General features: G+C 46.0%; 120 protein-coding genes, 1 tRNA gene and 3 pseudogenes (2 of these 124 cut by a window edge). 48 read left to right on the top strand and 76 right to left on the bottom strand.

The window, feature by feature from the left end; translation table 11 throughout:
• The 14 genes from NKE59_RS01555 to rfbB form a co-directional block, all read right to left on the bottom strand.
• Positions 1–641, bottom strand: the 5' portion of a protein-coding gene (locus NKE59_RS01555; protein WP_353439146.1) for an NAD-dependent epimerase/dehydratase family protein. The gene continues 427 nt to the left of window position 1, outside the view; the window shows 641 of its 1,068 coding nt (coding positions 1–641); the start codon lies at positions 639–641; its stop codon lies beyond the left edge, outside the window.
• Positions 642–657: 16 nt separating this feature from the next.
• Complete coding sequence (locus NKE59_RS01550) at positions 658–1,680, bottom strand: hypothetical protein (RefSeq protein ID WP_353439145.1); 1,023 nt, start codon at positions 1,678–1,680, stop codon at positions 658–660.
• Positions 1,681–1,760: 80 nt separating this feature from the next.
• The gene (locus NKE59_RS01545; protein ID WP_353439144.1) at positions 1,761–2,696 is read right to left on the bottom strand and encodes an NAD-dependent epimerase/dehydratase family protein; all 936 of its coding nucleotides are present in this window, start codon (positions 2,694–2,696) and stop codon (positions 1,761–1,763) included.
• Positions 2,693–3,640, bottom strand: a complete 948-nt coding sequence (locus NKE59_RS01540) for an NAD-dependent epimerase/dehydratase family protein (protein WP_353439142.1) — start codon at positions 3,638–3,640, stop codon at positions 2,693–2,695. Before NKE59_RS01540 ends, NKE59_RS01545 begins: the two co-directional genes overlap by 4 nt.
• A gap of 25 nt (positions 3,641–3,665) precedes the next feature.
• The gene (gene wecB / locus NKE59_RS01535; RefSeq protein WP_353439141.1) at positions 3,666–4,757 is read right to left on the bottom strand and encodes a UDP-N-acetylglucosamine 2-epimerase (non-hydrolyzing); all 1,092 of its coding nucleotides are present in this window, start codon (positions 4,755–4,757) and stop codon (positions 3,666–3,668) included.
• Positions 4,754–5,842, bottom strand: coding sequence for a DegT/DnrJ/EryC1/StrS aminotransferase family protein (locus NKE59_RS01530; protein ID WP_353439139.1), 1,089 nt, complete (start codon positions 5,840–5,842; stop codon positions 4,754–4,756). Before NKE59_RS01530 ends, wecB begins: the two co-directional genes overlap by 4 nt.
• Entirely contained in the window at positions 5,842–6,444 is a 603-nt protein-coding gene (locus tag NKE59_RS01525) for an acyltransferase (protein WP_353439137.1), read from the bottom strand. Before NKE59_RS01525 ends, NKE59_RS01530 begins: the two co-directional genes overlap by 1 nt.
• Before the next feature lie 22 nt (positions 6,445–6,466).
• Positions 6,467–7,414 (bottom strand): Gfo/Idh/MocA family oxidoreductase, encoded by a 948-nt coding sequence (locus NKE59_RS01520; protein WP_353439136.1) that lies wholly within the window; start codon positions 7,412–7,414, stop codon positions 6,467–6,469.
• 1 nt (position 7,415) lies between these two features.
• On the bottom strand, positions 7,416–8,714 hold the full coding sequence (locus tag NKE59_RS01515; protein WP_353439135.1) for a nucleotide sugar dehydrogenase: 1,299 nt from the start codon (positions 8,712–8,714) through the stop codon (positions 7,416–7,418).
• A gap of 374 nt (positions 8,715–9,088) precedes the next feature.
• On the bottom strand, positions 9,089–10,183 hold the full coding sequence (gene waaC, locus NKE59_RS01510) for a lipopolysaccharide heptosyltransferase I (RefSeq protein WP_353439134.1): 1,095 nt from the start codon (positions 10,181–10,183) through the stop codon (positions 9,089–9,091).
• 62 nt (positions 10,184–10,245) lie between these two features.
• Positions 10,246–10,809, bottom strand: a complete 564-nt coding sequence (gene rfbC / locus NKE59_RS01505) for a dTDP-4-dehydrorhamnose 3,5-epimerase (protein ID WP_353439133.1) — start codon at positions 10,807–10,809, stop codon at positions 10,246–10,248.
• Positions 10,810–10,812: 3 nt separating this feature from the next.
• The gene (gene rfbA / locus NKE59_RS01500; RefSeq protein WP_353439878.1) at positions 10,813–11,727 is read right to left on the bottom strand and encodes a glucose-1-phosphate thymidylyltransferase RfbA; all 915 of its coding nucleotides are present in this window, start codon (positions 11,725–11,727) and stop codon (positions 10,813–10,815) included.
• A 65-nt stretch (positions 11,728–11,792) separates the two neighbouring features.
• Positions 11,793–12,791, bottom strand: coding sequence for a dTDP-4-dehydrorhamnose reductase (gene rfbD / locus NKE59_RS01495; RefSeq protein ID WP_353439132.1), 999 nt, complete (start codon positions 12,789–12,791; stop codon positions 11,793–11,795).
• Positions 12,792–12,820: 29 nt separating this feature from the next.
• On the bottom strand, positions 12,821–13,879 hold the full coding sequence (rfbB, locus tag NKE59_RS01490; RefSeq protein ID WP_353439131.1) for a dTDP-glucose 4,6-dehydratase: 1,059 nt from the start codon (positions 13,877–13,879) through the stop codon (positions 12,821–12,823).
• A 94-nt stretch (positions 13,880–13,973) separates the two neighbouring features.
• Between rfbB and NKE59_RS01485 the strand changes: the two genes are divergently transcribed.
• Positions 13,974–14,798 carry a glycosyltransferase gene (locus NKE59_RS01485; RefSeq protein WP_353439130.1) on the top strand — a complete coding sequence of 275 codons (825 nt, stop codon included), beginning with the start codon at positions 13,974–13,976 and terminating at the stop codon, positions 14,796–14,798.
• Positions 14,799–14,858: 60 nt separating this feature from the next.
• On the opposite strand, the gene NKE59_RS01480 is transcribed toward NKE59_RS01485, so the two are convergent.
• Both NKE59_RS01480 and NKE59_RS01475 read right to left on the bottom strand, forming a co-directional pair.
• Positions 14,859–15,959 (bottom strand): glycosyltransferase family 4 protein, encoded by a 1,101-nt coding sequence (locus NKE59_RS01480; RefSeq protein WP_353439129.1) that lies wholly within the window; start codon positions 15,957–15,959, stop codon positions 14,859–14,861.
• A complete protein-coding gene (locus NKE59_RS01475) occupies positions 15,952–17,304 on the bottom strand; it encodes an O-antigen ligase family protein (RefSeq protein ID WP_353439127.1) in 1,353 nt (450 codons plus the stop codon). The genes NKE59_RS01480 and NKE59_RS01475 overlap by 8 nt, the downstream gene beginning before the upstream one ends.
• Positions 17,305–17,441: 137 nt before the next feature.
• On the opposite strand from NKE59_RS01475, the gene galE reads away from it, so the two are divergent.
• The 3 genes from galE to NKE59_RS01460 are packed head-to-tail and all read left to right on the top strand — an operon-like array spanning position 17,442 to position 20,312.
• Positions 17,442–18,455: a UDP-glucose 4-epimerase GalE gene (gene galE, locus NKE59_RS01470; protein WP_353439125.1), complete on the top strand. Its 1,014-nt coding sequence runs from the start codon at positions 17,442–17,444 to the stop codon at positions 18,453–18,455.
• 33 nt (positions 18,456–18,488) lie between these two features.
• A complete protein-coding gene (locus NKE59_RS01465) occupies positions 18,489–19,478 on the top strand; it encodes a hypothetical protein (RefSeq protein WP_353439124.1) in 990 nt (329 codons plus the stop codon).
• A gap of 54 nt (positions 19,479–19,532) precedes the next feature.
• On the top strand, positions 19,533–20,312 hold the full coding sequence (locus tag NKE59_RS01460; RefSeq protein WP_353439123.1) for a hypothetical protein: 780 nt from the start codon (positions 19,533–19,535) through the stop codon (positions 20,310–20,312).
• 103 nt (positions 20,313–20,415) lie between these two features.
• Here NKE59_RS01460 and NKE59_RS01455 read toward each other — a convergent pair whose 3' ends face one another.
• The 3 genes from NKE59_RS01455 to pyrR all read right to left on the bottom strand — a co-directional run bounded on the left by NKE59_RS01455 (position 20,416) and on the right by pyrR (position 22,860).
• Positions 20,416–21,297 (bottom strand): hypothetical protein, encoded by an 882-nt coding sequence (locus tag NKE59_RS01455; RefSeq protein WP_353439122.1) that lies wholly within the window; start codon positions 21,295–21,297, stop codon positions 20,416–20,418.
• A 76-nt stretch (positions 21,298–21,373) separates the two neighbouring features.
• Complete coding sequence (locus NKE59_RS01450; protein ID WP_353439121.1) at positions 21,374–22,351, bottom strand: aspartate carbamoyltransferase catalytic subunit; 978 nt, start codon at positions 22,349–22,351, stop codon at positions 21,374–21,376.
• Positions 22,348–22,860 (bottom strand): bifunctional pyr operon transcriptional regulator/uracil phosphoribosyltransferase PyrR, encoded by a 513-nt coding sequence (gene pyrR, locus NKE59_RS01445; protein ID WP_353439119.1) that lies wholly within the window; start codon positions 22,858–22,860, stop codon positions 22,348–22,350. The genes NKE59_RS01450 and pyrR overlap by 4 nt, the downstream gene beginning before the upstream one ends.
• Before the next feature lie 371 nt (positions 22,861–23,231).
• Between pyrR and NKE59_RS01440 the strand changes: the two genes are divergently transcribed.
• Positions 23,232–23,669, top strand: a complete 438-nt coding sequence (locus tag NKE59_RS01440; RefSeq protein WP_353439118.1) for a rubrerythrin family protein — start codon at positions 23,232–23,234, stop codon at positions 23,667–23,669.
• A gap of 85 nt (positions 23,670–23,754) precedes the next feature.
• On the opposite strand, the gene NKE59_RS01435 is transcribed toward NKE59_RS01440, so the two are convergent.
• The 6 genes from NKE59_RS01435 to NKE59_RS01410 all read right to left on the bottom strand — a co-directional run bounded on the left by NKE59_RS01435 (position 23,755) and on the right by NKE59_RS01410 (position 27,513).
• Complete coding sequence (locus NKE59_RS01435) at positions 23,755–24,066, bottom strand: high-potential iron-sulfur protein (protein WP_353439117.1); 312 nt, start codon at positions 24,064–24,066, stop codon at positions 23,755–23,757.
• A gap of 176 nt (positions 24,067–24,242) precedes the next feature.
• Entirely contained in the window at positions 24,243–25,034 is a 792-nt protein-coding gene (locus NKE59_RS01430) for a GTP cyclohydrolase I (protein ID WP_353439115.1), read from the bottom strand.
• 39 nt (positions 25,035–25,073) lie between these two features.
• Positions 25,074–25,463, bottom strand: coding sequence for an MAPEG family protein (locus tag NKE59_RS01425; protein WP_353439114.1), 390 nt, complete (start codon positions 25,461–25,463; stop codon positions 25,074–25,076).
• Positions 25,460–26,089: a glycerol-3-phosphate 1-O-acyltransferase PlsY gene (gene plsY, locus NKE59_RS01420; RefSeq protein WP_353439113.1), complete on the bottom strand. Its 630-nt coding sequence runs from the start codon at positions 26,087–26,089 to the stop codon at positions 25,460–25,462. Before plsY ends, NKE59_RS01425 begins: the two co-directional genes overlap by 4 nt.
• 22 nt (positions 26,090–26,111) lie before the next feature.
• Complete coding sequence (xerD, locus tag NKE59_RS01415; protein ID WP_353439111.1) at positions 26,112–27,026, bottom strand: site-specific tyrosine recombinase XerD; 915 nt, start codon at positions 27,024–27,026, stop codon at positions 26,112–26,114.
• A gap of 1 nt (position 27,027) precedes the next feature.
• On the bottom strand, positions 27,028–27,513 hold the full coding sequence (locus NKE59_RS01410) for a YajQ family cyclic di-GMP-binding protein (RefSeq protein ID WP_353439109.1): 486 nt from the start codon (positions 27,511–27,513) through the stop codon (positions 27,028–27,030).
• Between the two features lie 98 nt (positions 27,514–27,611).
• Between NKE59_RS01410 and murB the strand changes: the two genes are divergently transcribed.
• Positions 27,612–28,643, top strand: a complete 1,032-nt coding sequence (gene murB / locus NKE59_RS01405) for a UDP-N-acetylmuramate dehydrogenase (protein WP_353439107.1) — start codon at positions 27,612–27,614, stop codon at positions 28,641–28,643.
• Here the strand turns inward: murB and xseA are convergent.
• Positions 28,633–29,829, bottom strand: a complete 1,197-nt coding sequence (gene xseA, locus NKE59_RS01400; RefSeq protein WP_353439106.1) for an exodeoxyribonuclease VII large subunit — start codon at positions 29,827–29,829, stop codon at positions 28,633–28,635. The genes murB and xseA overlap by 11 nt on opposite strands.
• Before the next feature lie 376 nt (positions 29,830–30,205).
• On the opposite strand from xseA, the gene NKE59_RS01395 reads away from it, so the two are divergent.
• From NKE59_RS01395 to adk, 6 genes are all read left to right on the top strand, one after another.
• On the top strand, positions 30,206–30,850 hold the full coding sequence (locus NKE59_RS01395) for a MotA/TolQ/ExbB proton channel family protein (protein ID WP_353439105.1): 645 nt from the start codon (positions 30,206–30,208) through the stop codon (positions 30,848–30,850).
• 4 nt (positions 30,851–30,854) lie between these two features.
• The gene (locus tag NKE59_RS01390; RefSeq protein WP_353439104.1) at positions 30,855–31,325 is read left to right on the top strand and encodes a biopolymer transporter ExbD; all 471 of its coding nucleotides are present in this window, start codon (positions 30,855–30,857) and stop codon (positions 31,323–31,325) included.
• A gap of 74 nt (positions 31,326–31,399) precedes the next feature.
• A complete protein-coding gene (gene lpxK / locus NKE59_RS01385; RefSeq protein ID WP_353439103.1) occupies positions 31,400–32,440 on the top strand; it encodes a tetraacyldisaccharide 4'-kinase in 1,041 nt (346 codons plus the stop codon).
• A 62-nt stretch (positions 32,441–32,502) separates the two neighbouring features.
• The gene (locus tag NKE59_RS01380) at positions 32,503–32,694 is read left to right on the top strand and encodes a Trm112 family protein (RefSeq protein ID WP_353439102.1); all 192 of its coding nucleotides are present in this window, start codon (positions 32,503–32,505) and stop codon (positions 32,692–32,694) included.
• 15 nt (positions 32,695–32,709) lie between these two features.
• Entirely contained in the window at positions 32,710–33,438 is a 729-nt protein-coding gene (kdsB, locus tag NKE59_RS01375; protein ID WP_353439101.1) for a 3-deoxy-manno-octulosonate cytidylyltransferase, read from the top strand.
• A gap of 94 nt (positions 33,439–33,532) precedes the next feature.
• The gene (adk, locus tag NKE59_RS01370) at positions 33,533–34,195 is read left to right on the top strand and encodes an adenylate kinase (RefSeq protein ID WP_353439099.1); all 663 of its coding nucleotides are present in this window, start codon (positions 33,533–33,535) and stop codon (positions 34,193–34,195) included.
• Here adk and NKE59_RS01365 read toward each other — a convergent pair whose 3' ends face one another.
• The 4 genes from NKE59_RS01365 to glyA all read right to left on the bottom strand — a co-directional run bounded on the left by NKE59_RS01365 (position 34,196) and on the right by glyA (position 36,627).
• Complete coding sequence (locus NKE59_RS01365) at positions 34,196–34,555, bottom strand: transcriptional regulator (RefSeq protein WP_353439098.1); 360 nt, start codon at positions 34,553–34,555, stop codon at positions 34,196–34,198.
• Positions 34,552–34,860, bottom strand: coding sequence for a type II toxin-antitoxin system HigB family toxin (locus tag NKE59_RS01360; RefSeq protein ID WP_353439097.1), 309 nt, complete (start codon positions 34,858–34,860; stop codon positions 34,552–34,554). Before NKE59_RS01360 ends, NKE59_RS01365 begins: the two co-directional genes overlap by 4 nt.
• A gap of 67 nt (positions 34,861–34,927) precedes the next feature.
• Positions 34,928–35,374: a transcriptional regulator NrdR gene (nrdR, locus tag NKE59_RS01355; RefSeq protein WP_353439096.1), complete on the bottom strand. Its 447-nt coding sequence runs from the start codon at positions 35,372–35,374 to the stop codon at positions 34,928–34,930.
• Between the two features lie 5 nt (positions 35,375–35,379).
• Entirely contained in the window at positions 35,380–36,627 is a 1,248-nt protein-coding gene (gene glyA, locus NKE59_RS01350; RefSeq protein WP_353439095.1) for a serine hydroxymethyltransferase, read from the bottom strand.
• A gap of 93 nt (positions 36,628–36,720) precedes the next feature.
• Here glyA and tolQ point away from each other — a divergent pair, with 93 nt between their 5' ends.
• The 7 genes from tolQ (at position 36,721) to queC (ending at position 42,078) form a co-directional block, all read left to right on the top strand.
• Positions 36,721–37,395 carry a protein TolQ gene (tolQ, locus tag NKE59_RS01345; protein WP_353439094.1) on the top strand — a complete coding sequence of 225 codons (675 nt, stop codon included), beginning with the start codon at positions 36,721–36,723 and terminating at the stop codon, positions 37,393–37,395.
• A 5-nt stretch (positions 37,396–37,400) separates the two neighbouring features.
• Entirely contained in the window at positions 37,401–37,823 is a 423-nt protein-coding gene (locus tag NKE59_RS01340) for an ExbD/TolR family protein (protein ID WP_353439093.1), read from the top strand.
• Positions 37,824–37,829: 6 nt separating this feature from the next.
• Positions 37,830–38,603 (top strand): energy transducer TonB, encoded by a 774-nt coding sequence (locus tag NKE59_RS01335; RefSeq protein WP_353439092.1) that lies wholly within the window; start codon positions 37,830–37,832, stop codon positions 38,601–38,603.
• A 35-nt stretch (positions 38,604–38,638) separates the two neighbouring features.
• Complete coding sequence (tolB, locus tag NKE59_RS01330; protein ID WP_353439091.1) at positions 38,639–39,931, top strand: Tol-Pal system beta propeller repeat protein TolB; 1,293 nt, start codon at positions 38,639–38,641, stop codon at positions 39,929–39,931.
• A gap of 109 nt (positions 39,932–40,040) precedes the next feature.
• Positions 40,041–40,550: a peptidoglycan-associated lipoprotein Pal gene (pal, locus tag NKE59_RS01325; protein ID WP_353439090.1), complete on the top strand. Its 510-nt coding sequence runs from the start codon at positions 40,041–40,043 to the stop codon at positions 40,548–40,550.
• An 18-nt stretch (positions 40,551–40,568) separates the two neighbouring features.
• Positions 40,569–41,282, top strand: a complete 714-nt coding sequence (gene ybgF / locus NKE59_RS01320) for a tol-pal system protein YbgF (protein ID WP_353439089.1) — start codon at positions 40,569–40,571, stop codon at positions 41,280–41,282.
• Positions 41,283–41,313: 31 nt separating this feature from the next.
• Positions 41,314–42,078 carry a 7-cyano-7-deazaguanine synthase QueC gene (queC, locus tag NKE59_RS01315; protein ID WP_353439087.1) on the top strand — a complete coding sequence of 255 codons (765 nt, stop codon included), beginning with the start codon at positions 41,314–41,316 and terminating at the stop codon, positions 42,076–42,078.
• A 7-nt stretch (positions 42,079–42,085) separates the two neighbouring features.
• On the opposite strand, the gene NKE59_RS01310 is transcribed toward queC, so the two are convergent.
• Genes NKE59_RS01310 through NKE59_RS01285 form a run of 6 tightly spaced genes read right to left on the bottom strand, consistent with a single transcriptional unit; the run spans position 42,086 to position 45,813 of the window.
• Positions 42,086–42,700: a riboflavin synthase gene (locus tag NKE59_RS01310; RefSeq protein WP_353439086.1), complete on the bottom strand. Its 615-nt coding sequence runs from the start codon at positions 42,698–42,700 to the stop codon at positions 42,086–42,088.
• 19 nt (positions 42,701–42,719) lie between these two features.
• Entirely contained in the window at positions 42,720–43,853 is a 1,134-nt protein-coding gene (gene ribD, locus NKE59_RS01305) for a bifunctional diaminohydroxyphosphoribosylaminopyrimidine deaminase/5-amino-6-(5-phosphoribosylamino)uracil reductase RibD (RefSeq protein ID WP_353439085.1), read from the bottom strand.
• A gap of 39 nt (positions 43,854–43,892) precedes the next feature.
• On the bottom strand, positions 43,893–44,480 hold the full coding sequence (locus tag NKE59_RS01300; RefSeq protein WP_353439084.1) for a GspH/FimT family pseudopilin: 588 nt from the start codon (positions 44,478–44,480) through the stop codon (positions 43,893–43,895).
• Positions 44,473–44,898, bottom strand: a complete 426-nt coding sequence (locus NKE59_RS01295; RefSeq protein WP_353439083.1) for a hypothetical protein — start codon at positions 44,896–44,898, stop codon at positions 44,473–44,475. The genes NKE59_RS01300 and NKE59_RS01295 overlap by 8 nt, the downstream gene beginning before the upstream one ends.
• A gap of 10 nt (positions 44,899–44,908) precedes the next feature.
• Positions 44,909–45,541, bottom strand: coding sequence for a hypothetical protein (locus tag NKE59_RS01290; RefSeq protein ID WP_353439082.1), 633 nt, complete (start codon positions 45,539–45,541; stop codon positions 44,909–44,911).
• A complete protein-coding gene (locus NKE59_RS01285; RefSeq protein ID WP_353439081.1) occupies positions 45,538–45,813 on the bottom strand; it encodes a hypothetical protein in 276 nt (91 codons plus the stop codon). Before NKE59_RS01285 ends, NKE59_RS01290 begins: the two co-directional genes overlap by 4 nt.
• A gap of 113 nt (positions 45,814–45,926) precedes the next feature.
• Here NKE59_RS01285 and ribBA point away from each other — a divergent pair, with 113 nt between their 5' ends.
• Genes ribBA through nusB form a run of 3 tightly spaced genes read left to right on the top strand, consistent with a single transcriptional unit; the run spans position 45,927 to position 48,095 of the window.
• Entirely contained in the window at positions 45,927–47,120 is a 1,194-nt protein-coding gene (gene ribBA, locus NKE59_RS01280; RefSeq protein WP_353439079.1) for a bifunctional 3,4-dihydroxy-2-butanone-4-phosphate synthase/GTP cyclohydrolase II, read from the top strand.
• Positions 47,117–47,602 carry a 6,7-dimethyl-8-ribityllumazine synthase gene (ribH, locus tag NKE59_RS01275; RefSeq protein WP_353439078.1) on the top strand — a complete coding sequence of 162 codons (486 nt, stop codon included), beginning with the start codon at positions 47,117–47,119 and terminating at the stop codon, positions 47,600–47,602. Before ribBA ends, ribH begins: the two co-directional genes overlap by 4 nt.
• A gap of 4 nt (positions 47,603–47,606) precedes the next feature.
• Entirely contained in the window at positions 47,607–48,095 is a 489-nt protein-coding gene (gene nusB, locus NKE59_RS01270) for a transcription antitermination factor NusB (RefSeq protein WP_353439076.1), read from the top strand.
• Between the two features lie 32 nt (positions 48,096–48,127).
• On the opposite strand, the gene NKE59_RS01265 is transcribed toward nusB, so the two are convergent.
• Complete coding sequence (locus tag NKE59_RS01265; RefSeq protein ID WP_353439075.1) at positions 48,128–48,958, bottom strand: lytic transglycosylase domain-containing protein; 831 nt, start codon at positions 48,956–48,958, stop codon at positions 48,128–48,130.
• Between the two features lie 513 nt (positions 48,959–49,471).
• Here NKE59_RS01265 and NKE59_RS01260 point away from each other — a divergent pair.
• Positions 49,472–50,962, top strand: a complete 1,491-nt coding sequence (locus NKE59_RS01260; RefSeq protein ID WP_353439074.1) for an NAD-dependent succinate-semialdehyde dehydrogenase — start codon at positions 49,472–49,474, stop codon at positions 50,960–50,962.
• Between the two features lie 4 nt (positions 50,963–50,966).
• Here NKE59_RS01260 and trmB read toward each other — a convergent pair whose 3' ends face one another.
• From trmB to NKE59_RS01240, 4 genes are read right to left on the bottom strand one after another with little or no spacing between them, the layout of a single operon-like run.
• Complete coding sequence (trmB, locus tag NKE59_RS01255; protein WP_353439073.1) at positions 50,967–51,776, bottom strand: tRNA (guanosine(46)-N7)-methyltransferase TrmB; 810 nt, start codon at positions 51,774–51,776, stop codon at positions 50,967–50,969.
• A 9-nt stretch (positions 51,777–51,785) separates the two neighbouring features.
• On the bottom strand, positions 51,786–52,730 hold the full coding sequence (locus NKE59_RS01250; RefSeq protein ID WP_353439071.1) for a UDP-glucuronic acid decarboxylase family protein: 945 nt from the start codon (positions 52,728–52,730) through the stop codon (positions 51,786–51,788).
• Positions 52,731–52,789: 59 nt separating this feature from the next.
• On the bottom strand, positions 52,790–53,272 hold the full coding sequence (locus NKE59_RS01245; RefSeq protein ID WP_353439070.1) for a DUF2721 domain-containing protein: 483 nt from the start codon (positions 53,270–53,272) through the stop codon (positions 52,790–52,792).
• Between the two features lie 23 nt (positions 53,273–53,295).
• Positions 53,296–54,141 carry an undecaprenyl-diphosphate phosphatase gene (locus NKE59_RS01240; protein ID WP_353439069.1) on the bottom strand — a complete coding sequence of 282 codons (846 nt, stop codon included), beginning with the start codon at positions 54,139–54,141 and terminating at the stop codon, positions 53,296–53,298.
• 75 nt (positions 54,142–54,216) lie between these two features.
• Here NKE59_RS01240 and NKE59_RS01235 point away from each other — a divergent pair, with 75 nt between their 5' ends.
• Positions 54,217–55,818 (top strand): TolC family protein, encoded by a 1,602-nt coding sequence (locus tag NKE59_RS01235; protein WP_353439068.1) that lies wholly within the window; start codon positions 54,217–54,219, stop codon positions 55,816–55,818.
• A 3-nt stretch (positions 55,819–55,821) separates the two neighbouring features.
• Here the strand turns inward: NKE59_RS01235 and ruvX are convergent, their stop codons facing one another.
• Genes ruvX through NKE59_RS01220 form a run of 3 tightly spaced genes read right to left on the bottom strand, consistent with a single transcriptional unit; the run spans position 55,822 to position 57,699 of the window.
• Positions 55,822–56,241 (bottom strand): Holliday junction resolvase RuvX, encoded by a 420-nt coding sequence (gene ruvX / locus NKE59_RS01230; RefSeq protein ID WP_353439067.1) that lies wholly within the window; start codon positions 56,239–56,241, stop codon positions 55,822–55,824.
• Positions 56,234–56,845: a YqgE/AlgH family protein gene (locus tag NKE59_RS01225; RefSeq protein ID WP_353439066.1), complete on the bottom strand. Its 612-nt coding sequence runs from the start codon at positions 56,843–56,845 to the stop codon at positions 56,234–56,236. Before NKE59_RS01225 ends, ruvX begins: the two co-directional genes overlap by 8 nt.
• Before the next feature lie 35 nt (positions 56,846–56,880).
• A complete protein-coding gene (locus tag NKE59_RS01220) occupies positions 56,881–57,699 on the bottom strand; it encodes a YdcF family protein (protein ID WP_353439065.1) in 819 nt (272 codons plus the stop codon).
• A 47-nt stretch (positions 57,700–57,746) separates the two neighbouring features.
• On the opposite strand from NKE59_RS01220, the gene NKE59_RS01215 reads away from it, so the two are divergent.
• Together NKE59_RS01215 and NKE59_RS01210 are read left to right on the top strand one after the other, a co-directional pair.
• Positions 57,747–59,216, top strand: coding sequence for a deoxyribodipyrimidine photo-lyase (locus tag NKE59_RS01215; protein ID WP_353439064.1), 1,470 nt, complete (start codon positions 57,747–57,749; stop codon positions 59,214–59,216).
• A 2-nt stretch (positions 59,217–59,218) separates the two neighbouring features.
• Entirely contained in the window at positions 59,219–60,091 is an 873-nt protein-coding gene (locus NKE59_RS01210; RefSeq protein ID WP_353439063.1) for a symmetrical bis(5'-nucleosyl)-tetraphosphatase, read from the top strand.
• A gap of 14 nt (positions 60,092–60,105) precedes the next feature.
• Here the strand turns inward: NKE59_RS01210 and hemL are convergent, their stop codons facing one another.
• From hemL to NKE59_RS01160, 10 genes are read right to left on the bottom strand one after another with little or no spacing between them, the layout of a single operon-like run.
• Positions 60,106–61,401, bottom strand: coding sequence for a glutamate-1-semialdehyde 2,1-aminomutase (hemL, locus tag NKE59_RS01205; protein ID WP_353439062.1), 1,296 nt, complete (start codon positions 61,399–61,401; stop codon positions 60,106–60,108).
• A gap of 35 nt (positions 61,402–61,436) precedes the next feature.
• On the bottom strand, positions 61,437–61,607 hold the full coding sequence (locus NKE59_RS01200) for a rubredoxin (protein ID WP_353439061.1): 171 nt from the start codon (positions 61,605–61,607) through the stop codon (positions 61,437–61,439).
• 49 nt (positions 61,608–61,656) lie between these two features.
• Complete coding sequence (locus NKE59_RS01195; RefSeq protein ID WP_353439060.1) at positions 61,657–63,021, bottom strand: class I SAM-dependent RNA methyltransferase; 1,365 nt, start codon at positions 63,019–63,021, stop codon at positions 61,657–61,659.
• A gap of 28 nt (positions 63,022–63,049) precedes the next feature.
• Positions 63,050–63,478 (bottom strand): CopD family protein, encoded by a 429-nt coding sequence (locus tag NKE59_RS01190; protein ID WP_353439059.1) that lies wholly within the window; start codon positions 63,476–63,478, stop codon positions 63,050–63,052.
• A gap of 22 nt (positions 63,479–63,500) precedes the next feature.
• Positions 63,501–64,790 carry a glutamate-5-semialdehyde dehydrogenase gene (locus NKE59_RS01185; RefSeq protein ID WP_353439057.1) on the bottom strand — a complete coding sequence of 430 codons (1,290 nt, stop codon included), beginning with the start codon at positions 64,788–64,790 and terminating at the stop codon, positions 63,501–63,503.
• 10 nt (positions 64,791–64,800) lie between these two features.
• A complete protein-coding gene (gene holA, locus NKE59_RS01180) occupies positions 64,801–65,856 on the bottom strand; it encodes a DNA polymerase III subunit delta (protein WP_353439056.1) in 1,056 nt (351 codons plus the stop codon).
• 26 nt (positions 65,857–65,882) lie between these two features.
• Positions 65,883–66,413, bottom strand: a complete 531-nt coding sequence (gene lptE, locus NKE59_RS01175) for an LPS assembly lipoprotein LptE (protein ID WP_353439054.1) — start codon at positions 66,411–66,413, stop codon at positions 65,883–65,885.
• A 4-nt stretch (positions 66,414–66,417) separates the two neighbouring features.
• Positions 66,418–69,069 carry a leucine--tRNA ligase gene (gene leuS / locus NKE59_RS01170; RefSeq protein WP_353439053.1) on the bottom strand — a complete coding sequence of 884 codons (2,652 nt, stop codon included), beginning with the start codon at positions 69,067–69,069 and terminating at the stop codon, positions 66,418–66,420.
• 43 nt (positions 69,070–69,112) lie between these two features.
• Complete coding sequence (dapB, locus tag NKE59_RS01165) at positions 69,113–69,913, bottom strand: 4-hydroxy-tetrahydrodipicolinate reductase (protein WP_353439876.1); 801 nt, start codon at positions 69,911–69,913, stop codon at positions 69,113–69,115.
• A gap of 23 nt (positions 69,914–69,936) precedes the next feature.
• Positions 69,937–70,404: an outer membrane protein assembly factor BamE gene (locus NKE59_RS01160; RefSeq protein WP_353439052.1), complete on the bottom strand. Its 468-nt coding sequence runs from the start codon at positions 70,402–70,404 to the stop codon at positions 69,937–69,939.
• 203 nt (positions 70,405–70,607) lie between these two features.
• Between NKE59_RS01160 and fur the strand changes: the two genes are divergently transcribed.
• Both fur and NKE59_RS01150 read left to right on the top strand, forming a co-directional pair.
• Positions 70,608–71,057, top strand: coding sequence for a ferric iron uptake transcriptional regulator (gene fur / locus NKE59_RS01155; RefSeq protein ID WP_353439051.1), 450 nt, complete (start codon positions 70,608–70,610; stop codon positions 71,055–71,057).
• Between the two features lie 27 nt (positions 71,058–71,084).
• A complete protein-coding gene (locus tag NKE59_RS01150; protein ID WP_353439050.1) occupies positions 71,085–71,837 on the top strand; it encodes a 16S rRNA (uracil(1498)-N(3))-methyltransferase in 753 nt (250 codons plus the stop codon).
• Positions 71,838–71,843: 6 nt separating this feature from the next.
• On the opposite strand, the gene NKE59_RS01145 is transcribed toward NKE59_RS01150, so the two are convergent.
• On the bottom strand, positions 71,844–72,464 hold the full coding sequence (locus NKE59_RS01145; protein WP_353439049.1) for a barstar family protein: 621 nt from the start codon (positions 72,462–72,464) through the stop codon (positions 71,844–71,846).
• 115 nt (positions 72,465–72,579) lie between these two features.
• Positions 72,580–74,916, bottom strand: a complete 2,337-nt coding sequence (locus NKE59_RS01140; protein WP_353439047.1) for an NADP-dependent malic enzyme — start codon at positions 74,914–74,916, stop codon at positions 72,580–72,582.
• Positions 74,917–75,145: 229 nt separating this feature from the next.
• Here NKE59_RS01140 and thiL point away from each other — a divergent pair, with 229 nt between their 5' ends.
• From thiL to NKE59_RS01125, 3 genes are read left to right on the top strand one after another with little or no spacing between them, the layout of a single operon-like run.
• Positions 75,146–76,201, top strand: a complete 1,056-nt coding sequence (thiL, locus tag NKE59_RS01135) for a thiamine-phosphate kinase (protein WP_353439046.1) — start codon at positions 75,146–75,148, stop codon at positions 76,199–76,201.
• A gap of 16 nt (positions 76,202–76,217) precedes the next feature.
• Entirely contained in the window at positions 76,218–76,748 is a 531-nt protein-coding gene (locus NKE59_RS01130) for a phosphatidylglycerophosphatase A (protein WP_353439045.1), read from the top strand.
• Positions 76,748–77,254, top strand: coding sequence for a CinA family protein (locus NKE59_RS01125; protein ID WP_353439043.1), 507 nt, complete (start codon positions 76,748–76,750; stop codon positions 77,252–77,254). The genes NKE59_RS01130 and NKE59_RS01125 overlap by 1 nt, the downstream gene beginning before the upstream one ends.
• An 11-nt stretch (positions 77,255–77,265) precedes the next feature.
• Here the strand turns inward: NKE59_RS01125 and corA are convergent, their stop codons facing one another.
• Positions 77,266–78,237 (bottom strand): magnesium/cobalt transporter CorA, encoded by a 972-nt coding sequence (gene corA / locus NKE59_RS01120; RefSeq protein ID WP_353439041.1) that lies wholly within the window; start codon positions 78,235–78,237, stop codon positions 77,266–77,268.
• Positions 78,238–78,277: 40 nt separating this feature from the next.
• On the opposite strand from corA, the gene pyrF reads away from it, so the two are divergent.
• Entirely contained in the window at positions 78,278–79,141 is an 864-nt protein-coding gene (gene pyrF / locus NKE59_RS01115; RefSeq protein ID WP_353439040.1) for an orotidine-5'-phosphate decarboxylase, read from the top strand.
• A gap of 34 nt (positions 79,142–79,175) precedes the next feature.
• On the opposite strand, the gene mtgA is transcribed toward pyrF, so the two are convergent.
• From mtgA to mpl, 6 genes are read right to left on the bottom strand one after another with little or no spacing between them, the layout of a single operon-like run.
• Complete coding sequence (gene mtgA, locus NKE59_RS01110) at positions 79,176–79,883, bottom strand: monofunctional biosynthetic peptidoglycan transglycosylase (RefSeq protein WP_353439038.1); 708 nt, start codon at positions 79,881–79,883, stop codon at positions 79,176–79,178.
• 5 nt (positions 79,884–79,888) lie between these two features.
• Positions 79,889–80,785, bottom strand: coding sequence for a shikimate dehydrogenase (gene aroE / locus NKE59_RS01105; RefSeq protein WP_353439036.1), 897 nt, complete (start codon positions 80,783–80,785; stop codon positions 79,889–79,891).
• On the bottom strand, positions 80,782–81,636 hold the full coding sequence (locus tag NKE59_RS01100; protein ID WP_353439035.1) for a TonB family protein: 855 nt from the start codon (positions 81,634–81,636) through the stop codon (positions 80,782–80,784). The genes aroE and NKE59_RS01100 overlap by 4 nt, the downstream gene beginning before the upstream one ends.
• Positions 81,637–81,644: 8 nt before the next feature.
• On the bottom strand, positions 81,645–83,651 hold the full coding sequence (locus NKE59_RS01095) for an RNB domain-containing ribonuclease (RefSeq protein ID WP_353439033.1): 2,007 nt from the start codon (positions 83,649–83,651) through the stop codon (positions 81,645–81,647).
• Positions 83,651–84,379 (bottom strand): beta-ketoacyl-ACP reductase, encoded by a 729-nt coding sequence (locus NKE59_RS01090; RefSeq protein WP_353439032.1) that lies wholly within the window; start codon positions 84,377–84,379, stop codon positions 83,651–83,653. Before NKE59_RS01090 ends, NKE59_RS01095 begins: the two co-directional genes overlap by 1 nt.
• Positions 84,380–84,381: 2 nt before the next feature.
• Complete coding sequence (mpl, locus tag NKE59_RS01085) at positions 84,382–85,809, bottom strand: UDP-N-acetylmuramate:L-alanyl-gamma-D-glutamyl-meso-diaminopimelate ligase (protein ID WP_353439031.1); 1,428 nt, start codon at positions 85,807–85,809, stop codon at positions 84,382–84,384.
• A gap of 25 nt (positions 85,810–85,834) precedes the next feature.
• On the opposite strand from mpl, the gene NKE59_RS01080 reads away from it, so the two are divergent.
• The 7 genes and pseudogenes from NKE59_RS01080 (at position 85,835) to NKE59_RS01050 (ending at position 91,494) form a co-directional block, all read left to right on the top strand.
• The gene (locus tag NKE59_RS01080; protein WP_353439028.1) at positions 85,835–86,362 is read left to right on the top strand and encodes a TlpA disulfide reductase family protein; all 528 of its coding nucleotides are present in this window, start codon (positions 85,835–85,837) and stop codon (positions 86,360–86,362) included.
• Positions 86,363–86,543: 181 nt separating this feature from the next.
• Positions 86,544–87,005 (top strand): type II 3-dehydroquinate dehydratase, encoded by a 462-nt coding sequence (gene aroQ, locus NKE59_RS01075; RefSeq protein ID WP_353439027.1) that lies wholly within the window; start codon positions 86,544–86,546, stop codon positions 87,003–87,005.
• Between the two features lie 24 nt (positions 87,006–87,029).
• Positions 87,030–87,500, top strand: coding sequence for an acetyl-CoA carboxylase biotin carboxyl carrier protein (accB, locus tag NKE59_RS01070; protein WP_353439025.1), 471 nt, complete (start codon positions 87,030–87,032; stop codon positions 87,498–87,500).
• 20 nt (positions 87,501–87,520) lie between these two features.
• Positions 87,521–88,888 (top strand): acetyl-CoA carboxylase biotin carboxylase subunit, encoded by a 1,368-nt coding sequence (gene accC / locus NKE59_RS01065; RefSeq protein WP_353439024.1) that lies wholly within the window; start codon positions 87,521–87,523, stop codon positions 88,886–88,888.
• Between the two features lie 26 nt (positions 88,889–88,914).
• Positions 88,915–89,823 (top strand): annotated as a pseudogene (gene prmA / locus NKE59_RS01060) (50S ribosomal protein L11 methyltransferase); the annotation flags it as partial.
• A gap of 24 nt (positions 89,824–89,847) precedes the next feature.
• Positions 89,848–90,531: a DUF3426 domain-containing protein gene (locus tag NKE59_RS01055; protein WP_353439875.1), complete on the top strand. Its 684-nt coding sequence runs from the start codon at positions 89,848–89,850 to the stop codon at positions 90,529–90,531.
• Positions 90,532–90,543: 12 nt separating this feature from the next.
• Positions 90,544–91,494 (top strand): carbohydrate kinase family protein, encoded by a 951-nt coding sequence (locus NKE59_RS01050; RefSeq protein WP_353439023.1) that lies wholly within the window; start codon positions 90,544–90,546, stop codon positions 91,492–91,494.
• Between the two features lie 64 nt (positions 91,495–91,558).
• On the opposite strand, the gene NKE59_RS01045 is transcribed toward NKE59_RS01050, so the two are convergent.
• The 5 genes from NKE59_RS01045 to ccsA form a co-directional block, all read right to left on the bottom strand.
• Entirely contained in the window at positions 91,559–91,945 is a 387-nt protein-coding gene (locus tag NKE59_RS01045; protein WP_353439961.1) for a histone, read from the bottom strand.
• 336 nt (positions 91,946–92,281) lie between these two features.
• Positions 92,282–93,469, bottom strand: coding sequence for a ribonucleotide-diphosphate reductase subunit beta (locus NKE59_RS01040; RefSeq protein ID WP_353439022.1), 1,188 nt, complete (start codon positions 93,467–93,469; stop codon positions 92,282–92,284).
• Between the two features lie 43 nt (positions 93,470–93,512).
• A complete protein-coding gene (locus NKE59_RS01035) occupies positions 93,513–96,458 on the bottom strand; it encodes a ribonucleoside-diphosphate reductase subunit alpha (protein WP_353439021.1) in 2,946 nt (981 codons plus the stop codon).
• A gap of 222 nt (positions 96,459–96,680) precedes the next feature.
• Positions 96,681–97,481 carry a 1,6-anhydro-N-acetylmuramyl-L-alanine amidase AmpD gene (ampD, locus tag NKE59_RS01030; protein ID WP_353439020.1) on the bottom strand — a complete coding sequence of 267 codons (801 nt, stop codon included), beginning with the start codon at positions 97,479–97,481 and terminating at the stop codon, positions 96,681–96,683.
• Between the two features lie 2 nt (positions 97,482–97,483).
• Positions 97,484–98,329, bottom strand: coding sequence for a cytochrome c biogenesis protein CcsA (gene ccsA / locus NKE59_RS01025; RefSeq protein WP_353439019.1), 846 nt, complete (start codon positions 98,327–98,329; stop codon positions 97,484–97,486).
• A 20-nt stretch (positions 98,330–98,349) separates the two neighbouring features.
• On the opposite strand from ccsA, the gene ffh reads away from it, so the two are divergent.
• Positions 98,350–99,732, top strand: a complete 1,383-nt coding sequence (gene ffh / locus NKE59_RS01020) for a signal recognition particle protein (protein WP_353439018.1) — start codon at positions 98,350–98,352, stop codon at positions 99,730–99,732.
• Positions 99,733–99,734: 2 nt separating this feature from the next.
• Here the strand turns inward: ffh and NKE59_RS01015 are convergent, their stop codons facing one another.
• On the bottom strand, positions 99,735–101,477 hold the full coding sequence (locus NKE59_RS01015) for a proline--tRNA ligase (protein WP_353439017.1): 1,743 nt from the start codon (positions 101,475–101,477) through the stop codon (positions 99,735–99,737).
• Positions 101,478–101,539: 62 nt separating this feature from the next.
• Here NKE59_RS01015 and NKE59_RS01010 point away from each other — a divergent pair.
• A pseudogene (locus tag NKE59_RS01010) lies at positions 101,540–102,061 on the top strand (RNA pyrophosphohydrolase); the annotation flags it as partial.
• 20 nt (positions 102,062–102,081) lie between these two features.
• Entirely contained in the window at positions 102,082–102,612 is a 531-nt protein-coding gene (locus NKE59_RS01005; protein ID WP_353439016.1) for a CNP1-like family protein, read from the top strand.
• Positions 102,613–102,621: 9 nt separating this feature from the next.
• Here NKE59_RS01005 and proB read toward each other — a convergent pair.
• The 4 genes and pseudogenes from proB to rplU all read right to left on the bottom strand — a co-directional run.
• Positions 102,622–103,398 (bottom strand): annotated as a pseudogene (gene proB / locus NKE59_RS01000) (glutamate 5-kinase); the annotation flags it as partial.
• Between the two features lie 26 nt (positions 103,399–103,424).
• Positions 103,425–104,492: an Obg family GTPase CgtA gene (gene cgtA, locus NKE59_RS00995; RefSeq protein ID WP_353439015.1), complete on the bottom strand. Its 1,068-nt coding sequence runs from the start codon at positions 104,490–104,492 to the stop codon at positions 103,425–103,427.
• Positions 104,493–104,569: 77 nt separating this feature from the next.
• On the bottom strand, positions 104,570–104,830 hold the full coding sequence (rpmA, locus tag NKE59_RS00990) for a 50S ribosomal protein L27 (RefSeq protein WP_353439014.1): 261 nt from the start codon (positions 104,828–104,830) through the stop codon (positions 104,570–104,572).
• 15 nt (positions 104,831–104,845) lie between these two features.
• Positions 104,846–105,157, bottom strand: a complete 312-nt coding sequence (gene rplU, locus NKE59_RS00985) for a 50S ribosomal protein L21 (protein ID WP_353439013.1) — start codon at positions 105,155–105,157, stop codon at positions 104,846–104,848.
• Positions 105,158–105,284: 127 nt separating this feature from the next.
• On the opposite strand from rplU, the gene NKE59_RS00980 reads away from it, so the two are divergent.
• Positions 105,285–106,289 carry a polyprenyl synthetase family protein gene (locus tag NKE59_RS00980; RefSeq protein ID WP_353439012.1) on the top strand — a complete coding sequence of 335 codons (1,005 nt, stop codon included), beginning with the start codon at positions 105,285–105,287 and terminating at the stop codon, positions 106,287–106,289.
• A gap of 12 nt (positions 106,290–106,301) precedes the next feature.
• A tRNA-Pro gene (locus NKE59_RS00975) sits at positions 106,302–106,378 on the top strand.
• Here NKE59_RS00975 and NKE59_RS00970 read toward each other — a convergent pair.
• Positions 106,379–107,305 (bottom strand): reductase, encoded by a 927-nt coding sequence (locus tag NKE59_RS00970; RefSeq protein WP_353439011.1) that lies wholly within the window; start codon positions 107,303–107,305, stop codon positions 106,379–106,381. It abuts the tRNA gene before it with no gap.
• 67 nt (positions 107,306–107,372) lie between these two features.
• Between NKE59_RS00970 and NKE59_RS00965 the strand changes: the two genes are divergently transcribed.
• Positions 107,373–108,140, top strand: coding sequence for a fumarylacetoacetate hydrolase family protein (locus NKE59_RS00965; protein WP_353439010.1), 768 nt, complete (start codon positions 107,373–107,375; stop codon positions 108,138–108,140).
• A gap of 8 nt (positions 108,141–108,148) precedes the next feature.
• On the opposite strand, the gene NKE59_RS00960 is transcribed toward NKE59_RS00965, so the two are convergent.
• Positions 108,149–109,168 (bottom strand): 2-dehydropantoate 2-reductase, encoded by a 1,020-nt coding sequence (locus NKE59_RS00960; protein ID WP_353439008.1) that lies wholly within the window; start codon positions 109,166–109,168, stop codon positions 108,149–108,151.
• A 274-nt stretch (positions 109,169–109,442) separates the two neighbouring features.
• Between NKE59_RS00960 and NKE59_RS00955 the strand changes: the two genes are divergently transcribed.
• Both NKE59_RS00955 and NKE59_RS00950 read left to right on the top strand, forming a co-directional pair.
• Entirely contained in the window at positions 109,443–110,858 is a 1,416-nt protein-coding gene (locus tag NKE59_RS00955) for a sodium:solute symporter family protein (protein WP_353439006.1), read from the top strand.
• 76 nt (positions 110,859–110,934) lie between these two features.
• Positions 110,935–111,918, top strand: coding sequence for a squalene/phytoene synthase family protein (locus NKE59_RS00950; protein ID WP_353439005.1), 984 nt, complete (start codon positions 110,935–110,937; stop codon positions 111,916–111,918).
• Here the strand turns inward: NKE59_RS00950 and NKE59_RS00945 are convergent.
• The gene (locus NKE59_RS00945; RefSeq protein WP_353439874.1) at positions 111,908–112,399 is read right to left on the bottom strand and encodes a methylated-DNA--[protein]-cysteine S-methyltransferase; all 492 of its coding nucleotides are present in this window, start codon (positions 112,397–112,399) and stop codon (positions 111,908–111,910) included. The two genes, NKE59_RS00950 and NKE59_RS00945, sit on opposite strands and share 11 nt — an antisense overlap.
• Before the next feature lie 132 nt (positions 112,400–112,531).
• Between NKE59_RS00945 and NKE59_RS00940 the strand changes: the two genes are divergently transcribed.
• A protein-coding gene (locus NKE59_RS00940) for an HlyC/CorC family transporter (protein WP_353439004.1) crosses the window boundary here: on the top strand, positions 112,532–112,969 show its beginning. It continues 852 nt past the right edge of the window; only the first 438 of its 1,290 coding nucleotides appear in the window; its start codon is at positions 112,532–112,534; its stop codon lies beyond the right edge, outside the window.

The raw sequence follows: 112,969 nt of genomic DNA, 5'->3' as shown, positions 1-112,969 counted from the left end.
CAAATGAAGGTGGGGGTAACATTGCGCCAAACAGTATGAACAGTTCCGCGCCATTGCCCAGCACCCAAGATCTCACGAGGGCCATAAACGTTTGAAAAGCGCGCTTTCACAAAAGGCAGTTGGTGACGTTCAAAATAATAATTCCCATACAGTTCGCCAATAATCTTAGAGATCGAATATGGGCTATCGTGATAAAGCGTAACCGCCTGATCTTCAGTAGTTGCTGTCGGCGTATCGTAGGTTTTCTCAGCGACTGCACAGGCTGCTGCTGCATAAACCACCTTCTTAAGGGATTTAACATCCTTGAGTCGCTCAAAAAGCTTTAGGGTAGTTAATGTATTGTTATCGTGGTCGGCTAGGGGATTGGCAATTGAAGACTGGTTTCCGTGATAGCAAGCAAGATGAAAAGCGTAATCAAGATCATCGGGTAAATTTCTCAGAATTTGATCGTCGGTAATGCTGCCAAATACAAAGTGAACTCGACTATCTATTGGTATGTTACTAACATCCGATGAAAGCAAATTATCAACCACAATAATTTCACGTGGATTCTGCTCCAGAATTTGATGTACTAAATTGCTTCCAACAAAGCCAGCCCCGCCAACTACAAGAACTCGTGAGCCTAAAAAATTATTATCCATTAATAAAAACCTTTTTTTAAAGATATTGCCTAGAAAGACGTTTTCCATAATTCAGAATAGGCAATTCAAATAAAAAGTGACATAATAAACTTAATATTAAAACAATACAGATACCAAAATATAGCGGGATATTAAACATTAAAAGTGCAATCAGGACTAGTGCGTGTAGTGCGTAGATGCTATAGCCAGCCTGGCCCCCTATGGCCATGTATTTGCTTTCCCTCCAATAATAATCCGCCCACTTAATTAAGTGGGCAAAAATAATGCAAAACCCTAATTTTTTTAACTCTATTAGAATTAAGTTGGAATGAGTAAAAATTGGTATCAAGACCAAAATACTGACGATAATCAGGCGGGGATTTGGCATAAAGTCTTTTTCAGAAAATTTTGCGCCAATCCACCAATAAACTCCAAATGCAAAGAAACTGCTGTTATGCCACCATCCGACATAAGCTTGATTAAATAAAACAAGAACGAAGGAGCATGCCCAACCTATTCCAAAGATCCAATAAATTGCTTTAAGGCCCTCATTCCTCATTAGCCTCCAGACCACTATTCCATAAAACACATATAACCAAGACTCAACAATTGCCGTCGCTAACGGCGCATTACCCTGAAAAGAGCACGTAAACAATGTAGGAATAAAGCTTGCTACTCCAGATATCTTTACAAGAAAACACCCCAAGCTAATTGAGCTTGTCCCCGTCAGAGCCTCTACCAACTTTCCATCATTTTGCATCCCCAAAAACCAAAGGGCTACTCCGATAATTGATGCTAGCCAATAAACCGGTAAGATTCGAAATGAACGTCTAATAGCGTATGACTTAAGGCTAAATGAATTCCCAAGACGAAAACCATTTCTGTGAATGCAGTAACCACTTAGAACAATAAATCCAAGTACAGCTGGGTGAGTCTCACCGCTAGCCTGAAAAATTTTAAGCAAGGCAACATTGACATACCAAAGGATTGAGTCTGAATTTAAGCGGCCCAGATAAGTCGTCCACCCAAGACCATTTGCTACCAAAACCCAGATTGCCAATAAAAAACGAATGGCATCTAACCCTTCAGACCTTGTGCGATTTACCGATCCGATAAAAATTTTTTTCTCGACCGTATTGGCTATTTAGTTAATTCGGAGGATTTTAGATGTGAAAATACATCGCTTATACCAAATTGGTCATACCAAGCAAGCTGTTTATTGATAGTGTCTGCAAAAGATATTTTTGATTTCCATCCAAAAGACTTGAAGGTCTCAGATGGATCCAAGACTACCACCGGCACATCATCTGCCTCTACCGCCACAATTGGTACGTCCTGCTTTGGGAGCCCTAAATAGTCAGCAACCAAATCAAATATTTCTTTAATTGAATGAGCCTCACCGCTTGAAACGTTATATACGCCCGTAGGAGCGCCAGACTGTATTGCGATATCCATAAAGCTCAAAAAATCAGACATGTCTAAAAAATCACGAGAAGTGTCTGAACAAAAGCAATTTTGTTCTGCCTTAAGGCGCTTATAGAAAGTTGGGATGGGGCCAATTGCCAAACGAGGGCCGGTCACGTTTGCTATTCTTAAAGAAAGCGTAGGCACTCCTGACAAAAGCATAAATTGCTCACCAGCAGTCTTAGTTATGCCATAGCTAGTAAAAGGCGCTGTAGGATGCGTTACAGGGATAGGCAGGATTTGCGGCCTTCCATAGCAAAGAGCAGTCTGAAAATTAATTAATCTTGCTACGTCGTTTGCTTTGGCGGCTCGGGCAACTATAGCACTGCCAATCACATTCGTTGTTGCATCTTCAACCCAGTTTTCTGGGTCTTTATAGGCTGCAGCCGAATGAATAACAACCTCGGGCTTAAACTTCTCAAAACATTGATTAACAAACTTAGCATCGGCAACCGAGCCTTCTACTACAGTTAAGCCTTTGACGTTAGGGACCACTTCACGCTTGCCTGTGGCGAAGTTATCAATAACAAATATCTCATGACCCTTTGGAAGCCAATGCTCAATTAGATTTGACCCTAAGCAGCCAGCGCCCCCAGTGATTAAAATCTTCATTGCTGGGGTCTCGCAACATCAAGCTGAAGATGGGTATATTCCCCGAGAGTTCCATATTTTTTATAGTACTCAATTCCAGCAGAAACCGTATCCTGGATCGATGTAAATTCGATTTTTCCAAAGTCCTGGAAAGTACGTGATGGATCCAAAAGAATCGATTTAACATCATCTGGCCCCAACTCTTTTACCTCAGCTTTTGGTTTGCCTGGTACGTCCATTGCTTTGACTACCGCATCGTAAAGTTCTTGAATGGCAACATCTGTACCAGAAGAAAAATGATAAGTGCCACTACCAATTCCATCGCAAGCCTTGATTGCAACTTTAGCCAAATCCTTAACAAACACAAAATCGCGACGGGATTGTGTTACAAAACATTGCTTTCCATCCTTTAGACGCTGGTAAAAAATGGGTAGCGGACCAGCCACATTGCGGGGGCCGATGACATTGGCTAGCCTAAATGTAACAAAGTCGACTCCAGAGAGCTCAAGATAAAGTTCATTCGTTGTTTTTGTGATTGCATAGCTACTTCCGCCCGGCAGTCTTGGATGATCCAAGCGGATGGGTTGATGCAAAGGTTTTAGCCCATAGCAAAGCGATGTTTGAAAGTACACCAAACGCTTCACATTAAATTTCTTGGCTGCATCAACAACATTTGATCCCCCAACACAGTTCGTCAAAGTATCGTTGTACCAATCATCAGGATCCTTATAAGAGGCTGCTGTATGCACAATCGCATCTGGCTTAAAGTCGCCGACCAATTTATCCACTAAAGCTTTATCTGCAATGGTGTCAATAACCACCTTAAGATTTGGATGCTCCGTTAAATGCTCGCGTCTTCCAGTGGCTAAATTATCAATCGCGACAACCTGGTCGCCTCGCTCCAGCAGCATCTCAATAATATGTGAGCCGATTTGGCCAAGACCGCCGGTGACGAATACTTTCATTTTTTTCCTTCGAAATGTAATTAGGTTATTTAAGATATTTTAGTAAATGCTTGCAAATCGCCTGCGATGCATCTCCATTACCATAAGGATGGTGCTGGACTACCTGATTTGGATCCATTTTAACCTTTTCTACTGCCTGAATGATGGCTTTTGTATTGGCCCCAACAAGCTGATTCCACCCCAACGACACTGTTTCTACCCACTCCGTTTCATCGCGAAGGGTGATGCATGGGGTGTTATAAAAAAACGCCTCTTTTTGCACGCCACCCGAATCCGTCAAAATGATTTTTGCACCCTGCTCGAGTGCAGTCATATCCAAAAATGACAAGGGATCAGTGATGATGATTGAATCTAATAGTGAGCTCAGATTATTTTCGGTAATCAACTTTTTAGTTCTTGGGTGTAAGGGCAATACCAGGGGCAGATCTTTTGCAATTTCTGAAAAAGCCTCCAGTATGCTTGCAAGCCTTTGAGGATCATCCGTGTTCTCCGCTCTATGGCATGTTGCTAGCGCAAAGTTTTTACTAGTCAGTCCAAGCGAGCTAAGAATAAGACTATTTTTTTGCGCCCTCTCTCGATAGAAAAGCGCAACGTCATACATCACATCGCCAACTTGGTAAACACCATTTTTAAGGCCTTCAGCACTTAAGTTCTCTACAGCTGTTTTGGTGGGGCAAAAAAGAAGGGAAGAAATGCGATCTGAAAGAATACGATTGATTTCTTCTGGCATGCGCATATTGAACGACCGCAATCCAGCCTCAACGTGCGCTACTGGAATGTGCAGCTTAGTCGCGGCAAGTGCACCAGCAAGAGTGGAATTAGTATCGCCATAGATCAATAGACAATCTGGGCGCTCTTGTAGCAAAACACGTTCAATGCCTTCCAGCATTTTTCCTGTCATAGCGCCATGGCCACCGCCAGATATTTCGAGATTAAATTTAGGCTTTGGGATATCCAATTCATCAAAGAAAATTTGCGACATATTTTCGTCATGATGTTGTCCGGTATGAACAATAATTTCTTCGATTGAATTCGTATATTGATCTCGAATAACCCGAGATATAGCTGCCGCTTTAATGAACTGGGGCCTTGCACCCACCACAGTTAGTATTTTCATTGTGATAGAGCTTTAATAACTGCATCTACTATCGTGACTTGATCATCCTCAGTCAAGTAAGGATTCATTGGTAAGCTCATCACGAACTGAGCTGCCTTATCACCCTCTGGGAGCAGTGTTGCATCAGCAACAGCAGGCTGTTTATTCAGTGGCATGGGGTAATAAACTGCTGTTGGTATTCCTGCTCGCTTCAGATACTCTTGAACATGATCTCGCCTGGGAACACAAATTGTGTACTGGGCCCAAGCGCTTTGATTGAAGGGCTCAATAAAAGGAGTTTCTTGAAAGCCCTGAGCTAAGAAAAGTTTGTCATAACGTTTAGCCACTGCACTTCTTTTCTCAAGCTCTTCATTAAAAACTTTTAACTTTGGTAGCAGAATTGCAGCCTGCAAGGTATCTAGTCGGCTATTTACTCCAACTCGGATATGGTGATATCTTCGATCTTGCCCGTGACGGGCAATCTGTCTGAGCACTATTGCTATGGCATCATCATTTGTAAAGATGGCGCCTCCATCTCCATAGCAACCCAAAGGTTTGCTGGGGAAAAAACTAGTACAAGCTATTTGCGATAAGTTACAACTACTTCTCCCCTTGTATGTAGCGCCAAAACTTTGTGCGGCATCCTCTATAACTGGTAACTTATGGCTGGCTGCAATCGCATTAATAGCGTCAAAATCTGCGCATTGACCATACAGACTTACTGGAATAATGGCCTTAGTTTTAGGGCTGATTGCTCTTTCAAGTAGGTGGGGGTCTAAATTGTAAGTACGAGGATCGATATCGACATAAACTGGTTTAGCGCCAAGGACAGCAACTGTTTCTGCTGTAGCAATATAGGTAAACCCGGGGGTGATCACTTCGTCACCCGGCCCAATGTTCAGTGCCATCAGGGCGATTTGGAGTGCATCAGTACCATTTGCAACACTAATACAGTGTTTGGCACCAGTAAATTGACTTAATTGTATCTCTAGCTCAGCAACTTCCGGGCCTAGGATGTATTGGCCATGATCAAGGACGCGTTGAATACCGGCGTCAATTTCCTCTTTGAGAAATGAGTACTGGCTTTTGAGATCAATGAATTCCATTACCTTGAGGCCGCCGAGGATTCTGACGGTTGCTTTGTTAGTTGAGAGTCTTTTAAGACATAAAGATCGTGCGTATGGCTGCAGCGAACTTCACCATCTCCAGTAAGCTCCAATCGCAGTTGCTCGCCAAACTCACTCATCCAACCAATTTGTTTGGCTGGGACGCCAACCATCAAGGCATAGGGTTTAACGTCTCTATTGACCACTGCACCAGCTCCAATAAAAGCGAATTCACCAATCGTGACTCCACAAACAATTGTGCTGTTCGCACCTAAACTCACACCTTTTTTTACCAAGGTATTAAGGTATTCACTTTTGCGCTCAATGAGTGATCGTGGGTTATAGACATTTGTAAAGACCATGCTTGGTCCACAAAAAACACCCTCCTCCAAAGTAACGTTATCGTACACAGAAACATTATTTTGAATTTTGCAACTATCGCCAATGAATACTTTATTACCAACAAAAACATTTTGACCTAGCGACACGTTTCGACCAATTTTTGCTCCAGCACATACATGCGCAAAATGCCACACTCTAGATCCATCCCCAATCTGTGCACCCTCATCGACAATGGCGGATGGATGAACAGTATAGGTCATAAAGAGTACTTACCCTGATTGATTATCTTAAGTTAGCAACGAATGGGTGGACTTCGCTACCCTGACCTTGAGCAATAGATGCCGTTCTGATCACGTCAACGGTTTCGATGCAGTGTCTGGCATCTTCTAATCCATAACCACGGCCTGCCAATATCTCTTGATAGCTAGTGGTATGTAAATCGGTAAATCCTTCACTAAACTCTAATTGCTGACCGCTGATATCAATATTGCGATATGTTGATTTTTTACCTTTTACCTCAACAGGCAAATCATTGGCATCAATTGACAGAAACCAACGTACGCGCGCACGCTCATACTCTAGGTAGCCAGCAGCTTTAGCTTCCCCCCTATAGTGCACCACATTACGTTGCAATTTGCCAAATATGAAATGAAGCATGTCGTAAAAATGAACGCCGATATTGGTTGCAACACCAAATGATTTACGTGCATCGCCTTTCCAGCTCTCCATATACCATTTGCCACGACTGGTGATGTAGGTCAACTCCACATCAAATTTTTTATCCTTAGGCGCAGCTAAAACTTGATCGCGTAATTTTAAAATTGCATCATGGTGGCGCAATTGCAAAATATTAAAAACACGTTGGCCAGTTTCTTGCTCGAGTAACGCCAGCTCATCCATCAGCGCAGGCGTTGGCACAAGGGGTTTCTCGCAAATAACGTCACAACCCAATCGCAAGCCAGTAGCAATATGGGCATGATGCAAATAATTGGGACTGCAGATAGCGACGTAATCGAGTTTTTTATCAGATACACGCTTAAGACTTTGCGCATACTCATAAAAACGCTCAAACTCAGTAAAGAATTCACTCTCAGGTGAGATACTATCAATAATACCCACTGAGTCATTGATATCATAGGCAACAGATAAATGATGGCCCAAATCCTTAATGGCACGCATATGGCGGGGAGCAATATAACCCGCTGCGCCAATTAGAGCAAAATTCTTCATATTAAAATCGAAACACAGTAAATCCTGCTTTGATGAGTGAATGCCTATCGTAGAGGCATTTTAGATCGCCAATTACAGGTTGCTTGTTTGTATTGCAATAAGACATTAAAGTTTCAGGGCTAAGCTCTCGGTATTGACTGTGACCAACAGCCACAATAAGACTGTCAACTTTATTTTGGCTGTCAATGTTTCTTAACTCAATTCCATACTCCTGATTCACCTCAAGTGCATCGGCCCAGGCATCCATTACGCGTACTTTTGCACCCCAAGCCTCAATTTCTTTAATTAAATCTGCGACTTTACTATTGCGAATATCAGGGCAATTCTCCTTAAAGGTGACACCCATCACCCCAATCGTACTTCGCGAAACATCAATTCCATTTTGCAACATTCGCTTGATCATATTTCGAGCGGCATAACGTGCCATATTGTCATTAATTCTGCGGCCCGCCAATATAACTTGAGGATGGTAGCCGACTTCTTCGGCTTTATGGGTCAAGTAGTAAGGGTCTACGCCAATACAATGACCGCCAACCATACCCGGACGAAAGGGCATAAAATTCCATTTACTTCCAGCCGCCTCTAGCACTTCTAAGGTATCAATTTCGAGTCTATCAAAAATTACCGATAACTCATTTACAAAGGCAATGTTTAAATCACGCTGGCTATTTTCAATCACCTTGGCGGCCTCAGCGACTTTGATGCTACTAGCCTTCCATGTTCCTGCTTTGATAATTTTGGCATAGAGTGCATCAACAACATCGGCCGTTTCTGGATTGCTTCCGCTTGTAATCTTTTTTATTGTCGTTAAGGTATTAACTTTGTCACCGGGATTAATGCGCTCAGGGCTGTAGCCACAAAAAAAATCTATATTAAATTTTAAACCGGAGGTTGATTCCAATATTGGTACACATACCTCTTCTGTACAACCTGGATATACAGTTGATTCGTAAATTACAATTGATCCTTTTTTAAGAGCCCCGCCGACTGTTTTGCTGGCTTTTATGAGTGGAGATAAGTCAGGGCGATTGGCAGAATCAATGGGGGTTGGTACAGTCACAATAAAAATCGTACAGTCATTAAGCAAATTTGTGTCATTACTAAATGAAAGATGGTTTGCAGATTTTAAGTTAGCTGCGGAGACCTCTAGGGTGCTATCCCTGCCATCAGTTAATTCGTTTATACGCGCCACATTTACATCGAAACCCAATACTGGCTGTTTTTTTCCAAATTCAACTGCAAGTGGTAAGCCCACATAACCCAGTCCAATTATGGCAATTTTTTCTTTGCAGGGATCCACTCTTCTAAAGCCTTTTGATTAATTTGCTACAACTGTTTCAATTATTTGTAGTAATGATATATAAAAATACTTACCAAAAAACATTTACTGCTTTGCATGCGAAAAGATTTAGCTCTTATGCATACAGATTGGGCATTCCAGCTTGAATAATAATTTTATTGACGACCTTAATTGATGAATGGGAGATGCTGCTATTTTTTACTGACTGCTCGACCATTAAATACTTATGTTTTTATGCTTTTTAAATATGTTGACTGTCTTTACATTTTTTACTTATAAGAATTAATGATTTTATATGGGTCACCCGTAAGCTCTGGTATTGGACATGTCCGAAATGATATATTGTTAATGAATACTAACTTTATTTATATTAACTAGGCCGTTTTAGCAACTCTCACCGCTTGCACAACCTCCTCGGCGAAAGGACTCTTTTTATAGTCGCCCACATTTGCAATCGCTTTACTCCAATAGCCCTCAGTCTTCCATCTTGGCGAATCGCAATAGATTTCTACGGTGGGCTTACCCAATACTGCTGATAGATGGGTTAATCCCGTATCTACCCCAATCGTGAGGGCTGCATGGGCTACTAGGGAATATGCCTCCTCTATCGAAAATGCCCTGGGCACGATCGCTCCCGGAATTTGACTGGCGATGAGCGCACTGACTTTCATCTCCTCGGGGCTGCCCCATGGAAAAACCAATTGATAGCCCTGACTGAATAGTGCCTTGCCCAGCTCTACCCAGTTTTCATTGGGCCAACGTTTTGCCGCTCTGGCCGTTGCATGAAAACAAAGCACATAGGGTGCCGGGGCTCCCTGCGCTGTTTTCTTAAGCCCCTCCAATAGCAGGGGTGGTAGCTGCGCAACAAAATCGTTCGGGTAAAACAGTGGCGACTCCTCATTGCGATTAAGGAGTGGCCAATCAAAAGCAGAGCACATCACCCAACGCGAGCGATCAATTGCATGGCACTTTAGGGGCACATGAACCGATTGGGTATAAAACATTCTGGCTAGTGGCTCATATCCCGAATGCTCGGTTGCATTGCCTAGGCCAGCAACCACAGCATTATTTGATTTTTTCGCCAGTGCGCACACTAAACCAGATTTCAATAAACCCTGGGTCTCGAGTACGACATCGTAAGTCGTGGCTTGCAATTGTTTGCGCATGGCAAAAAATTCACGCCACGTTCGAATAGAGAATAAGCTCTTGCGCCAGCGCCGAAAGGCGACCGGAATAATATGATCAATTCCTTTGAATGCATCGGTTGTTTTAAGGGGCTCTAGCAAATGCACATAAGCCTCTTCCACAATCCAATCGATTTGGGCATTAGGCAAACGCTTACGCAAATCCCACACAATCGGCAAGTTATGAAGCACATCCCCGAGGGAAGAAAGTTTGACGAGCAGAATCTTCGGCGCTTGATCTGCTGGACTTACTGTGGGTAATGGATTTAGCTGCTGAATCGACATGGGAACATTATCGTATTGTTTGCGCTCACCTTGCTCTGGTTTTATTGCTTAGGTTTGCTTCTTTAGAACTTCGGGGCAGCGTCCCACGCTAGGCCGGCAGCATCTTTGGCATTTAGCAGCGCCTGCTTACCCAGCGGAATCGGCCAATCAATCTTGATGCTTGGGTCACACCACGATAAACAGACTTCGCTCTGGGGATCATAGTAATCGGTGGTTTTATATAAAAACTCCGCGGTCTCCGAGAGGACTAAGAAGCCGTGTGCAAAGCCAGGCGGAATCCATAATTGCTTGTGGTTTTCAGCGCTGATTTCAAGGCCTACCCATTTGCCAAAAGTTGCGTAGTCTTTTCTTAAATCGACTGCCACATCAAATACGGAGCCTACTGTGACTCGAACCAATTTGCCTTGGGCATGCTTGAGCTGATAATGCAAGCCGCGCAAAGTCCACTGCCGCGAGAGCGAGTGGTTATCTTGCACAAACTCCACATTAAGGGCTGTTGCCTTGGCAAAATCATGGGCATTAAACGATTCAGTAAACCAACCCCGGTTATCACCAAACACCTTAGGCTCCAAAACAAGCACATCGGGGATGGCTGTTGGTGTCGCCTGTAATTTAGTGTCAGCCATTACTTACCTCTTGGCCGATAAAGAAATGGGTTGAGGGCTGCTACCTAACTCAAGCAGGATTTTGTTGAGGTATTGGCCGTAACTATTTTTCTTGAGCTGATCGGCCACTTTTTGCACTGCCTCTGCACTAATCCAGCTTTGGCGGTAGGCGATCTCTTCAGGGCAAGCTACCATCAGGCCTTGGCGTTTTTGCAGTGTGGCAATAAAGCCTGCCGCATCGAGTAAAGAATCATGAGTGCCAGTATCTAGCCAAGCAAAACCACGGCCCATAATTTCAACACTCAGTTCATTCTTTTCGAGATAGGCGCGATTAACATCAGTTATCTCAAGCTCTCCGCGGGCGCTCGGCTTAATCGATGCCGCAATATCGCAGACCTCATTGTCATAAAAATAGAGACCCGTTACTGCGTAGTTGCTGCGAGGCTTGAGGGGCTTTTCTTCTATGGAGAGTGCCTTGTAATCTTTGTCGAATTCTACGACACCATAGCGTTCTGGATCGTTCACATGATAGGCAAATACAGTAGCCCCACTGCTCCGATCATTTGCGCTGTGCAGCTGCTCTACTAGCTCATGGCCATAAAAAATATTATCCCCCAGCACTAAAGCACTTGGGCTACTGCCAACAAACGATTTACCCAGGGTAAACGCTTGCGCTAAGCCATCGGGTGAAGGCTGCACGCAGTACTCGATGCTCAGACCCCACTGCGAACCATCGCCTAATAAATCCGTAAAGCGTGGTGTGTCATGCGGGGTGGAGATCAGCAAAATATCCCGAATGCCGGCTAACATTAGCGTGCTTAATGGGTAGTACACCATGGGCTTGTCGTACACCGGCATGAGCTGTTTAGAAACAGCCTGCGTCACTGGATAGAGTCGCGTTCCAGACCCCCCCGCCAGGATGATGCCTTTGCGTTTCATCGGGTTACTTTGATTTGTTGCCATGTATGAATGCCCTTAAATACCTTTGGGTAACTTTAAATGCGTTAAATGAGCTTTCGGTGTACCAAGTCCTGGACATACGCTGCGACCTGCGGCTCCCACGACTGCTGCAATAACTGTAATTTTGGCACATTGGCCGAGGGGGCTAGCGTATCAGCAAGGGCAGCCTCTAAAGAACCTCGGGCCATACGGGAGTTCATCGGCCGAGGTGCTGGCAGGGGGTATTCCGTGGCAGGGATGGCTTCAATCGCATTGGGGTGCAGTTGGAGCGCTGCACCCGCATCCAGCGCCGCCTGCACCGCATGGCATGCCAAGGCATGCCAGGTCGTTTCTCCAGAAGGTACTGCGTGATAAATCCCAGAGGGGAATTGCCTTAATTGATTATTTTCGTCGAGGGTTAAAGCGAGACTGACTTCGGCCAACCACCTTGCGCTGCTTGGCACGCCATACTGATCGGCAATTACCTTAAGCGTTTGGCGCTCTTTAGCTAAACGCAGAATCGTACGAATGAAGTTACCTCCTTCACCATATACCCAGCTGGTTCGGAGAATCGCGTATTGCGCCTTCAACTCTGTACCACTCACCTGCGAAGCATGCTTTTGCTTATCTTGAAAGGCACGCTCAATTGCTTCCTCCCCGGCTGCTTTACTTTTGCCATATACACCTAATGGGTTGCGCACATCTGTTGATTCATATGGACTTACTTTAGATCCATCAAACACATAGTCGGTCGAGTAGTGCAAAAAAGTAGCGCCATGGTTTTTTGCATACTGCGCCATGATTTCTGGGGCTTTGGTATTGATGGCATAGGCCGAGTCGACTTCTGTTTCGGCTCGATCGACTGCTGTATGGGCTGCTGCATTAATAATCAAGTCAGGCTTGATTTGATTGAGAGGCACTGTAATGGCATCGGGATTAGCTAGATCACATTCAGTACGACCTATGTAGCTGATGCGATGCAGTTTTTCTGGCTTACGTTCACCAAAGATGGCTTTGAACGCTTTGCCCAGTTGGCCATCTTTCCCAAAAACAAGTATGTTCATCTGGGCTATTGTTGCGCAAAAAGCATTGCTTAGTTGTATTGCTTTTGTAACCAGTCACGGTAGGAGCCGCTGACCACGCCCTCCACCCACACTGGGTTATCGAGATACCACTGCACCGTTTTTTGAATGCCGCTATCAAACGTTTCCTTTGGTTTCCAGTCAAGCTCGCGTGCAATCTTGCTGGCGTCAATCGCATAGCGACGATCATGCCCTAGGCGATCTTTTACAAACGTAATCTGCTCTGCGTAGGATTTGCCGTCTGCTCGAGGCCGTAGCCCATCCAAAATCTGGCAAATGGTTTTGACAACATCAATATTGGCTTTTTCATTCCAGCCGCCAATGTTGTAGGTCTCGCCCAACTTACCTTTAGCCAGAACTTCACGAATCGCCGAACAGTGATCGCTCACAAAGAGCCAATCCCGAACTTGCTGGCCATCGCCATAAATGGGCAAGGGCTTACCATTTAAGGCATTCAGTATTACCAGAGGTATGAGTTTTTCTGGGAAGTGGTACGGGCCGTAATTGTTAGAACAATTACTGGTTAGTACTGGAAAGCCATAGGTATGAAACCAGGCCCGGACCAAATGGTCTGATGCTGCTTTAGAAGCCGAATAGGGACTATTGGGCTCATAGGGATTAGTCTCCGTAAAAGCAGGATCGCTTGCTGACAAAGAACCGTACACCTCATCGGTAGACACATGATGAAAGCGAAAGGCGGCTTTTTTTACTTCATCTAAATCATTCCAATAGGCTCTTCCGCACTCCAGGAGATTAAATGTGCCGTCGATATTGGTTTGCACAAACTCGGCTGGGCCGTGGATAGAGCGATCAACATGACTTTCAGCGGCGAAATTGATAATCGCTCGGGGTTGATGCTCTTTTAATAAGCGCGAGACGAGTGCGTGGTCGCCAATATCGCCCTGAACAAATACATGGCGCGGATCATTCCGAACGGAGTCGAGCGTAGCCAAATTGCCTGCATAAGTTAATTTATCGAGATTGACAATTCCCTCGGCTTTTGGCTCTTTTAGCCAATCCAGCACAAAGTTGCCGCCAATAAAGCCGGCGCCGCCAGTCACTAAAATCATAGAAATAAGGTATTTGTTTTAATGCTCACATTATCACCCGATCAGAAGGGTTGATTCAGGCTTTAGGTAGCAAGCCCTGACTTATACTTAGTCCATGAATCCGTCCAAATACAGCCTGACGTTTGCTTGCTATAACTCGGTTGAGTACACCAAAAAGTGCATTGACAGCATGGTGGCACACGGCACCCCCTTAGATCGCCTGGTTGTCGTGGATAACCAGTCAACCGACTCCACCCGAGATTACCTGATGACCCTTCCCCTGGGCGGCCGAATCTTTAATCAACACAATTTAGGATGTGGCGCAGCCTGGAACCAAGGCGCCCTCGCTCTGCAGTCGGAGTGGAGCATCATCATGAACAACGATGTGCTGGTCTCGCCCCATTGGATCGAAAATCTGATTCGAACTGCCGAGAGATTAAATCTCAGAGTAATTAGTACGGCGCTAATTGAAGGGCCTCTGGATTATGACTTTGACTCCTTTAGTGCCAAAGCCAGCCAAACCATGAAGAATGTCAACCGCTTAGGTAGCAAGCATGCTGTTTGCCTTGCCGTACATGAGTCGGTTTGGATGGATGTGGGCTACTTTCAGCCGGTACCCAAGCTCTTAGGTTACGAAGATACGCTGTTCTTTCATGAGCTAAAGAAGGCAGGCATACAGACCGCCATCACAGGCTCATCCTGGCTACACCACTTTGGCTCGATTACCCAGACTGCCATGAAGCTAGAACGCGGTCTAAGTCAGAAAGACGGCCTTGCTAATCGCTATAACTACAAGCTACTAAATCAAAGCTGGATTGCCCGCAAGCTCAATAAACGCAAAACAAAACAACATCAAATTGCCTGCAATCAGACCGAGCTGCGCGAGTACGGCATGACCGTACACGGTCTTCGAGAAAATTACGAATTTGTATGGATTTAGTGCGGCACACTTTTTGAGTCAGCACTACCTTGTAGTCGCACTAAGCAGTGCTAAATCGTACTAAGCTTCGATCAACCTGATCAACTCAGCAGTATTGCGCTCCATCGAAAATTTGTTTGTTACAAATGCCCTGCCTCGGTCAGCCAGCTGCTTAGCCTCGATTGGGTTTTCAAGTACCCAGCAAATAGCGTCAGCCCATGCGGGCACATTGCCGGGTTCCACCATCAGCCCCGTCTCTTCATGAAGGATGGTTTCAGGAATCCCACCCACACGGCTGACAATCGTAGGTACACCCAAATATTGCGCCTCAATCTGAAACATACCCAAGGGCTCAATCAAAGACGGCAGCACCGCTAGCGTACTGGCATTTAAGAGCGGTGCAATCGGATGCAAAATTCCGGCTAGATAAACGTGGCCTTCAAGACCAAGGGCCTTGATCTCGGCTTCGAGTAATGGCCGATCTTGACCCTCGCCGGCAATTAAGTAACGCACAGTTGGAAACGATTTTTTTACTTCCACTAGGGCATTCAAAATAATGCGATGGCCTTTTTCACCCCGTAGAATCGCTCCGTGCGAAATAACCGGCCCTGGGTGAGCATCAAGCCACTGCCGGACATGCTCTGGCAATACGCCATCTGCCTGACGTAAACCAGAAAAATCAATGCCTGGGTACAGTACTTCAATTTTGTTTGGCTTGATCGACCGATTGACCAAAAACAGCTCGCGCAAATGGTGGCTGGGTGTCAGCGTTTTACTAAAGAGGTGGTTATACGCAAATGACAGTGGATAGCCGTGCTGAAAGGTTTTGACTCTCAAAACCGCTACACTCTTTCCACCCAAAAGAGTGGCCCACCAACTCACCATCACAGAAAGTAACGCATCATGGCTACCATGGGAAACAATCGCTACCGGGTCTTTGCTGCGCACGAGGTGCAGTAGCTGCCGAAAGCTAGGGATATGAAAGGCATTGCGAAAGCATATTGGGATCGCCGCCAATCCCAATACGCTTGCCCGCTGCAGTATTGAGCTATTTGGCTTACACAATAGCAAGGTTTTAAATCCAGCCGCTTGCAAGGCGCGCATTTGCTGTAAAGCCTGCAACTCTTGACCACCGATGTTCATCGATGAGTCAGTAAAAAAAATTGTCTTAGGGCTAGCCATGCCTAGGCGCTTCATTTACTTTAGCACTGGGGTGGGTGAAGGACTGGCTGGATCCCATTGATGAAGCTTGCAGCACTTGTGCCAGCAAAGTCGCCGTCATTAAGCCGTAAAAAGTACAGAGGTACTTTAACGAGAGCTGCTCGTTGGAAAGACCTGCAATAAAAACGCCCGTAATGTAATACATGCCCATACGCGCTGCGCGCCTCTTGTTTGCGATCAATGAATTTTGATGGGTATAGAAAAAATAGAAAGGGGAAAAAAGTAAGCAGAGGTAGGCCAAAAGACCAAACAATCCCGAAGAAAGTAATTTACTCAAAATATCGCTATGTGGACCAGTCGCAGCCATAGTACTAATTGCAATTTCATTAGCGGGTATGTTGAGCGGGCTATTACTCAAGAGCTGCATCATGTTTTTTTCTTCTCCATAGCCAAAGAGAAGGCTTTCACTCGCGAACTGAAATGAAAACTTCCAAATACTTAAGCGAATACCAGCGGAAGTATCCAGCTTAGTATTCATAAGCCAATTGCGAATCTCATGATAGCCGCCGATCACTCGGCTCGATACTGCATCGGAGAAATAAAAGGCGAGGAAAAACAAAAAAATCGCAGCAATCACAATTAGACTAGTTTGCAAGGCAATGCGAAATCGCTCTGCTCCCTGAGCTCGGTAAAAGTCACCGAAGCGAATCAACAAGAATAGTAAAAAAATAAACGGGCCGGCCAGCCAAGCGCCACGTGATCCAGAATATATTGACACATAAATACCTGCCGCGCCGCCCACCAACTTGAGTAATAGAAGCCAGCGAGATTCGCCTGGACTAGGAGCAATCGATAAAAATACAATCAAAGCCAAGATAAAGGTTTGGCTCCCTAAGGTATTGGGATCAACAAAATAGGTGGCTAAGCGACCATCCCAATAGGCCCCAGGATTAAGTGACACCGCTGTCAGCACACAGAGTAGGCCAACCGGGATCGCTGCATCCAAAGTCTTGATATAGGCTATTTGGCGGTTTTTAAGTAATAAATAAATAAGGCCCGCAAACGCAATTCGGGAAGGGCCATCGAATGCCGCCATGTGCATTTTTGAGCGAAGCAGCTGACCCAATAAGACGGCAATGATTAGTCCGCAAAAGGACAGAACAATAATGAGATCCGTTTTATTTTTAAAATGAAAATGCGCCTGCTTATTTTGAAAAAATACAATAAGCACAATCAGTAATAATGCGAATAGAGACACATGCACACCATGCCGCACCGTCATAAATGTGATGGGGAACATAAAAACCGCAAGCAGAATGCAATTCGATATCGAAAAAATACTGCTAGTGCGTTTGAATTGCGTCATAGGCGGTTTATTGCAGATTGAAATGGCTTAATTGAGCTTACTTTTGTAGAATGACATATTTATATGCAATTTATATAATGAGTGATAACAGAATACCATCCACCATCTGCCCAGCTTTGAACTTCCGAGATTAATCGATGAAGACTATTTTAGTCACTGGCGGGGCTGGTTACATCGGCTCCCATACAGTCGTAAAGCTTCTAGAACAGGGATATGGCGCGGTTATTGTTGATAATTTATGCAATAGCAAAGTCAATGCCATTCACCAAATCGAATCCATTACAGGCCGAAAACCATTTTTTTATGAAGGTGATATGCGAGATCGCGCCCTCTTGGCAGGTGTTTTTAAATCCCATTCAATTGATGGCGTGATTCATTTTGCCGGCCTCAAGGCCGTTGCAGAATCACAAGCCAAGCCCTTGCTGTATTACGACAACAACGTGGCTGGAAGTATTGCCCTACTAGAAGAAGCACTTAAGGCAAATGTGCATACCGTTGTTTTCTCCTCATCGGCAACGGTTTACGGCGAACCAGGCATAACCCAATACGACGAGACGCTGCCAACCAAACCAATTAATGTGTACGGCAGAAGTAAGTTAATGGTAGAAAACTTACTAACTGATCTGGTGAACGCAAATCCAGCATTAAGAGTCGCTTGCCTGCGCTACTTCAATCCTGTTGGGGCCCATAGTTCAGGGCTGATTGGCGAGGACCCTTTGGGCATTCCAAACAACTTAATGCCCTACCTCGGGCAAGTGGCCTTAGGCAAATTACCCAACCTGAAGGTCTACGGCAATGATTACCCCACCCCCGACGGCACCGGTTTGCGAGACTACATCCATGTTGAGGATTTGGCTGAGGGGCATTGCTTAGCACTACGCTACCTTGATACACGCCCAGGCATCCTCACAGTGAACCTAGGTACTGAACGGCCGCACAGCGTACTTGAGGTCATTGCTGCGTTTGAGCGTGCCAGCGGCATTACCGTACCCTATGAGTTTGTAGGTCGCCGCTCCGGGGATCTGGCGGAGTACTTTGCCAATGCCCAATTGGCAAAACGCACATTAGGATGGGTCGCTCAATACAATCTAGACCGCATGTGTACGGATACTTGGCGTTTTTACCAGCGCTCGCGTGACAGCACCTTGTAATTAATCGATGCACTAATTTTTTGGAATAAACCAATGCAACACTACAAAAAAATCCTGGTGGTATGCCCTGCTGGAGCCGTGACTGGTGGACCTGAGGCACTGCATCAGCTCACCGCGCACATGAATGCGCTGGGCCTACCTGCTTACATGTGCTACCTCCCCTTTTCAGAGTCCGCGATTGCGCCAGCCGCCTATGCACGCTACAAGACCCAATCGGCACCCTACGAAGATGCCCCAGGCAATCTGATTATTTTCCCTGAGGTGTATCCCATGCTAGCACTTAAGGTTAAAAAGGCGCAGGCGGGATTATGGTGGTTATCGCTCGAGAATTTTTTAGAGCGCCGTCATATTTGGGGCTTGCACGACAAGGTACGCTACCTTAAGCGGGTAATACAAGGGCGCAGGCCATGGGGCGGCGCCAAGAGTCTCAAGCAAATTCTGCACTTTTCTCAAACGGAACATTCCTCTAGCTATTTGCGATCCTGCGGTATTGAGCCCATTCCACTGATTGACTCCATCAATGAAGATTTTCTAACCGATCGCTTTCTTGATCGGATCGACCATAAACAAAACACCATTCTGTACAACCCCACCAAAGGCTGGAAGGTGACGGAGAGCTTGATCAAAGCGTATCCAGACTGGCGCTTTGAGCCTGTAAAGGGGTTAAACCGCGAGCAACTTTCTGAAAAGCTCTATCAAGCCAAGCTATACATTGATTTTGGTCATCACCCCGGCAGAGATCGGATGCCGCGTGAAGCTGCCATGCATGGCTGCTGTCTGATTACCGGAAAATTAGGTTCCGCTGGAAACACGGTGGACTTGCCAATGCCGCCCCAATACAAATTGGATAGCAACGCAAATGGCTTTGTTGAACAATTTGGACTCTTGGCAGCCGACATCATGGGCGATTTTCCCAAGCACTTTACTGCCTTTGGGCCCTATCGAAAGTGGCTACAAGATGAATCAAGGATCTTTAAAGAGCAAATTCAAAAAATTTTCCATCAAAGTATTAATAGTGCTTAACATAAGTTGGTAAGTACAGCATTGAAATAAACCCTACTATTAATTGGATCTAATATGTTTAAACGTTTTTTTCGCAAGCTAGATGATTTTGTGTTTAGTGGTTTTTTTGAGCGCCATTCAAATCAAAAGAACAATACCAATTTACTCAAGTTAGCCTCAATCGGCCTTGACTACAACTACACTACTATTTATCAAAAGAATACGACCAATCCCATATCATTACTCTGCGACAAATATGGATCCGATAAGGGATCTATTTTGGAAAAAGGCCATCCATATGGCTGGCCGCCACATACATATTCTGACTACTATCATCTGTTATTTTCTTCTCGACGCCAGCATATCAAAAAAGTTTTTGAATGTGGCCTTGGAACAAACAATCCAAATCTTTTATCCTCAATGGGCTCGATGGGAAAGCCAGGCGCATCATTACGAGTTTGGCGTGACTACTTTCCTAATGCAGTTATTTATGGGGCAGACATTGATAGGGACATTCTTTTCACTGAAGATAGAATTAAAACGTTTTACATTGATCAATTAGATCCTATAGCAATCAAAGAATGCTGGTCTAGTATTAATGAAAAAAATTTTGATTTTATCGTGGATGACGGACTACACACGTTTGATGCTGGCCTTACCCTATTTATACAATCAATTGATAGGCTATCAATTGATGGCGTATACATCATTGAAGATGTGGCCATAAATGATTTAATTGAATATAAGAAATTCTTTAGGAATTCAGAGTACGAAGTGGATTATGTATTAATGAATCGTCCAGACCTCCCTTTAAGTGACAATAGTCTGGTAGTAATTCGAAAAAGATCTATATAAATATTAGGAACTATAAGGGTCCGTTAAGTGCGTCAAACCTTTTACTATTTTTATTTTTCAGCCAGAAGCATCAAAAAAATTATGGCTAGCTGTAGTTAGCTGATTATTTTTCAGAAAAATGATGTAATAATAATTCATAAGGCGACCCAGTCTCTGGAATCGTTCTCCAATTATTGTGCCAATGATTCACGATGTATTTTTTCTCAAATAACTCCTCGACCATTGCAACTGATTGATCTGTTTTTTTGAAAAACTTGAGGGCATCTCCAGCAAGCAAAGACTTTGGATTCCACATTGCGTCGAATAGATTTGTAGGATAAATCTTTAGATTTAATTGATTACAAATTACGTCCGTGAATAAATACCAAGGACGAAAACATTCCACCTGATTGCCTACATCCAGGACCTGTTCCGCCACTTTCTTACTTGGTAAATACAGTATTGCTGAATTAGCAAAATCATAATCTTCCCAGCGATAGACAAAACCCTGATCCATGCAAATGCTATTCAGGTCACTTAAAAAACACACATCCAAGTCAGCATACAAAGAAGGTCCATCATAATGGGCCACTGGGATAATGCACCGCGCAAGATCGCCACGATATACTAAATCACGCTGGTAGGTGAACAAGGGTGAGGAATGCTTGTAGTTCAGCTTAAATAAAGGGCTGTAATAATTTTTTAAATTAATATGCCGCAGGATTTTTTTTCGATGAATGAATCTTAGGGCATCAAATAGACCGCCTTCGGCCGTTTGAGTCAGCGGAGTTACATAACGACTAACGAGCTGCTTTAAAGAAAAAACGCGAATATTGATCTGTGGATGAGTCTTGAGCCAGTTTAAGTCTGACGGTATGGATTGCCCCACATCAGCATCAAGCCATAAATCGTATTTTGAATTCGGATGAAAATGGATAAAACTTCTGAAGTGTAGATTTGTAACGGGGGGAAGTGACCCACCCCAGTATCCAAAAAATTGAGTCATCTTTGCCTGTCTGATCTTTTTTGCTTTGCTTTTTTAATAAATGTAGAGCGAAGATAAATTTTCTAAAGTGGGGAACCTAATTCCCCGCCACAATTGACATCACCGCCATGCGCACCGCAATCCCAAAGGTCACTTGTTTCAGAATGACTGACTGCGTACCATCCGCGACTTTCGAATCAATTTCCACACCACGGTTCATGGGGCCTGGGTGCATCACAATGGCATCGGGTTTGGCAAGGGCTAAACGCTCGGGGGTTAGACCAAACTGGGTAAAAAAAGCTGCGCCTTCAGGAACTTTCCCGGCCTCCATGCGCTCCTTCTGAATGCGCAGAGTCATCACCACATCTACGCCGCGCAAGCCCTCTTCCATGCTATGAAAGACCTTGACGCCCAGCATATCTAAATCGGTTGGTAACAAACTCTCTGGGCCGATCGCCCGAATATCCTGACACCCCAAAGCTGTGAGCGCATGGATGTTCGACTTCGCTACCCGGCTATGGACGATATCGCCTACGATCGCTACTTTGAGCTTGCTAAAGTCTTGCTTAAAGTGGCGCATGGTGAACATATCCAGCAAACCTTGCGTAGGATGCTGGTGACTACCGTCGCCGGCATTAATCACATGCACATATGGCGGCACATGGTTTGCAATCTCAATGGGTGCGCGCGACACACTGTGGCGCACCACAAAAATATCAGCCTGCATCGCGATCAAGTTATCAATCGTATCAATCAGACTCTCTCCCTTGGTGGTTGAGGAAGTCGAGATATCTAAATTAATCACATCGGCCGATAAACGCTTGGCCGCAATCTCAAAAGTGGTGCGAGTACGCGTGGAGTTCTCAAAGAAGAGATTAAACACACTCTTGCCCCTGAGTAGCGGCACTTTTTTTACCTCCCTTGCAGGGTCCGTGATGCTCACAAACTGCTGCGCCGTGTCCAGAATATGCAGGATTTGCTCTTTAGGCATGCCCTCTAGTGTCAGTAGATGAGTCAGTTCGCCCGCACTATTGGTCTGACAGATCTGATTGGTTTCTTTGGGCTGAATGCTCATACTCGCTCCTCACGAACAAAGCGAAATTTTTCAGTACCGCCTCGAGAAACCTTTTCCAAGGCAAGTATTTGCGAATCAGGCAGACTGACATGCTCACCTACAAAGTCAGCAGCGATCGGTAACTCACGCTTGCCCCGATCAGCCAAGACCATCAGCTCGACACTAGCAGGCCTACCAAAATCAAATAATTCATTTAGGGCGGCGCGCACGGTTCTGCCAGTAAAGAGCACATCATCAATTAAGACAATGTGAGCGCCTGTGACTTCAAATGGCAGGTGGGTTGCCTTGCCTTCAGCCGAGCGCATTGCGGCTAGACCCTTCTCAGCATAGTCATCCCGATGAAAAGCCACATTAATTACCCCGTACTGTGGCAAACCTAAATCGCTCGCCAAGCGCTCTGCAATCCATGCGCCACCAATTGCAAGTCCGGCAATACGGATGGTTGGTTTTGTCGAGAGCTTACTCTGAAGATTTAATTGCAGCTTGTTATACAGTTGCTCGGCATCCATCCTTTTTCCTGACTGGTTTATCCACTCAAAGTGTTTCTTATCAACCGCATCGCTATTTTATTGCCTTCGAGGTCTAAAGCCTCTATCCGTGTTCAAAACACACTGGGATTATCTGAATTTCTAGTTTTATTGCTTATTCTTTAAGCAATTGCGCGCCCCCTCTAGATGCTATGTTGAGGGTGTTATTGTATAAATTGATTAACTTTAACTATCTATTAATAAAATCGCTAGTTTTTGCCTATTAGATCTATACAAAAATACGATTAAACCGTCATCAAAATTTCTGATAATAGTGTGGTGGATTGGTGAGCAAATGTATTGATTGTTTACCGCCTCTTGATTTATAACATTTTATTTTTAAAGGAGTTTTTATGGCTAAGTCTGTAAAAGGTACGAAGACTGAACAGTCTTTAAAAGAAGCATTTGCGGGTGAGTCCCAAGCAAATCGCCGTTATTTGTATTTCGCAAACCAGGCTGATATTGCTGGTGCGAACGATGTAGCTGCTGTATTTCGTTCCACCGCCGAAGGTGAAACCGGTCACGCGCATGGTCATATGGAGTATTTGATCACTGGTGGTGCTGGCGAGCCAGGAACTGGTATGCCTGCCAAGACCGTTGCAGAAGCTCTGCAAGCGGCGATCGCTGGTGAGACCCATGAGTACACGGATATGTACCCTGGTATGGCAAAAACAGCTCGTGAAGAAGGTTTTGACGAGATCGCCGATTGGTTTGAGACCTTGGCAAAGGCAGAACGCAGCCACGCTAACAAGTTCACCAAGACTTTAGAAGCTCACTTGGCAAATTCCTAATCGTTTAATTGTTTAGGTAAAAGAAAAGCGCTCCTCGGAGCGCTTTTTTGTTTCTACAGAGCCAGTCTCCGTATACCTTAAGAGCTTAACCAGCCTTCTTCGCCCAAGCAGAGCACCATCCAGCAGCGGCGACTTGCTTACCAGCAAATAAGCTGCAACCACCGGCAGCAGCTGCGCCTTTGGCTTGCCAGAGTGCACAGTTGTCGCAACGCTGAGCAGCAGCGTGCTTAGGGTATTTCTTGGTATCCACCTTAGTGGTGTCGGCTTTGTAACCCAAGGCTTGTGCTTGAGGATCCGTCTCGGCAACCATGGCTTGTGCTTGTGCCAAGTTATTGAGTGAGAGGGTTGCTGCACCAGCAGCAGACATAATTAAAAACTGACGACGTGTGTTTTTCATGGATTCTCCGTTATGTACAAAACAGCAGTCCGAATCTTAAAACATAAATCAATTTTCCTAGAGTGGTCTTATAAGTAATTGATTCAATTACTCTTTTAAATGAGAATGATTCTCAAATCCGGTTTGACATACACCCAACCAAGGCGCTAAGTCAGGTCATCGCTTAACTACTCACCTTAGTTCTTATCCATCAAAGCTAAAAACTCTCGTCTGAGATTGGCGTCCTTCAGAAATGATCCGCGCATGACGCTATTGACCATCTTAGAGTTGAGATCTTTCACGCCACGCCATTGCATGCAAAAGTGATCTGCTTCCATCACGAGAGCCAAGCCTGTTGGCTTCATCTTCTGTTCCAAGATATTGGCTAACTCCACCACTGCTTCTTCTTGGATCTGTGGACGACACATTACCCACTCGGTAATGCGGGCATATTTGGATAAACCAATGAGTGCAGTTTGCTTATCGGGCAAGACCCCAATCCATACCCTTCCCATGATGGGGCAGAGGTGATGAGAACAAGCGCTCTTAACCGCAATCGGGCCAATGATCATCAGCTCATTTAGATGGCTAATGTTTGGAAACTTAGTGAGGCTAGGTTGCGGGGTGTAGCGGCCATGAAAGACCTCGTTGATATACATCTTGGCTACCCGAAGGGCGGTGCCGCGGGTATTATGATCACTCTTGGTATCTATCACTAGGCTCTCTAGTACGCCTTGTAACTTTTGCGCAACCTCTTGAACTAGGCCATCGACCTCTCCGGGCTCAATGAACTCTGCAATATTATCGTTTGCATGAAAGCGTACCTTGCTCGCAGTAATGCGTTGGCGGATCACTTGCGATAGGGGTACTCCGTCGTCACTTTTTTTACTTGCCAGGGCACCTGATTTGCTGGGTGCTTTTCTGGGGGAGGCGATCTTGGGTCTAGGCTTCTTAGGAGCGGACTGTTTGGCAGCTTTGATCTTTGGCATAGTTGATTAAATTGGCAATAAGGTATGTTAAGTATGCTCTTAGATCTGAAAGAAGATCGCCATGATCGCAAGGAGGCCAATCAACCAAACAAAAGTGCGGGTATTGGGCCAATCGAAGATGTAGCAAATAATGTAAGCAATGCGGGCCAAAAGATAGACGATTGCGAATAGATCAAGGTTTGCCTTTGGAGCATCCAAGGAGATAGCAAGCGCAACGGCTACATAGAAAAACGGTAAGGACTCAAAGGTATTAGCTTGGGCAGCGTTTGCTCGGGCACGCAGGCCAGTTTGTCTTGCAAGCCACTGACGAGGGTTATTGTTGTCAAACGCATCGGGTGCGTTTTGCTCCAGCGGCCCAAACTTGGCAATCCCTGCTGCCACAATCGGTAAGAACCCAGCCAGAATCACACAGACGATCGCAATGGTCATGAGGTCTTACCTTTTTTAGCTAAACGTGTTTCAGTTCCGTTCATGAGATTACGAATATTACTGCGATGCCGATAAATTAATAATAGGCTCATCACCAAAATCGCTAAACCCATCGGCTGTAGTCCAAAGAGAAATGTGAAGTACAGCGGAGCAAATGCAGCAGCGCTTAGAGCCGCTAAGGAAGAGTAGCGCATGAAAAACGCCACAATCAGCCACGTTCCTAAGGTTGCTAAGCCCAACACCCAACTAATCGCAAACAAGATGCCAGCGGCTGTGGCAACCCCCTTGCCACCTTTAAAGCGATAGAAGATTGGGTATAGATGCCCCAAAAAGACCGCGATCGCTACCAGTCCCAGTATGAGATTGTTATCAGAACTTATGGGATCGCCCAGCACCGCGCGCGCAATGGTTACGGCTACCCAGCCTTTGGCAGCATCACCAAAAAGCGTAAGAGCGGCGGCCACTTTATTACCCGTTCGCAAAACATTAGTGGCCCCCGGATTCTTAGAACCGTGGGTATAGGGGTCGGGCAAGCCCATCGCCTTACTTACTACTACCGCAAAGGAGACTGAGCCTAGTAAATAAGCCAAAGGTATTAACCAAAAATACTGCAATGCGTTATTCATACAGAAATACTAGCCGATTTAATTAAGCACCGCGAGGATGGTGTTGCGCATGAATCGATTTGAGACGCTCGCGAGCTACATGGGTATAGATCTGGGTGGTTGAGATGTCGGCATGTCCAAGAAGGAGCTGTACGACCCTTAGATCTGCGCCATGGTTTAGTAAATGAGTAGCAAAGGCATGACGCAAGGTATGTGGCGATAGAGCAACTTTGATACCAGCTAATTGGGCATAGCGTTTAATAATCGCCCAAAAGGCTTGGCGCGTAAGGCCAGATCCCGTATGTCGCCCTACAAATACCTCTTGACAGGTTTTGCCCTCTAAGAGAACGGGTCTTGCCTCTTGTAAATAGCGGCGCAACCACTCACCTGCCTCTGCCCCAAACGGCACTAAGCGCTCCTTACCCCCCTTACCGTTAACCACACGAACCACCCCTTCGTTCAAACCTAGTGCTACGGTTTTTAAAGAAACGATTTCAGAAACACGCAGACCGCTGGCATACATCAACTCGAGCATGGTGCGATCGCGTAAACCCAGAGCCTCACCGGTATCGGGTGTATTTAAGAGTGTTGTGATTTGCTCCTCACTCAAAACCTTGGGGAAGCGTTGGGCCTGCTTCGCTGCTCGCAACTTCAAGCAAGGATCTTGCTCTACCAAGTGTTGGCGCAATGCGTACCGATAAAAACGCTTAAATACCGTTAAACGCCGATTAGCCGTACTTGCCTTGTCATCACGCTTGCTGGCCATATAGGCTGTTAAGTCAGCCTCAACAACCTGATAAATACTTTTAGTGCACTCACTATCCAACTCTAACCACTTTGCAAACAGAGTGAGATCTCTTCGATAAGCGCTCAGAGAGTTCTTGGATAAACCATCCTCTAGCCAGCAGGCATCACAAAATTGATCAATTGCTTCTAGATTAACAGTATGAGTGGGCAATTTAGTCGCGGAAATTATTGAACGCTAGCGGCGCTTCACTCACTTCTTTTTTGAGAAGTGCCATGGTAGTTTGCAGATCATCGCGCTTGCCGCCAGTAATGCGTACGGCATCACCTTGGATGCTAGCTTGCACTTTAATCTTGCTGTCTTTGACCACCCGTACAATTTTTTTGGCTAGCTCTTGCTCGATACCTTTTTGTAATTTCATGGTCTGCTTGCGCTTGTCACCCGACATGGTCTCTTTTTTTTCATCCTTGAGATAACGCACATCCACATTGCGCTTAGCCATCTTGCCGTAAAGCACATCACGTACTTGTCCCAACTTGAAGTCATCATCGGCAAACAAGATGAGCTCGGTCTCTTTTTGCTCTACGCGCGCATCTGAACCTTTAAAGTCAAAGCGATTACTGATTTCTTTATTGGCTTGCTCAATCGCGTTTTTTAACTCGACGACATTGGGTTCACAAACAGCATCAAATGAGGGCATTTCGTTCTCCTGCTTTCCAAGGTTTTGGTAATAATTGAATTTTAGGTAATTTGGCTTTGTTTTATCCACTGTTTGCAAAACCCGAATAAGATTGTGGCATGAACTTGCCCAGCAATCTACTCCCTGCGTATTCCTTAAGCCAGCGCAATACCTTGGGTTTTGAGGTTGAGGCCGAGTTTGCTATCCACATTACCGAAGCTAAGCAAATCGCCGAGACGCTTGTGTATGCCAAAGATCACAATATGCCCTATCAAGTCTTGGGTGGTGGAAGTAATGTGGTGCTTCCTAGCGCCCTACCTGGTCTCACCCTTCTCATGGATATCGCTGGAATCGAAATAGTCTCTGAGGATGCTAATGGGGTGAGCCTAAAGGTGGGCGCAGGTGTCTCGTGGCATTCGCTGGTGATTTGGACACTTGAGCACTCCTACCCCGGTCTTGAGAACTTAGCCCTCATTCCTGGCACAGTGGGCGCTGCCCCCATTCAAAATATTGGGGCATATGGAGTTGAGATTAACGACTACATCAACTCGGTAGAAGCCTTCGATAGTCAGGCAATGCAGTGGATCACACTAGATCGCGCTCACTGTCAGTTCTCCTATCGTCATAGCCTCTTTAAAGCGAATCCGCTGCGTTATATCATTTCAGCGGTAAACTTGTATTTACCCAAACAATGGCAACCCAGAATTAGCTATGTAGACTTACAGCATTTTTTTGCTGGGAAGGAGAATGACTCCATTACTCCGCTGGCAATATTTGAGGCTGTTTGCGAGATCCGCACTCAAAAGCTACCAGACCCCAAACAGATTGGTAATGTGGGCAGCTTCTTTCAAAATCCAATTGTGGAAAACTCCATGCTTGCCAAACTCAAGCAAAGGCACCCTGCAATCGTCGCCTATCCCGAAGATACAAATCACAGCAAATTAGCAGCAGGGTGGCTGATTGATCATTGTGGCTTTAAGGGGCTGCGCACTGGCAATGTAGGTGTACATGACAAACAAGCCCTAGTCTTAATTCATCACGGCGGTGGTAACGCAAATGAGTTACTGCAATTGGCTGAGCGTATTCAAAAAACGATCAGCGAACAATTTGAGATTGATCTTCAGGTTGAGCCAATCATTTTTAATGCTTGATGACCGAAAATTGAATACTTACTTCCCCGTCGGCTAAGCGCACAAGATAATCCTCGTTAGCCTTGATGTCATTTGGTTTTCTGGCAGCCCTCTTCTCCTTATCCAAAATAACTGCATAGCCTCTCTCGAGCGTTCGCTGTGGATTGAGAGTTTCGAGCTGTCTCAGCCAGTGCGCTTGATTGTGTTTGAGATTATTGAAATAAACATGGGCACTTTGCACGAGGCGCTGTTGCCACTGACCGATTTGCTCACGCATACGCTCAGGGTTAGGCAGTGCATGCCCTAAGCGCAGACTGATTTGATCTAGGGTTTGTGCCTCCCGCTCAATACGTTGCTCCAGCTTTTGTCTTAACTGCTCCTGATATGTACGTAACTCTTGCAATAGTTGCTCACGCTTAGGAGTTGCAAGCTCTGCTGCACCAGTCGGTGTTGGTGCTCTTAGATCAGAAACAAAATCAGCGATGGTGAAATCGGTTTCGTGGCCAACCCCACTAATCACTGGTATAGAAGAGTTTGCGATGGCATGGGCTAGCGCTTCATCATTAAAGGCCCAGAGATCCTCAATCGATCCGCCACCACGAACGAGTAATATGACCTCGCCCAATCGATCCTGGTTGGCTTGCTTGAGTGCATGAATGATTCCGGCGGGGGCGTCAGGTCCTTGCACTAGGGTTGGATAAATGAAGATGGGGATATGGGGCGCTCTCCTAGCGAGTGTTGTCAACACATCTTTTAATGCTGCTGCTTGCGCTGAAGTAATGATCGCCAACGATTTAGGATGACTCGGTATGGGTCGCTTTCGATTCTCATCAAAGAGCCCTGCTTTCGCTAATTTCTCTTTAAGCTTTAAGAAGGCTTCGTAGAGCCCTCCTAAGCCCGCCTTTCGTAAAGAATGGATGGTAAGCTGTACGTCCCCCCTTGGGACATACATGCTGACTGATGCAGCGACCTCCACCTGATCACCAGATTGGGGCATAAATCCAAGCTGGGCGTTCCTACCCCGAAACATCACACAGCGAATCTGCCCTTCTTCGTCCTTGAGTGAGAAATACCAATGCCCACTGTCATAAGCCTTGAAGTTAGAAATCTCCCCGCTAACCAAGACAGCATCAAAACGCTCGGTTAAAGACTCTGCAATGGCGCGGTTTAAATCGCCAACACTCAGCAGGGGGCTTGATGTATCCATGGTTGACCTTGTTTATTTCTTTATCTATATGGGCTTGCGGTTCATTACATATCCACAATCCCTATATAAATAAGGAGCCCTATATGTTAGTAAATACTCGCTTTGGTTTAGTGTCTGATTAGCTCTTGATTTAAATTATAAGTAATTGATTTAAATAGATATTTTTAAATTGTTTAAGTATCGTAATTCAAGACAAAATCAGGGACTTACACCATCCATCAAGGACTTAGCACTCCCGATCTAAAAAGTTTTGCACAGACTTATCCACAGGTTTTGCGTATTGCTGATAGCTTTATAGAGAGTCATTTTGAGCCTCAAAACCAATCTTAATCATTATTTTGAACGCAGAAATCGTTTTCATTGAAAATAGCCACCTATGTACTCCATCTTACTTGCTGCCGGCTGGCCGATTTGGCCTCTTCTTGCGATCTCGATACTTGGCTTAGCCATCCTTATTGAACGTGCTTGGTATTTACGTAAGAAACACATCATCCGTAAAGAAACGATTGAGCTGGCATTTAATGCAAATGCTAGGGATGCCACCAATAGCGAGTTCTTGAGCGATCTCAGTGCCTCCTCGCCCATTGGCGTCCTGCTTGCAGGTGTATTGCGCGAGCAAGCCTTGGGGCACTCAGCCGAAGCAGCTATTGAAGAACTCCAAATCCTGGCGCAAAATCTGTGGGCTAAGTTGGATCGCTATCTAGGGGGGTTAGCAACGATTGCGACCGTAGCACCCCTTCTCGGCCTCTTTGGGACGGTAATTGGCATGATTGAGATCTTTGGCAGTCAAGGGGGGTCTATGGGGGGCAGTGTCAATGCCGCGAGTGTCGGCGCAACCAATCCACAGCAATTAGCCCACGGCATCTCGATTGCACTTTACAACACCGCATTTGGTTTATTAATTGCCATTCCTGCGCTAGCCGGTTGGAGAGTATTACGAGCAGTAGCCGATCAACGCCAACGTGAATGCGAAGAATGTACACGTCAGCTCTTTAAAAAGTTGTACCCAAATAGTCATTAATCCTGTGTCCTGGCTACAGAACCGTTCTTCAGAAAATGCTCGCGCTTTCGGCGGTCGGCTAAATCGCTCGGCACGCTCCTTCTCCTATGCTGAACCCGAAATCAATCTCATTCCTTTTATTGATGTCTTGTTAGTGATCTTGATCTTCTTAATGATCTCAACCACCTTTACAAAGTTCCAGGAGATTGCGATTACTCTGCCTAGCGCATCTGGCGCTGATACCGTAGAGTCTGCGCGTGAGATTAATGTGGCAGTCAGTAGCGATGGGCGCTTTGCCCTCAATGGCAGAGTTATGAGCCGCTCACAGCTTGCTGGCGCTCTCAAACAAATGGGCTCTGGTGCTAATGAGCAAAACCTGCGGATCAGTATCGATGCCGATGCGCGCGCACCTCACCAAGCTGTGATGACAGTGCTTGAGCTTGCGCGTGACGCGGGTCTTCCCAACGTTGCCTTTAGTAGTCAAGCCAAGAAATAATGCTCTTCAAGTCTGCGCCGCGCTTTTGGGAAAAATCATCCTATACACAGGCGCCCTTATCGTATCTGATCAGTATGCTTATCAGCACAACGCTTCTTCCCTTTGCTTGGCTCTACGGTTTGATTGTTTGGCTCAAGCAGATCTTGATTGATACAGGCATTACTCAGACTCTTGGAATGCATCGTGCTGCGCCGGTACCCCTGATTATTGTGGGCAATATTCGGGTAGGGGGTACGGGTAAAACCCCTCTTGTCATCGCTCTCGCAAACGCCTTATTCGAGGCGGGATACAAGCCAGGGATTATCAGCCGTGGCTATCAACCCAATGGGCAAAGTACCCTGGAAGCTCCGCAAGAGGTCGTACAAACTAGCAATCCAAATACCGTCGGCGATGAACCCGTTCTCATGGCGCAGCGCACTCACCATCAAATACCGATTTGGGTCTTTCCTAAGCGTGCGCAGTCCATTAAAGCTCTACTCAAAGCTCACCCCGAGGTCAACGTCATTATTAGTGATGATGGCTTACAACATGCTGGATTGGTGCGTTGGCCCGCACGAGAAGGCGGTCGTGATCTTGAGTTAGTGATTGAAGATGAACGCGGCATTGGTAATGGTCGACTTTTGCCTGCTGGGCCATTACGAGAGTCTGCTAAACGTGAGCGTGATGCCACCATCTCCATTGGCGCTAGTGACGAATTACAAAATACCCTTGCTGCAGAAAAGTCTTTTCAGCTAACACCTAAAATTGATAGCGCGTATCCACTGCATCGTCCCAATGAATCTCAATCATTTACCGAATTACTCACTAAGCTAATCGGCTTAAAGATTGCGGCGATTGCGGCCATCGGTAATCCCCAGAAATTCTTTAGCGCATTAAGTAATCTTGGAATGCATCTTGAGCATACCTTGTCATTACCCGATCATGTGGCCATTAAAAATACGGCCATTGCTGAGATTGATGCCGATTTCATCTTCATAACTGAAAAGGATGCAGTTAAATGCTCTGCGATCGAGGATCACCGTATCTGGGTAGTCCCCATGCATTTACCTTTGTCCAATGAACTAAGCAGTTGGGTGCAAGAAGTGATTCAAAGACCCGATCCCTATCGGCGATAGTCATTTAAAGGCTTATGGGCTATGATGATATTTGAGTCCAGTCAAACTACCTAGCAATAGCCATGAACAAAAACCTTCTTGATATTGTGGTGTGCCCCATCTGCAAAAGTCATTTGCGCTTGGATGAGGCTAAGCATGAACTAATCTGCAAAGTAGATAAGTTAGCCTACCCCATTCGTGATGACATACCAGTGATGTTGGTGGATGAGGCTAGAAGTTTGACCCCCGAAGAAGCAATTGCACTCTCCTCTTAAATAGGGGAAAAGAAGATGGGCTCATTCACTGTTGTTATCCCAGCCAGACTTGCTTCGTCTCGGCTCGAGCGCAAAGCACTTGCAGACTTAGGGGGCAAGCCCATGGTTATAAGGGTTGCCGAACGTTCGGCCCAATCGGCAGCCAACCGAATCATTGTCGCAACCGACGCCCAAGAAATCGAGTCCGTTTGCAAAGCTGCCAATCTAGAGGTCATGATGACTCGCGAGGATCACCCAAGCGGTACTGATCGGCTTGCTGAGGTAGCTCTGCAATTAGGCTTAAACGATGAGGCCATTGTTGTGAATGTGCAAGGTGATGAGCCTCTCATTCCGGTCGATCTCATTAATCAAGTTGCCAATACTTTGCAATCCAAGCCTCATTGTGCGATGGCTACTGCTGCAGTAGCTATTCATGATCAGAGTGAGATTACCAATCCAAATGCTGTAAAGGTGGTTCTCAGCAAAAATAATGAGGCGCTTTATTTTTCCAGATCTACCATCCCTTTTGATCGCAACCACAGCTCTCCTATCTACTATCGGCATTTGGGGATCTATGCTTACAGAACAGGTTTTCTGAAAGCATTCTCTAACTTGGCTATTTCACCCCTGGAGCAGGCAGAATCTTTAGAGCAACTACGTGCACTGTGGCATGGTTACGCCATAGCCGTTCACATCACCCCAGAGTCACCGCCCCCGGGCGTTGATACCCAGGCGGATTTAGATCGGGCTCGCCAGTTCTTTTAGGGTTTTTGCTGAGATTGGGGGCGCATAAAATCTGCCCCATCACCGTGCAATCTATTAGACTATGGGTTAATCAAGAATATAAATAGGGGATAACATGCGCTTAATTCTTCTGGGTGCTCCAGGTGCTGGCAAAGGCACGCAAGCTCAGTTTATTTGTCAGCAATTTGGTATTCCACAAATCTCGACGGGAGATATGCTGCGCGCCGCTGTAAAAGCAGGCACACCTCTTGGTATTGCTGCTAAGAAGATTATGGATGCGGGCGGTCTCGTATCCGATGACATCATTATTGGCCTGGTAAAAGATCGACTCACGCAACCTGATTGCAATAAAGGCTATCTATTTGATGGTTTTCCACGAACGATTCCCCAAGCACAAGCCATGAAAGATGCTGCGGTACCTATCGACTATGTCTTGGAGATCGATGTGCCCTTTGATGCGATTATTGAACGCATGAGCGGTCGTCGTGTTCATCCTGCCTCAGGTCGCTCGTATCACGTCAAATTTAATCCTCCAAAGGTGGAAGGCAAAGATGATCCTACCGGTGAACCCCTCATTCAGCGCGATGACGATAAAGAAGAAACGGTTCGCAAGCGCTTACAGATCTATACCGATCAAACGCGCCCACTAGTCGACTACTACTCCAAGTGGGCCAATGAACCATCGGCCACTGGTATCAAGGCTCCAGCTTACAGAAAAGTGTCAGGATCGGGATCGGTCGAAGATATTACAAAAGCGATTTTTTTTGAGCTTAAATAATCAGGCAATTAAACTTTCTGCCGGAATGCCCAAGCTGGTATGCAATCTTCTAATCATTGATAGCGTAAGTCGTCTTTTTTTCGAGAGCACCTCATAAACACGATTTAGCTCTCCAATCATTGGTTTTAAATCTTTTGGTTTCAAGTTAGCCTGTTCCATACGAAATTTAATAGCCTCGATTGGATCTGGTGGACTAATCGGATACTCCTTTGCCTCATAGGATTCAATTAGCATTAAAAGAATCTCAAAACGATCCGCTTTTTTTGTACCAAGCTCAGGGGGTTTGTCAAAATAAATCGAAGCCTCAAGCAAAGCAGCTTGATATTCAGTTCTATTACGAATTGGTTTTAATTCTTTCATACACCCTCCGAACCGATTTTTAGGACATCAACATTGTCATACTGCCTATGCGTGCCAATAAATTTAATATAAATTGCTCCAAACTGGTACGCAACAGCCGTTATTAATCGATATTTATTTCCAGCAATATTAAAAATAACTCTATTATTTCCTACAAAACTTGCACTTTTGTAATGCGCCTTGATGTCACTTGGTGCCTTCCAATTTGCATTAATCGCCTCGTCGTACAAAGACTTCAATGGCTGCTCAGAATCTTTGTATTTTTTCCAGAAAATAACTAATGTTTTTTTAGCAATGACTCTCATCCAAGTATTATAGTCCCATTTTGGGACTATAATATGAAATCCACTAATCTCGACTAGAAATTATGGTTTACTTCAGCTCTTTTAAAGCGCTCTCAAACGATTCGATATCGGCGAAACTACGATAGACAGAAGCAAAACGAATATAGGCAACCTTATCTAAGCGCTTGAGCTCGCGCATCACTAATTCTCCAACTCGCTCGCTGGGAATTTCTTTTTCGCCAAAAGACATGAGTTTCTCTTCAATCCGGCCAATCGCATCATCGACAGCATCAGACGATACTGGGCGTTTGCGTAATGCCAGCCTAATTGAGCTCACTAATTTGTCATGACTGTATTCCACCCTACTACCATTCTTTTTAACAATCGCTGGCAGACTAAGCTCTGCTCGCTCGTAGGTTGTATAGCGCTTATCGCAAGAGGCGCAACGTCTGCGCCTGCGAACTGAATCACCCTCATCCGATACCCGTGTATCCATCACTTGGGTATCGTCACTATGGCAAAAGGGGCAGCGCATAATTTTTAATTACCGTAAACGGGGAAACGCTTTGTTAAGGCATTCACCTGCTCCTTGACCTTAGCGAGATTGGCGGGATCATGGGGATTATCTAGAACATCTGCAATCAGTCGGCCCACCTCTTTAGCCTCAGCTTCTTTAAATCCACGCGTGGTCATTGCTGGGGACCCCAAGCGAACACCGCTGGTCACGAATGGTTTTTCTGGATCATTGGGAATGGCATTTTTATTCACCGTGATGTGCGCCGCACCGAGCGCTGCCTCGGCCTCTTTACCGGTAATTTTCTTGGCGCGCAGATCGACCAACATTACATGGGACTCGGTTTTGCCAGAAATAATCCGCAAACCTCTTTCAATTAGTGTATTAGCCAAAGCTTGTGCATTAGCAATCACCTGTTTTTGATAATCCTTAAATTCCGGCTCAAGTGCTTCCTTAAATGCGACCGCCTTAGCAGCTATCACATGCATTAAGGGGCCGCCCTGCATGCCCGGAAATACTGCTGAGTTGATCGCCTTCTCATGCTCGGCCTTCATCAAAATGATGCCGCCACGGGGGCCACGCAAGCTCTTATGGGTAGTGGATGTAACCACATCCGCATAGGGCACAGGATTAGGATACACGCCCGCTGCAATTAAACCTGCATAGTGAGCCATATCCACCATAAAGATCGCACTAATTTCTTTAGCAACCTTAGCAAAGCGCTCAAAATCAATTGCTAATGAATATGCCGATGCACCTGCAATAATGAGTTTAGGCTTTTGCTCTCTAGCTAAACGCTCCATCTGTTCATAGTCGATCGCCTCATTTTTATCCAAGCCATACGAAATAGCATTGAACCATTTACCACTCATATTGAGTGCCATGCCATGTGATAGGTGACCACCCTCGGCCAAGCTCATTCCCATAAAGGTATCGCCTGGTTTTAAGAAAGCCAGAAAGACCGCTTGGTTAGCAGAGGCGCCACAATGGGGCTGCACGTTTGCAGCTTCTGCTCCAAACAACTTCTTAACGCGTTCGATTGCTAACTGCTCAGCAATATCAACAAACTCGCAACCACCGTAATAGCGCTTGCCTGGATAACCTTCGGCATACTTATTCGTTAACTGAGAGCCCTGCGCAGCCATGACTGCTGGCGAGGTGTAGTTCTCGGAGGCAATTAATTCAATATGCTCTTCTTGACGACGGTTCTCATTTTGGATCTCGGTCCATAACTCGGGATCAATGTGCGCTAAAGTGTGCTGACGATCAAACATAATGGCTTCCTAGGTAATATCAATAAAAGACGATAAATTGCTTTATTTCAAGTGGGGATTCGCTAAAATTACCCTCCATAATACAAAGTCCTTATGAACCCTACTCAAGACCTCTCTATTTTGTCCCTTGTGCTCAATGCCAGCTTGCTTGTACAAGCGGTGATGGTATTGCTCTTGGGCCTTTCAGTAGCCTCCTGGACCATCATTTTTCGCAAGGGGTCAACCCTAAGGGCGGTCCGTCGCGAGACCGAGCGCTTTGAGCGGGATTTTTGGGCAGGCAGTGATTTAAATTCTTTGCTAGCGTCTGCCCAACGCAAAATGAGTGGCTCCAGCAGCGCTGCCAACGCCGCTGTCTTAGAACGTATTTTTGCTGCTGGCATGTTGGAATTTGTAAAGGCGAAAGAAATAGATGCGGCACGTCGTGCGATGAAGGCAAGCTACCAGCGTGAGATGGATCGCCTCGAGGCAAATCTACCCTTTCTGGCATCGGTAGGCTCTGTCTCCCCCTACATCGGACTATTTGGTACTGTTTGGGGAATCATGCACGCCTTTCGAGGATTGGCCAATGTGCAACAAGCAACCTTGGCATCCGTCGCTCCTGGCATTGCAGAGGCCCTTGTTGCGACGGCCATCGGTTTGTTTGCTGCCATTCCAGCAGTAGTTGCTTACAACCGCAACGCTACTGATATTGATCGTCTCTCGATTCATTTTGAGACCTTTATTGAAGAGTTCACCAATATTCTTCAACGTCAAGGCAATCGCCTCTAAGATTTATGGCAGGCCGCTCCTCTCTCAGAACCTCACGACGCCGAGCGATATCGGATATCAATGTAGTTCCCTACATCGATGTGATGTTAGTACTTTTGGTGATCTTTATGGTCACCGCGCCCTTAGTAAATCCGGGGGTCGTTAATCTTCCTACCGTTGGTGGCGCAAAAGTACAAGCACTTCCCCCAATCTTTTTAACCATTGGTGCCGATGAAGTCATTACAGTGCGCAAAGAGGGTGAGTCGGCGCAAACCATTACCAAGTTAGAGCTTGGAGCCTTTGCTCGCTCTCAAGCTGAAAAGTCTGCTGAGCAGCCTGTCGTGCTGGCCGCTGATAAATCGATCAAATACGAAGTGGTAATGGATGTCATGTCGCGTCTTAAAGAGAATGGTGTGAAGCGAGTTGGATTAGCAGTACGTAGTCAATAAAATGCCATGAGTACTAGCGCCCTAAACTCATCCTGGCAATTTCATGCAGATCGTGAACCTGGTACCAAAGAGGCATTCACACTTTCTTTAGCAGCACATTTACTCTTACTGGCGCTCTTAACCATGGGCATTAGTTGGAAAACCAGTAGCCCCGCCGGCTTAGAAGTAGAGCTCTGGGATGCAAGCGTTCCAACTCAAACCATCACTCCTGCGCCAACGATTGAGGTCAAACAAGAAGCAGCAGATATTGCAATTAAGAAGACAAAGGTAAATCCTGAGCCCCCCAAAGAAGTGATCAAAAAAATAGAGCCCAAGCCGGAGAAAAAGCCTGAGGTAAAACCACCCGAGAAGAAAGTGGACTCGAAAGAAGAGGCTGCTGCTAAAAAAGCGGCGGCTGCCGCTGAAAAAGCTCGTGCCGACCAACTTGCTCGCCTAAAAGCAGCCGCTGGTGCCGAAGGGGGCAGTGGCGGTAAAGTGGGTGACGGTGTCGGTGCAGGAGGTAATGCTCCTCTAGGCTATGCCGATAGGGTGCGCAAAAAGATCAAACCACTCATCATCTTTAATGCGGAGGCTGTTTCTGGAAATCCTGCAGTAGTGGTTCTGCTTGATCTTGCGCCTGATGGCGTGATCCTAAAACGCACTGTGGTCACAGCAAGCTCGGACCCAGCCTGGGACCGAGCCGTTCTTTTAGCAATTGAGCGGGCTGAGAGCCTCCCTCGGGACGAAAACGGCAAGATCCCTATGCGCCAAATTAAATTAACCTTCAAGCCTAAGGATTAAACCTTTCACAGTGCGAAGGACATAAAATAGTGTGCATGGCACAAAATCGAATTAGTTTTTTTCTTCTAGGGCTTATTGCATTTGCTCTCTCTTTGCCAAGTGCTCAGGCACAGATGAACATTGAGATTAAGGGTGTTGGCCAATCCCTTTACCCAGTCGCAGTCTCACGCTTTAAAGATGAGAACAAACTCCCTGTGAGCATTACGGATGTTGTCCGACAAAATCTTGCACGTAGTGGCTATTTCAAAAATACAGAAGTAGGTAATGGCGTTGAGGATGATCAGCTTGTTCCTAATTTCAAGACCTGGGTATCGCGCGGAGCTGATGCGCTCGCGGTCGGATCCGTCACTGAGAAATCACCGGGTCAATATGAGGTTCGGTATCGCTTGTATGACATTCGCAAAGGCGAAAGTCTCAATGGTTTAATTGTTTCTGCCAGCGCAGATAATCTTCGTTTAGCAGCCCACCGCATCTCGGATGACATTATCTTTAAGCTTCTTGGCGAGAAAGGTGTGTTTTCAACTCGCCTCTCTTATGTAATTAAAGAGGGCAAGCGCTTTCGCTTAGTCATCTCCGATGCCGATGGACAAAATATCCGTAATGCACTGAATAGTAGTGAGCCAGTTATTTCTGCGGCGTGGTCGCCCGATGGTCAAAAGATTGCATACGTGTCATTTGAGGATCGTAAACCGATTGTGTATGTACATGAGCTTGCCTCTGGAAGACGTATTGTTTTATCTAATGCCAAAGGCAACAACAGCGCCCCCTCCTGGGCACCAAATGGAAAATCGCTTGCTATCTCATTATCCAAAGATGGTAATACTCAAATTTATCGGGTCAATGCAGACGGCAGTAATTTACAACGCCTAACCCTAGGCAGCACCATCGATACGGAGCCACAGTTTTCTCCAGACGGTAAGTTTATTTATTTCACCAGCGATCGCGGTGGTAACCCACAAATCTATCGCATGAGTGCTGAGGGGGAACGAGGAGAGTCGGCAAGACGGATTAGCTTTAAGCAGCCCTATGCAACCTCGGCTCGCATTTCTCCGGACGGTAAAAACCTAGCTTATATTGCTGGTGTTGGGGGTGGATTTAAGCTTTACTTAATGAACTTACTCACTGGTGATTCTACCGCTATGACTGATACCAGCTTTGATGAGTCTCCTAGCTTTGCCGCAAATGGTCGCTATATTCTTTATGCCACCCAAGTCGGTGGTAAAAAGGTATTGGCTGCAGTCTCCGTTGATGGCTACGTCAAGCAAATATTAAGCATTCCGGGATCGGATGTACGCCAGCCCTCCTGGGGCCCATTCATGGATCAATAGTTTCTGAATGGGCCTGTCATCATGAGAAGGCATAATAGGGTTTGGAATCAACTTCTAAATTTGTACTGATCGAATAAAAATAAAGTTGCATTTACTTAAGGGAGAGCATATGAAAACCACATCACCCCAGCGTCGTTTAGCCCTTGCCGGTATTCTTAGTGCAGTAAGCTTCTTGAGCGCCTGCTCATCAGGTGTTAAGTTGGATGATCTAAGTACCGTCAAAGCCGGCGGTAGCGACAGTAGTAACTTTGCTTCTCAGCCTTGGAATGATCCTAAGAGCCCCCTATTCCAACGCAGTATTTATTTTGACTTTGATGAGTACACCATCAAACCTCAGTATCAAAATATGCTGCAAGCAGGAGCAGCCTTCCTCAAACAAAATCCTCAACAAAAAATCATGATCCAAGGAAATACGGATGATCGCGGTACTGCTGAGTACAACCTTGCTCTAGGTCAACGTCGCTCCGATGCAGTTCGGAGAGCGTTTGCTGCTCTCGGTGTGCCTGATGGTCAAATAGAAGCGGTTAGTCTTGGTAAAGAAAAGCCAAAGGCTGAAGGTAACAACGAGGCGGCTTGGGCAGAAAACCGCCGTGCCGATATCATCTACCTCACCAAGTAATAGAGGCTAGTAATCATCGTGATTTTTAGATTTAAACCTGCCCCGTATGTGTTCGGAGCGCTATTACTGCTTTCACAAAATACATGGGCACTATTTTCAGATGATGAAGCACGTAAAGCAATTCTCGAGTTACGTAAATCTGTTAGCGCATCACAGGCTGCTATCTTGGACCTCCAAAATCAGATCGATAAACTCAAATCCGAGAATGCACAATTGCGCGGTCAAATTGAGACCCTACAAAAACAAAGTGATGATCTAAGTAGCAATCAAAAGACCTATTATCAAGACCTTGATGCGCGCCTTGCGCGCCTAGAACCACAAACTGTCGAGGTGGAAGGGGTGACTGGCATTGTTCAGGCTGGAGAAAAGACAGCCTACGATGACGCCCTCAAATCCTTTCAGGCAGGCCAAGGTAAAAAAGCTGACAGTGATTTCACGACCTTTATTCGCAAATATCCATCGAGTCCTTATCTTCCTCTGGCGCTCTATTGGTCCGGCAATACCAAATACGTCCTAAAAGATTACAACGCAGCCATCACTCAATTACAAAGTCTGATTACTCGCTACCCAGGGCATCAGCGCGTGCCAGCAGCCATTCTTACTATGGCAAACGCTAATCTGGAGTCTGGTAAAAAGGCTGTAGCCAAGAAGTTGTTAACGGATCTAATTACTAAATATCCAGATTCTGATGCTGCAAAAGAAGCGAAGCCTATCTTGGCAAGCATTAAATAAACTAGAGTTGTAATCGATTGTAGTTTTATCCGTGAATCAATCTCCTACCTCTGCTTTTCATCTAAGCAAACCACGAACCCAAAATGCTCCAGCTGTTGTCTTATTTTCTGGTGGACTCGATTCCACGACAATCCTCACCCTTGCGAAACAGCTGGGTTATCGCTGCTACGCCCTTTCCATCAATTACGGACAAAAACACTCCTCAGAACTAGAGGCTGCTAAACAAATTGCTCATGCCATCGGGGTTTTGCAACATGAGATTATTCATTTAGATCTTCCGCGGTTTGGTGGCTCTGCGCTCACAGATCATTCCTTGCATATTCCAACAAGTAAGGATCAAGCTATCTTGGGTGATAAGAAGCCAAGTATTCCGATTACCTATGTACCTGCGCGCAACACCATCATGCTATCGCTGGCACTGGCGTGGGCTGAGTCAATTTCAAGTTTAGATATCTTTTATGGGGCCAATGCTGTCGATTACTCTGGCTATCCAGACTGTCGGCCTGAATATGTTCGCTCATTTGAATCAATGGCGAATCTAGCTACTAAAGCCGGGGTTGAGTCGCTCGATCCAGAAAATTGCTTTCGTATCCATGCCCCAATTATTCAATTAAGTAAGGCACAAATCATTCAGTTGGGCGCTGGGATGAGTGTTAACTACAGTCAGACGGTATCTTGTTATCAAGCCAATAGTCAGGGTGAGGCGTGTGGTATTTGCGAGTCTTGCCAACTTCGTAAAGCTGGATTTGCAGAGGCAGGCGTTTCCGATCCCACCCGCTACCAAATCAGTATCTAGACTTTATTTAATCTTTACCCAACATACGCGCTACATAGCGCGCGATCAGATCAATCTCTAAGTTCACAGCATCGCCCACTTTTAGTTGCCCCAAAGTAGTTTGCGCAAGCGTATGCGGGATGATATTGATCTCAATTGGGCACTCGGGTAGATCTTTTGATCCAGCTTGATTGACCGTTAACGATACGCCGTTGACCACTACAGAGCCCTTATAAGCAAGATAGGGGGCAAGCGATTTTGAAGCCAAAATGACGAGCTTCCAAGAGGCATAGGGATCATTGTCTACTGGCTTGAATTCAGAAACTTTGCCAACCCCATCGACGTGACCGCTCACTAAATGCCCCCCTAGGCGATCATTAAAGCGAAGGGCTTTTTCTAGGTTGACCTTAGAGGGTTTATCAAGGCCCGCGGTCTTACTAATTGATTCTTGAGAAACATCGCACTCAAACAGAGTGCCTCTTAAACCGGTAACGGTCATACAGGCGCCCTGAATCGCAATGCTGTCACCAATCACCACATCATCGAGATAGGTGGCTGGTGTTGAGATTTCTAGATGAAAGCCGTCCCCTTTAGATGCAATCTTGGTGATCTCACCAATGGCGGTAATGATTCCAGTAAACATAGAGAAACTATAGCAGTGTTTACTTCTTTGCTTTATTCGGTACAGCCCGAATACGTAGATCACCGCCAATCAATCTGTGATCAATAATCGTCCAATCTTGACGATCGGATAGTTGATTAAGACTGGCGATATTGGCCATACCCAGTCCATCCCCCAAAAAGCAGGGGGCCTGATAGATTAATAGTTCATCCACGCAACTCTCTCGAACCAGTGAGCCATTTAATTTAAAACCAGCCTCAACATGAACTTCATTGATCTCATACTCTTTGGCTAAATACGAAAATAATTTTGGTAGATCTACCTTACCCTTGGGGTTAGGAAGCTCTAGGATAGGAATCCCCTTCTCTTTTAGTGCATCCTGCATCGCACGCAAATGCTTGGGCTCAGGGTTGGCGCACACCAGTAATACGTTTGCATCGTTTAATACCTTTGCATTTAGGGGTGTCTCTAAGTGAGAATCCACAATTACTCGTAGAGGTTGTCGCTGGGTTACAACATCACGCACTGTTAATTGAGGATCGTCCTCTCGTACAGTCCCACCGCCCGACAAAATAGCGCAAGCTTGGGCACGCCAATGATGTCCGTCGGCACGGGCTGCAGCTCCTGTAATCCACTGACTTTGTCTATTCAATAATGCCGTTCTTCCATCAAGGCTCGCTGCGATCTTCATGCGCACATAGGGCAAGCCTTGGGTCATGCGCTTCACAAACCCAAGATTGAGCGAAGTAGCTTCTTGTTCCAAAAGCCCGCAATGGACGGTAATGCCCAATTGAACTAAACGTGCCACCCCTTGTCCGGAGACCTTTGGATTTGGATCTTGCATTGCAATGACTACTCGCGCAGGACCAATCCTTTCTAGAGCATCACAGCAAGGTGGTGTCCTACCTTTATGTGAGCATGGTTCTAAGCTAACATATACAGCGCTTCCCTGTAAATCAGAGTCACTAGCGCCTAGATGACGTGCGTTGGCAATTGCCTCAATCTCAGCATGATTACCTCCAACGCGTTGCGTAAAACCTTGTCCTAAGATTTTGTCTCCTTTACAAATCACACAACCTACGCGTGGATTAGGATTAGAGAGATACAAAGCCTTCCTTGCCTCTTGTAAAGCAAGGGACATCATTTGTTGATCAAAGGGACTAAATTGAGCCATCCCTCTATTAAACCCGATTTAGACAATCTACCTACATGGTCAACATGAGGCATCTTTTTTAGAAGCTGGAGTATTTGGATCACAGATACGCCATCGGCCGCTAGCTGCCAAAATAATGTGGCGCTGTAAGTGGCTGGCCTTTGCATGGGAGACGATTAAGCGGTTGGCTACAAAGCCCCCATGCTGGGTCTTAGCCGCACCAGCTGGATTGAAGATGATTTGCATCACCTTGGAATGCGGATCTCGAAAACGATGCGAATCAATTTGAATAGAAGCAGGTAAATCATACTGAACCAATATGGAATTAGCCATCTCATCAGCAGAGTATGGCGTTAAGACCTTGATTTGCCAGCCAAGACCCCATCCATCCTCGCCCTCTTCTCGCGGATGAATTACGGTATGTGTCCCGCTATATAAAGCATGTTGCCGAGCAAATTGAGCGTGCCGAATAAACTGCCTCGCTGTATGCTCCAACTCATGCCCATAGTATTGGGATTGTATAAGCGGTAGACCCAAAAAAAGCATCAAACTTAATAAGGTGATCACTGCTAATAACTCCATTAGAGTAAAGCCGCTTTGCTGGGATATAGACTTGATAGATATTTTTTCTTTGTCCCTGTTAATCATAGAGTTGTTGCCAATTGAGTCGTGTCAACGTTCCAGCTAGATGATCCACAACTATCGTACTTTCCATACGAATGCGATCCCCTACCCTAACGTGATAAAGGCGCTTTGGGTTTTGGATTACATTTTTGCTCGATCCTTTTCTTGGTTCAACAAGACCGCTGGCCTCGATCATGCATGGCATTGGAGTGCCCTTAGCCGGTGATTGAGAGTAAGTTATTTTTAATTGGGAGGTCTCTAGTGAAACAGGTTCGAGGAGACTTTGTTCACAAGCCAGTAATACACGCTCAGTCTTCTGAAAATCCTCCAAATGACCCTGGTAGACAGCGATCGTTTTGAGCTCCAATACTAAATACTGCTCAAGCTGAGTGATTGCCCATGTTAGATACATCAAAATACTCATCACCCATAGCAATATCATTAGGGCGCTTTCATATATGTCGTGGAGCAACAAGACGGACTTGCTCGATCAAGGTGTTTCCCTTACCTGCCTGTGATTTACGCTCTACCCCAAGACTGATTTTGATCAATCCAGAGGCTACTTTAGGAGTCACGCTACTGATATCAACTGCATGAGGATTGACCCAATGTATTTGAAGATATTGCACCTGATTGAGAAGCTCTGCTTGATGTAAACGCCCTTGACGATCTAGACTCTGACAAATCAGAATGGCGCTACGTGGATCATTACGGCTTCGCTCGAGGTAGAAGTGTTGATACGATTTGCGATGACGAGTGCGTTCCTTAGAAAGAACGTTTCCCATACAGTCGTATGCTATATGCTTGGGCAGATCTTGCATCAACTCGATTGCATCCGATCCGCGAAATAAACCACCTTGCTTAATCTGAATATCATTCTCATTTTTACTATTCTGGTTAGAGCGATATCCTGCTTCACGAATAGCCCTCATCAATAACTCCATGGCACGATTCATATTCTGGTTTAAAAGGATATCCTCCTCAATCTCGGCTTGTTTCAGCAATACATCGCTCAGTAATTTAAGCGGTGAGTAGATAACCACTGCGCTGAGAGTTAAGGCGGTAATGCATGATAGAAGTGTCATTGTGGCGGCGCCTGCTTTAAACGCTCTCGAGCAATCCAAGTTTCTGATTGATTGGCCCTTTCGATCAAAGAAGCTTGTGCTTTCTGTAGCTTAATTTGCTTAACTACTAAATTTCCATAGATTCCGTGCAAAGCTGTGATGCTACCTGCCAGGATAGTCATGGCAATTAAAAGCTCTAAAAACACAAAGCCTTTTTCATTACAGTTACTGAACTTTTGCATACCGACATCACTGATTTGTCTGATTTGAAGAAATTGAATGTTCCCATTCATTCTGCTTTAGTGAATGGCACTCCAAAATCAGGCTTTACGGATCGTTCTGTTGTATTCCCCTACAAAGCAGCCTAAGGGCTTAAAATGACGATCTATTTAGAATCTAAGCTGATATGCCAAACCCTCAATCTGTTGCCATTAGTCCTGTTCAAGAAATCGTTGCCGAGCTACGCGCCGGCAAGATGATTATCTTGGTCGATGAGGAGGATCGTGAAAATGAAGGGGATCTAGTGCTCGCTGCTGATCATGTCAATGCAGAAGCAATTAACTTCATGGCCAAGCACGGACGGGGCTTAATTTGTTTAACCTTAAGTAAAGAGCGTTGTCAGCAACTTAATCTCCCTTTAATGGTTCGTGAAAACAGCACTGCCCTTGGGACCAACTTTACCGTCTCGATTGAGGCAGCCTCCGGCGTGACCACGGGTATCTCTGCAGCTGATCGCGCCCGCACAATTCAGGCGGCTGTAGCGCCAAATGCTAAGCCCAATGATTTAGTTCAGCCAGGGCATGTATTTCCCTTGATGGCTCAACCGGGCGGTGTTTTAATTCGGTCCGGTCATACTGAAGCAGGGTGTGATCTAGCCAGTCTTGCTGGTTGCTCTCCGACCGCAGTCATTTGTGAAATCATGAAAGATGACGGTAATATGGCGCGCCTGCCTGATCTCCTAGAGTTTGCAAAAGCGCATCAACTCAAGATTGGTACCATTGCCGACCTGATTCAGTATCGCAGTCAAACAGAGAGTATTGTGGTGCGCGAATCCGAGCGCGAGTTTATGAGCCCTTGGGGTAAATTTCAGGGAGTGGTCTATCGTGACAAACCGAGCAACTGTTTGCACCTAGCACTGATTAAAGGACAACCTCAGCCTCATCAAGAGGTCTTAGTTCGTGTGCACGAGCCAGTCACCATTTTGGATCTTCTGGACACCGAGAGCTCCACGCACTCCTGGCCTCTCAGTAAGGCACTAGAGGCAATTGCTCAATCTACAAGCGGGGTTGCCGTACTTCTCAATGCTGCTGGAATTGCAGCACCCTCTGAATTGAAGTGGCTACATCAATTTGATAAGCTGTGCCAACAAGCTACAGATGTCAACAATAAGGCGTCAAGTGTCAACACTAAATCTAGCATTGAACGAAAGACCGACTTTCGGAGTTACGGTATTGGTGCTCAGATCCTCAAAGATTTGCAAGTTCAAAAAATGTGCCTCTTGGCTAATTCTGCTCGTGTACCAAGTCTATCTGGCTATAAACTTGAAATTACTGGGAACATTCCCTACTCTGCCAATTCATCTAAAAGGGGCCATCCATGAACGACATCGATGTTTTTGAGGCAGACTTAGACGGACAGGATCTACGGATTGCTATTGTGCAGGCGCGGTTTAATGAAGAGCACTGCCAAGCCCTGTCAGAATCATGCATTAATGAATTGCTTGCCTTGGGTGTTTCCCATACCGATATACAACTTGTTACCGTTCCTGGCGCTCTAGAGATACCCTTTGCTCTTTCTCAACTCGTAAAAACAGATGAGTTTGATGCCTTCATCGCCTTAGGCGCGGTAATTCGTGGGGAAACCTATCACTTTGAGTTAGTTTCTAACGAGTCTGCTAGTGGTATTACACGCATTAGCCTAGATGCCGGTGTGCCGATTGCGAATGGCATTCTTACATGCGATACCGACGAGCAAGCGACTGCTCGCACGAGTGAGAAAGGGCGCGATTGTGCCAGAGCTGCTGTTGAAATGGCAAACCTTGCTCTAGCACTTACTCCTGATATTGAAATTGAGTCGGAGTGATTGCTTGAGTAATAAAACAGCAAATACTGGGGCGCACAAGCGCTCACTCACACCTCGCCGTCGTGCGCGCGAATACGCACTTCAGGGCGTCTATCAATGCTTGGTTCTTAAAATAGCTGGGGAGCTGAATGATCTTCCCTTGGCGATTAGTTCTGTTACCAAGCAATTGAGTGAAGATCCTGCTTTTCAGAAATGCCAACAGGATTTGTTCTCAAGTATCTTCAAAGGGGTCATGAATCGCAGTCAAGAACTGGATGCTCTCATTACCCCAGAGCTCGATCGGCCCATTGCTGAGCTTTCTCCTGTGGAGCATGCTGCCCTCTTAATTGGTGCCTATGAACTCGCAGCGGACCTGTCAGTCCCCTACAAAGTAGCCATCAATGAAGCTGTTGAGCTAACCAAAACCTTTGGGGGAACGGATGGCCACAAATATGTGAATGGCGTTCTTGATCAACTCGCCCAAAAACTACGACATGCTGAAACAAGCAGCTAAATCAGAATAACAAAATCTTTTACCATTCTGTATTAAACGTTATTGCTAAAGCGCCGAGCAATACTGCGTAATTCTTCCCGCTCAGAAAATACTTTACCAGTGTAGGTATTGATTCCACTAGCAGCATTTGGTGCCCCAAGGTAGTTCTTAAGACCCGCTTCTAAAGATCCAGCCTTTGCGATACAGGCCTTTAGGATCAAGGCGCCTACGCGTATATTCGCCTCCGGTATAAATGCCGCCAGAGGGCCGCCATAGGGCTCAAATTTCTCTTGATGAACGTGGGTGCGAACTTGCATTAGGCCTTGTGCGCCAGCCCGACTCTCTGCCCGGGGGTTAAAGCTTGATTCGGTGGCCATCACTGCCAAGATTAAGGTAGGGTCTAGGTTGACTTCCTTGCCGACAGCAATCGCTTGCGCAACATAGTGAGCCGTATCTTCTGGAGATAACTGAAACTTCTTAGCTAAATGGGATGCAACTGCCTTTCTCTCAGCCTCTGTTCGCAAAATACCCCTGTCCATAGCGGAGTGATCGACTAAGTGAGTCGGAATTAAAGCAGCCTGACTAGCGATCGAAGGAATATCACGCCCAGCAGAATTCCATAGCTTGAGTTGGCTGGCGGACTCATCAGCAGTTAGTATTTCTGCACTATCAGTACCTAAGATTAATGCCCGCGCCTCGGCTGGTACTAAATAGTGGGCTAGATCAAAGAGCCCGGCACCGGTTTTAGGCCCAATCAGCCAGACAGCCAAAACAGCGGCCACTAGCAAGGCAAGCATCGATTGACCCCATCGCTGTAAGGCCGCCAAAAGATCCATCTTGTGAAGATCTAGAACTTTCAACTTGTCAAAAATATATTGGTTCATTCTCAGGATCACACTGCTTTACAAAGAAATATCTGTTTGGATATCTAGTTATATTGCAACGCAACATTTATTAAACATGTGGCATCTTAGGAATCCCTATATAACCTGTCAAGCATAAAGAAGTGTATTTTTATTACTTTTATACGCAGTAATCAGTTAAAACCCTAATATGATGCAGTGCTATAAATTTAATATTCATTTAATTCATAAGCTTAGAGTGGTTAGTCATCACTTATTCCTCATCATGAAAAACACCAAATTGCCGGAGTTATTTTCATAATTTGAAAGAAAAAATGTCTATTTAAAACTACCTATAGGATGTCAATTCTATCTTACCTACTACCGCTAGTATTGCTTATGTTTTTATATTAGCTATACAGAGAACAATAAATTAATAGGTAATTGGGACTTTCAGATTGCAATCGATTTGGATGAAATGAGTTCTCTGTCCTTGAAAGCCAAGGTATTACACTTGAAAACTTATCCATAATTACTCAACGAGACCGCCTAGCCATGAACGCCCCAGAATCGATTGCTAACCCCGCCACGCTTCTTAAAAATCCCGCCCTATTTAGGCAAGATGCCCTGATCAATGGGCAGTGGATTAAGGCATCAGCCAACCAGCGCTTCCTGGTTCGCAACCCTGCGACGGGCCAAAACCTGGCATTAGTAGCCAACCTCAACACTGCCGATGCCCATGAGGCGATCCAAGCCGCTGATATAGCCCTGCCCGCATGGCGGGGCAAAGTTGCCAAAGAGCGCGCTGGGATTATGCGTAAATGGTTTGAATTAATTTTGGCTAACGCCGATGATCTAGCAACCCTGATGACATTGGAACAGGGCAAGCCTCTGGTGGAGGCTAAAGGAGAGGTTGTATACGGGGCCTCTTTTGTGGAATGGTTTGCTGAGGAAGCCAAACGCGTAATGGGGGCCATACCCTCAAGCACCTGGGGCGATAAACGCACCATCGTCCTTAAACAAGCGATTGGGGTTTGTGTGGCCATTACTCCCTGGAACTTTCCAATTGCCATGATCACTCGCAAAATTGCGCCAGCCATGGCAGCAGGTTGCACGATCGTGATTAAACCTGCTGAGCAAACCCCCCTATCAGCCTTGGCAATTGCCTACCTAGCCCAACAGGCCGGGGTTCCCGATGGGGTGATTAATATCGTGACCGCAGACTCAGAAGAATCCATTGCGGTCGGTAAGGTGCTTTGCGAATCCCCCATCGTGCGCCACCTTTCGTTTACTGGATCAACCGAGGTCGGTCGCATCTTAATGGCCCAATCTGCGCCTACGATCAAGAAACTAGCTCTAGAGTTAGGTGGTCACGCGCCATTTATTGTGTTTGACGATGCTGATATTGATGCTGCGGTGGCGGGTGCAATGGTCTCTAAATATCGCAATGCAGGCCAAACCTGTGTATGCGCCAACCGTTTCTATGTTCATAAAAAGGTCCATGATATTTTTGTGGAAAAGCTGGCGACTGCTACTAAATCGATCAAGATTGGTAATGGTCTTGAACAAGGGATCTCGCAAGGCCCTCTGATTGATCAACAGGCCATTGAGAAAGTAGAACGGCATGTGGCCGATGCACTCAGCAAAGGAGCGCGTCTCGTCATTGGAGGAAAGCGCTCCAGTCTAGGTGGCACCTACTATGAGCCTACCGTACTAGCAGGTGTTAATAGCTCGATGCTCATCACCGTGGAAGAAACGTTTGGACCGGTGGCTCCAGTTATTCCTTTTGAGAGCGATGAGGATGTCGTGAAACTAGCGAATAGCAGTCAATTCGGATTGGCTTCTTACTTCTATAGCAGGGATATTGGTCGTATTTGGAAGATCGCTGAAGCCCTTGAATTTGGGATGGTGGGTGTTAATACCGGTCTGATCTCAAACGAAGTCGCCCCATTTGGTGGAGTAAAACAATCCGGTCTAGGTCGGGAGGGAAGCTCTTGGGGCATTGATGAGTACCTCGAAATGAAATACGTTTGTATTGGGCTATAAAGAGTTATCTCTTTTGATAGAGTAAATCCCAAACCCCGTGGCCTAACTTAAGGCCACGATTCTCAAACTTAGTGATGGGTCGATAAGCGGGCCGCTCCACATAGCCAGCGTGTGGCTTGGCTAAGTGCTCGTGGCTAAATACTATTCCGCCGATTTCTTGCTTGGCATTGCTTAGTTCTATTGCTTCTAGTAACACCAACTGCTTAGAGCTATTTTCGAGCTTAGGGTGTTGATTTAGAACTAGTAACATTTGCTCGGCATAGTGATGCCAATCTGTTGCCAAATGAATATACCCACCACTTTTAAGACGTGACGCCAAAAGAGTAATAAAGTCTTCTTGAATTAAGCGACGCTTATGATGTCGCTTCTTATACCAAGGATCCGGAAAGAATATATGCACGCCATCCAAAGACTCTCTAGCAATCATGTGCTCCAACACCTCGACAGCATCGTACTGAATCAGGCGGAGATTGCTTAACTGCAACTCGCCAATTTTCTTAAGCAATGCACCTACGCCAGGCTCATGTACCTCAATGCCTAAAAATACGTCTTGGGGCCGAACCTGAGCAATATGAGCTGTGGATTCGCCCATCCCAAAGCCAATCTCAAGAATACGCTGCGGGAATTGATTTTGATCTGGGCTGGACAATGAATCAAAAATAGACCAATCAAATAACTTACTATCAAAAGGAAGCAGAAATTGAGGAGCTAACTCATTCATTGCCCTAGATTGAGCATTAGTAGTTCTTCCAGCCCTTCGAACAAAGGAGCGGATCTTGCGAATCCGCCCATCGATGGCTTTGGTTTTTTCCATTAAAACCCGTTAGATCATTCTTTTGAAGTAAGCAATGGTCTCTTTTAAACCATCTTCAAGATTAACCTTGGGCCGCCAACCAAGCTTAGTTTTAGCTAAATCAATATTGGGTTGGCGTTGCTTGGGGTCATCTGATGGTAGGGGTTGATAAATAATTTTGGATTTACTATTCGATAGCTTAAGAACCATTTCTGCCAATTGCAACATCGTGAACTCATCCGGATTGCCAATATTGACTGGACCAGTAAACCCTTTTTCTGAGTTCATCGTTTTGATCATGGCATCTATCAAATCATCCACGTAGCAAAAGCTCCGTGTTTGTGAGCCATCCCCATAAATAGTAATGTCCTTATCTTGAAGAGCCTGCACAATGAAATTACTCACTACGCGCCCATCATTGGGGTGCATGCGGGGCCCGTAGGTATTAAAAATACGCACCACCTTAATATCGGTTTGATGCTGCCGGTGATAATCAAAAAACAGAGTTTCGGCGCAACGCTTACCCTCGTCATAGCATGAGCGAATACCAATTGGATTGACCTTACCCCAGTAGCTTTCGGGCTGAGGGTGCACCTCTGGATCCCCATACACCTCACTAGTTGAGGCTTGCAAAATCCGGGCTCTAGTTCTTTTGGCAAGGCCCAGCATATTAATCGCTCCATGCACACTCGTTTTGGTGGTTTGTACAGGATCAAATTGATAGTGAACTGGAGATGCAGGGCAGGCTAGGTTATAAATTTGATTTACTTCTACGTACAGGGGAAGGGTCACGTCGTGACGTATGACTTCTAAATTGGTATTGCCTAAAAGATGCGCTAGATTCTGTTTTGTTCCTGTAAAAAAATTATCAACAACCAAAACATCATTGCCTTGTGATAATAATTTCTCGGTTAAGTGTGAACCCAGAAAACCTGCGCCGCCAGTGATAAGGATTTTGTTCTGATTAAAGGACATACTGATCTCTCTCTTCTGAAAATACGTTGTCTTAATGATTAATAAATTTTTTTGTATTTTTAGTACATACGGGTTTTATTAGATTTATCAATCGTAGGCAAATCCCAGCTTGTCGAGCGATACGCAAATACAACCTCCACCAATATCAGCGCGAGAGCGATAACAAACGATACTAAACCAGCTACAAAGGTTATGACGACATAACCCACCTCTACTATACGTGCGGCGCCTGTTTGTAAGAAAAATAGCTCCAGTACGGTTAACGAGATCAGGACTCCAGCGAGCACATCAAAAAAGATTGCTAAGGTACATAAGCGTCCGCGTGTTTTGAACTCTATGATTTCTTTTTCATAATGCAGTCGTAATTTGTCGTTTAACTCATGATTACTATATAACTCATTCTGTATAAAACGCATCCGATCCACATTACGGGCTAAGCGTGCCGTGATAGCCGTGACCAGAGTAGCCACCGCTGTTAATAGAAATACTGGGGCTAAAGCTAACTGAATATTAGCCTGAATAGTATCAATCGTTAAGTTCATAGTGATTATTCTAAATTCTGAAGCTAATTAGACCAGGCGACTAGGCCAGTATAGGAAGTGAATAGGACAATTGCACCAAAGATAATGCGATACCAAGCAAATGGAATAAAGTTGTGATGTGCAACATAATGGATCAGCCAACGTACGCATATAAAGGCCGAAATAAAAGCAGCCACAAAGCCCACTAGCAATGCTGGCGCAAAGTCTCCAAACCCAATCGAATGACTTGAATTAGCGATTTTCAATAACTCATAAGCGGTTGCTCCGCCAATGACTGGGATCGCCAAGAAGAATGAGAACTCGGTTGCTACAGCTCGGGGTAGGCCAAACAGCATCCCGCCAATAATCGTTGCCCCCGAACGAGAAGTCCCAGGTATTAATGCAGCACACTGAGCTAGGCCAATTTTTAGAGCATCTATGGGGGTAAGCTCATCAACGCTATTGATCTTCTTCATATTACTAGATCGGGTTTGCCGATACTCAGCCCAAAAAATAATGAATGCCCCTACGATAAAAGCGCTGGCTACTGGCACTGGTGAAAATAAGTATGCCTTAATGTATTTACCAAATAGAAGCCCCAAACCCATCGCCGGAACACAGGCGATGACGACATGCAATACAAATTTTTGAGATTGTTTACTAGTCCATAAGGTACTAGTCACTTTCAGAAGGCGCTGACGATACTCCCAACACACTGCCAAAATAGCTCCGAACTGAATAATGATTTCAAAGGCTTTGCCACGTTCATCATTAAAGTTTAGTAGGTCGCCCACCAAGATTAAATGCCCAGTGCTAGAAATGGGCAAAAATTCAGTGAGGCCCTCAACCACTCCTAAAATGAGGGCTTTAAATAATAGTAATGGGTCCATGGGTATCAATACTAAAGCCTTCGTTAGCCAAACCTATTAATAAACCATTTTGGGCTTAAACTTCAAATCATGTTCATGAATAAGCCTTTTATTTCAACTGCTTTTTTGCTTCTTGTAATGGGCTTGCTCCCCTGTTCCATTAGCTATGGCCAAAGTCAGGGGTCACCCAACATAATGGGCTCGCAGGGCTCTGTAACCGTGACGCCAGCCAATAACTCTATTCTCCCAAAAACACTTAGCCCCCAAGACTTGATCAAACTAGAGGTTCCCCCACAAGTTGCAATTCCGGCATTACCGGTGAACTCAAATTTAGTAGATGGAAAGAGCGATCGACTCAAAGATGGTCGTGTTATGGATTTGATTGGTCTATACCAAGAAGCTGCTTTTAATGATCCAGTGATTAATAGTGCTCGCTTTAATCTTACTGCTCGCAAAGAACTATTTTGGCAAGGCTTATCGGTACTCTTACCGCAAGTATCTGCCAATCCAACTGGAACCCGTTTTTTTCAACATGGTGAGGGGAATAATCGAGCATTTGATCAAAAGAGCTACACGGTGACTCTAACTCAGCCTGTATTTAATTTAGCAGGAATACAAATATTTAAACAAGGTGACCTGAATACCAAAATATCCGATCTACAGTTTTTGCAGGCCCAACAAGATTTAGTTATTCGGGTATCTCAAGCTTACTTTGATGTTCTAACAGCCCAGGATAATGTTGAACTATTTAGAAACAAGAAAGGACTCATCAAAGAGCAATTAGATGCTGCAAAAGCTAAGTTTGAGATTGGTTCAGCGACTATTGTGGATGCTAATGATGCGCAAGCGCGCTTTGATATTGCCAACGCTCAAGAGATTGCTGCGCATGCGGAACTTGTTGTGAAACGGGGTGTTCTTGAACAGCTGATTGGTCATCCAGTAAAACAAATTAAACCCATGGCAAAAGATATATCGATTGCCGGGGTGGTCGCAGATCCCAGATCCAAGAATCGAGATGAAAAAGGTGTGCCTATTGCTGAGAGCGTTAATCCTAAACTTCCGCCAGGTCAAGCCCTAGAGGATTGGATTACGCAATCTGAAAATGCCAGCTATAACGTTCTCGTTGGTCAACTTGGAGTTCAATTGGCAGAGAGTGCCTATAAATCCTCATTAGCAGCAAACTACCCCAGCGTTAATTTTGTAGGAACGACTGGCTTTAATCAATCTAATGGGTCTGCACTAAACTTTAATCCTTCGCCTACCCAAAATATTTTCAACAATACGATTGCCCTACAAATGACCTTACCAATTGTCTCTGGTGGCTTCAATATGTCTGTGATTCGGCAAAATGCTGCTCTGGCAGATAAGGCAAAGGCAGACTACGATAACCTTAGAAGAACAGCGGCCCAGGCGACTCGTCAAGCATTCACTGGATTTTATGGTGGTTTAGCCACAGTGAAAGCCCTAGAAGCTGCAGAGAAATCCTCAGCTTCTGCAGTAGAGTCCAGTAAGCTAGGTTATCGAGTTGGCACCCTAATCAATATTGATGTCCTTATTGCTTTGGATACCTTGTTTACAACCAGAGCATCGCTGTATAAGGCTCGCTATGACACGATCATGAATGCGCTTAAGTTAAAAGCTCAAGCAGCCAGTCTTTCTGATGAGGATCTCAAAGCCGTTAATGCTTTATTGCGCTGATTCCTAAAATTTTCGTTCCCTAAAGAACTGCTCCAAAATAAGGGCCGCCGCATGGGAGTCTAGCGATTCATGATATTGAACATCGCCCTCTAAAACTACCGAGGAGTAGCGCTCGTCGACAAAATAAACTGGCTTAGAGTAACGCCCTCCTATTTGCTGACCAAAGCGCCGTGCTTTTTGGGTCATTGCATGCTCAGCCCCATCTGGATGCAAGGGTAAGCCTACTGCAATCGCATCGGGAGCCCAGTTGGCAATAATCTTTGCAATAGCAGCAAATCGCTGCTCTTCGCCAGCGTTCAAAATAACCGGTAAGTTCTGTGCCGACTTAGTCAAGGAGTTACCAACTGCCACACCGATTCGTTTGGCACCGTAATCGAACGCCATCACGCTTAAAGGTTTATGAATGGGAGAGGAATCATGCATGACCCGCCTCTCCTGAAAGGCTTGATAGATCAAAACCAAGATTTTGTATTGCTCGCTGATACCGTTCAGCATATGGGGTATCAAAAATGATCTTACTCATTTCCACACTAGATAGTGGAACATTCATCCAGCCATTTAATGCTATTTCCTCCTCTAGTTGACCAGCACCCCAACCAGCGTACCCTAAGGTCATCATAAATTTTGGTGGGCCATTTCCGCTAGCGACTGCCTCGAGCACATCTTTTGATGTGGTCATCGTTAAGCCATCCGCAATGACAAGGGATGAAGAATATTTCTCCAAAGAGTTTGTTTGATGCAATACAAAGCCACGCTCTACCTGAACTGGGCCGCCATAATAGACCGGCTGATCTAAAAGAGGAGCAATTTCTAATTTGAGCTCAATCTTTTCAAATAAGGTCGAAAGAACAAGCTCCGTGGGTCTGTTGACCACCAATCCCATTGCACCCTTATCCGTATGCTCGAGCAGATAGATGACCGATCCTGCAAAGTTATCATCGAGCATTCCTGGCATTGCTAACAACAATTGATTAGCAAGATAGCTAGAAGCTGATAAATAGGATGGCAAATGCGACTGTGCGCTCATAGCTCATTCTACCAAGCAAGAGCTTTCCCTAAAAGCTAAATTTTTCCAGTTAACTTATAAGCAACAATACCAATGTATTCTTTAAGCAATATGTTCCAAAGAAATGCTCCGTCGGTCAAATCAAACTCTCTCCATTGCAGGGTATGCGCAGTTTGATAGTCCACAGGCACTGGAATGATTGGAATCCCTTGCTTCTGAAAAATCTTAGCCGAGCGATACATATGACTTGCTGATGTAATTAATAACCATGACTTGTTAGCACCCAACGGATGAATATCATTAAGGTTCTGAATAATTTTCTTAGAGAATATTGCGTTCTCATACGTATTACGAGACTGGTTTTCATAATATGCAGTATCTTTGGAAATCTGTGCCAATCCCTGCTCTTGGATTAATTGCTTAAAGGCTTCAGCCTCAGACATTCCTCGCGGAATCACTCTGTTCGAGAAGCCACTAAAAATAAATGGCTTGCCTGGATAGCGACGAATGAGCTCTAATGCTTTTGTCACCCGCTCTGCTGAAGAGTTCATTGAAACCTCGCCCCGATCAATAGCAATATCCTCTCCACTGATGGCTCCGCCCAAAATAATGATTCCCGCAATCTGTTCACTAGGCATCTTATTGATATCCACTTTTTCAATGGAATTCTCCAGAATACGGGCTAGAGATTCGGGTATGGGGGCATAGCCTACCAATATGAAACCAATCACAGAAAGCCACAAGAAAAGCTTAGTGGCTATTGGCTTTCTCAGAATCAAAAAGAATAAGGCTAATACAGAGATCAGAAATAATAGATTAAGGGGTTCAATCAAAAACTGAACGATTTTTGAGCTAATGAAAAATAGATGCTCCATAAACCATCATCATAATCAAATTGGGATTAAGGGCTAAGATAGAGTCTATGAGTAAAGCGTTAGTATGGCTACGTCGCGATTTGCGCCTGCATGATCATGCAGCGCTTCACCACGCCTTACGCTCACATCAAGAGGTATGGATTGCATTTATCTTTGATACCACCATCCTAGAGCCGCTCCTGAAAAAGGGACTTGGTTTTGACCGGCGTGTTGATTTTCTTTGGCAATGCGCTCATGAAGTGGATCAAACACTTCGATCCCATGGGGGTGGCCTACTAGTCCGCCATGGGGACCCCACAGAACTCATCCCCAAACTGGCCGAGCAACTTCAAGTGGATTGCGTTCTCTCTAATCATGATTATGAGCCATCCGCTATCCAACGGGATCAGTCAGTCGCTACCATACTGTCCAAGAAAAATATTCAGTTTGAGCATTTCAAGGATCAGGTTATCTTTGAAAAGACCGAGGTATTAACCAACTCTCAAACAGTATTCTCAGTATTTACACCCTATAAGAATGCATGGCTCAAGAGATTAACGCCTGCTGATTTAGAGCCCCATGCTTGCGAACTGGGTACTAAAGGCTTGATTGGGCACTTTGCACCGATTCCCAAAATACTTGATCAGGTATTACCCGCTGTAGAGTCTATGGGATTTAAACCTACTGGTATTGAATCCTACCTACCACCAGGCCCTCAAGGGGCAGAGTTATTTCTAAACGATTTTTTAAAGCGTATCGATCAATACAATATCGGTAGGGACTTTCCTGCGATCAAAGGTGTGAGCTATTTATCCACCTATCTACGCTTTGGCAATGTTTCCATTCGAGGATTGGTTCGCGAGGCTCACCGCAGAATGCTAGCGGGCAGTCTTGGGGCAAGTATCTGGTTAAGCGAATTAATTTGGCGAGATTTCTATTTCATGATCTTGGCAAACCACCCCCGTATTGCAAGCGGGGAGTCCTTTAAACCCGATTACAACAAAATCGAATGGGAGAAAGGGGCTAATGCCCAGAAACTCTTTAAAGCGTGGTGTGATGGTCAAACTGGATATCCGCTGGTTGATGCAGCGATGCATCAACTCAACCAAAGTGGCTATATGCATAATCGCCTGCGCATGGTAGTAGCCAGTTTTTTGTGCAAAGATCTTGGAATCGATTGGCGCTGGGGTGAACAATACTTCGCAGACCATCTCAATGATTTTGAGTTCGCATCGAATAATGGCGGTTGGCAATGGGCCTCCTCCTCGGGTTGCGATGCACAGCCCTACTTTCGGATCTTTAATCCCACCACCCAATCCGAACGCTTTGATAGCGAAGGCAAGTTCATCAGACGCTATATTCCTGCTCTTGAGAAGCTTTCAAATAAGTCAATTCATGCGCCATGGACAGTCGGTCAAATTGAGCTTCAGGCCGCCGGAATTACTCTAGGCAAAGACTATCCTTTACCGATAATCGATCATGATGAAGCCCGCAAAGCTACCTTGATTCGGTATAACGTGGTCAAAAAGGTCTCCTGAGCATGTCCCGCGTATTTGCAATTGGCGATATCCAGGGCTGCTTAAGTTCGCTTAATCAACTGATCAAAAAATTACCTCGCACTTCTAAGATTATTTGCCTAGGCGATATGATTAATCGTGGACCAGATTCTTTGGGAAGTCTACGTCGCCTTAAACATCTTCAAGAAACTGGGGTAGCAGAATGTATTCTAGGTAATCATGATCTCAATCTTCTGGCCTGCGATGCTGGTCTCCGGGATTCCAAGCCGCTCGATACGATTGATGATATTTTGCGAGCACCAGATCGTAAAGACTTAATTGATTGGTTGCGTCACCGACCTATGGCTTTGTGTAATGGAAAGGTGCTGCTTGTTCATGCAGGAGTACTCCCCCAATGGAGTGTAAAGCGCACCCTAGAACTTGCTGCTGAAGTCGAACAAGCGCTTCGCCAAAAGACATACAAACAGTTCTTGGCACAAATGTATGGCAACACGCCAAATTACTGGGATCCAAAGCTCAAAGGGATTGATCGTCTCCGTCTTATTACAAACACTCTGACCCGAGTTCGTTTTTGTACCCCCGAGGGTGAGATGGAGTTCAAAAGTAAAGAGGGTCTAGAAAGCGGTCCCGCTGGATATATCCCTTGGTTTGAGATCTCTGGACGCAAAACACAAGAAATGCCTATTGTATTTGGCCATTGGTCTACCTTGGGCCTACTAAATCGGCATCGTGTCGTAGGGATTGATACGGGCTGCGTTTGGGGTGGCACATTAACAGCAATTGATCTAGATCATTTAGCAAGCGCAAATGAGACAATAAGATCAACCACCACTGATCAAGGCCTAAAGATTAAAACACTAAGCGTTGCAGGTTGCGATCACCCAATGCGAATGTAATGCTTTCGTAATGATTACCTTAGCTGTGCGAAGGATTTCTTGGCAGCGGTAATAATTTCATCAACAATTTTATTGTCGTGTGCTATCGAAGTAAAACCCGCCTCATAGGCTGATGGTGCAAGATATACACCAGCATCGAGCATGGCGTGGAAAAACCGTTTGAAGGACTCAATATTCGTTTTGGTAACTTCTTCATAAGAAGTGGGTACTTGATCAGAGAAGTAAAAGCCAAACATTCCACCAACACTATCCACCGAGAAGGGTATCTTTGCTAAATCTGCTTCATGCTTTAAGCCACTCATTAGTTTTTTTGTCTGCTCACTGAGGCACTCATAAAATCCAGCTCTAGAGATAATCTCCAGAGTCTTTGCTCCAGCAGCAACGGCAACTGGATTCCCCGAGAGCGTCCCCGCCTGATAGACATTACCCAATGGCGCCAACTTACCCATAATCTCGCGCTTCCCACCAAACGCAGCCATCGGCATTCCCCCGCCCATCACCTTACCAAGACAGGTTAAATCAGGTTTAATGCCATGTAATGATTGAGTACCGCCAAGGGCGACTCTAAATCCGGTCATCACTTCGTCATAGATTAGAACTGCACCATGTTTTTCAGTAAGCGCTCGAAGCGCTTTAACAAACTCTGGTGTAGCACGAATCAAATTCATATTACCGGCAATTGGCTCCACAATTAATGCAGCCACTTGATCACCATGTCTTTTAAATGCCTCTTCAAGTGCACCAACATCGTTATATGGCAATACCAAGGTGTGCTTCACTAAATCTTGAGGAACGCCTCCTGATGAAGGAGCGTTCTTTGTCGAATCAGCAAAGGTCAGGAGCCCAGAGCCCGCCTTCACTAATAGGCTGTCAGCGTGGCCGTGATAGCAGCCCTCAAACTTGATAATCAGATCACGATTGGTATAGCCTCGGGCTAAGCGGAGTGCGCTCATTGTTGCCTCGGTCCCACTGGAAACCATGCGGATCTGCTCAATATTTGGCATCAACTCACAAATGCGTTCTGCTAAATCAATTTCGCCAGCAGTGGGCGCCCCGTAACTAAAACTTTGGGTTGCAGCTTTTTGAACCGCCTCGACAACCTCTGGATTGGCATGGCCAGCAATCATTGGGCCCCAAGACATGATGAGATCAACATAGCGCTTACCATCGGCATCCCAGAAGTAAGGCCCCTCTGCTCGTGCCACAAATCGGGGTACCCCGCCGACTTGACGAAAAGCTCTAACCGGAGAGTTCACTCCCCCGGGGATTGTTTTTTGGGCACGATTAAATAATTGCTCGTTTTGACTCATGATATTTAAGTGAAATAGTTTTGTGGATCTGCAGACTAAATTACCGACATCTCAAAATCATCTTTACGCGCTCCGCACTCTGGACAAGACCAGTTCATTGGAACATCTTTCCAGAGGGTGCCTGGTGCAATTCCGTCATCTGGACAGCCCTTAGATTCGTCATAGATCCAACCGCAAATTAAACACATATAGGTCTTGAATTCCATAAAACTTTTTTCTTTCTATTAAAGATTTCTATTCTAAAGCCAAGCCTGACTAATCTCTTTTTCGAATATCAAACTTAAACAGACGACACTCTAAAGGGCCATTAAACAATGGGGTGCGCTTGGATTCTTTCATCCGCAAGTGCCCTGGTAAGCCCATATCTGCCGTCAATGCATAAATTTCCCAGCCACCAAAGTGGTCCTTTAATTGTTTGCTAAATTGATCTAAAAATGCAGCAAATTGAGGATCAATAGGTTCTTTGACTAAGGGCTCACGACTAGTGCGACGCTTTTGCATATAAGATTTATCCTCATCTCCCAATGGATATATTTTGTCTTGATCTCCGCCTTTTATACCCAAGCGCTCTCCATAAGGAGGGTTTAACACCATCACCCCACCTTGGTCTGAAGCAGGTTTCACTGCAATAGCATCGACCTGTCGCACATTCGGCAACCCTGGCAAATGGGCCCTTTGCCAATTAGCCTTACAAATCGTGATCATCTTTTCATTGATATCACTGCCACTAATTGCAATGGGAAACTTTGCAAAACTTGCTATCTCTTTTTTTGAGACATCACAAAGACCAGCCCAGTTCTTTTTCTCGAGAGAGGTATTAAATGGCTTTAATCGGGTAAAGCCAAATCCAGAAAGCTCTACCGCTTGTTTCCAGCCACCAAGCTTCGTTGACGCAGATAGATTCTTTTCCTCAAATAACTGTGCGCGTATTGCCCCTGGCGGAATATGCAACGCCATTTGTGCGGCCTCGATCAAAAAAGTACCGCTGCCACACATGGGGTCGTATAAAACTTGATTGGTTTGCCATGGAGTAAGTGCCAAAATCCCTGCAGCCAGGTTCTCCTTTAACGGCGCCTCTCCTTTCTCCTCGCGCCAACCTCTTTTAAACAAAGGTTCGCCTGATGTATCCAAGTAGATAGTGGCTTGATCAGCGGTTAAATGGGCCTGTACACGCACATCTGGATTAGCTGTATCGATATTGGGGCGCTCGCCCGTTTGCTCGCGCAAACGATCGACAATCGCATCTTTAATACGAAGGGTTGCAAAGTTCAAACTCTTTAAGGGTGAACGCTGTGCGGTCAGGTCTACCCGAAGCGTTTGATGAGAACTAAACCAATCCTCCCATCCAATCGATTTGGCCAAACGAAATAAATCATCCTCAGTCTTATAGGGGCCATCAGCCATTTTTAGTAAAACGCGGCTAGCAATACGAGAATGTAGATTGATTGCCATCGCGACTGCTAATGGACCATTGACGCCAATACCACCTGTCATATTGGCAGGAACAGGGTCAATTTGAGTAGCCCCCAAGGTCTTTACCTCGGCTCGCTTTGCAATCTCCTCAAGTTCGCGCGCCAAAGCACTCTCTAGCCCACCTGGACAAACAATAAAAAATTTCATGGTGAGTTCAGTTCGCTCTTAGATAAAATCAATTGGGCTTGATCACCACAAGTGCAGTTACTACTAGCATGAGTAAAACGGGTACCTCATTAAACCAGCGATACCATACATGTGATTTTGTATTGGTTTTTTCTAAAAAGCTCTTTAGTAATTTCTTACATTGTAAATGATAGGCAATAATTACCAGCACTAAGAGGACTTTTATATGCATCCAAATAGAGCCTCTACCCACGCCGTAATAAAGCCACAATACCAAGCCTAAAGCAACAGCAGGCATCATCAGGATAGTCATAAAGCGATATAGGCGCTGTGCCATAAGAAGCAGACGAGAGTATGCCTTTAGATTTGTTTCTTGTGCCAAGTTCACAAAAATACGGGGTAGATAAAACAAACCGGCAAACCAGGAAGCAATCAAGACAATATGGAGGGTCTTAGCCCAAAGGTATCCATCAAACATAGCTTCTCTTTAAATTGATAATTTATTGTCGTATTTCGCCATGGCCCATGACGACGTACTTTAGGGATGTAAGGCCCTCTAATCCAACGGGGCCTCGAGCATGCAATTTGTCATTCGAAATCCCAATCTCAGCACCAAGGCCATACTCAAAGCCGTCAGCAAAGCGGGTGCTGGTATTAACCATCACACTCGCACTATCGACCTCTCGTAAGAATCGATCGGCGTGGGCTTGATTTTGCGTAATGATCGCATCTGTATGCTTGCTACCATAGTGCTCAATATGATCCATGGCCTCATCTAAATCCTCAACCATCTTAATCGATAAGATGGGTGCCAAATACTCCGTGTGCCAATCCTCTTCGCTTGCGTCAACCAAATGAACAAAACCACTATCCTCCAGAACCTTGCGGGTTTTATAATCAACCCGCAACTCAACACCCTTATCTTGATAGATCTTGCAAAGAGGTGGCAACACATCCTTAGCGATCTTGGTGTTGACCAATAGGGTTTCCATCGCATTACATGGGGCATAACGTTGTGTCTTTGCGTTATCACACACCCGTATTGCTAAATCAAGATCAGCGCCTTCATCGATATAGGTGTGGCAAATACCATCAAGGTGCTTAATCATGGGCACTCGACCATCCGCCATTAAACGAGCAATCAAACTCTTACCACCACGGGGTACGATGACATCAATGTATTCGGTCATGGTAATCATCTTGCCAACAGCGGCTCGATCGGTTGTTTGAACCACCTGAACAGCTTCTGCGGGAAGTTGTGCCGCAGCCAATCCTTCCTGAATCAAACCCGCCAAGTAGGTATTTGAGTCAATTGCCTCTGAACCGCCTCGCAAAATGACTGCATTGCCTGACTTCAAACATAGTGCGGCAGCATCAATAGTCACGTTGGGTCTTGACTCATAAATAATACCAATGACCCCTAAAGGCACGCGCATCTGCGCGATCAAAATTCCTGAAGCTTGTTTCTTAAAAGCACCGATGTGCCCAACAGGATCTCCCAGACTAGCGATTTGCACAAGGCCCAAAGCCATGTTCTCAATGGATTTCTCGGTCATGGTCAACCGATCAATAAAGGCTACATCATTACCATTGGTCTTAGCACGCTTTATATCGACCGCATTAGCCGCCAATATTTTGGCAGCATCCCGACGAATAGCTGTCGCAATATTAAGCAATGCCCGATTCTTTTGCTCACTACTTGCTTTTGCCATCGCCCGCGATGCGGATCTCGCTTGCTGGCCAATAGCCAACATCATTTGCTCAATCGTGGATTGGTTTTGTGCTCCCATAGACCATACTCTAACGCAATAAGCCACCAATCAGGCGAAGACCATCCCATGGATTGCTAGGTAAGTCACGGACTAATAAACCTTTCACTTGTTTATCAAGGTTCGCAGCCAAAACTATGGCTTGCTTCAGTTTTTTAGGTGCAATCCGTTTAAGTGCAACTGGATACAACTTCTCGCGCTTTCCCCAAATTCGATAGTTCCGTAATAAGTTTGCTAGGGCATCACCAGCCAATAATGCAGACTGTACCTTATGGAGGGTTCGGAGCTCATCGCTCACACTCCATAAAATTAATGGCAATGGCTCACCCTCCCCCTGTAAGCCTTCTAGCATTCGGTTCAAACGTGCTGCATCGCCAGAGAGCATCGACTCCGTAAGCTCAAAAATATCATAGCGAGCTACTTTTAATACTGCAGAACGGATCTGCTCTTCGCTTAATTGACCAGCTGGATAAAGTAATGCTAATTTCTGAATCTCCTGATGTGCTGCAATTAAATTGCCCTCAACCTGATCGGACATAAATTGGAGCGCACGTTGCCCACTTTCACCTGCCTCCACTTCCTGAGATTGTTTTTTAAGGCGTTGTCCAATCCAATGTGGAAGGGCAAGGCGATCAATTGAGTCAATTTGTATGGCCATACCAGCTTCATCTAAAGCGGAGAACCATGCTGAACTTTTGGTCTTCGAATCTAAGCGCGGCAAAATAATACAAATGATCGTGTCCACACCATTGCCTGTATTGTTAATTTGCTCAGCAAAGTGTTTTAAAGATTCAGCGCCATCTCGACCAGGCTTACCAGTAGGCATACGCAGCTCTACAAAACGCTTATCCCCAAATAAAGACATGGTTTGCCCGGCATTGATTAGAGCGGCCCAGTCAAAATAGCGATCCTGCACCAACACCTCACGTTCAGTAAAGCCACCAGTCCTAGCAAGAGCTCGCAAGGCATCGATTGCCTCCATCATCAATAAGGGCTCATCACCGCTAAAAATATAAAGGGGCTTAAAGCTATGCTGCTCTTTTGCAAGGGCAGTCAAATGCATATGAAATGCGTCGCTTTTGATCATGCCACTTTCCTAGGGTAAATAGTGAGCTATCTTGCTACCCGACCAAGCGTTGCGACTCGCCGCAATATTTGCAAAGCAAGATCTGCGCGCATACTTTCTAAGAACTGCTGTTGTTGCTGATCAGATGCCAAAACGGTTGCGGTCGTGAAATCTAAATCGCGGGTCACATAGATATCAGACTCTGGAATAACCTCAGCACCAACATTATCAAAGGCTCTAAAAATCACACGATTATTAAGACGATAAGCGGAGATCTGACCAGTGGAAGTGTAGGTCAAAATCTGCCTTGTACTCTCTTCGCTCACAATCTCTAAAATTAGATCGGCATCTTTGCCATTGCTTACTACTTTTGCATTTGAGCCAGTGACAATGATGCGCTCCAGGTCATAACGTAACTGGGGCGAAGGACGGCCAGAAATCAAAATCGCTTTATAGGGGATGGTGACCGATCCTCGTAGCCTAAATCCGCACGCAGAGAGCCCTCCAAAGGACAAGAGAGTGATGCCCCCTAGGGTGCCCAAGAATGTACGGCGATTGTGGGTCAATAAATGGCTCATATTGCTATGCTACGACATTCACGAGTCTACCCGGTACCACAATGACCTTCTTGGGATTAGCGCCATTCAATATCCTAAGAACCGACTCGGCACGAAGGGCAATAGACTCAATTGCCTCTTTGGTGGCATCTGCAGGTACCTTGATCTGCCCTCGATGCTTGCCGTTGACTTGCAATACCAACTCTATCTCACTTTGCACCAGAGCAGATTCATCCACCGTGGGCCATGGAGCATCTAATAGGGATCCAAACTGTTTTATAAAGCCCAGTTCCTGCCAAAGTACATAAGTGCAATGGGGAACTACCGGATATAAAATACGCAACAAAATACTGAGAGACTCCGATAGAACAGCTGGACTAATTTGTTGTGATGCGCCATCTAACTTAATGGGCTCTAAAACATTTAACATCTTCATCGCAGCAGAGACCACTGTATTGTATTGACGACGTTGATAGTCAAAATTAGCCTGCTTGAGAATCGTATGCACCTCAAAGCGTAGATCCTTCTCAGCTGTATTGAGTTCACCAGTAATTACTGTTTGGACATTGTGAAGTACCTGCGCCTGAGAGCTCGCATAAATCCAGAGTCGTCTCAGAAAACGTGAGGCACCCTCAACCCCTGCCCCAGACCACTCGAGCTGTTGCTCAGGGGGAGCGGCAAACATCGTAAATAAACGTGCCGTATCTGCGCCATATTGATCAATGAGAGCCTGCGGATCAACCCCATTGTTCTTGCTCTTGGCCATTTTCTCAACGCCACCAATCTCTACAGGCGAGCCGTCCTTGATTAATTTAGCGGCAATAGGTCGGCCTTTTTCATCCAAATCAAGCTCAACCTCCGAGGGATTAATCCAGAGCTTCTTACCGGCATCTTCTTTATAAAAGGTTTCGTTTAAGACCATGCCTTGGGTTAGCAGATTCTGAAAAGGCTCATTAAAGTGGATGAGCTTCATATCGCGCATGACCTTGGTCCAAAAGCGCGCATATAGCAAATGTAAAATCGCATGCTCAATACCGCCAATGTATTGATCCATTGGCATCCAATACTCATTACGTGCATCTACCATCGTCTTTGCATCAGGCCCTGTATAGCGCATGAAATACCATGACGAGTCCACAAAGGTATCCATCGTATCGGTCTCGCGCCTAGCCGATTTGCCGCATTTAGGGCAATCCACTTTTAGAAAATCATCTCGTTTATTTAGGGGGTTACCAGAACCATCGGGTACACAGTCCTCTGGAAGCATTACTGGCAAATCGGCTTCGGGCACCGGAACCTCACCACAGCTCTCACAATGAATAATCGGGATTGGCGTTCCCCAATAGCGTTGGCGCGAGATCCCCCAGTCACGCAAGCGGTAGGTGGTTTTGAGTTCGCCCAATCCCATTGCCTTGAGATCTTGCGCAACAGCTTGGACAGCCTCTTCATGAGATAAGCCATCGTAGCGATCGCTATCTATGCACTCAACATTATCTTTTTGGGCATACCAGTCTTGCCAAAGGCTTGCGTTAAATAAAGAAGTTTTCCCCTTTACTGCAATGACTTGCTTGATTGGGAGCTGGTATTTATTTGCAAATGCAAAGTCGCGTTCGTCGTGTGCCGGGACGCCCATCACCGCACCGTCGCCATAAGACATCAAAACATAATTGCCCACCCATAGAGGAATTGGCTCTTGCGTTACAGGATGGTTTACATATAAGCCAGTTGGCATGCCCTCTTTGTCTTGCGTAGCAAGATCTGCTTCAATCACGCTCCCGGTCTTACATTTCTCAATAAAACCAGCCAAGGCTGGATTTGATTTAGCTGCTTGACTAGCCAAGGGATGCTCTGCCGCCACTGCGCAAAATGTAACGCCCATGATGGTATCGGCACGCGTGGTAAAGACATACATCTTGCCTTGACCAATAAGGTGACCAGCATCATCTTTAATTTGATGAGCAAATGCAAAACGAACCCCCTGACTTTTACCAATCCAGTTTTGCTGCATGATCTTGACGCGTTCAGGCCAATCTAAATGATCTAGGTCCGTAAGCAGTTCTTCTGCATAAGCGGTGATGTTGAGGTAATAGCCGGGGATCTCACGCTTTTCTACTGGGGCGCCAGAACGCCAACCACGTCCATCAATTACCTGCTCATTAGCCAGAACGGTTTGATCAATGGGATCCCAGTTCACTGTTTGGGTCTTACGATACGCAATACCTTTTTCTAGCATCTTCAAAAATAACCATTGGTTCCAGCGGTAGTAATCCGGCTGACAGGTAGCGATCTCGCGTGACCAGTCAATTGCTAATCCCATCGCAGCCATTTGCTTACGCATGTAATCAATATTTTGATAGGTCCATTGCGCAGGTGGAACTTTATTCTGAATTGCTGCATTCTCTGCTGGCATGCCAAAGGCATCCCAGCCCATGGGCATTAGAACGTTATAACCTTGCATGCGTAACTGACGAGCCATTACATCATTGATGGTATAGTTGCGCACATGGCCCATATGTAATTTACCCGATGGGTAAGGCAACATCGAGCAAGCATAAAACTTGGGCTTTACCAGGCCGTCTGCACTCTTTGCATTCTCGATTACGCGATAAGCCTCATTCTTGATCCAATCGCTATGTGCATTTGCCTCAATACTACGAAAATCATAATCCTTTGCCATCGCCGTCTTACTCTAAATTTTTATTTGTTTTTAAATGATGTGGTTATTTTTTGAGGCCAAGAACATCCTGCATATCAAACCAACCCTTCGCTTGATTCTGTAAAAAGGCGGCTGCCCGCAAAGCACCTTGAGCGTAAGACTGACGACTACTTGATTTGTGACTAATTTCAATCCGCTCACCCTCACCCGCAAAAATCACCGTATGATCACCCACAATATCGCCGCCACGAATGGTGGCAAAGCCAATACTTCCTGACACTCTTGGACCAGTATGGCCTTCACGTGCATACACTGCTACATCACTTAATGTTTTACCTTGTGCATTAGCAATTACCTCGCCCATCTTTAGAGCAGTGCCAGAGGGTGCATCCACTTTATGCCGATGATGGGCTTCCACGATCTCAATGTCATAGCCTTGATTAAGCAGCTGCGCAGCGACCTGCAAAATCTTGAAAGTAGCGTTCACGCCCACACTCATATTCGGCGCAAAGACCATTGCAATGGTTTTTGAGGTGGCCTGTAACTGCTTTAATTGCTCGGGGGTGAAACCGGTGGTTCCAATAATCATTTTGACCCCCGCCTTTTGTGCCGCAACTGCATGCAATAAAGTACCTTCGGGTCTTGTGAAGTCAATCAAATACTCAGCCCCTGTCAAACCTTTGGCTAGATCAGAAGTTATTTGGACCTTTGTTGCCTTCCCCAAGAATGCCCCTGCGTCGTTCCCTAATTGTGGGCATGCGCTATGCTCGAGTGCGCCAGTTAGCTCCGCATTTGGATCATTCAGAATGGTCTCGATGAGCATCTTGCCCATCTTTCCGGTAGCGCCGGCAACCGCAAATTTCATTGGCATGATTTACCTTCTATCCACTAGTTTTTAACAGGCGTAATTACTGTATTTGGCTGTGGGGATGGCAAGGGTAAATTATTTGGCTGACTAATTACCATCACTTCAGGGGCCACCTTTTTTTCTCTTTTGGGGGGCTTATTTTTGCCAGTCATCACATCCCAAAAACTTCGTCTCTCCCGTGCGTAGGTATCAATTTCTGCCACCAATTCAACTTCGGTTGGTAGGGCGTCCCCTCCAAACTTAGCGAGTTGATCTCCCTCAAAAATTAATGTGACACGTCGCTCCTTACCAACAGTCTCGCCCTCACGCTTGAACTCAAAGACATAGTCCCAACGATTCGCATGGAAGTAACTTGCTAATAAGGGCGTGCCCATAATTTGACGTACCTGCTCACGTGTCATGCCTACTTTTAAGTTTGAATACTGTTCGCTCGAAATAAAATTGCCCTGCACAATATCTGGGACATAGGGCTGAAAAATGCTATTCATCCACGCCCGCTGCGTATTGTCGATTGCTGAGGAGCACCCTCCCAAAGCAAGACAAAATAAGCTAACAAATAGCGCTCTTTGGCTTCTGGCCAAATTACTTCTAACAGGACGGGTAAAAATGCTAATCTGCATGGACTAAAGGTTCAACGTATCATTAAGTACTTGATTTTAGCGCCCAATGCCTAAATATGATCTAAAACCCTATGAGCCAAAACTCCTCCCCTGCTGAACTTCGAGAAATCGGCCTAAAGGTGACCGCACCGCGCATCAAGGTTCTAGAGTTCTTTCAGCAAAACCCTAGCTCCCATTACAGTGCCGAAGAGGTCTATATGGCGCTATCTAAAGATGATTCAGATATCGGCATTGCTACGGTCTACCGAGTTTTAACCCAGTTTGAGCAAGCCGGGATCCTCTTGCGGAGCCATTTTGAGTCAAGCAAGGGGGATAGCCGAGCCATTTACGAGCTTAATGAAGGGAAGCATCATGACCACCTGGTTTGCCTAGATTGTGGACACGTTGAGGAGTTTGTAGATCCCGCTATTGAGAAGCGTCAAAACGAGATTGCCAAGTCTCTTGGCTTTAAATTACAAGAGCATTCACTGGCGATGTATGGTCATTGCCAGAAAAAAAATTGCCGTAATAAGAAGAAGTAAACCAAAAAGGGATTAGGTTAATTTCTGATGCCACAGTTTTATCTAGCAGGTGATTGGGCCTACTCCGATCAAGCAAAATTGATTTGTGATATCAATGCCGACCTTGTTCACCATCTTCGTGTGCGCCGCATCACCGACTCTGAATCATTTACTATCTTTGATGGAAAAGGGCATATTGCAAGAGCGACATTACTAAATCTCTCTAAGCAATTTGGGCAAATAGAAATCACCGATATCGAGCTGGATTTGCACCGAGAGTCGCCCTATCGCATTGCGCTCATTCAGGGATTGGCAGGGGGTGACAAAATGGATTGGATTATTGAAAAAGCGGTTGAAACGGGTGCTGCCCATATTATTCCCGTTGAATGCGAACGCTCAGTTCTACGACTTCGCAGCGATACCAAACGTTCCGAGAAGCGCCTAGCTCACTGGCAAGCAATTGCGGAGGCTGCTTGCGAACAATGCGATCGAACGGTCATTCCTCAGATTGAACCAGTACAAAATTATGACCATGCCGTCAAGACTTCAAAAGCGAAGATTAAAGCCCTTCTAAGCCCTGAAGCCAAGGGTTCATTTGAGGGCTTTTTAAATCAACAAGCGCCTAGCGATATATGTGTTGTGATTGGACCAGAAGGCGGACTCTCGTCCAATGAAGAAGTCTTAGCCCAACAGGCTGGCTTCGAAATACTCTCTCTAGGGCCGCGCGTACTGAGAACAGAAACTGCTGGGATCGTAGCGATCACAGCAGTTCATGCTGTTTGGAATCTAAAAAGAGCTTAGGATAATTTAAGCGAAAGAATAGAACACGCGATACGGTACACGGCGCTCAGACCAGAACTCGACTGCATCACGGAATACATCTAACAGAGTTTCGCGCGCTTCCTTATCAAACTTTTGCGTACAAGGAAGCCCCTCAAGGACCACCACAAAACCTGGTTGTGGTCCCGCCTTATCAACCAAGGTCGTTAATGCGTCTAAGAGAGGATCAAAGTTTTTCGCTTGTTGCTTAGTAAACATGTAAGCATTCGCGATGGCTTCAAGCACCTCACCTTTTGTATTGGCATTAGTACATGCAGCGTATACAAAGTGTTGCCCAAGCTCGGTAGCGGCCTCTGCTAAATCGCTCGTTCTAAATGCACGAATCGATTGCACGATATTGGGGCGCACACTGCGCAACATTGCTGGGGGTCCAGCATCTCTGATTGCCAAAGCGGCGCGCCAAGAAGCTGTCACTTTTTTTCCTAGGTCTTGATTGGCAGCATAGGTCTGAAGACGGGACAAACCGCCTTGGGCATAGATGCTCGCGGCCGAGGCTTCTCGGTCAGCTTGATCGTTTCTGTCCCAATTTTCTGCGCGACTGTGGTCTTCGACGCTTGCTGAAGATATGTTTTCAGGAAGAATGTTCATGATGGGTAGTAGATTACCCTTATCCCGCCCTCAAATCAAGCCCAATTCAACTACTTATTTTATAAGCTATTGATTTATATAAATAAATTAAAAGTAAGCGACTACTTACTATTACTTAAAATAGCCCTCTAGATTGACTTGCAGCCTCAACCACGGCCAAGGTTGTCACATTCACAATACGGCGCACAGTGGCTGCCGGGGTAAGAATATGGATCGGTTTTGCCACACCAAGTAAGAGTGGGCCAATTGCTACGCCGTTCCCAGCAGCAGTTTTCAATAAGTTATACGAGATGTTGGCGGCATCGATATTGGGTAAGACCAATAAATTAGCCTCGCCCTTCAATCTGGATTGTGTGACCGCCCCTGCGCGGATTTCAGGGTCAAGAGCGCAATCGCCATGCATTTCACCATCGACTTCCAGATCGGGTGCAGTCGCTTGCAAAATTGCCAAGACCTCGCGCATTTTGAGGGCCGAAGGCGCATCACTTGAACCAAAGTTGGAATGGGATAAAAGGGCAACTTTGGGGGTCATGCCCAGCTTCCGCATCTCGCTAGCCGCCAACAAAGTAATTTCTGCTAACTGGGAAGCTGTGGGATCAACATTGACATGGGTGTCTACCAAGAAGACTTGGCGATTGGGCAATATTAGCCCCGACATCCCCCCATAAACACTCGCCCCCAGTTCGTGGCCGATGACTTCATCGATATATTTGAGATGGGTGCCGACGTTACTAATCGTTCCACAAATCATGCCATCAGCGTGACCTTTTTTTAGAAGAATAGAACCAATCAAAGTATTACGACGACGCATTTCTAATTTGGCAAAGGACTCCGTTACCCCCTTACGCTCTGTCAGCTGTAAATAGGTCTGCCAAAAATCCCTAAAGCGCGAATCGCTTTCGGGATTCACAATCTCAATATCAACACCAGGCTTCATGCGCAGGCCGTATTTCTCAATGCGATGCTCAATTACAGAGGGGCGACCGATTAAGATCGGATTTGCTAAATTTTCATCAAGCATGATTTGCACAGCGCGCATGACACGCTCATTCTCACCCTCACAGAAAACAATCCGTTTTTGCTCTGCCGGAATCTTCTTGGCAATGCCAAAGAGCGGTTTCATGATGGTGCCTGAGTGATACACAAACTGTTGCAACTGATCTTTGTAAAGCGCAAAGTCTTTAATGGGTCGACTAGCAACCCCACAATCCATAGCTGCCTTAGCAACGGCGGGCGCGATCACGGTAATCAGGCGGGGATCAAACGGCTTGGGAATTAAATAATCAGGGCCAAATGCCAAATTCTCAGTACTATAGACCGCAGCTACTACATCGCTTTGTTCAGCTCGCGCCAAGTCAGCGATAGCCGTAACCGCCGCAATTTCCATCTCACGGGTAATGGTGGTAGCGCCCACATCCAAAGCGCCACGAAATATAAAAGGGAAACACAAAACATTGTTGACTTGATTGGGGTAATCGGTCCGCCCTGTTGCCATGACCGCATCTGGCCGAACTGATTTCACCTCTTCGGGAAGGATTTCAGGGGTGGGATTGGCTAATGCAAATACGAGCGGCTTATCGGCCATACGTTTCACCATTTCTGGCTTTAGAACTCCTCCAGCGGACAATCCCAAGAAAACATCGGCGCCCTCAATCGCTTCACCTAAGTTGCGTTTATCGGTCTTTTGCGCAAACGGTAATTTTTTTGGATCCATCAACTCGGTTCGACCCTCATAAACCACACCGACAATATCGGTTACCCAAATATTGCTTTTCGGTAAACCTAAATCCACCAATAACTCCAAACAAGCTAGCGCTGCCGCACCAGCGCCTGAGGTGACCAGCTTGACCTTACCAATGTCTTTACCAACAACCTTCAAGCCATTGAGAATGGCTGCTGCCACCACAATAGCAGTGCCGTGCTGATCATCATGAAAGACCGGGATCTTCATGCGCTCGCGCAATTTACGCTCCACCAAGAAGCAATCTGGCGCCTTGATATCCTCCAAATTAATTCCGCCAAAGGTAGGCTCAAGAGCAGCAATCACTTCCACCAACTTCTCAGGATCGCTTTCATTGACCTCAATATCAAATACATCGATACCCGCAAACTTCTTAAACAAGACGGCCTTTCCTTCCATCACCGGCTTGCTGGCAAGTGGGCCAATATCGCCCAAGCCCAGGACAGCGGTTCCATTGGTTACTACACCCACTAAATTTCCTCGGGCGGTGTACCGAAATGCAGTGGAAGGATCTTTTTTAATCTCTTCACAAGCAGCGGCAACCCCTGGGGTGTAGGCCAAGGCTAAGTCCCGCTGATTGGTTAATTGTTTGGTTGGCGTAACCGCTATCTTTCCAGGAACCGGAAACTCGTGGTATTGCAAGGCGGCTTGGCGCAGAGCCTTAATTTGCTCTTCTTTATTTTGATTGGGATTGTTTCCAGACTGACTCATAGTGATCTGCAGGTAAGAGGTGGAGGGGTTTTATGGGTGTGAAATAGCTTTTAAGGCCTAGGAGGCTCTAAATGTTGCAATTAACAATGATCATTTTTGTTAAATATTTGCTCAAATGTCTATTCTATTCCTCCCAAAGGATTGCTGCGAAAGGGGTATTGAGCGCACTCCCAGCTAACGCCGTTCACGCACGGAACGAGATATACCAAACCCCGCCTAAAATGAGTCTATGTCTAAGCCAATATCCAACACAATAAAGGTGCCCACAGAGGGGGTGGGAGAGTTTGTCCTGATTGAATCGGTCTTTAAGGCAGGCGCCGAAGCAATGGCCAAAAAAAATCCTGAAAATACCCCTGCATTAGGTATTGGTGATGATTGCGCCTTACTCAAACCCAAGGAGGGGGAGCTCATTGCAATCACTAGCGATATGCTGGTATCGGGAAGACACTTCTTTGCAGATGCTGACCCATACTGCTTAGGGAAGAAATCCCTAGCGGTCAATCTTTCTGATTTGGCTGCTATGGGTGCAAACCCACTGGGCTTCACACTCTCCCTTGCATTACCGAGTATGGATGATATTTGGATACAAACATTTGCGCGAGGATTGTTTGAAGAGGCTAATCAATTTAACTGTCCCTTGATTGGTGGCGACACCTGCGCTGGACCATTAACAATTAGCATCACTGCGCTTGGTAGCGTGCCTCGTCAGCAAAGCATTCAGCGAAGCGGCGCACAGGTGAATAACGATATTTGGGTATCTGGGACAATTGGTGATGCGCGCTTAGCACTCGCTCATGCCCGTAATGAATGGTCTCTCAATCTAAGTGCCACCCATTTAAAAATGATTAATCAGCGACTACATGAACCAATGCCGCGCGTAGGCTTGGGTATTGCATTGCGAGGTATTGCAAGTGCAGGGATTGATATCTCTGATGGCTTGCTAGGCGATCTCAAGCATATTCTGAAAGCATCTCACCTTCATGCTGAGGTCTGGATTGATTCCTTACCAATATCGAATGTTTTACACGAACAAGAAGCGCAGATTCGTCAGCAATGTGCAGCGGCAGGTGGTGATGACTATGAGCTTTGTTTTACAGCCGATCAAAAGCATCGTCTTCACATTCAACAAATTGCCAACGACCTAGGAATTACGCTCACTCGCATTGGCCAACTGGTCGAGAGTAAGGAGGATGCACAAAGCATTACTCTACTTGATCATGACGGCAAGCTTTTAGGGGCAGCGCTAACAAATACTCTCTTGCAATCCTTTGATCATTTCAAGTAATCAGCCCTCAGCAATCATGAGTCTTTCTCCCACACTATCTTTTGCCTGGATGCTAGGCTCCATCCATCGTACTGTTGCACTCGGTCTGGGAAGTGGGCTGAGTCGCTTTGCTCCTGGAACTGCTGGGACTCTCCTTGCTTGGATTCTTTATTTAGTGATGCAAGTATTTTTTTCAGAGGCAGTGATAGTGATCGTAATTATTTTTGGCTTAGTCTATGGTTGCTGGGCTTGCGGTATTTGCAGCAAAGATCTTGGCTATCCTGATCATGGCAGCATTGTGTGGGATGAGATTATTGCGTTTTGGTTAGTTCTTCTTTGTATTGGGTCTGGGTCATTTGCAATCCAAGTTCTTGCTTTTGCATTATTTCGTTTCTTGGATGCCATCAAACCCTGGCCCATCAATCGCATTGACCGATATTTCAAAAGAAATGCTCATGTAAATTCAGCGCAGGCAATTATCTGGCAGGGTTTTGGAATCATCGCAGACGATCTCTTAGCGGCTTTTTTTACAATCATTCTTATTCTGTTGGGGATGAGACTCTTCTGATGAATCAATCTATTGCTTCACTTGTACAAACGCTTTCCAATCTTTTGGAGAAATCGTCCATCAAGATTGCCTTAGCAGAATCCTGTACAGGCGGCTTATTGGCAGCCCACCTGACAGCTCAAGCAGGATCAAGCCGTTGGTTTGATCGTGGCTTTGTCACCTATAGTAACGTGGCCAAGACCGAGAGTATTGGGGTATCGCCCTCACAAATTGAGCAATACGGTGCGGTCAGTGAAGAGATCGCCAAAGCCATGGCTCAGGGAGCTTTGAAACACAGCGAAGCCCAAACAAGTATCGCCATCACCGGCATTGCTGGACCAGGCGGCGCCACTGAAAACAAACCAGTTGGTATGGTCTGCATTGCTTGGGCAATTCAGAAGTCAAGTAATCCTGTGCGGCTGATCGGAAACACTCAGTACTTCAATGGCGATCGTCAGGCAATCCGTGAACAAGCCTGTATTTATGCTCTAGACCAATTAATACAAATCCTAAGCCGTCCAGACTGAGTTGTTGACTCTTAATTAGACTTAAGCCAACCTTTATGGCGGAAGTACCCCAATGGAATCATCGCTGAAATAATCATGGTGATGATGGCGGCCGGATAACCCCAGGTCTCTTTTAACTCGGGCATAAACTCAAAGTTCATACCCCAAATGCTAGCGAGCAAGGTGGGCGGCATTAGGGCGACCGAAACCACAGAGAAGATCTTAATAATTTTGCTCTGGTTCAAACTAATAAAGCCGACGGTTGCATCCATTAAGAAGTTGATCTTATCGAACAAAAATGCAGTATGGTTTTCTAAGGAATCGATATCGCGTAAGATTTGACGAGCCTCTTCTTGCTGCTCATCTGAGAGTAATTTGCTGCGCATTAGAAATGAGAGGGCGCGTCGAGTATCCATTACGTTACGACGAATGCGGCCATTGGTATCCTCCTCAGTCGCAATCGTCTCTAGAACACCTGCGGCATCGGCATCGGTAATAGTTTCAGATAAGACGCGCTTACCCGCTTGCTCTAGATTTTCATAAACCTCCTCAAGCGCGTCTGCCGAGTATTCAGCATCGGTTGAGTACAAATCCAGGAGAACATCTTTGGCATTACTAACAGAGCCTGGGCGTAACCGCGCACGAAGACGAACGAGCCTAAATACTGGTAAGTCTTCATCGTGAATGGAGAAAAGAACTTGGTTGGTTAATACGAAAGCCACCCTCACGTTGCGTGATGTGTCTTCTTCGTCTAACAAGAAATCAGTGCGAATATGCAGATGCCCATCGTCTGCCTCAAAGTAACGAGCAGACGCTTCCAAATCACCTAAATCATCCAGTTCTGGCAGTTGAACTGCAAAAGCTTCTTTGATCCAGAGGAGTTCTTCCTCTTCCGGGTCGATGACGTCAATCCAAATAGGATTATGGTGCTGAAGTAGTTCATTGCGATCTTCGACTTGCTCTTGCGATAGACGGCCATTTTGTAGGACGAACAAGTTGATCATGGTGAACTCCCGACGAATGCGCTAGTTTATCCTATGCACTATGAACAGTTCATTACATGTGACAAAAAAGGGTGGGTCCTTTCGGGATCAGATTGAGGCTGCTTGGGCTTCACAGGGCAGCATGCTCTGTTTGGGGCTAGACCCAGACCCCAAGCGATTCCCATCCTGCCTAGCCGGTAAGCCTCAAGCCATCCTAGAGTTTTGTCAGACAATTGCCGATGCGACCGCAGACCTGGTTTGTGCTTTTAAACCACAGTTTGCCTACTTTGCCTCTCAGGGGGCCGAGGCCCAACTCGAAAAGCTAATCGCTCATCTCAAAACCAAGTACCCCAATATCCCCGTTATCTTGGATGCCAAACGTGGAGATATTGGCAGTACTGCGGAGCACTATGCCCTAGAGGCCTTTGAACGATATGGGGCCGATGCAGTAACGGTCAATCCCTATATGGGCAAGGATTCGATTGAGCCTTATTTGCAACATGCAGGCAAGGGAGTAATCATTCTCTGCAGAACCTCTAACCCCGGTGGCTCCGATCTGCAAAACCTTCATGTTGGGAATAATGGGGCTCTCTTTGAAAAGGTGGCCCAGCTCGCAAAAGAATGGGATCAATCCGGTCAGGTTGCTCTGGTGGTTGGTGCAACCTATCCCCAAGAAATTGCCAAAGTTAGATCGATTGTGGGCGATATGCCTCTATTAATTCCTGGAATTGGTGCACAGGGTGGCGATATTGAGGCTACTGTGATGGCTGGTGCAATTTCTAAGCGTCCAGGTATCGGGATGATGATTAATTCTTCTCGTGCAATTTTGTATGCCAGCTCAGGTGACGATTATGTGAGCGCTGCGAGAGGGGTTGCGCAAGAGACCCGCAATGCGCTGCGTACTGCCCAAGTAAAACTAAAGTAACAATCCAGTCAGAAACTAAGCCGCTGGATTTTTTCTATTTTGGCTTGGGAAGAGCAATTCGGTCCATACCCTCCAAGATAAATTGTTGGCGAGCACTAAAGTCAATGCTGCCTCGTTTGCAATATTTACTCTTATCAAAGCATTTTGGTGCCGGCAAGGCGGATGCCAAAGAGACAGCTTGATCACGGGTAATATTTTTGGGAGTGCTCACAAAGTAATGTTGGGTAGCAGCACCAACTCCAAAAATACCCTCGCCCCACTCGACCGAGTTCATATAGATTTCTAAGATTCGTTGTTTTGATAAAATAAGTTCCAATAATCCCGTAACGATTAGCTCTTGAGTCTTGCGGAAGTAATTCTTCTCTGAGGAGAGAAATAAGTTCTTAGCCAATTGTTGAGTAATCGTGGACCCGCCGCGCACGACCTTACTGCCTGCTTTTTGATTTCTCTCCCAAGCTTTTTGCATATCCTCAATTCGAACGCCTGGATGTATAAAGAAGATATCGTCCTCGCTCACTAAAATTGCGCGCTTGAGATCATTGCTAATTTGTGCATAAGGAACCCAACGATGTTGAATCGGGCAAGTGAAACTAAACTGACATAGTCGCCAATGCTCTGCCCTCTGAAAAGCGGTGCTACTTGGATTAATAAAGATCCATAATGTAATTTGCACTACAAAATACAATTGGATCGAAACAAATCCCCAAGCAATGCATTTTAAGAAATAGGTCAGCCACCGCATGGGGCCTAAGCCTTTCGCAGACTCGAAAGGACTGGGCGTGTTCCTAGCGACTCTATATTCAGCTTGCGCCAAAGAATAAATGCTTCTGCTGCTTGCTCCACCAACATTCCAAGACCATCACTAACCCGACAGCCGTTCTGCAGAGCCTGATGCATGAAAGGCGTGATCTTGCCGTAAAGTAAATCATAGGCAAAACAACTGGACTGGAATACATGCTTTGCGGCCAAATCGCTCAATGGGCTTTGCTGTTCCAAGCCGGCTGCGCTTGCATTAATAACCAAATCAAACAAAGGCACATTATCTTGCTCTAGTTTTAAGAGTGACCAGGCCTCTAAATCCACCGCCAAGGAATTGGCAAGATTTTTAAATGTAGCAACTAATTCTTCGGCCTTATGAATGGTCCGATTTACCACCACCAGACTATTTGGCACTTCTTGCAGAATAGGGCCAATGATGCCGCGACTGGCGCCACCGGCGCCTACTATCAATACACGTTTGTTATTTAGCCCAATACCCTGTGACTGCAAATCACGGACCAAGCCGATTCCATCCGTATTGTCACCAATCAATTGACCATTCTCAAGCCATAAGGTATTAACAGCACCCGCTAATTTGGCGCGTGGACTTAATTGCTGACATTGGACGAAAGCATCGAGCTTGAAAGGGACTGTTACATTGGCGCCCTTACCGCCCATTTGAAAAAAAGCAGCAAGCATCTTGGCGAATTGATCGAGCTCGGGCTGTATACGGATATAACTGATACGTTGTCCACTATTACGAGCAAATTGCTCATGAATTAAAGGGGATTTACTGTGCATAATGGGATTGCCAAAGACAGCATACACATCCCTATCTTTAAAAAGCTCGGGCTCTAATCGCAACAGAAATGGATAAGCACTCATTGATTCATGCCATTCTTTAATTCAAAACGGTTTCCAGATTGCTCTTTGGTGTCGCGTGTGAACTCAAAAGTAGAGACCCAATCCAAAATGTCGAGCTGCCGACGCATCTCTGGAGGAAAGGGGCCATATGGTGCGGCCGCTCGCACAATCGCAATCGCTTGACGGTCTAACTCCCGAACTCCTGATGAACGGCTTACCTCAATACCTTCGCGTCCCTTACTATTTGTAGCAATATAGCCTTCAGCATCGACACTGACTGTTAAAACTAAGCTTCCATAGATAGGACGCCCCTGCACTCTCGGAAAGAAAGTATTGCCATAGGCCTCAATCTTTTGGCGCATAGCATCGTAGTAATACGCAAAGGCCACGGTCTTTGTACTACTAGCGCTTAACACTGCCCGCCGCGGTAATCGCCCCTCGGGGCTAAGACGTTTTGCTAACTCAGCCTCTAGAGCATTCATTTCTGTAATCTGTTTAGCCTCTTCCCCACTTCGTTTACCGGAAGCCTGTTTTTTATCAGCCTCTAATTTAGACAGCAACTGCTTTTGACGTTTCTCAAGTGCTTCCAATTTTGCATCTGCGCCCAAACGCGCGCGATGCATCGCGCTGGCATCTTGATTAATGGTCAAACCACCCCCATCGAGATCTGCTTGGGCAAGCTTCTGTGCGTTTTGAGGTGGCGATTTAGTACTAGCATTTACTAGGACAACGCTTAATGGTGTACTTAGGCGACGATCCTGTTCCTGCGCCTCAAACCAGCGATGACCCAAAAGTAAGACGTGGACTAACAGAGAAAGAGCTAAGGCAATCCACAAGGGGCGGATAAGGATAGGCGGACGGGCCAGGTTCATAGTGAGGTTCACTCTGAAGAGCCCATTGCAATTTCATTAGAGGCTGCGGGCTCGCCTAGGTCGGGAAGGCTTTCAATCTCGACCAAACGAGCGGCAGCGGTCAATTGCAATAGATCGATATCCATAACCTCAATCTTAGCCCGAGCCATCCTCGCTTGATTGGCCAGCTCAGGAATCGGTAAATGCAAGGGGATAGGCTCAAGGCGGGACATTCCTTCTTTAAGATGACGGGCATGTATTAACTTGGGCAAGCCTTGCTGGGAAAGCCATCGTAAGCACCAGTATTTTTCAATTCGATCTTGGTGCTCGCCATAGTGTTGATAAACGTTCTCAAAGTCAGCCGCAATCCCCATCAAGGTCACATCTTTAGGCGAGAATGGTGCCACCATCTTTGCGGTTACTCCATTTCGGACGAGTGCTATTAATTGCCATTGATTCAATAAATCAGAATAGCGTCGCAAGGGGGATGTGCACCATGCATAGAAATCAAGGCCCAAGCCCTCATGAGGTCCCGGAGTTGTTTGCATACGTGTACGCTGAGGGCCCCAACCCTTTTGGGTTCTAAATAGAGCGGGCAGGCCGTGCTCTGCTAACTGCTGTCCCCAAATGCGATTACACAAAATCATGCATTCTGCAACGATCGAATCCAAAATAGAACCGCGTAAGCGTGGCTCTATTTCTACGACACTTTGATCAGCGCTAATATGGAAATTAAAGTCTCGTGCTAAGGCATTGGTATCACTAATACCGAGTTGCTCAACCCGCAAGCCATTTTTTTCACGTTGCTCTTGGCGCTTGCTATGTAAAAACTTGGTCAAGTTCCAAAGGATGGATAACTCTTTTTGATAGGGTAGGCCTGCGGCGGGATCCATCAAAGACTCTTCATTGACACTCTCCTCCAGATCATCTAAACGCAAATTGGCCTCGATGGGAACTAACTCTATCTTGGTTTCAGGTAATTGATCTAATAACTCTCCCTGAGCACTGATTTCTACATAAAGAGAAACTGCTGGACAAACTTTTCCTTGGTCTAAAGAAAAATAATGGATAAAGCTTTCTGGGAGCATGGTGATCTTATTGCCCGGAAAGTAGGCGGTAGACATTCGCTGGCGGGCCACTTGATCAAATGGATCATCCTTCTGTATCAATAGACCTGGTGCAGCGATATGTATACCCAATCGATAATGCCCGTGTTCAATAGGCGTTAGAGATAAAGCGTCATCAATCTCCGTAGTACTTGCATCGTCAATTGAGAACGCCCGCACTTGGGCAGTGGGCAAGCCTTCGATACATGTTTTCCATGCATCCGGTGCAATACTGAAGTCTGCCGAAAATCCAACCCCGCCCGGAAAATGCTGGCGCAAAAACTGTCCATGGTGATAAGTCAGGGGGGAATCCAATGCCCCACAACGCATCATTAACTGGGCTGGATGCTCGCCGGTCTGATCACAAGCTCCACTAAAGGCTTTATACGCAAGGCTGTTTTTATCAGGCGAGAATAGCAATGTATTCACCTGCGGTCGCAATGCCTCAGGCATTTGGCCCGCCACAAGGTCTGACTGCCACAACGCTTGCTGTTCTAATTCTTTCCGCTTGCGCTCAATCGCAGCCAAACCGGCCTGGAGTTGCTCAAGCGGAGCCCGCATAAATTTTCCGCGGCCCTTGCGACGAAAATAGACGGGGGCTCCTTGTAATGCAATGGCCAAGGCGACGAGTTGTTCGGTTGATACCGCATCTCCGAAGTATTCTTTAGCTATCGTTGAAAACAAGAACTCTTCATCCGGTGCGCAATCCCATAACAACTGTAAATCAATCGTTTGGGCCAATTGATTGGCGTTGCTAATGAGCGTTTGTGCGTCGGGCTTTTCAAATTCTAGCCATACCTCTTTTGCCTTAATCTTAAGATGCTTGCCCGATAGTGCACTAACCTGCCAAGACTGCGTATCACCAGAGCCCGAGGAAGATAAAACGGTAGCCGCACGTATATCGCCACCCTCCTCATACAGAAGATGCATTAGAGAGAAATCCCACCGCTGGCTTCAATGGTCACTCCATTGACATAACTTGACTCGTCACTCGCTAAAAAGAGGTACACATTGGCTATCTCTTCGGGGGATCCCAGGCGCGACATCCACGACCGCTTCTCAATCCCTTGCAAAATATCTTCTGGCATTGCCTTCACCATCTCTGTGGCGATAAAACCTGGGCAAACTGCATTGACGCGAATGCCCTTCTGACCAAACTCTCTTGCCCAAGTCTTGGTAAATCCAATTACGCCGAATTTAGAAGCTGAGTAATTGGTCTGCCCAAAATTGCCATATAAACCTACTACGCTTGAAGCGTTGATTATCGAGCCTTTTTTTGCCTCAAGCATGTGGGGAACAATAATTTGCGTACAGTTAAATACACCCTTTAAGTTGACATCAATCACCTCATCAAATTGCTGCTCAGTCATTTTGACCAAGCGGGCATCTTGAGTAATGCCCGCATTGTTAATCAATATATCGATATGCTGATGCTTGGCAATCACCTCATCGACCACCGCTTGAATACTGGCGCGATCGGTAACGTTCATTACATGGGGCTCGGCCTGCTTCAGTTGAGATGCCGCTTCTTTGACCGCATTCGCATTAAGGTCCGTCAGTATGACCTTCGCACCCTCTTCATCAAAGCGCTTGGCGGTAGCAAAACCAATGCCATTAGCACCGCCTGTAATTAAAGCCACTTTATTGCGTAATCGCATCACTACTCCTTTTTACTGTTTCTGATTTCTACTTCAGACAAGCGCTGCAATATTTTTTGATGCACACCACCAAAGCCACCATTACTCATTACCAAAATATGATCGCCCGGTTTTGCAGATGTACAAATACTCTCTACGAGGCGACCTAAATCCTGAAAACTTTTACCGCGCTCCGCTAAAGGAGCGATAGCCTCTTGCAAGTCCCAGCCCAGAGCATCCTTGCCACTAATTGCGCCATATGCAAAGACCAAATCAGCAGCGTGCAAGCTCTCCGGGAGTTGTGATTTCATAACCCCTAACTTCATCGTATTAGAACGAGGCTCTAATACTGCTAGGATACGTTCATTACCGACCCGCTTTCGAAGACCATCGAGTGTCGTTGCAATCGCTGTGGGATGATGCGCAAAATCATCATAAACATGAATATGATTCTTAATACCAATTAACTCAAGACGCCGTTTCACATTCTTAAACTCAGCCAGCGCCTTCGCAGCATCTTCCGGATGAATACCAATATGGTTTGCCGCTGCTATAGCAGCTAGAGCGTTCATTTGATTGTGCTTGCCCATCACCCCAGAGTTGCTTGCCCAATGGACCTCAGCGCATTTTTGCCCTCTCTGTAGAACTGCAAAATCAGCACCTGGCTTCCCTTCTGCATTCAGCAGGTCTACCATTGACCAATCGCCTATCTTTTCTCCAAAACGCTCTAATGGGCTCCAGCAGCCACGCTCAATCACTCGCTCTAGCGATTGCTCCATAGAATTTGTAATCACCAAACCTTTTTGAGGAATAGTTCGAACGAGATGATGAAATTGGGCCTCAATAGCCGTGATATCTGGAAAAATATCAGCGTGATCAAACTCTAGGTTGTTAAGAATTGCAGTATGTGGTCGATAGTGAACAAACTTGCTGCGTTTATCAAAAAAGGCGGTGTCATACTCATCAGCCTCAATCACAAAGTAAGCGCCCTTCCCAAGGCGAGCCGATACCGTGAAATTTAAAGGGACCCCACCAATTAAGTAACCTGGGCTTTGTTGATTAAATTCCAATATCCACGTGAGCATCGCAGTTGTTGTGGTTTTGCCATGAGTACCAGCAACCGCCATGACGTGTTGACCCCTTAAAACATGCTCGCCCAACCACTGCGGACCAGAGGTGTAAGGCAGTCCTTGGTTTAGGATCTCCTCTAACAGAGGATTACCACGCGACACCACATTGCCAATTAGAAATAAATCTGGTTTCGATTTAAATTGTTGTAATTGATCGGGAGAGTATCCTTCGATCAGTTCTATTCCTTGGGCCTCAAGCTGAGTACTCATGGGAGGATAAACATTGGCGTCGCAACCGGTCACTTGATGACCTGCTTGACGGGCAATTGCCGCTATCCCACCCATAAAGGTTCCGCAAATGCCCAAGATATGTATATGCATGCGAGGATTTTAGCCAAGGAGCTCCATGAACCGTCGTCAATTTTTACTCGGTGGCAGTATCGCCATCATTGCAGCTGCCGCTGGCGCCCTCATAGCTAACTGGAGAACAAGCGTTGGCTCGGCCTCGCATGAGGCTGTCAAGGCACTTTTTGAACGGGAATGGTTTTCGCCAGACCAAAAGCCAATTTCAACAGTGGATTGGAAAAATAAGGTCCTAGTCGTCAATTTTTGGGCTTCATGGTGCCCACCCTGCGTCGAAGAAATGCCTGCTTTAGACAAAATTCAAGGGGAATATGACCCTAAAAATATGCTAATTGTCGGTATCGGCATCGATTCACCCTCTAATATTCGTCAATTTATAGAAACAACGATCATTTCCTATCCTATTGTTTTAGGGGGGCTTGGCGGGAATGAGATTAATAAAATGCTTGGCAATCCCTCTGGGGCCCTACCATTTACTGTGGTCATCAACTCCAAAGGTGAGATTAAAAGCCGTAAATTAGGTAAGATATCTGAAGATGAGCTTAGAAAGATGATAAAAGACGTTATTTAAAGAAAGATCATGAATCTTAGCTCAAATTTCGGTTGGTCTTTTTAAGCCATTTATGCCTTATTTCCACCTAAAACTGCTTTTTTCTGGGAATCCGCAGACCTTAAGGGTATACTTCATCTTTCACTATTTACCTTAGTTCCTACCTAAATTTAGTGATATTTTTCAATAACTGTAGCGATCTATGCAAAAAAATTCTGTTAATCGATCGGTTCTTGTAATCCAGGGGCCTAATTTAAATCTATTAGGCATGAGGGAGCCAGAGGTCTACGGCACAATTACCCTCGAAGACATTCATAAAAAACTGGCTGACTTAGCAAAACAGGTTGATATTTCCTTAGAGACTTATCAGAGCAACCATGAGGGCGAACTCATTGATCGCGTTCAAAAGGCGAAAAAAGATGGGGTTAGTTTCATCATCATTAATCCAGGGGGCTTTACTCACACCAGTGTTGCCCTAAGGGATGCTCTTGCTGGGGTTGCGATTCCTTTTATTGAGGTTCATTTATCCAATATCCATCAGCGCGAAGAGTTCCGCAAGCATTCTTACTTTTCCGATTTAGCCATGGGTGTTATTTGCGGCTTAGGGGCTCATGGATATGAACTTGCCCTCAATACGATTCAACACAAACTATCTTCCACATAAACATCCTTCAATACGAGGTTTGGCATGGACTTAAGAAAACTAAAGACATTAATCGATCTAGTCTCAGATTCAGGGATTTCAGAGCTAGAAGTTAGCGAGGGTGAGGATAAAGTTCGTATTGTGAATACACGGGGCGGCCCAACTGCAAGTACTTATGCTGGCTCTAGCCCCAGCACCGTTGTCATGGCGGCACCGATACCGCTAGAACCCTCCTCCCCCGCCCCTATCGCTGTTGCTACTGCACCCAGCGTGGCGACAGAAGGCTTTACCCAAAAATCGCCGATGGTTGGAACCTTCTATCGCTCACCAAACCCCGAGGCACCTGCTTTTGTCAATGTAGGCGACACCGTAACGGTTGGGCAAACCTTGTGCATCATTGAAGCAATGAAGCTCCTTAATGAAATTGAATCTGAGAAAGCGGGCATCGTTAAACAAGTTCTATGTGAAAACGGTCAAGGTGTTGAATTCGATCAACCTCTTTTTATCATCGCCTAATCCACACCAAAGCCCAAATCATGTTTGACAAAATCCTCATCGCTAATCGCGGCGAAATTGCCCTACGCATCCAGCGCGCCTGTCGTGAGCTTGGTATCAAGACCGTGGTGGTTTACTCCACTGCCGATAAAGAGGCTAAATATGTAAAGCTTGCCGATGAGGCGGTTTGCATCGGGCCAGCCCCCTCTGGTCAGAGCTACCTTAATATGCCGGCCATCATTTCTGCTGCAGAGGTAACTGATGCTGAAGCAATTCATCCAGGCTATGGCTTTCTATCAGAGAACGCAGACTTTGCAGAGCGTGTTGAAAAATCGGGTTTTGCATTTATCGGTCCTCGCCCCGAATCCATTCGTCTGATGGGTGATAAGGTTTCTGCTAAGAATGCCATGATCAAGGCCGGGGTTCCCTGTGTGCCCGGTTCGGCAGGAGCATTACCCACCGATAACCCCAAAGAAATTATTGCGACCGCTAAACGCGTTGGCTACCCCGTCATCATTAAAGCAGCCGGTGGTGGTGGTGGTCGTGGGATGCGCGTAGTTCATACCGAGGCAGCTCTTTTAAGTGCCGTAAATATGACCCGCGAAGAGGCGGGACGAGCCTTTGGTAATCCAGAGGTTTATATGGAAAAGTTCTTGGAAAAGCCACGCCACGTCGAGATCCAAGTGTTAGCTGATACACACGGCAATGCCCTTTGGCTTGGTGAGCGTGATTGCTCCATGCAACGTCGCCACCAAAAGGTTATCGAAGAGGCTCCAGCACCAGGTATTGATCGAAAACTAATTGCTAAGATTGGTGAGCGCTGTGCTGATGCTTGTAAAAAAATTGCCTATCGGGGTGCCGGTACGTTTGAGTTCTTATATGAAAACGGCGAGTTCTTTTTTATTGAGATGAACACGCGCGTTCAGGTTGAGCATCCAGTTACTGAAATGATTACGGGTATTGATATTGTGCAGGAGCAAATTAAGATTGCGGCTGGGCAAAAACTTAGTTTTCGCCAACGCGATGTTATCTTTAGAGGGCATGCTATCGAATGTCGTTTAAATGCTGAAGACCCCTTCAAGTTCACGCCAAGCCCAGGGCGAATTCAGTCCTGGCACATGCCAGGCGGCCCTGGAATCCGAGTTGATTCTCATGCCTACAGCGGCTACATGGTGCCACCTAACTACGATTCGATGATTGGGAAATTGATTGCCTATGGGGCGACTCGAGAACAAGCTATTCGTAGAATGCGTATTGCACTCTCAGAGATGGTGATTGATGGTATTCAGACGAATGTACCGCTACATCGGGAACTGATGCTCGACTCAAAATTTGTGGAAGGCGGCACGAGCATTCATTATCTTGAGCAACGTCTTGAGGAGCAGTCAGCTACTCGCGGCAAGAAATAATTACTTGTTTTGATTCTCTAATTTAGATGCCGTATCGCGAACTCCAATTTACGGTAGGTGCTGAAATTGCTGAGCCCTTAGGTGATGCCCTAATCGAAATTGGCGCTCTTTCAGTTTCGGTGGAAGATGCAGCTGCCGGCGGATATGATGAAAATCCCCTCTACGGAGAACCCGGCCTTTCACCAGAGGTACAAGCATGGGATCTTTCGAGTGTCAAAGCTCTCTTTAGTAAAGATCTGGATCTACCCCTTAATGATTTAGTTGCCGAACTCAAGGAAGCTGGGTTTTCAGTAACCCCCCCTCAAGAAGTCATCGTTCCAGATCAGGATTGGGTTCGTTTAACCCAAAGTCAATTTGAGCCTATCCACGTGGGTAAGCGAATCTGGATTGTTCCGTCCTGGCATCAAACGCCTAATGATCCGGATGCCATTTGCTTAGCAGTTGATCCTGGCCTCGCATTTGGAACTGGTAGCCATCCCACCACCCGACTCTGTCTAGAGTGGCTGGAACAATGTAGCCAAGAATCTGCACTAAACAGTCAGAGCCTCTTAGACTATGGTTGTGGCTCCGGAATCCTAGCGATCGCAGCATTCAAACTTGGTTTTGGGGAAGTATTCGGTACAGACATTGATCCACAGGCGATTGAATCAGCCAGAACAAATGCTCAACAAAACCAAACGCGGATTCAATTTCAATTGCCGGACGATATCGAGAATGCCGTTGGCAATCAAGTATTTGATGTAGTGATTGCAAATATCTTGGCCAACCCTTTGCAGGTGCTCGCACCAGCTCTTATTGCACGCCTTAAACCAGGCGGTCAACTCGTTCTGTCCGGAATATTAGAGCGTCAAGTTGATGAGGTGATTGCAAGCTATCAGAACAGCCTTCAACTCTCTGTCTGGGGTATCGATGAGGGTTGGGTATGCCTAATCGGTAAATATAGCCCTAAAGCTCAAAATATGGCGTTTAGCTCCCCACGATCGATTCATGACGAACCAAAAAAATTATCTGGCTCAGGATTGAAACATATCGTTACAAAATCGGGCCTCATAAAAAAGCCTCTTTCTATCAAAAAACAATTATTGGCTGGACTAGCAGTACTTTTGATCGCTTATCCATTTGCTACAGCGTTCTGGCGAATGCCTATGCTTCATGCGCTTGCCCCAAGCATGGATGGCAGTCCTAACTCAACCGGGTTATCTGCTTTCAAAGCCGTTCAAACGATCGATAACTTTTTATGTGAATTGATTCCATGTGATCGTAAGGCTATTTCTGATTTCAAAGCATGGCGCTTTATATCGGCCAATCTAGGCATTGCAGAAATAAACAACCGTGATCCTGGCTTGCCAGCCGCGCAATCGATGTTACAAATCGAGTTACAAAACCGCTTAGCTCTCCCCATCGCCATTCCTGGACTCGAACTCATTTTGACCGATGCGGATGAGAAAACCATTGTCCGCATACTGCTCTCTCCTGAAGAGTGGCTTCCGAAGACCTGGCAAAGCACACATCCTGATTTTTTATTAACCGGCGCATCAGCGGGAGAGGTATTTAACCTATCAATCCCCCTTCAAGTTCCCTCGAATGCCGCAGGCTATCGCCTGCGTGTAGCATATCCCACTCAATCTCCCACCAATCCATGACAGAAAGTATTTATGGCTAGCATCATTTGTGGCTCTATTGCCTACGACACCATCATGACCTTTGAAGGTCGTTTTCAAGATCAGATCTTGCCCGATCAGATTCATATTCTGAATGTAGCCTTTTTGGTACCTAGCATGCGCCGAGAATTTGGTGGTTGCGCAGGGAACATTGGCTACAACCTCAAACTACTAGGGGGTGAGCCTTTGGTAATGGCAACGGTTGGGGCAGATGCCGAGCCCTACCTTCAGCGCCTTGATGATCTTGGAATGAACCGATCCCATGTCAAGAAACTGGATGAGACCTTCACTGCACAAGCCATGATCACAACCGATATGGCCAATAACCAAATTACTGCCTTTCACCCAGGCGCCATGAATCACTCTCACCTCAATCGCGTTACAGACTGCCTTAGCACTCTTGGTTCCGCGAGTCCACACTTCGGTATCGTAGCGCCTGATGGACGGCTTGGTATGTGGGAGCATTGTCACCAATTTGTAGAGGCAGGCGTACCCTTTATGTTTGATCCAGGCCAAGGTTTACCAATGTTTAATGGTCAAGAGCTTCTCGAACTTGTAAAGCTTGCCAGTTACGTTGCCGTGAATGACTATGAAGGTGAAATGCTTTGTCAGCGCACTGGCCTATCTTTAGATCAAATTGCTAAGGAAGTAAAAGCACTGATTGTGACCAAAGGGGCGCAAGGGGCACAAATCTATGCTGATGGCAAAAGTATTGCCATACCCGCGGTCAGACCGGAAAAAGTGATTGATCCAACCGGTTGCGGTGACGCATTCCGCGGGGGACTACTCTACGGTCTAGAAAATACATTAGATTGGGAGACCACGGGAAGACTTGCCAGCCTAATGGGTTCAATCAAAATCGCTCATCAAGGGCCCCAAAATCATCAACCCCCCCGCTCCGAGATCATGGCGCGTTTTAAAGACGCCTTTGGCTATTCTTTCTAAGCCATAAAAATGGGGTCCCGAAGGACCCCATCAGTACTAGCTCAACTGTCCGTTCAGCTTTCGCTTAGGGATGGCTGCCTGTAGGAAAAGGCCAAGCCGCAGCCGGGTTCAACGCAGTGTGCGCTGATTCAGCAACGGCGGGCTTAGCCGCGGGCTTTTTTACAGAAGCCCCTTTCTTTTTGGCAGCAGGCCTTTTCTTAGCTGCTTTTTTAGCAGGCTTTTTCTTGGCAGCTTTTTTCTTCTTAGCAGCAGGACGCTTTTTAGCTACTTTTTTCTTAGCAGCTTTTTTAGCGGCAGGCTTCTTAGCTGCTTTTTTGGCAGCTGGGCGCTTTGCTGCTTTTTTGGCAGCTGGGCGCTTCTTAGCTGCTTTTTTGGCAGCTGGTTTCTTAGCAGCTACTTTTTTCTTAGCAGCTGGTTTCTTTGCAGCAGACTTCTTTTTGGCGATTGCCATAGTGATTCTCCTTCACGTGAGGATTAGAACAAACTACTGTTTAAGAAAACCCGACCATTACTCTGTAGAGCACCTTGCGGTGCCATATAGGAAACGAGCGAGCTATTCATCGGCGCGCGGCTTGAAACTTGCTGCTGCACGCTAATGAATCTTGGAAAAAAAGCCGCAACCTTTGCAGGAAGCGGCTTTTTAAATGGGGTAAAAAAAATGGGGAAAGAGATCCGGTCACCCTGTACGCTGGGTTTTCGCATTTGTGCCTGTTTTAATCGACTGCGAGTACTAATCAACCGTCCTATCTCCTATGTTTGCCGGACGGGGCGCTAATTTAGGCTATGTCTACTCCCAATTTAACGCACCACCGGTTTGATACTCAATCACTCTGGTCTCAAAAAAGTTTCTCTCTTTTTTCAGATCTATCATTTCTGACATCCATGGGAATGGATTCTCTTCATTTGGATACATGGAGTCAAGTCCTATTTGCATGCATCGGCGATTACAGATGAATCTAAGGTAGCTTTTGAACATTGGCGCGTTCAATCCAAGCACCCCTCTTGGCATCGTATCCTCGGCATAGCGATACTCCAACTCAACCGCTTTTTCAAAGATGCTACGGATCTCCTCTTTGAACGCAGAAGTCCATAGCTGTGGGTTCTCCAGCTTGATTTGGTTAATCAAATCGATCCCAAAATTACAGTGCATTGACTCATCGCGCAGGATGTATTGATACTGCTCTGCTGCACCAGTCATCTTGTTTTGGCGACCCATTGCGAGGATTTGCGTAAAACCAACATAAAAGAACAATCCTTCCATCACACAGGCAAAAACAATCAAAGAGCGCAACAATTTTTGATCATTTTCCAAAGTTCCAGTCTTAAAAGCAGGATCTGTGAGTACATCGATAAAGGGGATTAGGAACTCATCCTTAGCCCGAATCGAGGGAACTTCGTGATAAGCATTGAAGATTTCAGCTTGATCAAGGCCTAAAGACTCAACAATGTACTGATAGGCATGAGTATGAATAGCCTCTTCAAAAGCCTGACGCAACAGATATTGGCGGCACTCTGGGGCAGTAATTTGGCGATAGGTACCAAGAACAATATTGTTAGCCGCCAAAGAGTCGGCAGTAACGAAAAATCCTAAGTTACGCATGATGATGCGTCGCTCATCCTCTGTAAGCCCATTGGGGTCTTTCCATAGGGCAATGTCGCGGTTCATATTGATTTCTTGTGGCATCCAATGGTTTGCACAACCTGCTAGATACTTCTCCCAAGCCCACTTGTACTTAAATGGCACCAATTGGTTAACGTCCGTCGTGCCATTAATGACCCGTTTATCGGCAACGTTCACACGCCGCTCAATCGCTTCTGCAACAGGCTTGACTGGTTGCGCTGGCGGTGCCATAGCAACGCTATCCGCTTGAACAGGTGCTAACTGTGGCTGCGCTGGGGGCACAGGCATCGATGGGGGCGGGGCAAAGCCCGCCTTCGCTAACGCGGGTGCAACTTCATCGTCCCAGTTCAACATAATCTTCTCCTAATTCTTCCTATAGACTTAATTACAGCAAGGGTTACTGACACGCTTCACATTCTTCAAATCCAGGGTCGCCAGGGCGCATCGTGCATACCGGCCCATCTGCCGCTAGAGCTGGGGCTGTTTCTGTTCCGTTCGAAACAGAGTTCAGCTGGCCTGTTGCTACGGTCGACTTCTCAACGTGGGTAGCAGCCATAGTACGCAGGTAGTAGGTAGTCTTTAAACCACGCAACCAGGCGAGTTTGTAGGTATCGTCCAATTTCTTGCCCGAGGCACCTGCCATATAAATATTTAAGGATTGCGCTTGATCGATCCACTTCTGGCGACGGGAGGCCGCCTCGACCAACCAACTTGGCTCAAGCTCAAAGGCCGTAGCGTATAAATCACGCAAATCCTGTGGAACCCGATCGATCTTTGACAAAGTGCCATCAAAATACTTGAGGTCAGCAATCATCACCTCGTCCCAAAGCCCGCGGTCCTTGAGATCGCGAACGAGATAGTCGTTCACAACCGTAAACTCACCAGATAGATTCGACTTAACAAACAAATTTTGGAAAGTGGGCTCAATACAGGCCGATACCCCAATAATATTAGAAATCGTTGCTGTTGGAGCAATGGCCACGCAATTAGAGTTGCGCATCCCGTGTTGCTTAATCTGAGCACGCAATGCATTCCAATCCATAGTGCTGGACTGATCGACTTCCACATAGCCGCCGCGCTCATCCTGAAGCATTTTGAGAGTGTCTTGGGGAAGAATGCCGCGATCCCACAAAGATCCGTGATAGCTGCTGTAAGCGCCTCGCTCTTTGGCCAACTCGCTAGATGCCTGGTAGGCGTAATAGCAAACGGCTTCCATCGAAGTGTCTGCGAACTTCACTGCCGCATCACTAGCATACGGAATACGCTGCATATGTAAGCAATCCTGGAAGCCCATGATGCCTAAACCCACTGGGCGATGCTTCACATTTGAATTGCGCGCCTTGGCAACGGCATAGTAATTAATATCAATGACGTTATCAAGCATACGCATCGCGGTCTGAATGGTTTTCTTGAGCTTGGCGTGATCCAAGACCATCTGACCATTTGCATCGGTGGTCATGTGGGCAGTCAAGTTCACTGAACCTAAATTGCAAACCGCAATTTCAGTCTCATTGGTATTCAGGGTGATCTCGGTACATAGATTCGAGGAATGCACCACGCCAACGTGCTGCTGTGGACTCCGAATATTACAAGGGTCTTTAAAGGTAATCCACGGATGGCCGGTCTCAAATAACATGGCCAGCATCTTGCGCCACATCTGAACTGCTGGCACTTTCTTTGATGGTTTAATCTCACCAGCCTCTGCCCGCTTTTCGTAAGCAACATAGGCTTGCTCAAAGGCTTTGCCATACTTATCATGCAAATCCGGGGTGGTTGATGGGGAAAACAAAGTCCAATCACCGTTTTCCATCACCCTCTTCATAAACAAATCCGGAATCCAGTTCGAGGTATTCATATCATGGGTACGACGACGATCATCGCCCGTGTTCTTACGTAATTCCAAGAACTCTTCAATGTCTAAATGCCAAGTCTCTAAGTAGGCACAAACTGCGCCCTTGCGTTTACCGCCTTGATTAACTGCAACGGCTGTATCGTTGACCACCTTAAGGAATGGCACCACACCCTGTGACTTTCCATTTGTACCCTTGATATGACTTCCTAGAGCACGAACATTGGTCCAATCATTACCTAGGCCACCTGCAAACTTAGACAAGAGAGCATTCTCTTTTAATGCTTCGTAGATACCATCAAGGTCATCGTCAACGGTCGTCAGGTAGCAACTGGATAACTGTGAACGCAAGGTAGCCGAGTTAAACAAGGTTGGGGTGCTTGACATAAAGTCAAAGGTAGAAAGAATCTCGTAGAACTCAATGGCACGACGCTCGCGCTCTGGCTCATTTAAGGCGAGACCCATCGCCACCCGCATAAAGAAGGCCTGCGGCATCTCAATACGATGATCCTCGATGTGTAAGAAATAACGGTCGTACAGGGTTTGCAGGCCAAGGTAATTGAACTGCAAATCTCTGTCGGCGCTAAGAGCAGATGAGATCTTAGCTAAATCAAACTCGAGTAAGCGCGGATCAAGCAGTTCAGCTTCGATGCCCTGGCGGATAAATTGTGGGAAATAATTAGGGTACTCGGCTTGCATATCGCCTTGCAAAACCTCACGGCCCAAAATCTCTTTACGGATCACGTGCATCAAAATACGTGCAGTAACTTGGCTATAAGCAGGATCTTTTTCGATCAAAGTCCGCGAAGCCAAAATCGCCGAGTCATAGACCTGCGCCATTGGCACGCCATCGTATAAGTTCTTAATAGTCTCGCTCATGATCGGGCTAGCATCAATATGATTTCCCAATCCTTCACATGCAGCCTCAATCACCGTTCTGAGACCAACAACATTGAGGGGTTTGCTAATACCATTATCGTTGACCTGAACGGAGGGTAATGCGGCATCGGCAGCCTGATCTTGACTTGCACTTTGCTGGGCAGCGCGCTCTTGATTACGCTTCTCGCGATAAAGGACATAGGCGCGTGCAACATTATGCTCACCACTGCGCATTAAGGTCAGCTCAACTTGATCTTGAATATCTTCTATATGAAATGTGCCGCCATTGGGACGGCTGCGCAATAAAGCGCGCACTACGTTTTGGGTTAGCTGTTCTACCTGCTCACGAATCCGAGCCGAAGCGGCTCCCTGGCCTCCGTTCACAGCCAAAAATGCCTTGGTAACGGCAATTGCAATTTTGGATGGCTCAAATGCGACTACAGAACCATTGCGCCGAATAATTTTGTAGTCCGAGAGTTGCGTTGCTTGCGCCAGACCTACGCCACCCGCTACAAAATTCGCGGATGGGGTTTGGGTCAAACTAGCCCCTGCGCCAAGACCACCTTGGTTTACTGAACTTGATTGGCCTGCAGCTTGTGGATCGGCGAAGGTCATATTACTCCTGCTATATGTATATTTTTATTGAAAAAAGGCTAAATTTACAGAAAAAACACTAGATGTAGTGGTTTTCTATCGCACTAGGCACTAAGTATAGGCAAATATTTTAAATTTGGTAAGTCTTTTCTGACTCTATTTATTGGTAATTTCCCTATTAATTTCGAAAAAATCTGTTCTGCTGATACTAAGTAAGCAAACGCTTACCCATTGAACTAATGCTTAGCGAGAAGCGCTCCCAAAGGGTAATTTCTCTTCTGATAGCTTTGCTATTTTTGTTAAGCGCACCCAATCAAAGGATGGTCCGGGGTCCGTCTTCCGCTCTGGAGCAATATCACTATGCCCCGCAAACTGAAGGTCTGGATATTTCTTAAGCAAAACCCCGGTCACCTCGGCCAAGCTCGCGTATTGCTCATTTGTAAATGGGGTATCTCCATCGCCCTCTAACTCGATGCCAATCGAAAAATCATTGCATTTCTCGCGTCCACAAAATTGCGATACACCCGCATGCCAAGCGCGTTTATAAAGGGACACAAATTGTGTTGTTTTTCCCCTCCGGTCTATGAGAAAGTGGCTCGATACCTTTTGGTTAGCAATCTGCTCAAAGTAGGGATGCGCCTTGGGATCTAAATTATTCTGAAAGAAATCAACAATATTCCGCCCTCCAAATTCACCGGGCGGCAAGCTAATGTGATGGATCACCGCCAAATTGATGGCTATATCCTCTGGTCGTTCGTCAAAATTTGTCGATGCGCACCATTGCGCTTTACCCCACCAGCCCTTTTGGCTAATGCTATCGCGGTGCTCTGTGCAGCAGTAATAACGTCCGTCTTGGGGGAGCGCATCGCTTTCAGGGAGGTGGAGATCGCAATATGAACACGAGATCATCCGCTGGGAGCTCGTTAAGGGGGTTTCTCCTTGCCGAATCTTTTTATCAGCTGTCTGAGCCTTGCTTTTCTTTTTAGCGATCAGCCACCAATAAGCAAGCCCCAGCCCTAAAACCAATAATGCCCACTTAAGCAAGGCTATACTCGCTGCAAAATAACTTCAGCGACAAAACGAGTTCCCGCATAGGTCAGGAGTAGGGCAAGAAATCCACCCAAGACCCATCGCACCGCACTTGGCCCTCGCAGACCAACTCGAATACGAGCGACTACAAGCCCTGTAAATAAAGCCCAGGAGAGGAGCGCAAATACTGTTTTGTGGTCAAACACTAAGGGCTTACCAAATAACTCTTGCGAGAAAAATAGTCCCGAAAATACAGTCAATGTTAATAAACCATAGCCCACATAAAGCAAGCGAAATAAAAAGCTTTCCATGGTCAATAAAGGCGGCAAACTCTCGACCCAAGTAGGTGAGCCTGCCATGCCATTTGCCATACCCTTGCGTAAAGCTCGATCTTGGACATTCATGAGCACCGCTAGCATCGCAGCCAAACTAAAGAAACCGACCGCAAAGGTAGCCACAATAAAGTGTGCCTTAAACCAAGGATCAGCAACGGCACGCTGAGAGATTACCGATCCAGGGAATAAGTCAGGTAAGACAGCACAAAACATCGCCATACTAATCGCCATCAAGCGCAGACTAGAGATGGGCAAAAAGAAGCTTTGAATCCAATAAAAACTGAGTCCTACCCAGGCCATTAAAGAAAGGTCTTGAGCAAAGCCGAATACAAAGGTATCACCGTTAAAGATGGAATCATGCAATAAGGTTCCGTGAATGATTAAGACGATCAATATCAAGATTTGCACTAAACCGATAAAAAATGGGGTCTCGGGTCGTTTTTGGTCACGATAGCCCAAAACGACGATCAATAAGAGATAAAGAATGGATGGCAACCAGCCAAATCCTGAGTAACCTAAAATAGTCATTACGAAAGTCTAATCGATAAATGCTAGAGAACCTGACCGACCGCTTAAGTCGTGTGGTTAAAACCATGCGGGGTCAAGCACGCCTCACAGAAAGCAACACCGCAGAGATGTTACGCGAGATCCGTCTAGCCCTTCTTGAAGCTGACGTTGCTCTCCCTGTCGTGAAGAGCCTGATGGAGCAAATCAAGTTCAAGGCCCTTGGTGAGGATGTGGTTGGAAGCCTCACCCCGGGTCAAGCATTAGTTGGGGTCGTACAGCGTGAGCTGTCTCTTATGGTGGGAGGCGATGAGGGGCAGAGTGGTAAGTTAAATTTAGCCACCCAACCCCCAGCTGTGATTTTGATGGCAGGCCTTCAGGGTGCCGGTAAAACTACCTCTGTTGCCAAGCTTGCCAAGTTTTTACAAGAGAAGCATAAGAAAAAAGTATTAACGGTCTCTTGCGATATCTATCGTCCTGCCGCGATTGAACAGCTTAAGACGGTTAGCGCACAAGTTGGAGTTGATTTTTTTCCAAGCACAGTCGAACAAAAACCCATTGATATTGCTTATGCGGCGCTTGACTGGGCAAAACGCCATTACCACGATGTCTTGATTGTGGATACTGCCGGTCGTCTAGGTATTGATGCACAAATGATGCAAGAAATTAAATCCTTGCATACCAATCTAAACCCGATTGAAACTCTCTTTGTAGTCGATGCAATGCTTGGTCAAGACGCCGTGAATACGGCTAAAGCTTTCCATGAAGCATTGGCACTCACAGGGGTCATTCTGACCAAATTAGATGGCGACTCCCGAGGTGGCGCAGCGCTCTCGGTGCGTCACATCACTGGCGTACCGATTAAGTTCATTGGTGTTTCTGAAAAAATGGATGGGCTCGAAGCCTTTGATGCGGAGAGAATGACTAGCCGTATTTTGGGCATGGGCGATATTCTGGCTCTAGTTGAACAGGCCCAACAAAATGTTAATGTGGAGCAAGCCCAAAAGCTTGCCAGCAAAATTCAAAAGGGTGGTTTTGATCTTGGTGACTTCCGTGAACAGATCATGCAAATGCAAAACATGGGTGGCATGGCGAATTTACTTGATAAGCTACCCAGTCAAATAGCTCAACAAGCGAGTAAAGCCAATTTGGGGATGGCCGATAAACAAATGAAGCGCATGCAAGGCATTATCGACAGTATGACCCCCTTAGAGCGCGCCAAGCCAGAGTTATTAAAGGCAAAGCGTAAGCAACGTATCGCTGCAGGTGCGGGAGTCCAAGTTCAAGAGGTCAATCGCTTACTTACTCAATTTGAACAAACGCAAGCCATGATGAAACAAATGAAGAGCGGCAAGATGGCGAAGATGATGGGTTCTCTTGCTGCTCGTGGGGCTGCCAAAGGGCTTGGCGGACTTTTTAAAAAGTAACTCTAGAGAAGATTGTCCTTTGCAGACCGAATGATCGCAGCAGCCTTCTCTGTGATTTCATTCACGGGCACTAACTGAGCAGTACTTTCACGACGCCCCTGAAACTCGACATTACCTTCTTTTAAACTGCGTTCGCCAATGACCACACGGTAAGTAGCGCCGATTAATTCCCAATCAGCAAACATTGCTCCAGGACGCTCACCACGATCATCTAAAACCACATCTACGCCCGCGTTTTGTAATTGCTGATGCAGATCATCTGCAGTTTGTCTTACTAATTCTGACTTGTCATAGCCAACCGGACAGATAACAAGCTCAAAGGGAGCCATCGAAATCGGCCACAAAATCCCTTTTTCATCATGACCTTGTTCAATCGCAGCACCCAGTAAACGCGTAACACCAATGCCATAACAGCCCATCACCATCGGCTGCGACTTACCATTCTCATCAAGGTAAGTACACTTCATTGCTTCTGAATATCGTGTTCCCAACTGAAATACATGGCCTACTTCAATTCCACGACAAATATCCACAACCCCCTTACCATCAGGGGATGGATCGCCGGCTACTGCATTCCGTATGTCAGCAATAATGGGTTCCGGTAAATCACGGCCCCAGTTCACGCCGGTCAAGTGATAGCCTGCTTCATTGGCACCACAAACAAAGTCGCTCATATTAGCAACTGTGCGATCAGCAACAATCTGCACATTAGAGCTCAAACCAACGGGGCCCAAATAACCTACAGGTGAATGACAAGCAGTCTTTACTTCCTCATCGCTGGCAAAGCGAAATGCTGTCAAGCCCGGCACCTTGCTGGCTTTGATCTCATTAAGCTCATGATCGCCCCGCAATAAAAGCATAAAGAACGTTGCTGGCCCATGCTCTTGATCTACAGCTAGCACCAAGGATTTAATAGTCTGGGTTAAGGATATCTTTAAAAACCTAGCAACATCCTCACAGCGCTTTTGTTCTGGCGTCGAAACCTTTTTCATTACTTCTTTAGGTGCATCACGTTTTGTAACTAAAGATAAAGATTCTGCAGCTTCAAGATTAGCGGCGTAATCTGAGTTAGGGCAATACACAATGGCATCCTCGCCAGTGTCTGCAATCACATGAAACTCTTGGCTACCAGAACCACCAATCGCCCCATTGTCAGCAGTGACAGCTCGAAATGTTAAGCCCATACGCTTAAAGATCCGGACATAAGCGTCAAACATCAGGGCATAAGAACGCTTCAAACCATCATGGTCGCGATCAAACGAATACGCATCTTTCATGCTGAACTCTCGACCGCGCATGATTCCAAAACGCGGGCGGCGCTCATCCCTAAACTTGGTTTGGATCTGATAAAAGTTAATGGGTAGCTGTTTATAGCTCTTAATTTCAGTGCGAGCTAAATCAGTGATAACCTCTTCTGAGGTGGGCTGGATCAAAAAATCACGCTCGTGACGGTCTTTAATCCGCAGCAACTCAGGGCCCATTTTTTCCCAACGTCCAGTCTCTTGCCACAACTCTGCAGGTTGCACGATAGGCATTAAGAGCTCAATAGCACCCGCACGATTCATTTCTTCGCGAATAATATTTTCGACCTTACGGATTACCTTCAGACCGAGAGGGAGATAGTTATAAATACCGGCACTTAATTTACGGATCAAGCCAGCCCGCACCATAAGCTGGTGGGACACTACCTCAGCATCGGCTGGGGCTTCTTTAAGGGTTGCTAGAAAGGTTTGTGATGCTTTCATGAGTGGCTATAATAAAACGTTGATTTTAAAGGATTAAAAAATAGGGGACCAAAGGTACGATTATGCTCGACCGCGAAGGCTACAGACCTAATGTCGGGATTGTCCTCCTCAATGCTCGTAACGAAGTATTTTGGGGCAAGCGCATAGGACAACACTCATGGCAATTTCCGCAAGGAGGAATACAGCATGGTGAAAGTCCAGAACAGGCGATGTATCGCGAGTTGCATGAGGAGGTTGGCTTATTTCCGCATCATGTTGAGATTCTCGGTAGAACCCGCGACTGGATTCGTTACGACGTTCCCGAGGAGTTCTTGCGTCGGCAAGTCATCAACCGTAATCAGCGCGTTAGTTATAAAGGTCAAAAGCAAATTTGGTATCTACTGCGAATGCTTGGACAAGATCATGAAATCCAACTCAAAGCAACCGCCCATCCAGAATTTGATGCGTGGCGCTGGCATCCCTATTGGATTGAGCTTGAGACCGTGATTGATTTCAAGCGCGAGGTTTATCAATTGGCACTCTCCGAACTTGCACGCTTTATTGCCACTAGCACTGCAATGCATCAGCTTGTTTGGGGAACACCATTCGAATCCTCACACCCATCATGAAACGCACACTCTCTACCCTGGCTCTGATACTTACCCTTGCTGGATGCTTCTCTGATCCACTGATTGATGGTACAGACCCCTATGCGCCTACGGTGTTTAAGGAGGGTTCGACCCCCTTGCCACTTAATCCACCCAATAAAAAATATTTAGTACCGTTCTCGGTATCTCAAACCACTGTCTTTAAATTCGCCATCGATACCGAATCCATCAAGATTGGGAATGATGGTGTTACACGCTATATCGTTGTGATTACCAACCCCAGTGGTGGACAAAATGCCTACTTCGAAGGAATTCGGTGTGAAACTTTTCAATGGCGTCTTTACGGTACATTAGAGACCAACCAACAATGGCGCACCAATCCATTGGGTCAATGGTTACCAATTAAGGATAGCGTACCTAATCGCTATCAAGCAGCACTTGCGCAAGGTGCACTATGTGATTTAGCCAGCCAAGTGAAGAGTTTCTCCAAAGTAATGCAGTCATTAGATCCAAATAACTTTACTGGCTTAATAGCCATACCCAAATAATTATTTGCTTAGGAAGGTACCAATCGATTCGCCTTGATAAAGACGAACTAACACATTGGGCTCTTTGCCTGATGCGATGACAGTACTCGCTCCCGTTTGTACTGCCGTTTTAGCTGCCAGCACCTTAGTTAACATGCCGCCTTTACCTAAACTGCTCCCGGCTCCACCAGCCATTTCCTCTAACCGAGGATCGCCTGCACGGGCATGATCAATAAGAGTGGCTGAGTGATCTTTTCTAGGATCGGCGCTGTAGAGCCCGCCTTGATCAGTCAATATAACAAGCGCATCAGCAGAAATTAAGTTCACAACGAGAGCCGCCAAACTATCGTTATCTCCAAACTTAATTTCATCGGTAACAACGGTGTCGTTCTCGTTAATGATCGGCACCACCCCTAAACCTAATAGCGTTTGTAAAGTTGCTTTGGCATTCGCATTGCGCTCTGCATTGGCAAGGTCGGCATTCGTTAATAAAACTTGAGCTGTATGCACGCCAAATTTTGTAAAACACGATTCATAAACTTGCACCAGTCCCATTTGCCCAACTGCAGCAGCAGCTTGCAATTGATGAATCTCTTGAGGGCGGCTGGTCCACTCCAAGCGTTGCATCCCTTCAGCAATAGCTCCTGAGCTCACCATTAAAACTTGACAGCCTTGTTTTAATAAAGCACTCACCTGCTCGGCCCACATTGCAATGGCTTGGCGATCAAGGCCGGCTCCATTATTTGTAACCAGAGTGGAGCCTACTTTGACCACGATTCGTTTTGTACCTGCAATACTTTTACTCATACCAATTCATCTTTTCTAAGGTCGCACTATTCATCCAAGAAACGGGGGTCTTCGGCCCGCTCCTCCTCTAAATCACGCTCTTTACGAAGACCGTCTAAATAATCCTGAATGGCATAGCAAAGTCGGTCACATCCCTCACCATTTAGGGCCGATACCTCAAAAACAGGACCATCCCATTTAAAACGCTTCAGAAAATCCTTGATCACTTTTTGTCGCTCCTCAGGCTGAAGCATATCGACCTTATTGAGTACCAACCAGCGGGGCTTTTGATAAAGCGCCTCGTCATACTTGCGTAATTCATTCACAATAGCTTTAGCATCGGCAACGATATCCACATTCTCATCAAAGGGTGCAATATCGACTAGATGCAATAACACCCCAGTACGCTGAAGATGGCGTAGAAAACGATGTCCGAGTCCGGCTCCTTCCGCAGCCCCTTCAATGAGGCCTGGAATATCTGCAATCACAAAGCTGCGTTCGCTACCCACTCTCACTACGCCTAAATTGGGATGTAGCGTTGTAAATGGATAATCTGCAATCTTGGGGCGAGCGTTTGATACTGCTGTAATTAAGGTTGATTTACCGGCATTGGGCATGCCCAATAAGCCGACATCAGCTAATACTTTTAGTTCAAGTTTTAGCTTACGGCGCACGCCTGGCTTGCCATTTGTTTTCTGGCGGGGCGCGCGATTGGTACTGCTCTTGAAATGAATATTGCCCCACCCGCCCACACCGCCCTCAGCAAGACATAGACGTTCACCATGCTTTGTTAGGTCGGCAATGAGATCGCCTGTTTCAAAATCTGTGATGATTGTTCCTACTGGCATCCGCAACTCAATATCATCGCCAGCCCGACCATAACAATCTGCGCCTCGACCAGGCTCACCATTCTTTGCCAAATGTGTTTTTGAATAACGATAGTCGATTAGGGTATTGATATTACGATCGGCAATCGCATAAACACTGCCGCCACGGCCTCCATCGCCGCCATCTGGGCCACCGAATTCAATAAACTTCTCGCGACGCATCGACGCACTACCGGCTCCACCATTGCCAGCAATGACCTCAATTTTTGCTTCGTCGATAAATTTCATGAATAAAAAAGGCCTCGCAGTTTGCGAGGCCCATTCCTGTTGATTAACTTAGTAGAAAGAAATCTCAGTCAGGCCGCTTAAGAGCGAGGCAAGACTGAAACCTGGGCCTTCTTCAAAGCCCCTTTCACACCAAATTCGACCTGACCATCAATCAATGCAAACAAAGTGTGATCCTTACCCATACCAACATTGGTGCCGGGATGTACTTTGGTACCACGTTGACGAACAATAATGCCGCCAGCATGGATTGCTTGACCGCCATAAACCTTAACGCCTAAACGTTTTGATTCTGAGTCGCGTCCGTTACGTGTTGAGCCGCCGCCTTTTTTCTGTGCCATATTTTTCTCCTAAACTCAGGCCTTAATCGACTTAATCAGAATCTCAGTGAAATTCTGGCGATGGCCTTGATGTTTTTGATAATGCTTACGACGACGCATCTTAAAGATTTTCACTTTATCGTGACGTCCCTGGGAGACAACAGTAGCCATCACAGCGGCACCACTCACCAAGGGGTCGCCAATTCTTAGCGACGTGCCCTCGCCTACGGCGAGAACTTGGTCAAGAGTAATATCGCTGCCGATGTCCGCCGGTATCTGTTCTATTTTCAATTTTTCGCCAGCAGCAACTTTATACTGTTTGCCACCGGTTTTTATGACCGCGTACATGGTTAAACCTCTCAAAAAATACTATAAGGAAGATACAAATCGACTGGTTTCACCATAAAACGCCCTAAGAAACGAGTTGCTTTGGGGAAATCGGTGAGTTCGAGCCGAGCCAAGTATTATATCTTGGATGAATAATACTGTCAAAAACAATAACTTAGGCCAAATATTGGCCCCAATTAGCCTAGATTTAAAGGCTTTGGATGAGGTAATCCGACGCCGGCTCGCGTCTGAAGTCGTCCTGATTGACCAAATAGCCGCCTACATCATCCAATCGGGTGGAAAACGTGTCCGCCCAGCTCTACTGTTATTGATTGCCAAGGCCCTAGGGCATGGAAAAGAGATTCCCCATGCTTTGGAGCTAGCGGCTGTTGTCGAGTTCATTCATACAGCCACACTGTTGCATGATGACGTAGTCGATGAGTCCACCATGCGAAGGGGCAAGCAAACAGCAAATGCTGCTTTTGGGAATGCTGCTAGCGTCTTGGTTGGCGACTTCCTTTATTCACGCGCATTCCAAATGATGGTTGCCCCAAATGATATTCGGGTCATGCAAATTCTCTCCAATGCAACTAATACGATTGCGGAAGGCGAAGTATTACAGCTTCTCAACATGAATGATCCTGAAGTCGATGAATCGAGCTATCTCCAGGTTATTCGTTACAAAACAGCAAAACTCTTTGAGGCGTCTGCCGAGCTGGGCGCTCTCATTGCCCAAGCTAGCGATATTGAACGTGAGCTAGCGGCAGCTTTTGGTCGGCACATTGGTACAGCCTTCCAGCTCATGGACGATCTTCTGGATTACACCGCCAATCCAGAAGACATGGGCAAAAATGTGGGTGATGATCTCCGCGAAGGCAAGCCGACTTTGCCTCTGATCTATCTGATGGAAAAGGGTAGTCCCGAACAATCCCTACTAGCACGAGAGGCAATCTCTCAAAATGAAGAGCTGCCTGATGATGTGTTTGCACAAATTTTGCAAGGTATTCAAGAATCTGGTGCCCTTGAATATACCCAAGAAGCTGCCCGCAAAGAAGTGGCTCTAGCCTTAAACACCATTAAAGACTTCCCAAAAAATACGGCGAGTGATTCGCTCCGTGCGCTGTGCGAGTACTCCTTAATTCGTCAGGGATAAAATAATAATTAGCGGAATGTAGCGCAGCCTGGTAGCGCACCTCGTTCGGGACGAGGGGGTCGGAGGTTCGAATCCTCTCATTCCGACCATTACTTCCCAACCGTTTTTAGCCGAATCTCCTTGGCGGCAATTCGTGCGGTCTCTGCCTCAAGACGTAATTTTGCCAATTCCACATCCGATAAACGCTCAATATTCATGTAATCTAATTTCCAACTTGGGTCAGAACTCCAGGGAAATTCTGATTGAATAGTCGTACGGGGCGCTGGCGCCCGCTCCAAAAGCATTAATGCGAGCTCAAAAATAGCATTTTGAGACTCAGGATCTCCCGGACGTCCTGCGGCGTTTCCCAGAGGAAAGTCATTGAATACAAAGCGAGGAACGCCGCAATATTCGATGATGTCTTTTGCTGCACCAATGACGACCGTAGGAATACCAGCCCCTTCAAGGTAGCGAGCTAAAAGGGCAATGCTTTGATGACAAATCGGACAGTTTGGAACCAAAATAGCAAGATCGACCCCATCGTCCCTGCAATTAGCCAAGATTTGAGGGGCATCGATTTCAAGAGTGTGGCGCTGACTACGATTGGTCGGCAAACCATAGAAACGTTCGGCCACCTTACCAATACGTTGGCAATCTGCTGCCCGTCTTGCCACTTCTAGCGGAAACCAACATGCCATCTCAGCCATATTTGCATGCTTACGATCTATACCAACATGTGCAATACGAAGATCAGGATTACTCTTGCTCGCCAAAGCATAGGGCTCATAAAACTTAGCATGTGCGTTATAGCTTGCACCCGGGCCTTGATCCCCCTTTAATGGATCAAAAGGAACTGCTGTTGTAATCAAACCAATGACTGAATTCTGAAGAGGTTTTTGAAGGGGAGTAAAGGGAACATCGGTGTAATGCGCCCAAACATAGGGCTTGTCATACCCCAACCCGAGGTAATACGATCGAGTGCGTTGAATATACGAAATAGGCTGATCGTATTCGGGTGCAAATAAGAGTTCTGCCATGATTTGGAGGGTAACGCTCAAGTCCTTGATAAGATCCTAGTAATTACTACTTTAGGAGTATCTTATTATGGCGCACTGGTTACGTTATCGGCACGACGGAATTTCTGGCTTTGGTCAATTGCAAGGGGATCAAATTGCGGTCCATAGCGGTGATTTATTCCAAAATCCTCGCGCCAGGGGTGAGTACCTCAAATTAAAAGAGGTGATCATTGATATTCCCTGCGTCCCCAATAAGTTTTTAGCTCTAGTCGACAACTTTCATGCTTTAGTGAAAAAACTAGAGCACGCCATTCCAGATGAGCCCCTTTACTTTCTCAAATCAAATAATTCGTATCTTGCTGCAGGACAAACAATTCGGGTTCCTAAATCCTATAGTGGCAAAGTGATTTACGAAGGAGAATTAGGAATTGTGATCGGCGGGCGCTGTCATGGAGTGAGTGAGGCGGACGCAGCTAAACATATCTTTGGCTATACCTGCGTCAACGACGTCACTGCCGTTGAAATCTTGAATCGCAACCCCGGTTATGCTCAGTGGACCCGCTCTAAGAATTTCGATACCTTCGGAGTCTTTGGACCGGTTATTAGTACTGATATTGATCCGATGAGTTTAAGTATTAAAACCATCCTCAATGATCAAGAACGCCAAAACTATCCCTTGAGCGATATTGTTTTCTCACCGGCTAAATTAGTAAGTCTGATATCCCAAGATATGACACTGGAAGCGGGCGACATTATTGCCTGCGGAACCTCGGTGGGTGTCGGATCCATGAAACCAGGCAGTAATGTCAGTATCGTGATCGATGGCGTTGGTCGACTTGATAACCGCTTTGAATAAATCTTAAATTAGTACCCTGCAGCAACTGGAAGTATGAGGCTACCTTTGGCGTCTTGAACGTTTTGATCTAAATATTTTGTTAATGCATAAACTGTATTTAGACAAGGTGTGGGCGTCTCGGTAATCTCTCCTAACTCGATAACCGAACCTAGAAGCGCATCAATTTCCAAGGAACGGCCTGCCTCTAAATCCTGCAACATGGAAGTCTTATGTTTGCCAACTTTCTCTGCACCCGCAATTCGACGTTCGATATCAACCCGAAACGTGACGCCTAATTTTTCTGCAATGGATTGTGCTTCTGCCATCATGTTGCGTGCCAACTCTTTAGTTAAGGGGTAGCGGCAAATTCCCTCAAGAGTTCCATGCGTCAGTGCGCTAATTGGATTGAATGTCAGATTACCCCATAGCTTTAACCAAATCTCTGCACGAATATCATCCAAAATGGGGGACTTAAATCCAGCTGCGCCCATAACATCTGAAATTTTCTGAATTCGATCTGTGGTTTTCCCGTCGAGCTCTCCCAAGGGAAAGCGGACGCCTTCTACGTGACGTATAACACCAGGGCCCTGGGTGATCGTTGCTGGATAGACAACGCAACCAATGATGTTGTCAGGGCTAATTGCACGCATAATCACGCCACCCGGATCAACGGTATCAACAGAGTGATCTTTGTACTTGCTATTCAGTTTTTGGAAATACCACCAAGGAATACCATTTTGCATCGGGATCAAGATGGTTTCGGGACTTAAGACCGATACAAGATCATCAATGACCGGCTCCACCTGGTGTGCTTTGACTGCCAGAATGATGACGTCCTGCTTAGGCAAACCACGAAGATTCTCAACCGCCTTTACCTTGGCAATTATGGGCTCTGGATGCTCATCACTAATGAGGGCCAAGCCGCGTTCTTCAATTGCTCTTAAGGTTGCGCCGCGCGCCATGACCGTCACCTCGTTACCGGAGTTGGCCAATAGAACCGCCAGATATCCTCCGATCGCACCGCCGCCGCCAATAATACAAATCTTCATAACCCGCCCTCGCTAAATAGAAACCTTTATTTTGATAATAGTACGATATTTTTTCAGGGTATTGACTCCTTAAGTCTCCTACCTTAAATAAAAGTAGCATCCAAATCGAGAGATGAAAAAATCAGGGTTCGGCTAGTTTTTTAATACCTCCCCTTTGAGATAAAGGCTCGCCCGGCACATTTAGTGACCCAGAAGCTAATCCCCTCCTATAATCAGGGCTAGTTATTAACTGGCCAATAGGTCACTAGATTAGTTGTCGCGATAGGAGCTCCTGATGCTACTTTGGTTGGTCATTGCCTACCTTATTGTCTCGGTAGGGGTCGGGCTTTATGGTGCTACCAAAGTACATAACGCCAAGGATTACATTACTGCGGGGCGTAATCTGCCCATGGTCTTTGTTTTATCAATGGTTTTTGCAACTTGGTTTGGCGCAGAAACCGTTCTCGGTATTTCGGCTACTTTTCTTGAGGAAGGCTTTCGTGGCCTGATCTCTGACCCCTTAGGATCGTCAATTTGTTTAATTCTCTTTGGGCTTGTCTTTGCTCGTCCGCTCTACCGAATGAACCTGATTACTCTGGGCGACTTCTTTCGAATCCGCTATAACCGCCAAACCGAGTTATTGCTATCGATTTGCATCATCGTTTCTTATTTGGGCTGGGTATCAGCGCAAATTACCGCTCTCGGACTTACCTTTAATGTTCTATCAAACGATTTAATTTCTACCAAGGAAGGCATGTTAATCGGTGCCGCAGTTGTATTGATCTACACCTTATTTGGTGGTATGTGGTCTGTAGCTCTCACCACTCTTGTGCAAATGGTTGTGATTGTGATTGGCCTTTTATTGGTTGCCAGCAATGCTGCTGAGCAGGCTGGGGGGGTTGCTTCGGTTATCTCAAAGGCTAGCGCAGAGGGTAAATTTGACTTCCTCCCAAAGCTAGATCTACTTGATATGCTGGGCTGGATCGCAGCCTTGCTAACGATGGCTCTAGGCTCCATTCCCCAACAAGATGTTTTTCAGAGGGTCAATGCTGCTAAGAATGAAGCAGTGGCAGTTTGGGGAACCATATTGGGCGGTTGTGCCTACTTCTTTTTTGCAGCAGTACCCCTCTTTTTAGCCTATTCAGCCAACATTATTGATCCTGCTATGGTTGAGAAATATCTAGCAGGGGATTCTCAAATGATTTTGCCGACACTCATCTTAAATCACATGCCATTCTTTATTCAGGTCATTTTCTTTGGCGCGCTCATTTCTGTGATTATGAGTACTGCCTCAGGCACATTATTAGCTCCATCAGTCACCTTTACAGAAAACATTCTGAAAGGCTTCTCTCCTGGCATGTCCGATAAGCAGTTCTTATGGGCAACCCGCATGACCGTTTTTGTATTCACAAGCATTGTTACCTATTACGCCTTCGTGACTGATTCCCGAATCCATACGATGGTTGAGAATGCCTATCGAATTACCCTAGCAGGAGCTTTTGTTCCCTTGGTGGCCGGCCTCTTTTGGAAAAGGGCCAGCAATCTTGGGGCACTTCTAGCTATTTTCTTTGGGCTAAGCGTCTGGATCGTTCTGGAGATCACTGGGATCGAGGAGCCAGTTGAGCCTCAGCTCCTTGGCCTCATCGCCAGTCTATTTGGGATGGTACTTGGCTCCTATATATCCCCCAAAAAACCTCACACCAGTCATTAGGCTTTAAGCACAACTGTCTTAGTTCAATTAACAGGCGAAGCTACCTTGCTATAAAACAGTTTGACATAATGACGGCATGCCTCAGAGTATTAGCGACCCCCCTTCCTCCTTCAATCAGCTAGCGCATGATGAACTCTACCAGCGCTCCATTCTTGAGTCCGTTTCCAGAACCTTTGCACTCACGATTCCGCTGCTGCCGAATGGCTTAGAAAAAGTAGTCGGCAATACCTATCTTTTGTGTCGCATCGTAGATACGATTGAGGATGCTACCTGTGTTGATCCGACAACAAAGCAGGAGCTATCTACTTTATTTATCAAAACGGTACTTGATCATAGTCTTTCAGAACAATTTGTTCGGGAATGTTTGATCGCTCTTATTAATCATCCTAATCATAATGAAAAAGATCTTATTGAAAATATTCCAAGGGTCTTACGCGTCTTACAAAGCTGTGATGAGAGACAACGTCATGCGGTTGCTAAATGTTTGCAAATCATGTCTGAAGGAATGTCCTATTTTCATATACGCCAGAATCAAATTGGTCTAGAGGACCTTCAGGAATTTGAAAAATATTGCTATGTCGTTGCCGGAGTTGTAGGCGAAATGCTAACCACTCTTTTTGCACTTCACTCCCCAGCATTTGCAAAAGCCATCTCTGGGAAAGAAAGTTTAGCGATTGCGTTTGGTCAGGCCCTACAAATGACAAATATCTTAAAAGACTCTCCGGAAGATCAATTAAGGGGGGTGTCCTGGAAACCTAAAGGCCTTGGTCAGACCGATTTATTGGTCATAGCCCATCAAAAACTAGAGGACTCCCTGCGCTATATCTGCTGTATTCCTAAATCAGAGCCGGGTATTCGCCAATTTTGTTTCTTAGCCTTTGGGCTTGCAGTTATGACCCTTAAACAAATTGCACAACGGCAAACGCTCCAAGGGGGCGCCGATGTGAAACTCACGCGTGGGCAAGTTAGTCGCTTCTATATCTTTACGAAACTTGCCGTACGCAGTGATTTCCTGATGGGGCTGTTTTTTCGACTTCAGGCTAGGGCGCTCAAGGCTTAATAAATTCTATCCCTTCATGGCGCAAGAGCCAGCGCTTGATATCTAGGTGCCGACCGATTTCACCACCTTGTTGCATGAACCCCCCCAATCCATTAGCTGATAAAACTCGATGGCAAGGTATTAAAAGCGGGTAATAATTTGCACCACAGGCTCCTCCGACTGCACGAGGACCACTTTTAATCTGTTTCGCCAAATCTCCGTACGAAATAGTGTTGCCCACTGGGATGTCGGAGATTGCTGACCAAACGCGGTGCTGATATGGCGTGCCTTGTTGCTTTAGTGGCAGATTGAACTTAAATAAAGGATCTTCAAAGTAAGCTTCGATTTGATCTTTTGCCTGCCGCGCCAAATCATTTTGGGGGCGTACTTTACTGAGCCCTTTAGCAAGATAGCTTATTTCAGAAATCATCAAGCTACCATCCACCAATTCGGTACTAATACGCAGGCTTCCAAAGGGGGAGGAGATAACACATCGGTCAATATGAATGGGTTGCTTATGGCTAGAACGGGTCATACCTGTAATCTTAATCTGACAGCAAAAACAATATCCCCTAATAGCTAGAAAAATCGGTATTTGCTATATTGATCTCCTGTACCTTTTTTGAGAGTATTAATGGACGCATTCTTTGACTCTTGGCCTTTATGGGCACAAGCAGCACTCATCGTATTTTTGCTTGCCTTATCTGGATTCTTCTCGATGGCAGAAACCAGTATGGTCGCAAGCAATCGGCATCGCCTTCGTGCCATGGCTAACAGCGGACATGCCGGCGCAGCCATCACCCAAAAACTCCTAAAACGAGTTGACACACTTCTATCGGTCTTATTAATTGCAAATAATTTAATTAATACCATTCTGCCTATTCTGGTTACTGGAATTGCACTTCATTTATTTGGTACAAATGGCCTTGTGCTATCTATTGCAACCCTGACGGTTGCTTTTTTGATCATTATTTTTAGTGAAATTACGCCAAAGGTCATTGGTGCAGCATTCGCAGAAAAAATATCGGTCAAGATTGGCTGGGTTATTTATCCACTAACTATTATTCTCAAG

The organism is Polynucleobacter sp. UK-FUSCHL-C3 (genome assembly GCF_040409815.1).
Taxonomy (GTDB): domain Bacteria; phylum Pseudomonadota; class Gammaproteobacteria; order Burkholderiales; family Burkholderiaceae; genus Polynucleobacter.
The sequence above is the reverse complement of the archived record's forward strand: the minus strand, read 5'-3'. Positions and strand labels throughout refer to the sequence as shown.

Coding starts and splice junctions, on each gene's coding strand:
- NKE59_RS01220 (WP_353439065.1), bottom strand. CDS start 57,699: ATGGAGCATCTATTTTTCATTAGCTCAAAAATCGTTCAGTTTTTGATT.
- NKE59_RS01520 (WP_353439136.1), bottom strand. CDS start 7,414: ATGAAGAATTTTGCTCTAATTGGCGCAGCGGGTTATATTGCTCCCCGC.
- NKE59_RS01200 (WP_353439061.1), bottom strand. CDS start 61,607: ATGGAATTCAAGACCTATATGTGTTTAATTTGCGGTTGGATCTATGAC.
- NKE59_RS01185 (WP_353439057.1), bottom strand. CDS start 64,790: ATGGGAGCACAAAACCAATCCACGATTGAGCAAATGATGTTGGCTATT.
- NKE59_RS01410 (WP_353439109.1), bottom strand. CDS start 27,513: ATGCCCTCATTTGATGCTGTTTGTGAACCCAATGTCGTCGAGTTAAAA.
- NKE59_RS01195 (WP_353439060.1), bottom strand. CDS start 63,021: ATGAAATTTTTTATTGTTTGTCCAGGTGGGCTAGAGAGTGCTTTGGCG.
- NKE59_RS01295 (WP_353439083.1), bottom strand. CDS start 44,898: ATGATATTGCTATGGGTGATGAGTATTTTGATGTATCTAACATGGGCA.
- rfbA (WP_353439878.1), bottom strand. CDS start 11,727: ATGAAACGCAAAGGCATCATCCTGGCGGGGGGGTCTGGAACGCGACTC.
- NKE59_RS01100 (WP_353439035.1), bottom strand. CDS start 81,636: ATGAACCTGGCCCGTCCGCCTATCCTTATCCGCCCCTTGTGGATTGCC.
- NKE59_RS01240 (WP_353439069.1), bottom strand. CDS start 54,141: ATGGACCCATTACTATTATTTAAAGCCCTCATTTTAGGAGTGGTTGAG.
- NKE59_RS01050 (WP_353439023.1), top strand. CDS start 90,544: ATGGCTAGCATCATTTGTGGCTCTATTGCCTACGACACCATCATGACC.
- NKE59_RS01380 (WP_353439102.1), top strand. CDS start 32,503: ATGAACAAAAACCTTCTTGATATTGTGGTGTGCCCCATCTGCAAAAGT.
- NKE59_RS01160 (WP_353439052.1), bottom strand. CDS start 70,404: ATGAATAGCATTTTTCAGCCCTATGTCCCAGATATTGTGCAGGGCAAT.
- NKE59_RS01125 (WP_353439043.1), top strand. CDS start 76,748: ATGAATCAATCTATTGCTTCACTTGTACAAACGCTTTCCAATCTTTTG.
- NKE59_RS01545 (WP_353439144.1), bottom strand. CDS start 2,696: ATGAAGATTTTAATCACTGGGGGCGCTGGCTGCTTAGGGTCAAATCTA.
- NKE59_RS01440 (WP_353439118.1), top strand. CDS start 23,232: ATGGCTAAGTCTGTAAAAGGTACGAAGACTGAACAGTCTTTAAAAGAA.
- NKE59_RS01035 (WP_353439021.1), bottom strand. CDS start 96,458: ATGACCTTCGCCGATCCACAAGCTGCAGGCCAATCAAGTTCAGTAAAC.
- NKE59_RS01260 (WP_353439074.1), top strand. CDS start 49,472: ATGAACGCCCCAGAATCGATTGCTAACCCCGCCACGCTTCTTAAAAAT.
- ccsA (WP_353439019.1), bottom strand. CDS start 98,329: ATGACTATTTTAGGTTACTCAGGATTTGGCTGGTTGCCATCCATTCTT.
- NKE59_RS00950 (WP_353439005.1), top strand. CDS start 110,935: ATGCCTCAGAGTATTAGCGACCCCCCTTCCTCCTTCAATCAGCTAGCG.
- NKE59_RS01245 (WP_353439070.1), bottom strand. CDS start 53,272: ATGAACTTAACGATTGATACTATTCAGGCTAATATTCAGTTAGCTTTA.
- NKE59_RS01215 (WP_353439064.1), top strand. CDS start 57,747: ATGAGTAAAGCGTTAGTATGGCTACGTCGCGATTTGCGCCTGCATGAT.
- NKE59_RS01485 (WP_353439130.1), top strand. CDS start 13,974: ATGAATCCGTCCAAATACAGCCTGACGTTTGCTTGCTATAACTCGGTT.
- NKE59_RS01425 (WP_353439114.1), bottom strand. CDS start 25,463: ATGACCATTGCGATCGTCTGTGTGATTCTGGCTGGGTTCTTACCGATT.
- NKE59_RS01140 (WP_353439047.1), bottom strand. CDS start 74,916: ATGAGTCAGTCTGGAAACAATCCCAATCAAAATAAAGAAGAGCAAATT.
- rplU (WP_353439013.1), bottom strand. CDS start 105,157: ATGTACGCGGTCATAAAAACCGGTGGCAAACAGTATAAAGTTGCTGCT.
- NKE59_RS01290 (WP_353439082.1), bottom strand. CDS start 45,541: ATGACACTTCTATCATGCATTACCGCCTTAACTCTCAGCGCAGTGGTT.
- NKE59_RS01525 (WP_353439137.1), bottom strand. CDS start 6,444: ATGACCTATACTGTTCATCCATCCGCCATTGTCGATGAGGGTGCACAG.
- NKE59_RS01130 (WP_353439045.1), top strand. CDS start 76,218: ATGAGTCTTTCTCCCACACTATCTTTTGCCTGGATGCTAGGCTCCATC.
- NKE59_RS01265 (WP_353439075.1), bottom strand. CDS start 48,958: ATGAACCAATATATTTTTGACAAGTTGAAAGTTCTAGATCTTCACAAG.
- pyrR (WP_353439119.1), bottom strand. CDS start 22,860: ATGGATGCCGAGCAACTGTATAACAAGCTGCAATTAAATCTTCAGAGT.
- rpmA (WP_353439014.1), bottom strand. CDS start 104,830: ATGGCACAGAAAAAAGGCGGCGGCTCAACACGTAACGGACGCGACTCA.
- aroE (WP_353439036.1), bottom strand. CDS start 80,785: ATGAGTGCTTATCCATTTCTGTTGCGATTAGAGCCCGAGCTTTTTAAA.
- NKE59_RS01080 (WP_353439028.1), top strand. CDS start 85,835: ATGAACCGTCGTCAATTTTTACTCGGTGGCAGTATCGCCATCATTGCA.
- NKE59_RS01365 (WP_353439098.1), bottom strand. CDS start 34,555: ATGAAAGAATTAAAACCAATTCGTAATAGAACTGAATATCAAGCTGCT.
- hemL (WP_353439062.1), bottom strand. CDS start 61,401: ATGAGTCAAAACGAGCAATTATTTAATCGTGCCCAAAAAACAATCCCC.
- pyrF (WP_353439040.1), top strand. CDS start 78,278: ATGAACAGTTCATTACATGTGACAAAAAAGGGTGGGTCCTTTCGGGAT.
- nrdR (WP_353439096.1), bottom strand. CDS start 35,374: ATGCGCTGCCCCTTTTGCCATAGTGACGATACCCAAGTGATGGATACA.
- mpl (WP_353439031.1), bottom strand. CDS start 85,809: ATGCATATACATATCTTGGGCATTTGCGGAACCTTTATGGGTGGGATA.
- fur (WP_353439051.1), top strand. CDS start 70,608: ATGAGCCAAAACTCCTCCCCTGCTGAACTTCGAGAAATCGGCCTAAAG.
- corA (WP_353439041.1), bottom strand. CDS start 78,237: ATGATCAACTTGTTCGTCCTACAAAATGGCCGTCTATCGCAAGAGCAA.
- NKE59_RS01005 (WP_353439016.1), top strand. CDS start 102,082: ATGAAACGCACACTCTCTACCCTGGCTCTGATACTTACCCTTGCTGGA.
- murB (WP_353439107.1), top strand. CDS start 27,612: ATGAACTTGCCCAGCAATCTACTCCCTGCGTATTCCTTAAGCCAGCGC.
- rfbD (WP_353439132.1), bottom strand. CDS start 12,791: ATGAACATACTTGTTTTTGGGAAAGATGGCCAACTGGGCAAAGCGTTC.
- NKE59_RS01430 (WP_353439115.1), bottom strand. CDS start 25,034: ATGCCAAAGATCAAAGCTGCCAAACAGTCCGCTCCTAAGAAGCCTAGA.
- accB (WP_353439025.1), top strand. CDS start 87,030: ATGGACTTAAGAAAACTAAAGACATTAATCGATCTAGTCTCAGATTCA.
- rfbC (WP_353439133.1), bottom strand. CDS start 10,809: ATGGCTGACACTAAATTACAGGCGACACCAACAGCCATCCCCGATGTG.
- NKE59_RS01235 (WP_353439068.1), top strand. CDS start 54,217: ATGAATAAGCCTTTTATTTCAACTGCTTTTTTGCTTCTTGTAATGGGC.
- NKE59_RS01190 (WP_353439059.1), bottom strand. CDS start 63,478: ATGTTTGATGGATACCTTTGGGCTAAGACCCTCCATATTGTCTTGATT.
- NKE59_RS01145 (WP_353439049.1), bottom strand. CDS start 72,464: ATGAACATTCTTCCTGAAAACATATCTTCAGCAAGCGTCGAAGACCAC.
- wecB (WP_353439141.1), bottom strand. CDS start 4,757: ATGAAAATACTAACTGTGGTGGGTGCAAGGCCCCAGTTCATTAAAGCG.
- NKE59_RS00965 (WP_353439010.1), top strand. CDS start 107,373: ATGGCGCACTGGTTACGTTATCGGCACGACGGAATTTCTGGCTTTGGT.
- NKE59_RS01480 (WP_353439129.1), bottom strand. CDS start 15,959: ATGGCTAGCCCTAAGACAATTTTTTTTACTGACTCATCGATGAACATC.
- NKE59_RS01045 (WP_353439961.1), bottom strand. CDS start 91,945: ATGGCAATCGCCAAAAAGAAGTCTGCTGCAAAGAAACCAGCTGCTAAG.
- NKE59_RS01360 (WP_353439097.1), bottom strand. CDS start 34,860: ATGAGAGTCATTGCTAAAAAAACATTAGTTATTTTCTGGAAAAAATAC.
- cgtA (WP_353439015.1), bottom strand. CDS start 104,492: ATGAAATTTATCGACGAAGCAAAAATTGAGGTCATTGCTGGCAATGGT.
- NKE59_RS01150 (WP_353439050.1), top strand. CDS start 71,085: ATGCCACAGTTTTATCTAGCAGGTGATTGGGCCTACTCCGATCAAGCA.
- NKE59_RS00970 (WP_353439011.1), bottom strand. CDS start 107,305: ATGGCAGAACTCTTATTTGCACCCGAATACGATCAGCCTATTTCGTAT.
- NKE59_RS01225 (WP_353439066.1), bottom strand. CDS start 56,845: ATGAGCGCACAGTCGCATTTGCCATCCTATTTATCAGCTTCTAGCTAT.
- NKE59_RS01465 (WP_353439124.1), top strand. CDS start 18,489: ATGCAACACTACAAAAAAATCCTGGTGGTATGCCCTGCTGGAGCCGTG.
- NKE59_RS01300 (WP_353439084.1), bottom strand. CDS start 44,480: ATGATTAACAGGGACAAAGAAAAAATATCTATCAAGTCTATATCCCAG.
- rfbB (WP_353439131.1), bottom strand. CDS start 13,879: ATGATTTTAGTGACTGGCGGCGCCGGCTTTATTGGCGGCAACTTTGTG.
- NKE59_RS00980 (WP_353439012.1), top strand. CDS start 105,285: ATGAATAATACTGTCAAAAACAATAACTTAGGCCAAATATTGGCCCCA.
- pal (WP_353439090.1), top strand. CDS start 40,041: ATGAAAACCACATCACCCCAGCGTCGTTTAGCCCTTGCCGGTATTCTT.
- NKE59_RS01460 (WP_353439123.1), top strand. CDS start 19,533: ATGTTTAAACGTTTTTTTCGCAAGCTAGATGATTTTGTGTTTAGTGGT.
- waaC (WP_353439134.1), bottom strand. CDS start 10,183: ATGTCGATTCAGCAGCTAAATCCATTACCCACAGTAAGTCCAGCAGAT.
- NKE59_RS01285 (WP_353439081.1), bottom strand. CDS start 45,813: ATGAATGGGAACATTCAATTTCTTCAAATCAGACAAATCAGTGATGTC.
- NKE59_RS00955 (WP_353439006.1), top strand. CDS start 109,443: ATGCTACTTTGGTTGGTCATTGCCTACCTTATTGTCTCGGTAGGGGTC.
- thiL (WP_353439046.1), top strand. CDS start 75,146: ATGTCTAAGCCAATATCCAACACAATAAAGGTGCCCACAGAGGGGGTG.
- NKE59_RS01435 (WP_353439117.1), bottom strand. CDS start 24,066: ATGAAAAACACACGTCGTCAGTTTTTAATTATGTCTGCTGCTGGTGCA.
- NKE59_RS01095 (WP_353439033.1), bottom strand. CDS start 83,651: ATGCATCTTCTGTATGAGGAGGGTGGCGATATACGTGCGGCTACCGTT.
- kdsB (WP_353439101.1), top strand. CDS start 32,710: ATGGGCTCATTCACTGTTGTTATCCCAGCCAGACTTGCTTCGTCTCGG.
- accC (WP_353439024.1), top strand. CDS start 87,521: ATGTTTGACAAAATCCTCATCGCTAATCGCGGCGAAATTGCCCTACGC.
- ribD (WP_353439085.1), bottom strand. CDS start 43,853: ATGGCTCAATTTAGTCCCTTTGATCAACAAATGATGTCCCTTGCTTTA.
- NKE59_RS01310 (WP_353439086.1), bottom strand. CDS start 42,700: ATGTTTACTGGAATCATTACCGCCATTGGTGAGATCACCAAGATTGCA.
- tolQ (WP_353439094.1), top strand. CDS start 36,721: ATGAACCCTACTCAAGACCTCTCTATTTTGTCCCTTGTGCTCAATGCC.
- tolB (WP_353439091.1), top strand. CDS start 38,639: ATGGCACAAAATCGAATTAGTTTTTTTCTTCTAGGGCTTATTGCATTT.
- plsY (WP_353439113.1), bottom strand. CDS start 26,089: ATGAATAACGCATTGCAGTATTTTTGGTTAATACCTTTGGCTTATTTA.
- galE (WP_353439125.1), top strand. CDS start 17,442: ATGAAGACTATTTTAGTCACTGGCGGGGCTGGTTACATCGGCTCCCAT.
- lptE (WP_353439054.1), bottom strand. CDS start 66,413: ATGAGCCATTTATTGACCCACAATCGCCGTACATTCTTGGGCACCCTA.
- holA (WP_353439056.1), bottom strand. CDS start 65,856: ATGATCAAAAGCGACGCATTTCATATGCATTTGACTGCCCTTGCAAAA.
- NKE59_RS01055 (WP_353439875.1), top strand. CDS start 89,848: ATGGCGTTTAGCTCCCCACGATCGATTCATGACGAACCAAAAAAATTA.
- NKE59_RS01450 (WP_353439121.1), bottom strand. CDS start 22,351: ATGAGCATTCAGCCCAAAGAAACCAATCAGATCTGTCAGACCAATAGT.
- NKE59_RS01540 (WP_353439142.1), bottom strand. CDS start 3,640: ATGAAAGTATTCGTCACCGGCGGTCTTGGCCAAATCGGCTCACATATT.
- NKE59_RS01040 (WP_353439022.1), bottom strand. CDS start 93,469: ATGTTGAACTGGGACGATGAAGTTGCACCCGCGTTAGCGAAGGCGGGC.
- ribH (WP_353439078.1), top strand. CDS start 47,117: ATGAACGACATCGATGTTTTTGAGGCAGACTTAGACGGACAGGATCTA.
- mtgA (WP_353439038.1), bottom strand. CDS start 79,883: ATGCGGTGGCTGACCTATTTCTTAAAATGCATTGCTTGGGGATTTGTT.
- ffh (WP_353439018.1), top strand. CDS start 98,350: ATGCTAGAGAACCTGACCGACCGCTTAAGTCGTGTGGTTAAAACCATG.
- NKE59_RS01015 (WP_353439017.1), bottom strand. CDS start 101,477: ATGAAAGCATCACAAACCTTTCTAGCAACCCTTAAAGAAGCCCCAGCC.
- NKE59_RS01335 (WP_353439092.1), top strand. CDS start 37,830: ATGAGTACTAGCGCCCTAAACTCATCCTGGCAATTTCATGCAGATCGT.
- NKE59_RS01455 (WP_353439122.1), bottom strand. CDS start 21,297: ATGACTCAATTTTTTGGATACTGGGGTGGGTCACTTCCCCCCGTTACA.
- xseA (WP_353439106.1), bottom strand. CDS start 29,829: ATGGATACATCAAGCCCCCTGCTGAGTGTTGGCGATTTAAACCGCGCC.
- NKE59_RS01395 (WP_353439105.1), top strand. CDS start 30,206: ATGTACTCCATCTTACTTGCTGCCGGCTGGCCGATTTGGCCTCTTCTT.
- NKE59_RS01340 (WP_353439093.1), top strand. CDS start 37,401: ATGGCAGGCCGCTCCTCTCTCAGAACCTCACGACGCCGAGCGATATCG.
- NKE59_RS01475 (WP_353439127.1), bottom strand. CDS start 17,304: ATGACGCAATTCAAACGCACTAGCAGTATTTTTTCGATATCGAATTGC.
- NKE59_RS00960 (WP_353439008.1), bottom strand. CDS start 109,168: ATGAAGATTTGTATTATTGGCGGCGGCGGTGCGATCGGAGGATATCTG.
- NKE59_RS01250 (WP_353439071.1), bottom strand. CDS start 52,730: ATGTCCTTTAATCAGAACAAAATCCTTATCACTGGCGGCGCAGGTTTT.
- trmB (WP_353439073.1), bottom strand. CDS start 51,776: ATGGAAAAAACCAAAGCCATCGATGGGCGGATTCGCAAGATCCGCTCC.
- NKE59_RS01530 (WP_353439139.1), bottom strand. CDS start 5,842: ATGGAATTCATTGATCTCAAAAGCCAGTACTCATTTCTCAAAGAGGAA.
- NKE59_RS01210 (WP_353439063.1), top strand. CDS start 59,219: ATGTCCCGCGTATTTGCAATTGGCGATATCCAGGGCTGCTTAAGTTCG.
- NKE59_RS01090 (WP_353439032.1), bottom strand. CDS start 84,379: ATGCGATTACGCAATAAAGTGGCTTTAATTACAGGCGGTGCTAATGGC.
- ruvX (WP_353439067.1), bottom strand. CDS start 56,241: ATGCATGATTCCTCTCCCATTCATAAACCTTTAAGCGTGATGGCGTTC.
- glyA (WP_353439095.1), bottom strand. CDS start 36,627: ATGTTTGATCGTCAGCACACTTTAGCGCACATTGATCCCGAGTTATGG.
- dapB (WP_353439876.1), bottom strand. CDS start 69,913: ATGAAATTTGCGGTTGCCGGCGCTACCGGAAAGATGGGCAAGATGCTC.
- lpxK (WP_353439103.1), top strand. CDS start 31,400: ATGCTTATCAGCACAACGCTTCTTCCCTTTGCTTGGCTCTACGGTTTG.
- adk (WP_353439099.1), top strand. CDS start 33,533: ATGCGCTTAATTCTTCTGGGTGCTCCAGGTGCTGGCAAAGGCACGCAA.
- ribBA (WP_353439079.1), top strand. CDS start 45,927: ATGCCAAACCCTCAATCTGTTGCCATTAGTCCTGTTCAAGAAATCGTT.
- aroQ (WP_353439027.1), top strand. CDS start 86,544: ATGCAAAAAAATTCTGTTAATCGATCGGTTCTTGTAATCCAGGGGCCT.
- leuS (WP_353439053.1), bottom strand. CDS start 69,069: ATGGCAAAGGATTATGATTTTCGTAGTATTGAGGCAAATGCACATAGC.